Annotated in this window: 92 protein-coding genes, 19 pseudogenes and 2 riboswitches (2 of these 113 cut by a window edge); of the genes and pseudogenes, 39 read left to right on the top strand and 72 right to left on the bottom strand. The window is 48.1% G+C overall.

The window, feature by feature from the left end:
* Positions 1-126: pseudogene (locus tag XI25_RS36790) on the top strand (IS3 family transposase) (its annotated part extends 104 nt beyond the left edge of the window); the annotation flags it as partial.
* Positions 127-382: 256 nt separating this feature from the next.
* Here the strand turns inward: XI25_RS36790 and XI25_RS08170 are convergent.
* The 11 genes and pseudogenes from XI25_RS08170 to XI25_RS36150 all read right to left on the bottom strand — a co-directional run bounded on the left by XI25_RS08170 (position 383) and on the right by XI25_RS36150 (position 12,272).
* Positions 383-790, bottom strand: a complete 408-nt coding sequence (locus tag XI25_RS08170; RefSeq protein WP_046678144.1) for a hypothetical protein — start codon at positions 788-790, stop codon at positions 383-385.
* A gap of 830 nt (positions 791-1,620) precedes the next feature.
* Positions 1,621-3,354: a family 10 glycosylhydrolase gene (locus tag XI25_RS08160; RefSeq protein WP_082112274.1), complete on the bottom strand. Its 1,734-nt coding sequence runs from the start codon at positions 3,352-3,354 to the stop codon at positions 1,621-1,623.
* 34 nt (positions 3,355-3,388) lie between these two features.
* Positions 3,389-5,047 carry an extracellular solute-binding protein gene (locus XI25_RS08155; RefSeq protein WP_046678141.1) on the bottom strand — a complete coding sequence of 553 codons (1,659 nt, stop codon included), beginning with the start codon at positions 5,045-5,047 and terminating at the stop codon, positions 3,389-3,391.
* A 35-nt stretch (positions 5,048-5,082) separates the two neighbouring features.
* Positions 5,083-5,681, bottom strand: a pseudogene (locus XI25_RS34350) (carbohydrate ABC transporter permease).
* A 219-nt stretch (positions 5,682-5,900) separates the two neighbouring features.
* Entirely contained in the window at positions 5,901-6,344 is a 444-nt protein-coding gene (locus tag XI25_RS08150) for a hypothetical protein (RefSeq protein WP_046678140.1), read from the bottom strand.
* Between the two features lie 90 nt (positions 6,345-6,434).
* The gene (locus XI25_RS33660) at positions 6,435-6,935 is read right to left on the bottom strand and encodes a hypothetical protein (protein WP_046678139.1); all 501 of its coding nucleotides are present in this window, start codon (positions 6,933-6,935) and stop codon (positions 6,435-6,437) included.
* Complete coding sequence (locus tag XI25_RS31180) at positions 6,898-7,431, bottom strand: WXG100 family type VII secretion target (RefSeq protein WP_052759516.1); 534 nt, start codon at positions 7,429-7,431, stop codon at positions 6,898-6,900. Before XI25_RS31180 ends, XI25_RS33660 begins: the two co-directional genes overlap by 38 nt.
* A 971-nt stretch (positions 7,432-8,402) precedes the next feature.
* Positions 8,403-8,837 (bottom strand): hypothetical protein, encoded by a 435-nt coding sequence (locus XI25_RS08130; protein ID WP_152669094.1) that lies wholly within the window; start codon positions 8,835-8,837, stop codon positions 8,403-8,405.
* Between the two features lie 329 nt (positions 8,838-9,166).
* A complete protein-coding gene (locus XI25_RS08125) occupies positions 9,167-10,120 on the bottom strand; it encodes a helix-turn-helix transcriptional regulator (protein WP_046678136.1) in 954 nt (317 codons plus the stop codon).
* A 304-nt stretch (positions 10,121-10,424) separates the two neighbouring features.
* Complete coding sequence (locus XI25_RS08120) at positions 10,425-11,234, bottom strand: CPBP family intramembrane glutamic endopeptidase (protein WP_046678135.1); 810 nt, start codon at positions 11,232-11,234, stop codon at positions 10,425-10,427.
* A 504-nt stretch (positions 11,235-11,738) separates the two neighbouring features.
* Positions 11,739-12,272 (bottom strand): hypothetical protein, encoded by a 534-nt coding sequence (locus tag XI25_RS36150; protein ID WP_327204742.1) that lies wholly within the window; start codon positions 12,270-12,272, stop codon positions 11,739-11,741.
* A 373-nt stretch (positions 12,273-12,645) separates the two neighbouring features.
* Between XI25_RS36150 and XI25_RS36145 the strand changes: the two genes are divergently transcribed.
* From XI25_RS36145 to XI25_RS08105, 4 genes are read left to right on the top strand one after another with little or no spacing between them, the layout of a single operon-like run.
* On the top strand, positions 12,646-12,993 hold the full coding sequence (locus tag XI25_RS36145; RefSeq protein WP_327204751.1) for a DUF418 domain-containing protein: 348 nt from the start codon (positions 12,646-12,648) through the stop codon (positions 12,991-12,993).
* Positions 12,968-13,213: a hypothetical protein gene (locus tag XI25_RS31175; protein WP_052759515.1), complete on the top strand. Its 246-nt coding sequence runs from the start codon at positions 12,968-12,970 to the stop codon at positions 13,211-13,213. The genes XI25_RS36145 and XI25_RS31175 overlap by 26 nt, the downstream gene beginning before the upstream one ends.
* 7 nt (positions 13,214-13,220) lie before the next feature.
* Positions 13,221-14,096 (top strand): sensor histidine kinase, encoded by an 876-nt coding sequence (locus XI25_RS08110; RefSeq protein WP_052759514.1) that lies wholly within the window; start codon positions 13,221-13,223, stop codon positions 14,094-14,096.
* Between the two features lie 52 nt (positions 14,097-14,148).
* Positions 14,149-14,754 carry a response regulator transcription factor gene (locus tag XI25_RS08105; RefSeq protein WP_046678134.1) on the top strand — a complete coding sequence of 202 codons (606 nt, stop codon included), beginning with the start codon at positions 14,149-14,151 and terminating at the stop codon, positions 14,752-14,754.
* Between the two features lie 206 nt (positions 14,755-14,960).
* On the opposite strand, the gene XI25_RS08100 is transcribed toward XI25_RS08105, so the two are convergent.
* The 7 genes from XI25_RS08100 to tenA form a co-directional block, all read right to left on the bottom strand.
* Entirely contained in the window at positions 14,961-15,140 is a 180-nt protein-coding gene (locus tag XI25_RS08100; RefSeq protein ID WP_046678133.1) for an aspartyl-phosphate phosphatase Spo0E family protein, read from the bottom strand.
* 265 nt (positions 15,141-15,405) lie between these two features.
* A complete protein-coding gene (locus tag XI25_RS35715; RefSeq protein WP_268794479.1) occupies positions 15,406-15,540 on the bottom strand; it encodes a hypothetical protein in 135 nt (44 codons plus the stop codon).
* Positions 15,537-16,898 (bottom strand): transcriptional regulator, encoded by a 1,362-nt coding sequence (locus tag XI25_RS08095; protein WP_152669093.1) that lies wholly within the window; start codon positions 16,896-16,898, stop codon positions 15,537-15,539. The genes XI25_RS35715 and XI25_RS08095 overlap by 4 nt, the downstream gene beginning before the upstream one ends.
* Positions 16,899-17,260: 362 nt before the next feature.
* Positions 17,261-17,932, bottom strand: a complete 672-nt coding sequence (thiE, locus tag XI25_RS08090) for a thiamine phosphate synthase (protein WP_046678132.1) — start codon at positions 17,930-17,932, stop codon at positions 17,261-17,263.
* Positions 17,929-18,891, bottom strand: a complete 963-nt coding sequence (locus XI25_RS08085; protein WP_235439746.1) for a hydroxymethylpyrimidine/phosphomethylpyrimidine kinase — start codon at positions 18,889-18,891, stop codon at positions 17,929-17,931. The genes thiE and XI25_RS08085 overlap by 4 nt, the downstream gene beginning before the upstream one ends.
* Before the next feature lie 30 nt (positions 18,892-18,921).
* Positions 18,922-19,767, bottom strand: coding sequence for a hydroxyethylthiazole kinase (gene thiM, locus XI25_RS08080; RefSeq protein ID WP_046678131.1), 846 nt, complete (start codon positions 19,765-19,767; stop codon positions 18,922-18,924).
* A gap of 45 nt (positions 19,768-19,812) precedes the next feature.
* Complete coding sequence (tenA, locus tag XI25_RS08075; RefSeq protein WP_046678130.1) at positions 19,813-20,499, bottom strand: thiaminase II; 687 nt, start codon at positions 20,497-20,499, stop codon at positions 19,813-19,815.
* Between the two features lie 260 nt (positions 20,500-20,759).
* Positions 20,760-20,863, bottom strand: a riboswitch (TPP riboswitch).
* Positions 20,864-21,185: 322 nt separating this feature from the next.
* Here tenA and XI25_RS36785 point away from each other — a divergent pair.
* Together XI25_RS36785 and XI25_RS34345 are read left to right on the top strand one after the other, a co-directional pair.
* A complete protein-coding gene (locus XI25_RS36785; RefSeq protein ID WP_442950366.1) occupies positions 21,186-21,326 on the top strand; it encodes a hypothetical protein in 141 nt (46 codons plus the stop codon).
* A 25-nt stretch (positions 21,327-21,351) separates the two neighbouring features.
* Positions 21,352-21,735: a YitT family protein gene (locus XI25_RS34345; protein ID WP_235439745.1), complete on the top strand. Its 384-nt coding sequence runs from the start codon at positions 21,352-21,354 to the stop codon at positions 21,733-21,735.
* Between the two features lie 214 nt (positions 21,736-21,949).
* On the opposite strand, the pseudogene XI25_RS08065 reads toward XI25_RS34345, so the two are convergent.
* Positions 21,950-23,231, bottom strand: a pseudogene (locus XI25_RS08065) (MFS transporter).
* A gap of 234 nt (positions 23,232-23,465) precedes the next feature.
* Between XI25_RS08065 and XI25_RS34340 the strand changes: the two are divergent.
* From XI25_RS34340 to XI25_RS08045, 5 genes are all read left to right on the top strand, one after another.
* Positions 23,466-23,786: a TetR/AcrR family transcriptional regulator gene (locus XI25_RS34340; protein ID WP_235439744.1), complete on the top strand. Its 321-nt coding sequence runs from the start codon at positions 23,466-23,468 to the stop codon at positions 23,784-23,786.
* A 37-nt stretch (positions 23,787-23,823) separates the two neighbouring features.
* A complete protein-coding gene (locus XI25_RS34335) occupies positions 23,824-24,090 on the top strand; it encodes a hypothetical protein (RefSeq protein ID WP_235439743.1) in 267 nt (88 codons plus the stop codon).
* A gap of 1 nt (position 24,091) precedes the next feature.
* Complete coding sequence (locus tag XI25_RS08050; protein ID WP_235439742.1) at positions 24,092-26,272, top strand: ABC transporter ATP-binding protein/permease; 2,181 nt, start codon at positions 24,092-24,094, stop codon at positions 26,270-26,272.
* On the top strand, positions 26,173-27,132 hold the full coding sequence (locus XI25_RS31170) for an ABC transporter permease (RefSeq protein ID WP_160308896.1): 960 nt from the start codon (positions 26,173-26,175) through the stop codon (positions 27,130-27,132). The genes XI25_RS08050 and XI25_RS31170 overlap by 100 nt, the downstream gene beginning before the upstream one ends.
* Before the next feature lie 94 nt (positions 27,133-27,226).
* On the top strand, positions 27,227-28,201 hold the full coding sequence (locus XI25_RS08045) for an aldo/keto reductase (RefSeq protein ID WP_046678129.1): 975 nt from the start codon (positions 27,227-27,229) through the stop codon (positions 28,199-28,201).
* A 149-nt stretch (positions 28,202-28,350) separates the two neighbouring features.
* On the opposite strand, the gene XI25_RS08040 is transcribed toward XI25_RS08045, so the two are convergent.
* Both XI25_RS08040 and XI25_RS08035 read right to left on the bottom strand, forming a co-directional pair.
* A complete protein-coding gene (locus XI25_RS08040; RefSeq protein ID WP_046678128.1) occupies positions 28,351-28,569 on the bottom strand; it encodes a helix-turn-helix domain-containing protein in 219 nt (72 codons plus the stop codon).
* The gene (locus tag XI25_RS08035) at positions 28,521-28,865 is read right to left on the bottom strand and encodes a sigma factor-like helix-turn-helix DNA-binding protein (protein ID WP_046678127.1); all 345 of its coding nucleotides are present in this window, start codon (positions 28,863-28,865) and stop codon (positions 28,521-28,523) included. Before XI25_RS08035 ends, XI25_RS08040 begins: the two co-directional genes overlap by 49 nt.
* A 307-nt stretch (positions 28,866-29,172) precedes the next feature.
* On the opposite strand from XI25_RS08035, the gene XI25_RS08030 reads away from it, so the two are divergent.
* Entirely contained in the window at positions 29,173-30,876 is a 1,704-nt protein-coding gene (locus XI25_RS08030; protein ID WP_046678126.1) for a DUF4127 family protein, read from the top strand.
* An 89-nt stretch (positions 30,877-30,965) separates the two neighbouring features.
* Positions 30,966-31,406 (top strand): 50S ribosomal protein L11, encoded by a 441-nt coding sequence (gene rplK, locus XI25_RS08025; RefSeq protein WP_046678125.1) that lies wholly within the window; start codon positions 30,966-30,968, stop codon positions 31,404-31,406.
* A 150-nt stretch (positions 31,407-31,556) separates the two neighbouring features.
* On the opposite strand, the gene XI25_RS08020 is transcribed toward rplK, so the two are convergent.
* From XI25_RS08020 to XI25_RS07875, 29 genes and pseudogenes are all read right to left on the bottom strand, one after another.
* Positions 31,557-31,973, bottom strand: coding sequence for a GNAT family N-acetyltransferase (locus tag XI25_RS08020; protein WP_327204750.1), 417 nt, complete (start codon positions 31,971-31,973; stop codon positions 31,557-31,559).
* A gap of 212 nt (positions 31,974-32,185) precedes the next feature.
* On the bottom strand, positions 32,186-33,181 hold the full coding sequence (locus XI25_RS08015) for an SGNH/GDSL hydrolase family protein (protein WP_235439790.1): 996 nt from the start codon (positions 33,179-33,181) through the stop codon (positions 32,186-32,188).
* 100 nt (positions 33,182-33,281) lie between these two features.
* A pseudogene (locus XI25_RS08010) lies at positions 33,282-33,932 on the bottom strand (HAD family hydrolase); the annotation flags it as partial.
* 320 nt (positions 33,933-34,252) lie between these two features.
* A complete protein-coding gene (locus XI25_RS08000) occupies positions 34,253-34,804 on the bottom strand; it encodes a hypothetical protein (RefSeq protein WP_046678122.1) in 552 nt (183 codons plus the stop codon).
* A 357-nt stretch (positions 34,805-35,161) separates the two neighbouring features.
* The gene (locus XI25_RS07995) at positions 35,162-36,067 is read right to left on the bottom strand and encodes an endonuclease/exonuclease/phosphatase family protein (RefSeq protein WP_052759511.1); all 906 of its coding nucleotides are present in this window, start codon (positions 36,065-36,067) and stop codon (positions 35,162-35,164) included.
* 226 nt (positions 36,068-36,293) lie between these two features.
* The gene (locus XI25_RS07990) at positions 36,294-36,515 is read right to left on the bottom strand and encodes a hypothetical protein (RefSeq protein ID WP_046678121.1); all 222 of its coding nucleotides are present in this window, start codon (positions 36,513-36,515) and stop codon (positions 36,294-36,296) included.
* A 335-nt stretch (positions 36,516-36,850) separates the two neighbouring features.
* Entirely contained in the window at positions 36,851-37,312 is a 462-nt protein-coding gene (locus XI25_RS07985) for a GNAT family N-acetyltransferase (protein WP_046678120.1), read from the bottom strand.
* A gap of 395 nt (positions 37,313-37,707) precedes the next feature.
* The gene (locus XI25_RS07980; protein ID WP_160308895.1) at positions 37,708-39,144 is read right to left on the bottom strand and encodes an FAD-dependent oxidoreductase; all 1,437 of its coding nucleotides are present in this window, start codon (positions 39,142-39,144) and stop codon (positions 37,708-37,710) included.
* A 332-nt stretch (positions 39,145-39,476) separates the two neighbouring features.
* Positions 39,477-43,850 carry a bifunctional 2',3'-cyclic-nucleotide 2'-phosphodiesterase/3'-nucleotidase gene (locus tag XI25_RS07975; protein ID WP_046678118.1) on the bottom strand — a complete coding sequence of 1,458 codons (4,374 nt, stop codon included), beginning with the start codon at positions 43,848-43,850 and terminating at the stop codon, positions 39,477-39,479.
* Between the two features lie 640 nt (positions 43,851-44,490).
* Complete coding sequence (locus XI25_RS07970; protein ID WP_046678117.1) at positions 44,491-45,474, bottom strand: phosphotransferase enzyme family protein; 984 nt, start codon at positions 45,472-45,474, stop codon at positions 44,491-44,493.
* 32 nt (positions 45,475-45,506) lie between these two features.
* The gene (rsgA, locus tag XI25_RS07965; protein ID WP_052759510.1) at positions 45,507-46,574 is read right to left on the bottom strand and encodes a ribosome small subunit-dependent GTPase A; all 1,068 of its coding nucleotides are present in this window, start codon (positions 46,572-46,574) and stop codon (positions 45,507-45,509) included.
* Between the two features lie 394 nt (positions 46,575-46,968).
* Positions 46,969-47,711 (bottom strand): annotated as a pseudogene (gene truA / locus XI25_RS07960) (tRNA pseudouridine(38-40) synthase TruA).
* 223 nt (positions 47,712-47,934) lie between these two features.
* A complete protein-coding gene (locus XI25_RS07955; protein ID WP_046678116.1) occupies positions 47,935-48,162 on the bottom strand; it encodes a hypothetical protein in 228 nt (75 codons plus the stop codon).
* Positions 48,163-48,221: 59 nt separating this feature from the next.
* On the bottom strand, positions 48,222-49,532 hold the full coding sequence (locus XI25_RS07950) for a Tat pathway signal protein (protein WP_152669091.1): 1,311 nt from the start codon (positions 49,530-49,532) through the stop codon (positions 48,222-48,224).
* 308 nt (positions 49,533-49,840) lie between these two features.
* On the bottom strand, positions 49,841-50,647 hold the full coding sequence (locus XI25_RS07945; protein WP_327204741.1) for an ABC transporter ATP-binding protein: 807 nt from the start codon (positions 50,645-50,647) through the stop codon (positions 49,841-49,843).
* Between the two features lie 232 nt (positions 50,648-50,879).
* Entirely contained in the window at positions 50,880-51,968 is a 1,089-nt protein-coding gene (locus XI25_RS07940; protein ID WP_046678114.1) for a sensor histidine kinase, read from the bottom strand.
* Positions 51,958-52,684: pseudogene (locus XI25_RS07935) on the bottom strand (response regulator transcription factor). Before XI25_RS07935 ends, XI25_RS07940 begins: the two are co-directional and overlap by 11 nt.
* A 163-nt stretch (positions 52,685-52,847) precedes the next feature.
* Positions 52,848-53,360 carry a ferritin gene (locus XI25_RS07930; RefSeq protein WP_046678113.1) on the bottom strand — a complete coding sequence of 171 codons (513 nt, stop codon included), beginning with the start codon at positions 53,358-53,360 and terminating at the stop codon, positions 52,848-52,850.
* A gap of 265 nt (positions 53,361-53,625) precedes the next feature.
* Positions 53,626-53,850 carry a sulfurtransferase TusA family protein gene (locus tag XI25_RS07925; protein ID WP_046678112.1) on the bottom strand — a complete coding sequence of 75 codons (225 nt, stop codon included), beginning with the start codon at positions 53,848-53,850 and terminating at the stop codon, positions 53,626-53,628.
* A 12-nt stretch (positions 53,851-53,862) separates the two neighbouring features.
* On the bottom strand, positions 53,863-54,939 hold the full coding sequence (locus tag XI25_RS07920; protein ID WP_152669090.1) for a YeeE/YedE family protein: 1,077 nt from the start codon (positions 54,937-54,939) through the stop codon (positions 53,863-53,865).
* 180 nt (positions 54,940-55,119) lie between these two features.
* Positions 55,120-55,876 (bottom strand): annotated as a pseudogene (locus tag XI25_RS07915) (class I SAM-dependent methyltransferase).
* A 282-nt stretch (positions 55,877-56,158) separates the two neighbouring features.
* Positions 56,159-56,771: pseudogene (locus XI25_RS07910) on the bottom strand (ECF transporter S component).
* 62 nt (positions 56,772-56,833) lie between these two features.
* The gene (locus tag XI25_RS07905; protein ID WP_046678111.1) at positions 56,834-58,507 is read right to left on the bottom strand and encodes an ABC transporter ATP-binding protein; all 1,674 of its coding nucleotides are present in this window, start codon (positions 58,505-58,507) and stop codon (positions 56,834-56,836) included.
* Positions 58,480-59,367: an energy-coupling factor transporter transmembrane component T gene (locus XI25_RS07900; protein ID WP_046678110.1), complete on the bottom strand. Its 888-nt coding sequence runs from the start codon at positions 59,365-59,367 to the stop codon at positions 58,480-58,482. Before XI25_RS07900 ends, XI25_RS07905 begins: the two co-directional genes overlap by 28 nt.
* Complete coding sequence (locus tag XI25_RS31165) at positions 59,368-60,369, bottom strand: DUF4430 domain-containing protein (protein WP_235439788.1); 1,002 nt, start codon at positions 60,367-60,369, stop codon at positions 59,368-59,370.
* Positions 60,370-60,505: 136 nt separating this feature from the next.
* Positions 60,506-61,759, bottom strand: coding sequence for an S-layer homology domain-containing protein (locus XI25_RS31160; RefSeq protein ID WP_052759507.1), 1,254 nt, complete (start codon positions 61,757-61,759; stop codon positions 60,506-60,508).
* Positions 61,723-64,749, bottom strand: a complete 3,027-nt coding sequence (locus XI25_RS31155) for a DUF4430 domain-containing protein (RefSeq protein ID WP_052759506.1) — start codon at positions 64,747-64,749, stop codon at positions 61,723-61,725. The genes XI25_RS31160 and XI25_RS31155 overlap by 37 nt, the downstream gene beginning before the upstream one ends.
* Before the next feature lie 150 nt (positions 64,750-64,899).
* Positions 64,900-65,100, bottom strand: a riboswitch (cobalamin riboswitch).
* Between the two features lie 172 nt (positions 65,101-65,272).
* Positions 65,273-67,348 carry a serine hydrolase gene (locus XI25_RS07880; protein ID WP_052759505.1) on the bottom strand — a complete coding sequence of 692 codons (2,076 nt, stop codon included), beginning with the start codon at positions 67,346-67,348 and terminating at the stop codon, positions 65,273-65,275.
* A 390-nt stretch (positions 67,349-67,738) separates the two neighbouring features.
* Positions 67,739-68,614: a radical SAM/SPASM domain-containing protein gene (locus XI25_RS07875; protein WP_046678109.1), complete on the bottom strand. Its 876-nt coding sequence runs from the start codon at positions 68,612-68,614 to the stop codon at positions 67,739-67,741.
* A 227-nt stretch (positions 68,615-68,841) separates the two neighbouring features.
* Between XI25_RS07875 and XI25_RS07870 the strand changes: the two are divergent.
* Positions 68,842-70,479 (top strand): annotated as a pseudogene (locus XI25_RS07870) (GMC family oxidoreductase).
* A 63-nt stretch (positions 70,480-70,542) separates the two neighbouring features.
* Here XI25_RS07870 and XI25_RS07865 read toward each other — a convergent pair.
* From XI25_RS07865 to XI25_RS07855, 3 genes are all read right to left on the bottom strand, one after another.
* The gene (locus tag XI25_RS07865; protein WP_046678108.1) at positions 70,543-70,959 is read right to left on the bottom strand and encodes a DUF1259 domain-containing protein; all 417 of its coding nucleotides are present in this window, start codon (positions 70,957-70,959) and stop codon (positions 70,543-70,545) included.
* 321 nt (positions 70,960-71,280) lie between these two features.
* Positions 71,281-73,050, bottom strand: a complete 1,770-nt coding sequence (locus XI25_RS07860; RefSeq protein WP_046678107.1) for an oleate hydratase — start codon at positions 73,048-73,050, stop codon at positions 71,281-71,283.
* A gap of 112 nt (positions 73,051-73,162) precedes the next feature.
* Complete coding sequence (locus tag XI25_RS07855; protein ID WP_046678106.1) at positions 73,163-73,732, bottom strand: TetR/AcrR family transcriptional regulator; 570 nt, start codon at positions 73,730-73,732, stop codon at positions 73,163-73,165.
* A 449-nt stretch (positions 73,733-74,181) separates the two neighbouring features.
* Here XI25_RS07855 and XI25_RS07850 point away from each other — a divergent pair.
* Positions 74,182-75,712: pseudogene (locus XI25_RS07850) on the top strand (flavocytochrome c).
* 93 nt (positions 75,713-75,805) lie between these two features.
* Here XI25_RS07850 and XI25_RS07845 read toward each other — a convergent pair.
* The 3 genes and pseudogenes from XI25_RS07845 to XI25_RS07835 all read right to left on the bottom strand — a co-directional run bounded on the left by XI25_RS07845 (position 75,806) and on the right by XI25_RS07835 (position 79,001).
* A pseudogene (locus XI25_RS07845) lies at positions 75,806-76,779 on the bottom strand (alpha/beta fold hydrolase).
* Positions 76,780-76,967: 188 nt separating this feature from the next.
* Positions 76,968-78,330 (bottom strand): annotated as a pseudogene (locus XI25_RS07840) (sensor histidine kinase).
* A complete protein-coding gene (locus tag XI25_RS07835; RefSeq protein WP_046678105.1) occupies positions 78,327-79,001 on the bottom strand; it encodes a response regulator transcription factor in 675 nt (224 codons plus the stop codon). Before XI25_RS07835 ends, XI25_RS07840 begins: the two are co-directional and overlap by 4 nt.
* 232 nt (positions 79,002-79,233) lie before the next feature.
* Here XI25_RS07835 and XI25_RS07830 point away from each other — a divergent pair, with 232 nt between their 5' ends.
* Both XI25_RS07830 and XI25_RS07825 read left to right on the top strand, forming a co-directional pair.
* Positions 79,234-79,545 (top strand): ArsR/SmtB family transcription factor, encoded by a 312-nt coding sequence (locus XI25_RS07830; RefSeq protein WP_046678104.1) that lies wholly within the window; start codon positions 79,234-79,236, stop codon positions 79,543-79,545.
* Between the two features lie 118 nt (positions 79,546-79,663).
* A complete protein-coding gene (locus XI25_RS07825) occupies positions 79,664-80,788 on the top strand; it encodes an NADH:flavin oxidoreductase (protein ID WP_046678103.1) in 1,125 nt (374 codons plus the stop codon).
* Between the two features lie 221 nt (positions 80,789-81,009).
* Here XI25_RS07825 and aroC read toward each other — a convergent pair whose 3' ends face one another.
* Positions 81,010-82,068: a chorismate synthase gene (gene aroC / locus XI25_RS07820; protein WP_046678102.1), complete on the bottom strand. Its 1,059-nt coding sequence runs from the start codon at positions 82,066-82,068 to the stop codon at positions 81,010-81,012.
* 109 nt (positions 82,069-82,177) lie between these two features.
* Between aroC and XI25_RS07815 the strand changes: the two genes are divergently transcribed.
* The 6 genes from XI25_RS07815 to XI25_RS33310 all read left to right on the top strand — a co-directional run bounded on the left by XI25_RS07815 (position 82,178) and on the right by XI25_RS33310 (position 85,768).
* Entirely contained in the window at positions 82,178-83,062 is an 885-nt protein-coding gene (locus XI25_RS07815) for a LysR family transcriptional regulator (RefSeq protein ID WP_082112266.1), read from the top strand.
* An 875-nt stretch (positions 83,063-83,937) separates the two neighbouring features.
* Positions 83,938-84,561 carry a PdaC/SigV domain-containing protein gene (locus tag XI25_RS07810; protein ID WP_152669088.1) on the top strand — a complete coding sequence of 208 codons (624 nt, stop codon included), beginning with the start codon at positions 83,938-83,940 and terminating at the stop codon, positions 84,559-84,561.
* A gap of 118 nt (positions 84,562-84,679) precedes the next feature.
* The gene (locus tag XI25_RS31150) at positions 84,680-84,931 is read left to right on the top strand and encodes a polysaccharide deacetylase family protein (RefSeq protein WP_160308894.1); all 252 of its coding nucleotides are present in this window, start codon (positions 84,680-84,682) and stop codon (positions 84,929-84,931) included.
* A gap of 52 nt (positions 84,932-84,983) precedes the next feature.
* Positions 84,984-85,193, top strand: a complete 210-nt coding sequence (locus tag XI25_RS36780) for a polysaccharide deacetylase family protein (protein WP_442950365.1) — start codon at positions 84,984-84,986, stop codon at positions 85,191-85,193.
* Complete coding sequence (locus XI25_RS32850) at positions 85,090-85,377, top strand: hypothetical protein (protein ID WP_152669087.1); 288 nt, start codon at positions 85,090-85,092, stop codon at positions 85,375-85,377. Before XI25_RS36780 ends, XI25_RS32850 begins: the two co-directional genes overlap by 104 nt.
* 229 nt (positions 85,378-85,606) lie before the next feature.
* Positions 85,607-85,768 (top strand): hypothetical protein, encoded by a 162-nt coding sequence (locus XI25_RS33310; protein ID WP_160308893.1) that lies wholly within the window; start codon positions 85,607-85,609, stop codon positions 85,766-85,768.
* Between the two features lie 75 nt (positions 85,769-85,843).
* Here XI25_RS33310 and XI25_RS31985 read toward each other — a convergent pair whose 3' ends face one another.
* The 3 genes from XI25_RS31985 to XI25_RS33305 form a co-directional block, all read right to left on the bottom strand.
* On the bottom strand, positions 85,844-86,119 hold the full coding sequence (locus tag XI25_RS31985; protein WP_235439740.1) for a hypothetical protein: 276 nt from the start codon (positions 86,117-86,119) through the stop codon (positions 85,844-85,846).
* A 101-nt stretch (positions 86,120-86,220) separates the two neighbouring features.
* On the bottom strand, positions 86,221-86,493 hold the full coding sequence (locus XI25_RS07795) for a DUF4241 domain-containing protein (protein WP_235439739.1): 273 nt from the start codon (positions 86,491-86,493) through the stop codon (positions 86,221-86,223).
* Positions 86,474-86,647 carry a hypothetical protein gene (locus tag XI25_RS33305; RefSeq protein WP_160308892.1) on the bottom strand — a complete coding sequence of 58 codons (174 nt, stop codon included), beginning with the start codon at positions 86,645-86,647 and terminating at the stop codon, positions 86,474-86,476. Before XI25_RS33305 ends, XI25_RS07795 begins: the two co-directional genes overlap by 20 nt.
* Before the next feature lie 739 nt (positions 86,648-87,386).
* Here XI25_RS33305 and XI25_RS35710 point away from each other — a divergent pair.
* From XI25_RS35710 to XI25_RS07770, 5 genes and pseudogenes are all read left to right on the top strand, one after another.
* Positions 87,387-89,093 (top strand): annotated as a pseudogene (locus XI25_RS35710) (peptide ABC transporter substrate-binding protein).
* A gap of 124 nt (positions 89,094-89,217) precedes the next feature.
* Positions 89,218-90,156: an ABC transporter permease gene (locus XI25_RS07785; RefSeq protein WP_046678099.1), complete on the top strand. Its 939-nt coding sequence runs from the start codon at positions 89,218-89,220 to the stop codon at positions 90,154-90,156.
* A complete protein-coding gene (locus XI25_RS07780; RefSeq protein ID WP_152669086.1) occupies positions 90,153-91,100 on the top strand; it encodes an ABC transporter permease in 948 nt (315 codons plus the stop codon). The genes XI25_RS07785 and XI25_RS07780 overlap by 4 nt, the downstream gene beginning before the upstream one ends.
* A gap of 19 nt (positions 91,101-91,119) precedes the next feature.
* The gene (locus XI25_RS07775; protein WP_046678098.1) at positions 91,120-92,112 is read left to right on the top strand and encodes an ABC transporter ATP-binding protein; all 993 of its coding nucleotides are present in this window, start codon (positions 91,120-91,122) and stop codon (positions 92,110-92,112) included.
* Positions 92,109-93,067 (top strand): annotated as a pseudogene (locus XI25_RS07770) (ABC transporter ATP-binding protein). Before XI25_RS07775 ends, XI25_RS07770 begins: the two are co-directional and overlap by 4 nt.
* A 615-nt stretch (positions 93,068-93,682) precedes the next feature.
* On the opposite strand, the gene XI25_RS07765 reads toward XI25_RS07770, so the two are convergent.
* On the bottom strand, positions 93,683-94,153 hold the full coding sequence (locus tag XI25_RS07765) for a copper amine oxidase N-terminal domain-containing protein (protein WP_160308891.1): 471 nt from the start codon (positions 94,151-94,153) through the stop codon (positions 93,683-93,685).
* Between the two features lie 429 nt (positions 94,154-94,582).
* On the opposite strand from XI25_RS07765, the gene guaD reads away from it, so the two are divergent.
* The 3 genes and pseudogenes from guaD (at position 94,583) to XI25_RS07750 (ending at position 97,951) form a co-directional block, all read left to right on the top strand.
* Positions 94,583-95,947 (top strand): guanine deaminase, encoded by a 1,365-nt coding sequence (gene guaD / locus XI25_RS07760; protein ID WP_046678096.1) that lies wholly within the window; start codon positions 94,583-94,585, stop codon positions 95,945-95,947.
* Between the two features lie 34 nt (positions 95,948-95,981).
* Positions 95,982-97,338, top strand: a pseudogene (locus XI25_RS36775) (uracil-xanthine permease family protein).
* Between the two features lie 325 nt (positions 97,339-97,663).
* Entirely contained in the window at positions 97,664-97,951 is a 288-nt protein-coding gene (locus XI25_RS07750) for a hypothetical protein (RefSeq protein ID WP_052759502.1), read from the top strand.
* Between the two features lie 566 nt (positions 97,952-98,517).
* On the opposite strand, the gene XI25_RS07745 is transcribed toward XI25_RS07750, so the two are convergent.
* Complete coding sequence (locus XI25_RS07745) at positions 98,518-98,829, bottom strand: hypothetical protein (protein WP_235439734.1); 312 nt, start codon at positions 98,827-98,829, stop codon at positions 98,518-98,520.
* A gap of 536 nt (positions 98,830-99,365) precedes the next feature.
* Here XI25_RS07745 and XI25_RS36770 point away from each other — a divergent pair.
* A pseudogene (locus XI25_RS36770) lies at positions 99,366-99,516 on the top strand (IS256 family transposase); the annotation flags it as partial.
* A 75-nt stretch (positions 99,517-99,591) separates the two neighbouring features.
* A pseudogene (locus tag XI25_RS31980) lies at positions 99,592-99,768 on the top strand (integrase core domain-containing protein); the annotation flags it as partial.
* Between the two features lie 171 nt (positions 99,769-99,939).
* Here XI25_RS31980 and XI25_RS07730 read toward each other — a convergent pair.
* The 4 genes from XI25_RS07730 to XI25_RS07715 all read right to left on the bottom strand — a co-directional run bounded on the left by XI25_RS07730 (position 99,940) and on the right by XI25_RS07715 (position 105,838).
* Positions 99,940-100,356, bottom strand: a complete 417-nt coding sequence (locus tag XI25_RS07730) for a hypothetical protein (protein WP_046678093.1) — start codon at positions 100,354-100,356, stop codon at positions 99,940-99,942.
* 27 nt (positions 100,357-100,383) lie between these two features.
* Positions 100,384-100,794 carry an EndoU domain-containing protein gene (locus XI25_RS31975; RefSeq protein ID WP_082112262.1) on the bottom strand — a complete coding sequence of 137 codons (411 nt, stop codon included), beginning with the start codon at positions 100,792-100,794 and terminating at the stop codon, positions 100,384-100,386.
* An 836-nt stretch (positions 100,795-101,630) separates the two neighbouring features.
* The gene (locus XI25_RS07720) at positions 101,631-103,640 is read right to left on the bottom strand and encodes a fructose-specific PTS transporter subunit EIIC (RefSeq protein WP_046678091.1); all 2,010 of its coding nucleotides are present in this window, start codon (positions 103,638-103,640) and stop codon (positions 101,631-101,633) included.
* A 245-nt stretch (positions 103,641-103,885) separates the two neighbouring features.
* Positions 103,886-105,838 (bottom strand): BglG family transcription antiterminator, encoded by a 1,953-nt coding sequence (locus XI25_RS07715; protein ID WP_046678090.1) that lies wholly within the window; start codon positions 105,836-105,838, stop codon positions 103,886-103,888.
* A 473-nt stretch (positions 105,839-106,311) separates the two neighbouring features.
* Here XI25_RS07715 and XI25_RS07710 point away from each other — a divergent pair, with 473 nt between their 5' ends.
* The gene (locus XI25_RS07710) at positions 106,312-107,697 is read left to right on the top strand and encodes an XRE family transcriptional regulator (RefSeq protein WP_235439732.1); all 1,386 of its coding nucleotides are present in this window, start codon (positions 106,312-106,314) and stop codon (positions 107,695-107,697) included.
* 914 nt (positions 107,698-108,611) lie between these two features.
* A complete protein-coding gene (locus tag XI25_RS07700; protein ID WP_046678088.1) occupies positions 108,612-108,899 on the top strand; it encodes a hypothetical protein in 288 nt (95 codons plus the stop codon).
* A 146-nt stretch (positions 108,900-109,045) separates the two neighbouring features.
* On the opposite strand, the pseudogene XI25_RS31970 reads toward XI25_RS07700, so the two are convergent.
* Positions 109,046-109,325, bottom strand: a pseudogene (locus XI25_RS31970) (polymorphic toxin type 50 domain-containing protein); the annotation flags it as partial.
* Between the two features lie 342 nt (positions 109,326-109,667).
* Between XI25_RS31970 and XI25_RS34300 the strand changes: the two are divergent.
* Entirely contained in the window at positions 109,668-109,781 is a 114-nt protein-coding gene (locus XI25_RS34300) for a putative holin-like toxin (RefSeq protein WP_235439731.1), read from the top strand.
* A gap of 238 nt (positions 109,782-110,019) precedes the next feature.
* Here XI25_RS34300 and XI25_RS07695 read toward each other — a convergent pair.
* The 4 genes and pseudogenes from XI25_RS07695 to XI25_RS33300 form a co-directional block, all read right to left on the bottom strand.
* A pseudogene (locus tag XI25_RS07695) lies at positions 110,020-110,658 on the bottom strand (IS256 family transposase); the annotation flags it as partial.
* Positions 110,659-110,793: 135 nt separating this feature from the next.
* Positions 110,794-111,372, bottom strand: a complete 579-nt coding sequence (locus tag XI25_RS07690) for a hypothetical protein (protein ID WP_046678087.1) — start codon at positions 111,370-111,372, stop codon at positions 110,794-110,796.
* A 400-nt stretch (positions 111,373-111,772) separates the two neighbouring features.
* Positions 111,773-112,177 carry a hypothetical protein gene (locus XI25_RS31140; protein ID WP_152669085.1) on the bottom strand — a complete coding sequence of 135 codons (405 nt, stop codon included), beginning with the start codon at positions 112,175-112,177 and terminating at the stop codon, positions 111,773-111,775.
* A 180-nt stretch (positions 112,178-112,357) separates the two neighbouring features.
* The gene (locus XI25_RS33300) at positions 112,358-112,513 is read right to left on the bottom strand and encodes a hypothetical protein (RefSeq protein WP_160308890.1); all 156 of its coding nucleotides are present in this window, start codon (positions 112,511-112,513) and stop codon (positions 112,358-112,360) included.
* Between the two features lie 454 nt (positions 112,514-112,967).
* On the opposite strand from XI25_RS33300, the gene XI25_RS07680 reads away from it, so the two are divergent.
* The gene (locus XI25_RS07680; RefSeq protein WP_235439730.1) at positions 112,968-113,996 is read left to right on the top strand and encodes an XRE family transcriptional regulator; all 1,029 of its coding nucleotides are present in this window, start codon (positions 112,968-112,970) and stop codon (positions 113,994-113,996) included.
* Positions 113,997-114,323: 327 nt separating this feature from the next.
* Positions 114,324-114,692, top strand: coding sequence for a stalk domain-containing protein (locus tag XI25_RS07675; RefSeq protein WP_046678086.1), 369 nt, complete (start codon positions 114,324-114,326; stop codon positions 114,690-114,692).
* Between the two features lie 633 nt (positions 114,693-115,325).
* Here XI25_RS07675 and XI25_RS07670 read toward each other — a convergent pair.
* A protein-coding gene (locus XI25_RS07670; RefSeq protein ID WP_235439729.1) for an AraC family transcriptional regulator crosses the window boundary here: on the bottom strand, positions 115,326-115,343 show its end. Its footprint extends 2,322 nt past the window's final position; only the last 18 of its 2,340 coding nucleotides appear in the window; the start codon falls outside the window, past its right edge — the gene reads right to left on this strand; it ends in the stop codon at positions 115,326-115,328.

Genomic DNA, 115,343 nt, shown 5'->3' with positions numbered 1-115,343 from the left:
ATACTGCTATGACAACGCATTCATCAGTCTTTTCACAGTGTTATCAAGAAAGAACTGATCTACCTGGAAAAGTTTAAAACACGAGAGCAGGCACGAAAACGCATTTTCGAATACATTGCAAGCTTTTAAAATGGAAAAAGGATCCACTCGTCCATAGAGTATTACAAGCCCAACCAATACGAACGTATGAACCACCTATTGTTATGATTTTCTCTGTTTCATGTGTCTACTCTATTGACAGAGATACATTCGTGAAAACATCCTATAGGTTGAACAATGGTTATGTTGGTAATGATGAGGTGAACTTGTTCATTCGGCACTGGGTAGCCCCCATCCCAAAAGAACAAGCGGTTAGCTCAAAAATGAGTAACCGCCCAAAACATTAATATAGCTTGGAAATTTTCGGTTCGTATGCGGCAATAATATCCACGACAGAATCTACTGCTAAGATGGAAAAGTGATGTACTGGCTCTGAGTCAGCAATGCCGAAGGACTGTAATGATAGCCATTGAATGTATTTCGAATTTGACACCTTGAAAAAAGTACGGTCTCGATAGAACTCAGTCCCGTAATACTCATCAAGGTAGTTTATTGTACTTTGCCTAAAACTTTCATCAGTACTTCTGTAGGCATGTACCGAATCCTCGAATAATATCTCTACTTTCTTAGATTCATCATTAGCCTCAGAAAGCAATATACGGAATCCCTCAATATTATCAATTATGGATTCAACATAATACTTTGATTTCATTTCATTTCCGACTTCCCATATTCTCCAAATCTCTTCCAAGGTAGCCCTCCTTAATCATCATAGCGTATTTTAGTTGATTTTTTCCCATCATAAATCGGTTCATTCTTGGTGTGGGCTATGTGGTAAAAAGTTACTACTTCTATGGGAAAACAATGTGGATTTTTGAATGATTAGAGGGAGGCTATAAAAGCAGTATAGAAGCATTTAGATATCGGTTCGCTCTCGCCTTTTTAATGCACTGAGATGTATTAATGTTGCGGCCGATTTTACATTTTAATCCACGCACCCGTGTGGGGTGCGACCAGGCGATCAAGGGAATCGTGGAATCGATATACTGATTTCAATCCACGCACCCGCGTAGGGTGCGACGCCGATTTTTTAGACAAAACAGCCCAAAAAGTCGTTTAACTACAAAAAATAAATTCTATCCTTCAATGATAAATCAAAAAACAACCCTTTATTACTTCCAAACAGGAAATAAACGGTCATATTTTGGTGCGAATCCCCCGGGAAAATCATGTTCTCGCTTCACATTCGCACCAGCCATGTATTCGACATAAGGCAGGCATTTCACGGCCTACGTTCGTTTTTTCACGCCTCTATTATATAACGTACCGGGCGTGAGGTTGAAGCACTAAAAGTTGTTTCTTCTGTTTCCGTCTGATTACATCAGGAGCAAGTATGTAGGAAACAATACCCGTCATCTTTGCCATCCCCTTGAACAGGTAAGTGGCATTAACCGGTATCCCAGCTAATGCCACAACGAGTATATTGGACTGGCCATACGTAAATTCCTTATCCATTCCGGTTCGGACATTGTCCCCATTTCGCGAGCATCAGCAGACCGAACCCGCTTTTAACACACAATGTTATTGATTTAACTTCACATTGGTGAAGACGGCCTTGCTCCCCGGATCGTCTCCCGGATTGCTAAGCGCTATGCCAATATATACCTGTTGGTCCATGGGGATACTGACTGTCCCGACCGCTGCCCAATTCCTGCCGTCGGCAGAAATCGACCCGATGAAGGTATTTCCCTTCCTGCTCAGCTTCAGCCAGCTTGGAGCGGATCCATCCGCGGTTTGGTCGGTCGTGCTCCCCTTTGTTTCTTGCCGATATTGGAACGCGGCGCCGTTCTCGGAGGTGATCATCATATCCGCGTGCTTTGAATCATGACTCAAAGACTCCCGTATCATAATGCCGGCCTTGGCCCAACCGTGAAGACGGTCCATCGACCGTACCTGAAGAATCATCTCCGTATCGCCCTTCACGGGTTGATATATAAAGTTCAGCCGATCCGCTCTCCCCCAAATATCCGTGGAGCGGCTGCTCAGCGAAAACTGCTTTTTAGAAGAATGGTATACAACGTCCCCTGGCATAGAACCAATATTTCTCGCCTTCCAGCCTGTCGGCAGCTTGGCCGGGTAATCCTGTTCTGCCGGTGGCGTCCAGTCCGGCGTCGGCCAAGTTGTGCGTTCATTGATTTTCGCCAGCTCGGCTTCGGGCCAAGTCCCATAAGCAAAGAATGAGAGACGCTTTACGCCCGGATAATTATCGCGGATTCCTTTATATATCTCCTGATATTCGTCATCGGTCCAGTCATTATCCAGAGTAGCTACAATTTCCACTTGATTGCCGCTGATCCGATCGCTCGTATCCTTCAAAATACCATATTCTTTGCTGTATACCCAATCGCTGTTGAAATCCCAGTCATCGAAATACGCCATGGGAGCGACAAAATCGATAGATTGCTTGAATTTGGATACATCCTGCCCAACCTCTACAAATTCCGGCGGCAAAATATACACGCCTAGCTGCATTCCTGGCTTCGAGGACTGGGAAATGTCCTTGCGAATATCCCCTACATACTGTCCGATTTGATCGGTTCTCCAGTCATTCCACTGCTTGCGCCGAGGCGAATCCGTCTCGAAGTCAATGCTAAGCGGTGAGTATCCGAACTGCTCCTGATACTTTGCGACCGTGTAATCGCTCACGTCCATATTGTAATTGTCGAAGCGGATCCAATCCAGCACAACGCCGTCTACAGGATAGTTCTCAATCACTTCCCGAATGATGGAGCGCTCATACTGCTGAACTTCATGATGAAGCGGATTAACGAAGTATTCGTTGCCGTTTGAGCCTGTAAACGGGGTTCGAACCCCGTCGACCAGCGACTGCATCTGCCAGTCTTTGTGCTTCAGAAAGGCCTCCTGATCGTGGAACTGCGGAATCCAAGCATGAACCTTGATCCCTGCTGCATGGGCTGCCGTCACGACCTCCTGCAACGCATCGAAATTCTCGTATCCACTCGCTACAGGCGCGATATCACTCTGATAAAACACCCGGCCAGACGGAACCTCGTCGTCTTCATCCTGCTTGACGTTCATGCTGATGACATCGACTCCGTAGCGTTTGGACATTTCGATAAAAGTGAGTACATCCGCCTTATTTTTAAACTGGTTCACTGTTCTTACAATGACTTCCGTTTCAAAGGGAGGATTGGTCTCCCCCGATGCCATAACCAAACCGGAAGTGCCTGCCATCGAGAAAGCTACCACTAAACTTAGCACTGCTACGAACCTCGCCCTCAGCGTTATTCTCATATTCTTGCCTCCATTAAAATAGTTTTTTTAGACTTCAAACAAGGATTACTGAGTCGCATTGATTTTTTTTGACATTCTCCTGCCATATCTCGGTTTTGAATTGAAGCAGCTTATCCAGCCCTGCATTGGCGGAGTTCGTTTTGGCCGTCTCCAGGGCCGACAGCACATCGGCATCGGACTTCCCATAGACCATCTGGGCAAAAGCAACAGTATAAATATCACGGACATTTTGAGCAATGATGCCGATTTCTGTGTCCGGAACCGGGTCGGTATTCACAAATTCCGTAAGGTCCAGAGAGGTTTTCCAGGTTACCGTAGACTGAGCCACCGTCTCCCACGACTTCTGATTTTTGGAGAGCAAAGTCTCCAGTCTCATTTTTGCCGTATCAATAAACGTCGTATTTCCCGCCCAGTTAAAGTCCTCGAATTTTCTCATTTTCTCCGTACGCTCATTGGCAGGAGTCGTCTTGTATTTCTCGTTCGGAATCGGCGCTCCATCCGCATCCTCTTCATCCCAGTACAAGCCTTTCGGACCGAAGAAAAGGACCTTCTGTCCCTCCGGACCGGTAATCCAATCAAAATAAGCGAAGATGGCTTCCGGGTCTTTCGCATTGGTCGTGATCACGTTAACGTTCCAACCAAGCGTTTCGAAACCGCTTACAAAAACTTTATTTTTATCTAATCCGGCTTTATGAATCGGCCAAATGATCTCATACCCGCTATCCGGATGGTTTGCCGTCAGCGCTCGATGCCCCTCGGCTCCGTAGGTCGTAATGTTGGATTCGATCATGACCGCTACCCGGCCGGTATTCACCTTTTCTTTTACCGCGTCCTGGGTTTGCTGCAGCGCGTCCTGCGTAATCAGGCGTTCGCGAAACAGCTTGTTGATATACAGCATCATTTCCTTAAAGGCAGGATCATCATAGATGGACACCAGTTTATCGCCTTCGGGATATCCCATGAGCGAAATGAATTTGCTGGTGGAATTCTCTTTGAAACCGCCATACATAATTTCAAGGCCTGCTCCCTTCTCCCCAACTTCCAGAGGCACCACATCCGGATATTTGTCCCGAACCTGCAATAAATATTGATATAAGTCATCGAAGGTTTCCAGCGCCGGTCTGCCGAGCGCATTATAAATATCCTTATTCACCATCCAACCGCCGTTGCCGAATTGCCCCGATGTATACCAGTTCGGGATTTGATAGATTTTCCCGTCCTCGGAGCGAAGAAGATTCAGGGTGGATGCTTTGACATATTTCTTGAAGTTCGGATACTTCTCATAGTAAGCATCCAGCGCCACGAGTTTTCCCGCCTTCACCAGCCGCTCCACCGTAGCCCCGCGGTCGGTAAAGATGACGTCCGGCAGATCGTTGCTGACGATCATCGTGTTGAATTTCTCCGTAGCCGCCCCTCCGGATTGCACCGGTTCAACAGTCACCTTGCGGTTTTCCTGGATCCACTTCGTTGCCTCGTTCTCTGCCCAAGGCGCTGTCGTAAGCCAGTCGTAGTGCCCATAGAAACTGAAGGTAACAGGCTTGATTCCGCTGCCATCATCGGCGACTGCCCCTGCGTCCGGCGTTCCCCCGTTATTTTCCTGCGATGCGTCCGGTTTGCCGTCCCCGCCGCAAGCGCTCAGAAAAACGAGTACGGAGACAAACAGAAGCGATGCCCATCTTATACGTTTACGCATTCTTTTTCCTTCTTTCTATTAGAATATGAAGTCTTCTATTCTTTTAACGATCCGATCAATACACCTTTAACAAAATACTTTTGGAGAAAGGGGTACGTCAAGATAATAGGGATCGTAGCGATCATCATCGTGGCCATGGTCAACGACTTCGTCGTAATCGTTCGATTCCGGTTCATGAGGTGCGAATGACGATCATGTTATAAACGCTAATGATGCCGGGTATAACCAGGACCCAAAAGGTGTCGACCATACCGAGAGAACGGATGAGCATGTAGGTTGGAATCAACCCGCCGCTAAAAAAACATCGTTACGATAAAGAACACCATGTATTGTTTTCGATACAACAACGCTTTTTTTGACATCCCATAGGCCAAGAGAGCCGTAAAAAATAATGACAGCACAGTGCCGCACAAAGTTCTAAGGATGGTGACCCCAAAGGAGTTCAATAGACGGTTATCCTGGAACACAATGTAATAGTTCTCCAGCGTAAAGACCCTTGACCAGAAGGTTACGCCGCCAAGCGCGTATCGCTTCCTTGATTAAAGGAAATGACAAGCGAGTTCCAAAACGGGTAGAGCATGATAACCGCCAGTAACGACAACAGGATATAAATGGTCCGCTGGAGGATTTTAATCCTTCACGCAAAAAAAAGCTCATTCCTACTCATAACGGAATAGCGTTATTTAGAGTATAAATTTCAAGCATTTGTGTGCGTACAAACTAAATGACCAAATCTTTGTATGGGTATTACATGGGTTATATGTGTTATTGGTTGAATGATGGGCACTGGGTAGCCCCCCAAAGAAAAAAAACTTGATAGGCACGAAGCCAATCAAGGTTGATTTTATAACAACTATATTTTCTTTTCATCTCTTATTAAAGAGTCAACTTTATCAGTTTTCATTGACCAGTAATCCTCTAAAATTTCCTTCACTGAAGTCATTTTGTTAAGTTTGAACAGTTTGAGAAATCCGGCCAATGAATCTTGGGCAACTATTAAGAATTCCTCTTGTTGGAAAACTAACTTTATTCCGATATCAATCTCAACCATCCAATTATCGCCATTATTTCGCCAAGATGCTACATCCTTCAAAATGAGTATATCCTCTAAGCCCGTACCCACATATATTAATTTACAATCGGGGTTTGGTGTTGTAACATGTTCGATTTTTAATTTAGGATACTCTTCACCATCTGATGCATTGATAGGAATATTTTTTACGCTTATCTTCCTATCAGGGATTTCAATGACAAAATTGAGTGCAAATTCTCCAACTTCGTCGATATACAGATTCATCGATGAAGCACCTTTTATACTTCTTAGTATATCAATTTGCTCTTCAGTTATATCATTTTTTTATAACGTGCTGCACCTTATCCCTCCTTTTTATGGTATGAAGTGAATTTTTTGCTGTTTGAAAGTACTACCTCCATTAATATCTACAGCAGGAGTACCGTCAGAATGTGAAACAGATCTAAATGTTATTACTGTCCCGTCCTCCATAATCCTAAGAACTTTACCATCGCTAAGATCTTTTTCAGTCTTAAAGCCTTGAGTTTTTTCTTCAAAAAATTCCCGAGCGGCCTTATCTCCTCCTGCTAGATTTCTTACTTTTGTACTTCCACTTTGACCGACTGTTCCATAATATCCATTTTCATTGGGAGTAAACTTTGCAGAGTTGCCCATCCCCTCAACCTTCTTAGGAGGCCCACCTCCGTCACCACCTGAATCAGGCTTCAACGCATGTCTGCCCCTGACCCCAACCCTGCCAAGTACGACACTCCCTGCTAACAGGGCCCCCTGTTGACCTACATAGTTCGCTACGCTACCCGCTTCGTTGACTTTCTCATTATACTCTTCTCGGGTGTCGCCGACATCGAAAAGCATTTTCCCTCCCCCAAACCGCCGTGTCGACGACTTCCTCAACGGTTCCAATTGTGGCATTGTACAGCATCTGGCCGCCAGTCCCTAATGGGTCTTCTATTAGCGATTCTACTGTATCGGTAACTGATTCAGCCAAAATCTTACCGCCGGATTTCACGCCTTCCCAAAGCTCTTCCGCATGGTCCTGCCATGTTTTGGGCTCATCTTCCCTCTCGCCAAGAAGTACAGGAAATAACTCTTCGTCTAGAAGTTTAAATTTAATAGCAATTTTCTTTAATTCTTCACTAATGACCTGCATGTGTTCAACTGTTAAGGTCATCTCGCTGCGGGCTCTTTGAAAATCTTCAAAAAACCGCTGCCGTGTTGTTCCCTCCCAAACCAACATCGTAGAGATTTGCTGATTCAGCAGGTTCAGGGTCCATTCCAATTGCATTGACGCTGTATGGAACTCATTCGCCACTCGGAGCAGTTGCTCCGGTGGAACAAGGATCTTGGACATAAAATAACCTCTCCGTTATTTGCTATCCTGATTTTATAGGTTTACAATTAACTGGAAAAGGTTCCAGGGTCCTTCATTTGTTGTTTTGATTCATTCTTGGTGTGGGCTGTTTGGTTAAAAGTTACTATTTCTAAGGATAATCAATGTGGATTTATGAATGATTAGAGGGAGGCTATAAAAGCAGTATCGCAGCATTATCGGTTCGCTCTTGCCTTTTTTTAAAATGATGCGGTCGATTTTACATTTTAATCCTAGCTCCCGTGGGGTGAGACTTTTCTTTGCCATCAATTGGGCGGATTTCGACATTTCAATCCACGCACCCACGTGGGGTGCGACAACGATCTACCCTTGCGATATATGTTATTTATTATTTTCTTTAATATCGTTTGGGAATCAAAATACATCTGAAGAAATGGAAGAAAACACTCATGGGAGACTGTTCATATGAATACAGACTTTGCATTTGTATGTGCTACTGACAATCACACTATGCTTTCTTGGTTTTGGCGACCATCCCTGCAACTATTATAAGCAACAAAATCACGTCTAAAGCAATTGCAAAATAATAAAAAAATGGCTGGGGTTTTGCAGGTGATTGCTATAAGAACAGCGATCACAAGAAGCCCAATATTTTCTTTGTTTAATTTATTGAATTTATATTTGATAATTCGAAAAATCACTATACTGAAAATAAAAACAATCATTAATACTCCTATAATCGTTAATAGCATGGCCATCACCCTTTCTTAATAAAACATCTTATATTTTAACATTTCTGGGATTGAATAAAAGGCATAATAGCAATGATCAACATTGCTATTATGCCTTTTTTATAATAATAAATATGAAAGCTTCTACATACATATAAGCATCAGCAATATCATCTTTAGCATCATTGAATGCATCAATTACGTGCGCTGCTATGGCACCAACAATAGTCTCCCACGTAATTAAAGCCGTGCCTGTTGCAATCATAATAGATCGATGTTGGTAACGTAATCATCAACGCTATCCTCGAATGAATCTACCGCAGTTTTAGCACTATAAAAAAAAGAATGATTACGGGATACAGTTCCCGAGGTATGAGATCCAGCCGGCCCCATATAAAGAGCTCCTAAATTAAATTTCACATCACTATAAGTTCCAAATGTATAAGTCTTCAAATCACGAGTACTGTAATAATGACTCATAGTAGGAAAACCACCGCTGTCATTAAGTACACTAAAATCTGAATTGTCATTCAGCAGCTCACCATTATCTTTATACACTTTATTATCTCTTATTGTATAGGAATCCGTTTCCGTAGAATCTGCAAATTTTTCTCGATATTCTTTGATGCCTGCAAATTCAGACTCAAGTTCGTAGTCATTATAATTTGTAACAGTAAAATGTGTTTCAAATTCCATGTCCCCCATAATACCCCATTCACTCCAATACAGCCACCAACAATCTATCCGTCATTGATTTTGGATAATGCAAAAAGCTTAATTCTCTCTCATGTTCAAGTTGGAATAAGCTTTTGAAAGTCTATCAAGTATTCGTAACCTATTTAATGCTGGGTTTGTTGTTTTTATTGATCTTCAGCCTCATGATGTCCAACAAAACCTCCCCCTTATTACCAACGATCTATGAAGAGCAGACTCTAAAATCCCTCATTCTATTCCTTGGCTCTTAACCTAGTTCATCCATCTTGCAAACCTTCCCGCAGAGCTAAAGAACCCCCCTGCCTCCTGCCTTACTTATCATACAACCTCCCCCATCTCTCCAGCCGCTTCCGCATAAGCTCCCGGTATGACTTCGGCTCCAGGATCTCGGCTTCCGGGCCATACTGGCACACCCAGTTCAAAAACTCCCGATCATGGTTCAGCGTCACCTCAAACAGCAGGCTGCCATCGGGCAGGTCGATCATTCTCGGCCGTACAAACATCTCCTCTTCCTTAATATAACGGGCTACGTCCGGCGAGAACTTCACCTTGAAGTGAATCTGCTCCCTGCCGCGTTCGATGGACCAAGTATTTCTCATGTAGCTTTTCACGTTAAAGTCTCCCCGGTCAAAATCGCGCTCGGTAATCTCGAGTTTACGGAAGCGGCTTAACCGAAAGGTTCGTATATCTTGAGCCTGATGGCAGAAGCCGATCAGATAAAACCGCTGCTCCCGCGGAACGAGATAATAAGGGTCGATCTCACGTTCCGTCAACTCGTTGCGGCTCTGGGTGTAATAGATGGCGGATAGTGTTTTTTGGTTTAAGATGGCTTCGATCACCGGCAGCAAATAATTGGGCGAATCCTCTCGGTAAGCAGGCGATCCCATCTGGATGATATCCGTAATGTTCTGCAGGATATCCTGATCCCGGCGTTTCTCCCGGAAATATGCCGCCATCACCTTGTCATATGCACTATCAAAGCCCTCAGGCATGTTATGGGGATCCACAAGGGAAGGCAGCATGGAAAACACCAAGGCTTCCTGTGGCGTCCAGTTGAGAGGATACATGACAAAATCTCCCGCAAACGTATATCCCTTCCCGTGACCTTCATTGGTTATCGGGACCAGCAAATCAAGCGATCTTAAATCCCGGTAAATCGTCCTAACGTCGGTGTCGCAGTGTTGCGCCAGCTCCGGGGCTTTAATCCCTGGCCTGGCTTGAATGGCATAGATGATTTTGAACCATCGAAACAGCTTGTCTGACATAGGCCTCTTTTCCTGGTTAAACTAAAAAAACGTTCACTATAATAATTCGTCAGCCCCATAAAAACCCCTCCTTGGAACTACCGGATTATGTTTTTATGTATACAAGTTTCTGTTTGCATGTTATGACTGCAAAAAGGTAGGGCTCTTGCCATCCGGTATATAAAAAAAAACCGCCCGTATCACGATTTGTGACAGCAGGCGGTCGATTGAACACACTTCAATTAAATACGGGCCGTAAATATAGGCCGTGGATTGCATACATGAATGGTCAGCAGGCATTCCGTCCAGACTTCAGAGAAAGGCTTCATCGCACGCCGACCAAATACATCGTAACGATCCCCCACAGAAAGTTCACGAACAGATGCAGCAGGATGGCGCCATATATATTTTTGCGGAGCTTGACCAAGATTTCCTCCGGGATGAACAGGGCTATCGGAATGTACGCCCAATTGATTGGTATTTGCCACATATGGTATATCTGGAAAATGATCGCGATCCACAGCCAGTCGAGTCTGAGGCGTCCCACCTTGCGCAGCAGATAACCGCGGAAGTAGACTTCCTCGCCGATAAAGTTGCCAATCAGGCCAATCAGAAACAGCGGCCATGGAAAGTTCGGATCGTAATAATCATGATTAAAAACATGCCATTCTCCCATATGGAAAGCCGGGAATCCGTTCAGCCATTCGTGAAGCGGCGGATACACATATTTCACATAAGGTAGCGTAATGAGCGTGAACAAGACCGTCAAGATCGGTAAGACGATCAGCAGTCCTTTCAGATCAAGTCTGTGAAATCCGAGGTATATAAGCGATTCCTTGAATGTTAGTCCGTCCTTGAAGCGCAGCATCAGGAACGGAACGACTAAATGCCAACCGCTGGCCATGATAGTGAGCGCCAGTAACTGTACATACGTGGCCGACAAGCCGGTCCATTCCATGATCGGCTCGCGAAGCGGGTAGACGAAAATGTACGCGAGCAGGCCGGGCAACAGACCGAGGAACAGGTAGAAGGCGATTTGCTTTTTCGTTTTGGCTTCATACTTACGTATAAAACGAACGTAGTTTGGATCCGACAGATTGAAAAAATTAGCGAATTTACGGTAAACCGCAGACATGACGTAATCCCTCCATTTAGCTCAAAGCAAGCGTTGATTTTTTGGTACGCTCCCTTGATCATAGCGGACTTTGCCGCCGGAGGAATCCGTATTCCCCGTCGAGTTTGGACTTGCTCACGCATTATTTTTTACGTGATCACGCAAATGAAAAGCCCGGTTGCCCGGACTGACATCAGAATATGAATTGGCCTCCAACCTCATCGACGATTCCATCCAACTCTCAAACGGAAACGGATCATGCTCGCGCATCATAAGCCCGTACTCCAACTGCTCGAACACCTGGATGCAAGAGCATCGTATACGCGGTCCGTCTCTAGGGTAAGCAGCCGCCGCTAGGCATAGCCTCTGTCCGGTCATGCGCGTGGGCCCCGACATTGGGGACAACTGTCGATATATCATTAAGCCAAACGTTACAAATACTTGTTCATATTCCAAAAGTGAGCCCTCGAGTATCCTTCTCCAATTTTATGACACCTGTCATGCTGCCTGGCATGACGCCCGTGTCTACCTTTCATTCCTCCCAAATTTTAAACTTGATATGAAATAAGCTTTAGACGTATCGGGAGGAGTATAATCATGAAGAAAACATCCAATGAACGGATCCGGCTGCTGGATATCCTGCGGGGATTCGCGATTATGGGCACGCTCGGCACAAACATCTGGTTGTTCGCCCATCTTGGCAATACCGACTATCTTTTTACCTACGCGCATAATGACTGGTGGGCGTCCGCGGATGTACTGATCCGCTACGTGACTCTGTTTTTGGTCAACGGCAAGTTGCTCGGCTTGCTGACCATTCTGTTCGGAGCGGGATTGGAAATCCAGTTCAACAGGGCGCAGATCAAGCAAAAGCGCTGGCCCGGCCCATATCTCTGGACCGCTCTGTTTTTGATGCTTGAGGGACTGCTGCATTACACCCTCGTCCTTGAATATGATATTTTGATGAGTTATGCACTCACAGCCCTCGTGGTCGCCTTCGTCGTAAAAAGGGGTGACCGTGCCATCAAACGAACCATGTGGATCACCGGTACAATTCATGGTATGCTCGTTTTGCTGCTATTCCTTTCCAGCCTGAGCCTGTACTTTGGCGGGGGCAGCATGTCTCTGAACAACGGCAGCTTAGAGGCCCTGTACGGCAGCGGAACGTGGCTCGAGCAGGTTGCATTCCGGCTCGAGAACTTCGGCTTTTTCCGTATGGAAGCGATATTTGTACTGTCGCTCAATATTTTTCTGTTCCTTGCCGGGGTACGCCTCATGCGGGCGGGAGCCTTTCATCCGGATGAGCGGGGCCGAGCGATCCGGAAACGGATGCTGAAGATCGGTCTGGGGGTAGGCATACCGCTTAACCTGCTGCTGTTCGTGCCGGGCGGATGGTTTGATTTTCCGCTGCGCTATCTTTTTTGCCCCGGTTATGGCAATCGGTTATATCGCTCTCCTGGCCAAGCTGACGGAACGGTTCAACCGGTGGCTGATTTGGCCGGTGCTGGAACGGGTCGGAAAAATGGCGCTCAGCTGTTACGTGCTGCAAAATGTGCTCGCTTCCGTTATTTTTTACGGGTGGGGATTCGGTTTAGGCGGATCGGTCGGGTCGTTTGGCACCGTTGCCGCCTGGCTGCTCATCTGCCTGAGCCTCATGCTCTTTACAAGTATCTGGCTGAGCCTGTTTAAGCAAGGACCGCTCGAAGCGTCACGTAAATTTATCGTTCGGCGGCTGTCCGCCAAAGAGAGGAATCATGATTCAAAAACTATATCCACCTGATCAAATAGAACGTTATTTGGCCATTGATATCGTCATGTTGGTATTTCTCGCTTACCTGACGGTGCTGAAAAACCAGCCGCTCGGATGGGGGGCAGCCATCGCCCTTTATTTGTTGATGCTCGTCTCCTTTTACATTGCATTGTGGAAGCGGGGCTGGCTGCTTGTGTTTGCCGCCTGGGCAGGCTTTGGGGTCGTAACGGTTTACTGCATTTTTTTATAAAGATTGGATGGTATTATTCGGCTTCCTTTATGCCGATATGCTCGGCCGGGCTCGTACGATCAAGCTGATGGGAGCCGGCATGGCGGGCATCGCCGCCATGTTCCTAGTCTCGTATGCGGTGCTGCACGGAGAGCTGCATTCTTTTTTCCTGTCATCGATGATGCCGTTCCTTATTCTGCAGCTGCTTACGCCTTATATTATCCGTACGGTGGAGAATTCCCGTAAACTGTCCTCCAAGCTAAACGCCGCCAACCGCAAGCTCGAACGGTACATTCAAGAGGAGGAACGGAACCGGATCGCGCGGGACCTTCATGATACGCTGGGCCAAACCCTAACGATGATCAAGATGAAAAGCGAGCTGGCTTCCCGGCTGGTCGACAAAGATACGGCCCGGGCGCGCTCCGAGATCGAAGAGATCAAAACCAGCGCCCGCCAAGCGCTGCATCAGGTCCGCGAGTTGGTGACGTCCATTCGTCATGTGCCGCTACAGGAGGAACTCATACATGCTCGGAATTTGCTCTCTTCTGCCGGCATTGCGCTGGAAAGCGGACGGTTTCAAGGACCTCCGCCCCTCCCGGGAGCGGCAGAGACGATGCTTGCCCTTTCCCTTCGCGAAGCGGTAACGAACATTGTCAAACATAGCGGCGCAGACCGATGCAGCATCAGTGACCATTACGATGAAGGCATCTACAGCCTTACGGTTCAGGACAACGGCAACGGCATTACGCCCGAGCCATCGGAAGGCTTTGGCCTGCCCTCCATGCAAGAGCGGATGCGTCAGGTTCAGGGGCAGGCTCGTATTGTACCGTCCCCCTCCGGGGGGACCTTGGTGAAGCTGAGCATCCCGGTTCGGCTTACAGGCCCTGGTCTAAAGCGCGCATGAGCACTGAGCCTTCGATTCCGCAATCATCGTCCAGATGAAGGAGGTAACCGCATTGATTCGTATTGTTATAGCAGAAGACCAGCACATGCTGCGGGGCGCTTTCGCTTCCCTGCTGCAGCTGGAGGATGATATCGAGATTGTCGCACAGGTATCCGACGGCCATGAGGCGCTCAGCATGATTGAAGCCTGCAAGCCTGACCTGTGCTTGCTGGATATTGAAATGCCCGGACTCACCGGACTGGAGGTGGCCGCTGCCATAAGACGGGGTGGATTGACCTGCAAAATCATGATCGTTACCACTTTTGCAAGACCCGGCTATTTGCAGCAAGCGATGAGCGCAGCGGTCGATGCTTATCTTTTGAAAGACGAGCCGATCGAGTTTCTGGTCGAGGCGATTCGAAAGGTAATGCAAGGCAAACGGGTGGTCAGTCCCTATCTGGCCGATTCGTTGTTTGCCCATGAGGACAATCCGCTGACCGAACGCGAGCAGGAAGTGCTGCGGATGGCGGCGGAAGGGGATTCAACCCGCGTTATTGCGGGCAAGCTCTATCTGACGACGGGAACGGTACGGAATTATTTGTCCTCCGCCATCCAGAAACTTGAAGTGGAAACCAGACACCACGCCATAAGCAAAGCTCGCGACCGGGGCTGGATCTGAAAGAACAGGGATAAACCAAAAGGCTCCGTCATCCACTCAAAGGACGACGGAGCTTTTTTTTCGCGATAAACAAAGCCGTGTTTCTATACCTTAGATTTTCTTATATTTAAAGAAAAGTAATTAACGTCTTCAAGACCCAATCCGTACTCCGGGGGCCTGTTCTTGCTATATAAAGGAAGGAAATTCCAGGAAGATACCGTTACTTTCTAGGCAATGGGCTTCATATCTTTGTTGCGTATCGCCCGGTAATACCGATTAAGAAGTTCGTCAAGGGCCATCGATTGTTTAAGGACTTTAGGGTGCAGCAATCCATACTGATTCCCCAGCTGATGCAGCAACTGCCTCGACTCTTCTATTCGATGCCGCATGACATCGGTTTGCATCATTGCTCCCACCCCCTTCTGTAATATTTTAGAACATAATGTAAAAATATAGATTTATATTTGTATTGCATACTTTTCATAGATTGGGTGGATAGGGGCTGAAGTTTTTTCTTGCGATATAGAATTTCATCAGCTCCGCTGATAACTTATAAATTCTATATCTACAAGAAAAGGGCGCTCCCTATGACGGGAACGCCCTTCATGAACTGCCTCGAACTGACTTACTCAATAAACCCTGATCATTTCACGGGGCCTACAATATCAAGAATCAAAGTCCTCCGACGCCATGAGTAAATGGTTTGATGATAACGGGACTTGAATCAGAAGCAGAAGCACTTACTGGAACAGCAATGGACATTACGATACTAAATGTAGCCAACAGCAGAGCGATTTTTCTTTTCATTTCATCTGCACCTCGCTAATTAATATTTTATATCTATGTTGTTCTTCATTGGATGCCACATGCCTGAAAAGCTCAAACAATCTTACGCACTTGAGGATCGAATCTTCATTATGGATTTCAATGGCAAAAGCCAAGCTATCTAATAACAACTTTACACCTTCCTCATGCCTCTGTCTATCCAAAAAATAGGAGGATAGCTCGGTCAGAAAATGCGTATACCGGTCGGCTGCGACTTGATGGGTATACGTTCCGGAATCCGCCTTGTTTACGGCATAAAGAGAAATTTGTTGTTCAAACTTGTGCAGGATGCCGTCAACGTTAAAATCGAAACGGTTAGCGGCTTGGAGAATTTTGATCAGCGCCGGAATAATCTCGCTTTCTCTTGATTCGATATAAGCTACATATTCCGGCAGCACTTCAACATGCCCCATCATGAGCCGGTATAAATACGTATTTGCAGCAGCCCACATCTTAAACTGTTCCATAATGCGGCGTGCTTCTTCCGTGTCCTCCTTGACCCAACTCATATCGGAATATAAGGAGACATACCGCAAAGCCTCCTCATAATCGCCGCGTTCGTCGCAAACGGCCGAACGCAGCAAGTAGGAATAGGAGATGTATGAAAATAAAGGAAGTTTGGGCTGCTTATGCAGTTCATGCCTTTTTGCTTTCTCATATCTATAGGTGTACTGAATCTTTGCCTTTCGTCCCATCTCTTCAGCCAGTTCATCGACTTTTCTCCAATGCCGAAGAGAAGAGTACGTATTTGCCAAGTCTTTTAATGCATCGAGTTGATCCATTTCATCCAGCCGTTCAATAAAGCCCTCGAATTTGGCGGCGGCCCGGAGGTTTTGCTCCTGGTCCTGACCCATTGCGATCGAAAAAAGCCGATAATGGCAAAGGGCCAGCCGCTCGGAATGCTGGTATTTCTCGCTTTCGGCCACGCATTCATAAATGACGGCCGCAGCTTTGTGTTTGCCCTGTTGGTATAAATCCTCGGCGGTATCGAAAAGCGCCGGAACGTAAGAGAGATTGTCCATCATCAGCCGAACAACTTTCTCTATGCATTCCAGCTTGTCCAATTCGGCACAACGGTACAAAAATGGCCGAAAACGTCTCCAATTGGGGGAATGAATAAAACATTCATCCACATAGAGCTCATAAAGGCTGCCTTCCGGAAGTCCCATGGCGGACGTAATCCGGTCTAACTGTTGCATGGCAATGGGCCGGTTTCGCTTAATGATGGCACTGATCGTGCCCGAATTGACCTCCGAATTCTCGGCAAAGCGGTTAATCGTTAAGCCGGTCCTTCTCAAATAGCTTTCCAGTTCTGATCGTATCGTGGTTGTATGTATCAAAGCAAACAACCTCCAATAAGACATTCACACTCGGAACATCCATAATTTAGTATGAGAATTTATTAAAAGTAATAGTATATTTAATTATTACACCTGTCAATTACGCCTGGGTCCGGGCGATCATACAAACGCCACCGCATTGCGGCGAATCTCTTCTGCAATTGCCGGATGGATTTCAATATATTTACAGTTTACTACACAATCCATTTATAAACAATAATAGGATTCGACTGGTAACCAAACCCATCACGTTGTCAAAAGCTTACTTAATCCCCTTCTCTATATCGATGATCCGTATTCTTCCAAAAAAAAAGAGCGCCAGCAGCATCTGGCGCCCTTTCCTTCAAGCAAAGCCAATCCTTTCACCCCATCCTCACCGCTGCCCGCACCCTGGCAGCAATCTCCTCCACCGCCATCCGGACATGCTCCGCTTGCGTAACCGCAGAAATGACAGCCGCGCCGTCGGCGCCGGCTCGGATCGCTTCCTCCGCGCGCCCTGCCGTAATCCCGCCAATGGCGACCATCGGGAGCTCGATCCCTGAACGGCGCATCTCATGAAGAATCGCGGGGCCTTGCGCTGCTTTGGCATCGCTCTTGGAGAAGGTGGGATAAATCGGACCGATGCCGAGATAATCGGCACCATGATGGATGGCGCGGCGGGCTTCGTCCACCGTATGGGCGGATACGCCAAGGATACGGTTTCCAATCCGCCCGCGCACGGATTCGGCGGATTCGTCGTCCTGGCCGATATGCACGCCGTCGGCGTCCAGCTCAAGGGCGAGCTCCACATCATCGTTTACGATGAACGGCACGCGGGCGCGGCGGCACATGCCCTGAAGCTCGCGGGCTAGCGAGAGTTTCGCTTCATCCCGCAATGCCCCCTCTCCCTTCTCGCGGAACTGGAACATCGTCGCTCCGCCCGCCAATGCCTCGATCAGCACCCGTTCGGGCTCTTCCCTGCAATTGGTGCTGCCCATCACCAGGTACATCCGCAAGTATTCACGCATCCTGGCGGGAGTAATCCTGCCGCTCATCGGAGCACTTCCTGACGGCGGCCGTAAGCCCAATGGTTGGTTGGGCCATGCCCGTGTCCCAGATACAGGCCGTCTTCGATCGCCGCCTGGATGAACGCTCTTCCCTCGGTTATGGCTTCGATTGCGGATAGCCCTTTTGCCAACCCGGCGGCAATCGCAGCGGAGAACGTGCATCCGGTTCCGTGCGTATGGGCGGTCAGCACCCGTTTGCCCGTCAGCTCCTTGAAGTCCTTGCCGTCATACACCAGGTCGACGATCTGTCCGCTTCTTTCCTTTCCAAACGAACGCCCGGTACTGCCCTTGCCCGAGGAACTTTCGCTGCCTCCCGCGCTATTGCCGTACGCGTTCTCTCCGCCGGAATTACGGTTCTTCCCGTCTTCGCCGATTTCGTTAAGCCTGCCGCCAATTCCGCGAGGCCCCCCACTTTCGGCGACCCCGCCTTCCTCGTCATGGCCTCCCTTGATCACGACCGTTTTCGGCCCCAGTTCGAGGATACGCTTTGCGGCTTCCCGGCGATCATGCATGGAACGGATGTGCATGCCGGACAAAACTTCCGCTTCCGGAATGTTCGGGGTAACGATCTGCGCCAAGGGCAGCAGTTCCTCTCTCAAGGCCTGCACCGCTTCAGGCCGCAGCAGCTCCGCGCCTCCCTTGGCGATCATCACGGGATCGACGACAACCTTTTCCCAGCCGAAATTCCGGATCTGTTCCGCGGCGGTACGGATGATTTCCGCGCTAAACAGCATGCCGGTTTTCAACGCATCCACTCCAAGATCCGAGCCGACGGCCTCGATCTGCTCCGTCGTCGCCTCCGGGGGCAGCGGATAGACCCCGCGCACGCCGAGCGTATTCTGGACCGTTATTGCGGTAATGGCCGACATGCCGTATACGCCAAGCTCCTGGAACGTTTTTGAGATCCGCTTGGATGCCGGCGCCGCCGCCGCTGTCCGAGCCCGCAATCGTCAGCGCTCTGGGAACGCGTACGCCCTTCATCGTTCGTCACCGGCAGCGGCTGCTGCCCTGCCGCGAATCGCGGCATGCCCTTCCAGCGAATCCTGGTCCAGCTTGGCGAGCTCATCCAGAAAGGCAACCTGGAAGCTTCCGGGTCCAAGGCCGGACGTACGTTCCGCCGCACGGGAAGCCGCCGCGCCATAGAAGGCAAGGCCTGCGGAACCGGCCAGCATCAGATCGGGTTCGACGGCCGCAAACGCGCCCAGTACCGAGGTCAGCAGACAGCCTGCTCCGGTCACCTTGGTCAGCAGCGGGTCTCCCCCGCTTATGATCCAAACGGACGTCCCATCCGTAATCACATCCTCCTGTCCGGTGATGGCAACGACGGTATTCAGCTCCCGCGCAGCCCGAACCGCCAGGTCCACATTTCCGGCACCCGCGTTATCCCCGGCATCCACGCCCTTTATCTCGCGGGCCTCGCCCACGAGATGGGCGATTTCAGCCGCGTTGCCGCGAACCAGCGAGACCTTGATCCCGTTCAAAATCCGCAGAGCCGACTCCGTCCGGAATGCCGTGGCGCCTGCGCCCACCGGGTCCAGCAGGACCGGCACGCCATGGGCATTCGCCGATTGCCCGGCAATCATCATGGCATCCACCAATTCGCGGGACAGCGTTCCGATGTTAAGCACCAACGCGCCCGCGATCTTGGCCATATCAGCCGCTTCTTCGGGGGCGTAGGCCATCACCGGCGATGCGCCCAGCGCGTACAGACCGTTTGCCGTAAAATTGGTCACGACGACATTGGTCATGTTATGTACGAGCGGTTTGTTTTTTTTCACCTTTTCAAGCAGAACGGAGAGCTCTTCCTTCCGCAGTGTACTCATATTCATCAGCCTCTCTTCGGAAATTTATGGGTTCGATAAGAAATGTCACAAGACCGCCTCGGCCTCCATCGGCACCGGCCATTCTTCCTGCCGGTATGCCATGTCCCAGAACATGTACTCCAGTTGGCAGCTGAGCATGAAATGTTCGGCCATGCGCGCGCGCTCCACGGACGTGGCTCCTTCCGCCCATGCATCCACCAGTTCACGGAACTTGTCCGTCGCTCCCCCGGCACGTCCATAAAACTGTATCCACTCTTGAAACGGATGGGAGGCATCCGGTTGAACCTCGTCCAGCAGCTTTCGGCCGATCTCCACATATGTCCACGGGCAGGGCAGCAGGACCGCCATAATTTCGCCGAGGCTGCCTTCATGGGCAACGGTCAGCATGTGCCGGATATAATGATGCGCGGACGGAGCCAGCGGATATCCTTGCATTTCCTCATAAGCCACTCCTGCCGCAGTGCAGAAATTTTGATGAGGATGCACCTCGCTGTGCAGGATAAAAGAAATCTGTTCGGTGAACATGGAAATTTCGTCGCGGCTCGTGCATTTGGAGATCGCGATCCCATAGATCCGCATATAGGCATTTAGATACTCGTAATCCTGTTTAACGTAATGTATCAGCTGTTCTCTGCCCAGGCTTCCGTCTGCAATGCCTTTCACAAAGGGATGACCGAATATGGCCTGGAAAATGCCGTCCGCCCGCTGACGGAGCTCTTGCGTAAAACTCATCCTTTCCCACCTCCGAAAATAATGAAGAGCAGGAAGTCCGTAAGTTAGGGTCATAGCCCCGGGTAAAAGCCGCCGGGAAAAACATCCGTCAGGCTGCCGCTTTCCAAAAAAGGCAGACCGCATTTAGCGGAAGTTTTTTTTTGCGAGATAAGGATGGCAATCCTCGGAGTTTATACTTTCTGATATCAAAAAAAGCCGCCCCGAAAACTGGAGCGGCTTCATCAACAAGTCACGGCGCGCGAACGCGCATCAAAAGACTTTTGCGACCGACTCCACTTTCCTACGCTAGTACGAACTAGATCAGGTTCAAAGGGTCCAAGATATTCTCTCGTCTCAGCCGCTGACGGCTCCCCTAGTGGACTTCCTATTCTTTTGCCTAATACTGTACATAGGTTTGCAGGATCTGTCAAACGGCGGGCGATGTACGGCGTATATCGCCATACGGGATAACGACCTAGGTGCTGCCGGAGCTTTTTCCAGTAACCCGGCATCCCCTTCGGGTGGCAAGCATACACATAAGACAGCAGGACTGGCTATACCACTCCATAACCCTGAAGGATGATAACGTGTGAAAATGCAGATCACGCCCGGCTGGGGCAGGCCTTTCTTTTACCGCCGTTTAAGCAAAAAAATTTCCCTCATTACCGCCGGTTCCATCATTCAGGGATTCGCGATGGCGGTCTTTTTTGTTTCCCCATTCGATACCTTCGGGCGGGGGCGCCGGGATCGCGGTCCTTCTGAACCATGCGTTCGGCATACCGATCAGCCTCGGACTATGGTTTTCGAATTTTATTTTTTCTCGTTTTTACGGTGCAATACCTCGGTAGCGTCAGCGCCTTCGGGACGGTGTATGTGATTACGGTTACATCCGTATCGGTCAACTTCTTCGAGGTGTTCGTCAAGCCTCCGTTCGCGAACGTATGGATCGATTTGCTGTGCGGGTCGATGTTTCTCGGGACAGGCGTCGCCCTGCTGATGAAGCAGCGGGTGTCCAACGGGGGAATCGGGTATGTCGCCTTGGCGATTTACAAGTACAAGGGAATCCATCCCGGCACGTCTCTATTCTGGATGAACGGGTTTATCTTTGCTTTGGCCGCTTATGCCATCGATTGGAAAATCATTATCCTGGCCATTGTGTGCCAGTGGCTGTCCACGCGAATGATCAACTGGCTGCTTCACATGCCGGGACCCAGGCCGAAATGGGGCTACGGCGTCGCGTGGCGGAGCAAAAAATAGACCTGTCCATTTACCCGCTCCAGTTCATTTTGATTCCGCCGTCGGTCATGATCGTTGATATTATGCAGTTACGAGAAAGAATTATCCCTCCCGGACAAAAGAAAGGGCTTGGCGTGTTTAGGAGAAGCTGTCTCTTGCGGAATCGGTCGCGAAATAAAAAACTCCTTTGGAAAAAGGAGTTTCTCAACATGATATGTTGGTTTTCGTTCTCTCATTATCGCCCGCCGACAGGCTTTAGGGTGCGCACCGGTTTTTTGCTTTTCCTCTCTTCGCGGCCGCCTGACTGTTCCCCCTCTTTCTTGCCCTCTCCCACCCGGATCATCAGCAGGGCAAGCAACCCTACAACAAACGTAAATCCCGCGAGGGAAAGGAACATGCCGATCCGGGACCATTCCATCATCCAGCCGAACAGCGGCGGTCCGACGGCAACCCCGAAGAAACGCACCGATCCGTACAGCGAGGTAACAAATCCCCGTCTTTCCTTGCCGACCGCCCCCGTGATGAAGCTGTTGATGCAAGGAAGGATGAGCCCCGTCCCCAGGCTGCTGACGGCCAGAACCGAGATAAACAGGGTCAAGTGCCCGATAAAGGCCAGCGCCGCGTAGGCAGCCGTCATAAGAATAAAGCCAAGCACAATCAGTCTTTTTCATCAGCTTCTGGTTCTCTCCGATTTTGCTGCCCGTAATGTAGGAAGTGGTGCACATGACAAGCAGCGGAATCGCCAGAACCAGTCCCTTGACAACCCCTTCAATGTTGTACGTCTTCTCCAAAACCTCGGACAGGTAGAAAAGAATGCCGAACAGCGTAAACAAACAGGTCGAACCGGCCAGGTATGCGGTAAACAGCCATCTGCCCTCATGTTTGAACACGCTTGCCAAACCTTGAACGTATTTCTTCAGCGCCGGCGGTTTCTCCGTCTTTTTCTTCTCCTTGATGAACATCCAGGTTAAGATGATCGATACCAGCACGACCGCAGGAAAAGCGAAAAACACGCCATACCAGACGATGAGAGCGATTAGCGAGCCCAGAATGGGCGAAAGCACTTTCCCCGAACCGTTGGACGCCTCCACCAAGCCGAGCACCCGGCTCTCTTCCGCTCCCTTAAACAAGTCTCCTGTCAGCGCCATGGCAATCGGCGCCGTTCCCGCCGCCCCGATTCCCTGAAGCGTTCGTCCGACCATAATCCACATATAGGGGCTCGGAAAGAACGCGGCAGCCAGCCCCGCCAGGATTCCCCCGATTCCATACAGCGACAGCGCCGGGATGATAATGGCTTTCCGGGAAAAACGGTCGGACAGATAACCAAGAATCGGAATGGAAAAAGCCGCGACAAGCGAAAATACCGTGATCGTCAGACTGACCTGAAGGGAAGAGAGATTCAGCTCGGATTTCATTTTGGGCAAGACCGGAATGAGCATGGAATTGCCGAGCGTCATGATCAGCGGGATCGATCCGATCGCCACAATGGTCTTGGCCGACGTACGTTGTTCTGCCATTGTTCGTGATAACCCCTTCCGCAAGGAATGTAAACCTTCCGACTTAGAATGTCCTTGAAGTGGAAAGTTTATGCCGAGGGAGCATTTTCACAAAAGTAACGGCCTTTATATCCGTACCCATGCGAACTTTATTTTACGATGAACCGCCCATTGACCATAGTGGTCATTTTACTCTATACTCGAATTGACCAGACTGGTCAATTCATGGCACTCACAATAAACGAGGTGGTTATTATGTCTCAAAAATTTTACGGTTTGGAACCCGAAAAACGGGAGCGCATCATTAATGCCGCTATTAAGGAGTTTGCACGAAATGGTTATGATAAGGCTTCTACCAATGAAATCATTAAGGAAGCGGAGATTTCGAAAGGATCGTTATTCAACTACTTTAACAGTAAAAAGGAATTGTATTTGTTCTTGCTTGAATACCTGGTTGAAGTGATCGATAAAATTCTAGATGAAATTGATCTGAATGAAACGGATATTTTCAAACGGCTTCGGGACGTGGGATTCATTAAGTTCAAAATCATGAAAAAAACTCCCTCAAGCCTTTAACTTTCTTAAGGCGGTTTCCCATGAGGAAGCGGATGAAGTGAAATCCGAAATTAAGGAAATGAGCAAACATTTTATTGATTACGGTTTGGAAAGAATTTATTCGAATTTGGATTTAACAAAATTTCGTGAAGATATTGATATTCAAAAAACGATTCAAATTATCAATTGGACGATGCTGAGTTTTTCAGAACAACAAATGAAAAAAATAAATTCCTTTGAAGACATCGATATGGAACCGCTTGAGGAATGGGACGGCTATGCAAGCATATTGAGAAATTGCTTTTATAAAAAGGAGGAGGCGTAGCATGTTTATTGATATTTCGAACTTGAAGAAAAGCTACGCTTCAGGCATGGTGACGACTGACGTTTTGAAGGGAATTGGGATGAACATTCAAAAAGGGGAAATCGGTGTCATCCTCGGCCCATCAGGCTCGGGAAAATCCACGCTAATGAATATCCTCGGCGGCATTGACCGCGGCGATAGCGGTAGGGTCATTGTGGATGGGATCGAAGTCAACAAATTGAGTGACGACAAGCTGACCGATTATAGACGCGAGCACATCGGTTTCGTTTTCCAGTTCTATAACCTCGTTCCAAACCTTACCGTTGGAGAAAACATTGAAGTCGTTTCCAATATTAGCAAATCGCCTCTAAACGTTGACGAAGTTTTAGCCGCGGTCGGAATGAAGGACAAAAAACACCGCTTCCCTAGAGAATTGAGCGGCGGTGAGCAGCAACGGGTTTCCATTGCCAGGGCGATCGTCAAGAATCCCAAGCTGCTGCTTTGCGACGAGCCCACCGGTGCGCTTGATTTTGATACATCCCGAAGCATCCTGCAACTCTTGCAGGAAGTGAACAAAAAAATACGGAACAACCATTTTGATGATTACCCACAATGCTGCCATTGCCGCTATGGCGAACAAGGTATTCAAGGTGCGAAGCGGAGAAATCGTAGAAGAAACGGTGAATCAGACAATTGTTCCAGCCGAAAGGATTGCATGGTGATGGTGATTCATAAAAGAATCAAACGTGTTTTGTTAGAAAACAAAGCACAATATATCGGAGCGATGGTCCTGATCTTTTTTGGCTGCTTTGCACTCACAATGATGACCCAGTTCGCGGATAATTTCGAGCGATTGGCAAGTGAATTTGAAAACCAATACGTACAGGAAGACGCTTCATTCATAACAGACAAAAGCATTGGCGACTTGCGGGAACTTGAGTCTGCGTCGAATGTTGTGCTTGAAGAAAGCAAAACTTTCGACTATGCGCTGTCAGAAGGGAAAACGCTGCGAATCTTCAGCCAGAATGACAAGGTCGACATCCCCGCAATCCTCGAAGGCAAAGAATTAAGCGAAAGCGGCGGCATCCTCATCAACCCGGCATTTGCTGCTGCAAACGACTTTAAAATCGGCGATGAGATGAAAATTTCGGATCGTTCGTTTACGATTGCGGGTTTCATGGCTCTGCCGAATTATATTTATCCGCTGCAATCCGATACGGACATGATGCTGCAGCCTAACTTCGGCATAGCGGTCATTAGCAAGAAGGATTTCTCCGCACTTGGTAAAGAAAACTATTCCTATGCAGTAAAGTTTAACGGCGATGATCAAAATCTTCTTTCCCAGTCGACCCAATTTAAAGAGCATCTTAAAAGCCACGGCATCGAGATCATGCAATGGACAAACATCGAGGATAATAAACGGGTCAGTTTCGTCACGGCGGAGATTAAAATCCTGGGTCTTGTAAGCAAGGGAGTCCCTACTGCGATTTTATTGTTGGCCAGCATTATGGTCGGCAACATCGTTTGGCGGCTGATTAACCGCGATGCAACGACCATCGGCGCATTGTATGCGTTAGGGTATAAAAGAAAGGAAATCTATCGCCATTATATGATGTATCCATTGCTAATCGCCCTTATAGGCGGGATCATCGGGACGATCGTTGGTACATTTCCGGTACGTTCCATGCTATTGTTCATGTTTTCTAACTTCAATATCCCTCTGACCGAGATCGACTTCGATCCAATTATCATGATCATAAGCCTTCTCTTGCCGATTCTATTTCTTGGAAGCAGCGGCTACTTTGTCATTCGAAAAGAACTCAAACATTCGCCTTTGGAGCTGATGAAAGGCAAAAAAAGAAAAAAAACAAGGTCCATTTTTTGGAGCGCGTGCTCAAGCTTGACAAGTTCAAATTCGCTGCAAAGTTCAAAATCAGGGAACAACTTAGAAGTCTATCCCGGCTTGCTTTCCTGCTCTTCGGTATTGCCGTATCGACAATGCTGTTGCTTTGGGGTTTTACTCTCAAAACTTCCGTGGACTACCTTCTTAAAGACAGCATGGAGAGCGCGTATCGTTTCAAGTACGAGTATAAGTTCAACTCTATGCGCTATGAGCAGCTGCCGGCGGGTGCCGAGCCTTTCTCCGCCTCGTTGTTTGTGCCGGAGGCTGACCATAAAATTGATTTTTACGTCACCGGGGTGATACCGGACTCTGCCATGCTTACGCTTGCAGATGAATCCGGATCCGGGTTAAGCACGGATAAAGTCATTATGACAAAGCCCGTTGCCGAACAACTGAAGTTAAAGCAGGGCGACACCGTAAACATCGTAAGAAAACTGGATGGGCGCAAATTTTCATTACAGATCGAGGGCATTGCGGATACCTATGCGGGCAAGTTTATCTACATGCCGTTAACGGATTATAACGTGAAATTCGGGATGCCTGAAGGAAGCTACACAGGGGCTTTTAGTCACGTACGATTAGATGTTCCTGTAGACGAGTCGTATACCGTAATTTCTATTGACGAAAAAACCGATGCGGTTAGAGAGACGATGGCGCCAGTGCAGTCCATGGTCGGTTTCCTTTCGGCGATAGCGTTCATCATCGGCATGATTGTCATCTATGTCGTTACATCGCTGATCGTTGAGGAGAATAAGAGCATCATTTCGCTATTGAAGATTTTCGGCTACCGGAAGAAGGAAACCCATTCATTAATACTTAACAGCTCGACGATCGTCGTCGTCCTTGGATATCTCATTGGAATACCGTTGACTCTTGCTGCAATAGGTGCATTGATCGAATCGCTTAAAAACAGTATGGGTGTGGTGCTGCCGCCCCTGAAGATCAGTCCGCTATACACCCTCATCGGGTTTATTGTCGTGATGTTCTCCTATGAGTTGTCGAAACGGTTATGCAAGAAAAAAAGTCAATGCCGTTTCTATGAGCGAGGCCTTAAAATCAGGAATGGAATAGCTTTTCTCCCATTAGCAAACCTGAATCAAACACTAAAAACATCCGCTTTAACGAGGAAATGCTGGCGATATCCAGCTATTTCACGATAAAAGGCCGGATGTTTTTTCGTTGAAAATTGGAAGATAGAGTCAAAATGTTTATACTTGAGACTGAGAGATCATTTTCGAAATTGGAGGAGATGCCATGTTATACCGCCGCCTTGGGAACAGCGGCCTTCAAGTCTCCCAATTGGGACTTGGAACCAACGCTTTCGGCAAAAGGGCCGATCAGGAAACGTCCGCCCGCATTCTTCACTACGCGCTGGATCATGGGATTAACTTTATCGATACCGCAAATATCTATGCGAATACCGAATCCGAATCGATCATCGGCCAAGCGCTCGCGGGCAAGCGACACAACGTCGTCCTCGCGACGAAGGCCGGGTTGGTGCGCGGCAATGGGCCCAATGAACGGGGCTCCTCCCGCCTTCATTTGCAGCAGGAGCTAGAAAACAGCCTCCGCCGGCTCCAAACCGACTACGTGGACCTTTACCAGATCCATACATTCGATCCGAACACGCCGCTGGACGAAACGCTCCGGACGCTGGATGACATGGTGGCCTCCGGGAAAGTGCGGTATATCGGCGCGTCGAATTATGCCGCGTGGGAAATCATGAAGGCCATCGGCATCAGCGAGCTGAAAGGCTATGTCCGATATGCGTCCACCCAGACCAGCTATTCCCTGGCCGACCGTACGCCGGAGCTCGAGCTTGTTCCGATGTGCCTCGACCAGGGAGTCGGCATTATTCCGTATTTTCCGCTGGCCGGCGGGATTTTGACCGGTAAATACGGCGGCGGAGAAGGGGTGCCGTCCGGCTCCCGGGCGGATACCGATCCGAACTTCAACCGTTTCCTTGAAGAAAAAAATATCCGCCTTGGGCAGGAGGTGGCCCGCCTCGCCGCAGAGAACGGCTGGACGCCAAGCGCGCTTTCCCTCGCTTGGTTGATGAACCGCCCTGCGGTTTCTACGGTAATTGTCGGAGCCACGAGCCCCGAACAGCTGGAGAGCAATATGAAATGTTTGGACATTCGGCTGGATACGGAGCTCGGCACACGGCTGGACGAGATCAGTGATCCGTTCGTTTACGGGAAGCCTTTTGCCTCTTACCGGTTGTCGTAATTCGTTTTCTAAGCCGACCAGTCTTAAGTCATGAACGCCGTTTTTTGCGGCTTGCATTAAGGCCTTCAATGGGAAGGCCTTAATGCTCCGCTTATCTTTGCTTATCACTTTAGTCTTTGTCTTTACTGCTCCCGGCATCTTTACTGTTCTTATGCCTTGCTGCCCTTTATAAATTCCAGAAGTTCGACGATCATTTCCCCCACCGCATCCTCTTCCGGGAGCCGAATAAACCGGCTCAGCCGGATCATGTCGTCCTTAAACATATCTATAAGCTGCAGCATAGCTTCCTGATCGCCGTCTTTTGCGGCTTGTTGAAGACTCAGGAGTTCACTGTCCGGGATAATTGCGAGATCATTTTTCGTTTCCATTTATTCACCGCCTGTTGACTCATATTCAGTTGAAGAGCGACTTCGGATTCCGTTTGATCCTGTATGTACAGTTTATGAATGATTGCCCGGCCTTGCGGAGGCAGCGTATCGATAAGCTGTTCTACCATGATTTTATTGTCGGTGCGTTCCGTAAAACAGCATTCCTTGGTTGTTTGTTCCAAACCGCAGAAGGAATGCTCCCGCTTAGAGATCGTTTTGGCACGGTATTGAATTCTCCATCCGATTCGCTCAACCTCGACTTTCAGACGTTCGTAGGCCGTCCGCTGTTTGCACATTTTTATCCACCTCATTCTGTTCCGTTTGCTATAGTCTACTCAAATACGAGAACGTTTGTTCTCATTATTTCATATCACACCACTTTTTTCTACCTTTTGTTCCATATTTTTTGATTCTTCCTCGTCATAACGCATTTTTTTCAAATAATTTTTTCATGATGGTTGTTATTTATATATAAAAATTACCTATATAGGTGAAGGCACAACAATAAAGAAATAAAATGAGCTTGGGAAGAGGTTCATTGCGATTTCTTCACTTCCCTTTTGTTTGAGGCCTGCCAATAAAAAGTAAAGGGAGTTGTTACTCATGAAAAAAATACTTTATGTCCCGTTGGATGACCGTCCCGTAAACCTTGATGATGTTGTCGTTCAGGGTAGAACGGCCGGAATCAAGGTTATAACGCCTTGTGCTGACGATATAAGGAACCGCCTGGATTCGCAAAAAACAACATCGGATTCCACGCTGACAAGCACGTTCGCCCCAACCTTCGGGAACACCGCGAACATTCGTGAATTCATACTGGACCATGCCCATGAAGCGGACGGCATCATCATATCGGCGGATATGCTGGCCTACGGCGGATTGATCGGAAGCAGACGGCTGCGGACGGACGGGGGCGGGACGTATCCAAACTACGATCCTTCCACCACGCATCTGCTGGACGTCATCCGCCTCGTGAAGGAGCGTTGTCCGTCCAAGCCGGTCTATGTCATGGATACCATCATGAGGCTGGCCACGACCACTTATGTGGAAGGCGTCTTCCAAAACGCTTATGACGAGTCCCGCGCCTTCATGAAACAACCGAGAAAAAGCGTGTCGGACTTCAACGGAATCCTGGAAAGCTACGATCTGAGCCCGGACGGCACGCCATACGGAGAAACAGTCACTTTTAACAAAGAGCATTACTATGAGGCCAGACGCCATAAATTCAAGTCGAATTACTATATCCTGGATCAGTTGTCGCGTGCGGGTTACATCGATTTTCTGGCGATTGGCGTCGACGATTCCTCGACGCAAGGGGTACAGGCCAATGAAATCGCCTTTGTGGAAGAGTACATTAATGAGAAGCTGGGAGGAGTGAACGGCCAAAATCCTGAACGCGCCATCATTCTTCCCGATGCGGACGGCCTGGGCCATTCCCTTTTGGCCAGAATGGCTAACGAGTTCTTGCGCAGGGGGACAAAGACGAAATATTCGGTGCAATATTTCGGACCGGACGGTTCGACCATCATTAATCCGTACGAATATATGAGCGTTCATGAAAATATCCGGTTTCATGTCGGTATGATCGGCGGGGAGCTTGTGAGCGGTTCGGCTGACGTCGAGATTATTGCGGTAACGGACGTAAATCAGACCTCCGGCGCGGTGAGCCGGCTTGAATCCAACAGCGCCGACCGTATCCCGACCGTCGTCATCGATTTCGTGGGGGGAGGACCGGCGAATCCCGTGGTTGCCGAAGCGCTGCTCGACAGTAAATCCGCCGGGCAAATTCTCGGTTACAGCGCATGGAATACCGCCGGCAACAAAATCGGAATCGCCCTCGGAATGGCGCAGGCACGGCATGCGTATCTCGTAACGGAAACCAAGCCCTCGGCCTTGGGCAAGGCGGTAAACGCGCACGGATCTCTTTTATTCAAACGATTCTTGAAAGATTATTACTATAAAGCATTGGCTATTAAAGAGATCCGCCAGTATTCCAGAGATCGTCACTTATATACGAACATTCCTTATGCAGATGCCAACATGCTTCTGTTCAATTCGGAAAGCGACTACGATCATATGACCGGTCTCTTGCGGGATCGCATGCAGACTTACGCGGACACCCTTGCGGCCAAAAACGCTTTTGGGATCGGCCAATCCCAGGCTTCCCGCAACATCCGCCAGATCTGCGGGTCTGCTTGGTCCTATGCGGAATACGAATGTGCTTCAATCGACTACGAGAATCCGGACTTCATCTGGCATCGCGCTTTCGAGATTACCTTGAATCCGGAAGTTGAATTGTCGCGATAGATTTTGCACACATCCATTGACCTTCACGTTACGTAAGCCCCTATAATCGCTCTTAAGAGAGAATGACAAGAATAAAGGTGGGGCTTACTATGGCAAAAGCAATCGCAAGAAAATTGAAACTGGAATTGGAAGCCGGCAAAGCAAATCCGGCTAAAGTGGGCAAGGATCTGGCTCCTACAGGCATTAATCTGCTGCAGTTTTGCAATCAGTATAACGAAATGACGAAAGGCCAGACCGGGCAGATCGTGCCTGCGGAAATAACCGTATTTGAAGATCGGACGTTTAGCGTGAATCTGAAAACGCCGCCGGTGGCATTTTTGCTCAAAAAATATGCCGGTGTCGAAAAGGGTGCCGCAAAACCCGGCAGTGAAACCGTGGGAGCCGTCACTCGGGAACAACTCCGAATCATCGCAGAGATCAAACTTCCCGATCTGAATACGACAAATGTGGAAAATGCGATGAAAATGATTGAAGGTACGGCAAAAAATATGGGGATACGCATCGAACAAGACGGAAACCAAGAAACGTGACCCGAACCCTGTAGTTTCATTTTGCTCAAATTCCGAATCATTGTGTTAAAAAAACGCTATTCTCTCCCGATCAAAGGAGAGAATAGCGTTTCTGTTTCAACCTAATCTTGTTACGCGTAAAATCCCAAAAGTCTCTAAACCTCACGCCGTCTATGATGGAGTTCCCGTCGCCGCGGCGCTCCTCCACTCCATAACGTATTCCTTGGCCGAGGTGCCAGGGTCCTCCGTTTCTTCCACGATAACAAAACCGTTCTTACGGTAGAAACGCACCGCGTCCTTATTCTGCTGATACACTTTCAGGCTGAGCAGGTCATGGCCGTCTTTCGCCATACTCAGCAGCTGCTTTCCATACCCCCGGTTCTGCTCCCTCACGTCCACAAACAATGCGGCAATATAGCTTTCCACCAGCGAAATGAAGCCGAGAGGCTTCCCACTCTCCTGGTCCTCCAATACATAGGTATCGGCTTTCGGCAAATATTGGCTGGCCATCTCTCCGGTTTGGGCTTCCCAGTAACCGGGGTCAATAAAGCCATGTGAGATCAGCGAACCTTGCAGCCAAATATCCACCAACCGTCCGGCATCGTCCGCTTGAAAAGGGCGTATTCGTGCTTCGCCAGTTTTTTTGGCACTTTGGGCACTTTGGGCACTTTTGGGCACTTTGGGCATTTTGGGTATTTTTGGGTATTTTGGGTATTTTCGGTACTTTCGGAATTTTCAGCATGTTTCCCCTGTGAGTTCATGTTTGTTCGTGCCATCCCTTCCATGTTATAGACCTGTTGTTAATCAGCATACCCCGCGGATGCCAAGGCCATCGCCAGAACCGGCTCCAGTCCATCGGCCATCCGTTTGAACCCAAGATCGGTCGGGTGAACCCCGTCTACCGTCGCTTCGCCAGGGTCGCTGCCGAGCAGGCTTGAACCATCGACAAACGTAAGCCGCGCATCGCCGGCCTCCTGCAGATTCCGGACAAGATCGGCCTGGAACGCCTTGCGCTCCATCCGCGCCTGAAGCAGGTCCGGTCTTAATGATTCCGCCCCATGCGGCACTCTGGAGATCAGAATGATCGGAACATCCGGGTGATAATCGCGATATGTTTGAATAAATACCGGCAGGGTGCGGACATAATTCTCCGTGCTGACGCAGTTCGCTTCATAGTCGATCACCAGGCAAGCCGGATCATTAATTTCAGCAGACAGCTTGGCAAGCTCCGCTTCTCCCTTCCCGTTGCCGGAAAATCCAAGATTGATAAACTCCAGGTTCATTCTTCGGCTCAAAATATTGGTATAGGACATCCCCGGACGCGACGCGCATCCTCCCTGCGTAATGGAAGTGCCGTAAACGATAATCTTTTTGCCGGAATCGTAAGGCTCCGGCGCCAAAACTTCCGCATCCGGCTCCAGGCCGATCCACAGCTCCTCCACCCCTTGGTAAAGAGGCAGGTTCAGCATAAAAGATCGGCGTTCCTTCGATTCGCAGGAAAAAACCAGGCTCTCATACTCCGTATCGGCTGGTTGAAAGCTCGCAGTTCCCGTATGGATCCAGCTTCCGGGCCCCCCGGTATAAGCATCCACCCCGCACTGGCCGGTCGGCGGCATATGATACATGCCTGCCCCCGCAGTCAGCCGGACGCGGACGGATACGGTCCGGGAATCCGTACGGAAACGGATTTGTCCGCCGGACGTGCAGTTAGCGAGGCTATCCACCTCGGGGCGGATCGGATGAGCGGGCTGCTGGGGCAGCCTGCGGTATCGGCGCTCTTGGTCAAACCAGGCCAGGCCGGATACCCGTAGCGGTTCAGCTAGCGGAGAAAGCCATGTCAGGTCGTTTTTCTGCCGCTTTCGGCGTTCTCATATTCGGATCCAATTCATGAGGGGCGTTGTTTTCGATCTGGCGAATGACCCGGGTCAGGCTCATCTCGCTCATGGAATCGATTCTCAGATGGTATTTTTCAAAACGGAGATCCTTTGTCACCTCGTTGGGCACAATCACGCAATGCATCCCCGCCGCAATCGCGGCCTTGGCCCCGTTTGCCGAGTCCTCGAAGGCTACGGCCTCTTTCGGTCCGACATTCAAGGCTTTAAGCGCTTCTATGTATAGCATCGGGTCGGGTTTGATTTTTTCGACATCGTCGCGGGTCTTGATGACTTCGAAGTAATCGATGATCCCGAGCTTCTTCAAAAAGCCTTCCACCCATTCCCTGGAGGAGCTTGAAGCCAGACCGATCCGAAGTCCCGAATCCCTGGCTTCCGACAGGTATTCCCTTACCCCTTCCCGGATATCCAGCAACTCCATGTGGGTTCTATGGTTATCTTTAGCCAGCTTCAGGATCGTCTCGATGCTTTCGGCACCGATCTCCTCTTCGATAAAGGCGTGGATCGCCGCATCGCTCGTGCCCACGCATTGCAGAAACACGTCCATGGGGAGCTCCACGCCATAATCCTGAAGCACTTCCTTGAAGGCACTGTACCAAACCGTTTCCGTATCGATAATCAATCCGTCAAAATCAAAGACAATCGCCTTAATCATGCTTACCCTCCTTGACTTTAGCCTGTTATGAAAAAGTGGATGCATTAAGCTTTGAAAGCGCCCGCTTTGCCCTTCTGAATGCGCCTAACCTTGAACCCATCAAGAACGGCCAAGGCTTTCTCCAACATTGTCTGCCGTTCGTTTAGGGATGTCAATCTATTTCCCATAGTCGCCGCTGTTCCCTCATATCCTATGATCCATAGAGCGACCCAGACAAATAGAGCAGGAGACATATGTATCTCCTGCTCTTGGGTTACCGTTCACGTCGATCACGCCAGGTCTGTTGTACAAAAGAGACCTATTATTCCCTCGGAAAAAGGTTATTTTTCATAGATTTGATACATCGTCGTTTCCTCATCCGTGGACCGTGCAATCCGGTAAGCCTCTTGCAAGCTTCTGTTGTTTTGAATGATTTCATAGAAAAGACGCTGCATGAACATGAGTGCGGCGTTACCATCGGGATAATCATCCGGTCCGATATAAACCCGGCAGCCGCCGTCCAGGAAGGCTCGGGCCAATACCGGCTCCCCCAACGAGCATCCGTTGCCAAAGACGACTTTACCCTCCAGTTTGGCATACCGCTTAATCTCTTCAACGCCAAAATCGCCTTTCGGCTCCCCGTCTTCATAAACCTCTTCGCCCAATTCCGGCATGATAAAATTCCCTTCATCACCATGAAAATTGAGGACGATCATGTCCGTGTCAGGGTAAAGGTCTTCCCCGTTCAGCACGGAAATGAAATCATTCGGCCTACCAATCCAATAAGTAAATACCCTTGCGCCAAAAAACTCAAATGTATTCCGCATAGCTTGTGTTTCCATATCACAATCGGGACCGCACACCAAAGCAATATTCATAACCGGTTTACTCATTTTCTCATTCCTCCATGGGTTATTATTCTCGTTTCGAATATCGATCAGAAACCGCATGGAGGGGCACGGGCCCTAGGTATAACAGCAACAATACGTTAATTTATCGATTTCATCGCAGTTATCCTCCTGTGTCTTTTCTGGTTTCCCCGCTCATTCCCCTGTTAGAAGAAGTTATTTTAGAAATTAAATCCTAAATCCTGGGATCAAGAGCTCATAACGAATATACTATCTGATTTTTTATTCCTTGTCCAATGTTAGGAAATTCGTCATAAAGGCAAATAATACTTTCCAATATCAAAAAGCACCCTCCGCACAATTCGATTGTGCGAAAGATGCTTCTGGGGAAACTCAATGTTCCTACCCCGGCAGAACCAGGTCCTTGTAGCTGCGAGGGGTGACAAGGAACGTCGAAGCCACGGCCCGATGGTCGGACAGCCACGTTTCCAACGGCAAATGGGAAGGACATGGATGGACGCCTTCGGCCTTCTTTTCCCCGATCACTTTGCTGTCTACCGTTGTCGTGGGCCCCCCGGCATATACGAAATCGATCCGGTCATATACCTCCGGGTCTCTCATCTCCGTGCCTTCGATCGCCCAAGTGATGCCCGGCACCGCTACCGGATCGGGATGCATGACGCGGAAGGAGTCAAGCAGCCCCAATTGTTCCAGCCTTTTCGATACCGGCCACTCCACCGCCTGTCCGTAGTGAATTTCCTTGCGCTCCTCCGTCCAGTCCAGATGGGAGGCCACATTGAAGTCCCCTGTCAGGAATACGGACATGTTCTGCGCCGCGAGAGCGGGAAGTTTGCGGAAGGGGCTGCTCATTTCTTTCATGTGGTAAAGATGCTCCCGCTCCATGACCTCCTCTGCACTCATCCCATCCGCGATATCGTAAGGACCGTACGGCTCGTGCGACAGATGCACATTGCAAACGGTTACAGCTTTTCCAGGCTCCAATTCAATCAGGTAGTAATCATTCTGTTCATTGAGCTCTATGATGGGATACTTGCTGATCAGGCTAAGGTCGGTCCCCTGCTTCACGTTCACATGATAGCCCAGAAGACTTGCCGCGGCACGCACCATATCGGCGTTGCTCTCCTGAATGCCGGTCACGTCGGCACCCGCGGCCAGAATGGCATCCGCTATGAATTGCGCGGACTTCTCCGTTCCATGGTGAATGGCAAGATACCACTGCCACATATTCAAGCTCATTACGGTCATTTTCATTTCGCTTGCGGACGTATAGTTGTCCTTGGAGTTCATCGAAAACTGCCTCCCCATTATGGATTATCTTCCTTTTTTCAAAGCCTGGGAGATCCCGAAGGATACCCCCGATAAAACCAATGCTAGGAATAATGTAAAATAACTTTACGCTACAGAGAGCCATGAATCCCTCCTTCCAACCTTTACGCTTTAGCATGTCTGTTAATGACTCCTCATGAGCATTTCCCTGATTGAACGGATGATGTTATTACTGCAAAAAACAAGCTTAGCCGGATTCCCGATGAAATATATGCTGCGTATCGAATTTTCCTTGACGTGGATAAGCGCGGCCGTTTCTACGCTCTCGCCGGAGGCGGACGACAATCCCCGTTTGGCCGTTGATTTCCCGCCATTCGAGCAGCACAAGCATAGCATAAGACAGGAGCTCGCCGCGTGCAACCGCTTCAAACATTTCATCATGGAAGTAGGAATCGGCTAAGGCAGCCATGGCCCTATTTCTTTCATCTCCATCACAACTCCTTGATCTTCCTTCGCACATCAAACGAGATATGGAGTTGTTCTGTGACAACGGCGGTCATTTTTTGGGGATGCAGGGATTTTAACGGACATGAGTTCCGTTATCCCCGCCTTTTGTGCTATTAAAAATTCTAACGGACAACAGGTCCGTCACTGGATCATTTCGGCGCTTTTTTTGCTCCCAATCTGTTCTAAGCGTATTCTGTGTCCGTTAGCCAACAAGTTGAGGGGGTTTAGAGGGAATGCCGGACTCCATGTCCGTTAGCTTTTTCGCACCGTTCATATTTTTAAAATGACAAAGACAAGCTACACACCACGGCCGATTTTAACTTCCAGCAAGGGCAGCTTTCTCCCCGGGAAAACCGTCGATTCGGTCTCCCCCGTCCGCAGCGCTCCCATTGCCAGGTAAAAGCTTTCCGCATGGGGATCGCTGTGGATCATGACGGTGCGAACGCCCAAACCCTCGACGGTCTCTATCATGTATCTCCATAACGCCTTGCCGTAGCCTTTTCCGATGGCCTCGGGCGCAATGAAGAAATTGTCCAGCAAGCAGGTATCCTGCTCCATCTCCAAACTCATAAAACCCTTGACGGCACCTTCGTCTTCCAGAACGAAAACCAGGGCAGAGACCATACCCTCTACCGTAAGGGTCAGATCGTTGCGGCAGGCTTCCATAAATTCGTCACTGTAACCCCAATGGGCTTTGGAACGAAATGAAAGGTCGCTTAGATAAGCGGCCTCTTCCGCTTTGGCTTTGCGTATATTCATAAGTAGGACCTCCTTTCAATCGCAACATCCGTTTATTCCGTTTTATTTCATTCTTGGATCCTCCGTTTTTAACGATTTCGCGTTACTCGGATATATTAAATTTTCGATATCGTATTTATGAAATCCTGTAACGCACTCGCCACAACCATGCTTAATGCATCAGGAGGATCATCAAGTTCCCGCCGCAAAAAACCAATGAGGCACGTCGCAACGTTCGGCCTTGAGCACTGCTTGAATCAGGTCAACCGGGCCCAAATCAAGGGCGTTTCCGCACTCAATGATCCGTGCAAGCAGGTCGAACGGGACGTTATGCTCCTATTCAGATGATCCCACAAAGCTTTATCCGTCCGAAATCGGACGTACTGAATGCCGGAAATCGATGGACGGGCGAAGGCCTACGTCTGTCCATCCCTTTCGCCTGCCTTGAATTCATGGTATTTATAAAACAGCTGCGGTACGATTTCCGCAATAGGGCACGTTTCCAAAAGCTCTTTGGACTTTTCCAATAACTGCGTATATTTAGGCTGATCCCCGGTTAGTACCATGGATGCAAGGGTTGTGATAAAGTTGGTCAATTCTTGCGAACGATGATACGGCAGCGAGCCCGTAGGCTCCTGGATAAAAGAAACTAAATCGCGAATGCCGTTTTCGATAAGCGCTTCTTTTCCGTCTGCGACGCGATCAAGCAGCATCTTTCTTCGCTCTGCGGAAAACGGATTATCGAACTTTATAGGACTCTCCGTGATTTTGGCCCCCACGATTTCGGCGATAAGCGGGGCCATCAATATCCCGTTGCGATAGGTGCCTGTGGCAACGTAAAGCCCTTCCACCTCTGTATCTCCAATTACCGGATATCCGTCCGCTGTAACGGGACGCGATCCAAAATACATTTTTTCTATCGTTGCCGTTCGGAGTCCCGTATGGATTTCATGAATCGCGCTATGCAATAAGGTATGAACCTCACCCGAAGTTACCCCGTTTTGCAACCCGGATAGGCTCGAAACTTGGTTGGTTGTTCCGATATAGACCGTCGAGTCGCTTCTTGGAACAATATGGGCCCCGCATGCAAACCCCCGATCCGGCGTACGGATGACGTTAGGGAAAGATACCCCCGTTGAAACGGCAAGACCCACCCCTTTCCCCGGCATCAGATATGGGATCCCCGCCGGGATATGGGTATCATCCATGATTTTTCCGATGCCTACGCCGGCGCAGAGTACCACATGGTCGGCATACAACTTTTCATCCTCGGCAACGACGCCGACTACTTTATTCCCTTCGACCATCAGCTTCCTCACGGCTTTACCCAAGTGCTCCACACCTGATTTGATGGCGGCCTTGGCGAGAGACTCCATCAGATCGGATGCATCCACGCATCCTTCCTTGGGGATGTATAATCCCTGATAGGCGAGATAGTCGGGATTGGGCCGAAAGCTTGGAATATCGGCTGGATCCGTCCATTGAAAAGATTCATGCCGGGCGGTTAGCTCCTCCGCTATTTTCATGAGATGAGAACGATCCTGCGCGCCGGCAACATTGGCAATCAGAAAGGTTCCCATTTTGGCATAGATATCCCTTCCCGATCTTTCTTTGATTCGCTCCAACCATTCGGGGTAAATTTTTTGGGCCTGTATGCGAAAATCCGTTTCGTTGATATCCAATTCCTTGGTTTTGTGGGCGGAAATTTCGCCATAGGCGCCTAACATGGCTCCCGCTGCGTAACTTGCGCTTCCGTTTGCCTTGCGACGGGGATCAATGCAAAGAATTCTTAAATTGTGATTTCCTTCACTTAACTTAAAAGTAATTGCCCTGCCTACAACGCCCCCGCCCACCACGATCACATCATATTTTAATCACGGATTCGCTCCCCTTTTATGCTTCTTAACATTTCATGAATCGACCCCAGAGAGGGTGCATCATGCATTTGGTTGATCTGTATTGTAACCAATATGTTAAATGCAAATTCTTCCGTTCGTTCCCCCTAAAAATGAATCTTTTCCAAGTAAAGTCCCGCGTCCCTATGCGATAAAATAATACGCACGCCAACAAAACACCCCGGCATTACCAATCGGTAAGCCGGGGTGTTCGTTGTCTTCATATATTACTGCTACACACTGGACCCGAGGTTGTCCCTGCTCTCAAAAGACTTGCATTTAGGAAAAGATCAGGAGGCCAGTTGCAGCATGCGATAGATGATAACCGCGGCCTGAGCCCGGTTGGCTATGCCCTTCGGGGCGAATCGGTCAGCCTGAACGCCGCTGATTATTCCCTGTTGGATCAACTGTGCCACAGATGTTTTGGCATACGGAGCAATTTGGCTCTTATCGGCAAACTTCTGCAGCGGTTCGCTGCTGCTCACGGGCTGCAGTTTACCTATCGCTATCATAGCGTTTGCCATCATGACGGCCATTTCTTCCCGGGTAATTTTGCGGCCCGGTTCAAACTTGCCCTTTCCGACACCCTTGACGATTCCGGCTTTCACGGCGGCGCTGACGGCATCCGCATACCAGGCACCCGCTTTGACGTCAGTGAACTTGCCAGCAGATGCAGCAGTTTCCGACAATTTCAAGGCTCGTACCAGCAGCGCAACAAATTCGGCGCGGGTGATAGGCTTCGTCGGAGCGAAGTTATTCCGGTCTATCCCTTTAATAATTCCCTGGGCTGCCAAGCTTTGAATGCTTGATTGTGCCCAGGCTGCTTTTCCCAAATCTTTGAATTCTACAACAGGTGTCGGTGCCGGAGTCTGCGGAACATTTGGAACCGCCGGCTTGGACGGAGACGTTGGAACTGGCTCTTGAGCCGGTTTGCCTGAAGGTGCCGGGGTTGGAGCCGGTGCAGGCGTCGGCGTGGACGAGTAATCCGGCGACGGTCCTGGCGTTGGCCCAGGCGTCGGCGCAGGCTTCAGTTTGTTGACAATCCGACCCTCGATGCCTGCTTTAATCATTCCGCCCTTAAACGTATTCTTGATGTAATCGTAGAATACGTCCAAATCAATCGGTCCAGGTACGGAAGAGCTGGCTTCCGTCAGCACTTTGTAATTATCCCCGCCGGCTGCCATGAAATTATTGACAACCACCGTATACGTTTGCGTCGGCTTGATCGGCGTGCCGTCTGTGCGCGTAAGGCTTGCAACACGCTCCTTTACCGGAAGATACATGTTTGCCGTATACTTCAAACCTGAAATTTGCAAGGTTTTGGTGTCCGTTTTTCCATCCGGTTTCACGTTCCACTGCTGCTGCAGCAGCGTCTTGATCTGTTCGCCGGTCAGCGTGAGCTTCACCAGCGTGTTGCCGAACGGCTGGATTTTGGCCAGATCTCCGAAAGTCACTTCTCCTTTTGGAAGATCGGCGCGGATTCCGCCCGGGTTCATGAAGGCGAAGTCCGCCGGACCTTTGCCATCGCCAAAGTCGGCGCTGCGCATCGCGTCAGCAATCAGGTTGCCAAGCGCGGATTCGTTATTATAAGCATCCGTCCGGGTAATGGAGCCGTCTGTCGTCCCGATAGGCTTGGTCAGCTCAGGATGTTTATCCAGATAATGTTTAACCAGAGCCACGGTATCCGCGTCAGGCGTCACGCCTTCATGGAACGTTGTGATGACTTCGGCCGATTTGCTCTTCACGTCGCCGGTCACGGGATCAATCATCAGCTTGATGTCCTCAAATGCCGTTCCATAGGAATAAGCCTGAACGATCAGCTTGCCGTTTACTTCTCCATTGGCCAGCGCGTGATTGTCGCCGGCAACGATCACGTCCACCGGAGAATTCGCGGGAAGCGCATTGGCCAGATCGGCCGCTTCTCCGGTCGTTGCATCGTTCTTGGTCGTGGCCGGATCATGCGCAAGCACGATGATTGTCTCCACGCCTTGTTTCTGAAGTTCCTTGGCATAGCGCTCAACCGCTTCGACTTCTTCCTGCGGCGTCAGGAACCGCACGCCTGCAATGCCGGAAGGAGCTACCTTGCTTGGCGTAGACTTTGTGACAAGACCGATGAATCCGATCTTCACCCCGCCTACTTCCTTGATCACGTACGGCTCGATAATCGGTTTGCCGGTTTTGGCGTCCACGGCATTGGCGTTGACGTATGGAAATTTCATTTTATCATGGATGATTTTATCGTTTACGGGATCGACTCCCCCGTTAAGCTGTGCCATCAGGGCCTTCACGCCCTGATCAAACTCGTGGTTGCCCAGGGAGCCCACATCAAAGCCCATCATGTTCATCCACTCCAGCGTCGGCTTATCTCTTTCCATGGAGGACACAGGAGCGGATGCGCCCACGGAATCTCCGTTATGGAAAAGCAGGGAGTGCTTGTGTTTGGCCTTAGCTTGTTTCAGATAGGTAGCCAGAATGGCCGCCGTTCCGGCAGGCTTATTGTTGACGGTGGACACCGTATCAAGCTGACCGTGGAAGTCGTTGATTCCCAGCAGGTGGACTTCGACGTCGCCCGAAGGATTTCCGGATAAATTCAATTTGAAGATGCCGAAGCCCTTGGCATCTTGCTCGCCGGTATAGGATATATGGTTCGGCAGCACGTCCGCCGCCTCGGGCGCCGAGGTGAAGGTGACGTTAACATTGCCGGCGATAGGCGCGAGGGACCAATTCCGGTCGGCCGTCGGGTCGATGATCTTCTTTTCGGCGATATAATCCATCAATACCTGGCGGTTTTCCTCCTGGGAATCCAATACCATCACGGACTCTTTCACGCCCGGGAAATTCCCGCCGCCGCTCGCGCGGTAGTTATTGGTGACCACGATGAAATCCATGTCCGGATTCAGCGGCTGACCCTTGTAGGTCACTTCCTTCACGCGGCTGGAGCTTGCGTTCTTGAGCTTTCCGGTCTCGTCGTATTTGGCTTCTTTCGTCACATCGATTGTATATTCGATGCCGTCGATCACGTCAAAGTTATACACTTGAAAAGAAGTATTAAGCAAGGATTGCGGAGCCGTGCTCGCGGGATCAATCGTGTTGAATGCGCCTGCGCTCATTTCAATCCATTCTTTAATGACAGAGCCCTTGACCTTGATCGCTTTCAGCGTATTGTCGTAAAGATACAAATCGCTCGCGCTGCGGATCGTAAGGTCGCCGGCGGCAATGCTCGTATACTCTGCAGGACCGTTTCGCCCCGCTTTGAACGGAGCGCCCACGCTCAGGATCGGCAAATCCTTGTACTGCGGCAGTTGGGCTGCGATAATCTTCTCGACATACCACTTCTGGGCTTCCGTGACCACCTGAACCGTCGGATCGTCCTGGACCATCGCAAAATAGCTGTTCATCGGAGCTTTGGTCTCGCCCAGCTTCCGTCCGGTGTAGGCGATGGTGGCGTCATGGGCGGCTTGCACGGCGGCGAACACGTCCGTGTCTCCCGGAACGTCTTTGGCGGACCGGGTCGAAGCCTTCGAATTTGCTTTATCGACCTTCCATTTCCCGTTGTCGTCCGGAACGATCTTCAGGTCGATCAGACCCAGATGGCCGCCGCCAAAACCGGCTTGAACGGCAGGCGTGCCGTTGATCTGCCCGTACACGTTATCCACAACGGAAACCGCGTTGTTGTACGGCTTGTTCGTAGCTGGATCTTTGAACGATTTGTCCAGCTTGGAATCATCGCCGTTCGTCGGGAAAACCTTGTGCGTGTGCGAGAACGTGATGGCATCGATATCCCGCACCTTGCTCAGCTCATTGATGTCATTCTCGGATTTTTGGCCCTTTATGGTATGGGCTTCAAACCCGCTATGCGCCATCGCTATAACCACCTGCGCACCTTTCTTTTTCATCTCCGGCACGAACTTCGCCGCGGTTTCGGCGATATCCTTGGCGATCACCTTGCCTTCCAGGTGAGCCTTATCCCACTCCAGGATTTGAGGAGTAACCAGACCGATGAGGCCGACCTTGATGGTCTGTTCCTGGTAAGTACTGTCCGTCACGGTCTTATCGATGATGACATACGGCGTAAATGCGTTGACGTCATTATCGGGATTACCGTCGTTGTCGGCTTTATAAATATTTGCATTCACGTATGGAAAATTAGCGTCGGTATTTTCTTTGTTGCTGGTGTTGCCATGGACCGTTCGATCCAAAAATTCCAAACCATAGTTAAATTCATGATTGCCATAGGTCGCCGCATCGTATTTCATGAGGTTCATGGCGGCGATCATCGGATGAAGATCATCCGACGCCATAAATCCGGATTCCTTTGCGATGTAAGTACCCAGCGGAGTTCCCTGAATCAGATCCCCGTTGTCCAGCAAGAGGTTGTTAGCTTGCTCTTCTCTCGCTTGCTTGACCAGCGTTGCCGTCCGGTCAAGACCGACGACGCCCGACTGCGCGTTTTTGAAATAATCCCAGCCGGTCACATTGGTGTGTACATCCGTCGTGCTCATCAACCGGAGATCGATGGTCGGCTTCGCAGGAGCGGGAACCGCTTCTTCGGCAGCCTCTACAGTGCCTGTGCCCAGCAGTGATCCCCCCAAGACCTGCACAGAGATCAATGCCGTCGCCAGCAGGGAAGAAAAAGGCTTATTCCAACGTGAATTCCATCCCATAACGTGATTAGCCCTCCTATGATTTGGTGATTGCCGTGGTATATTATACCAAATTAAATTGGTAGATTATACCGTTTTACATCAAATTAATAGAAGATATTTGTAAAAAATAGCAGGCAAAAACCACCACTCTGTGGAGGGAGAAAGAGTAAGAGAGAGGATGCAAAAAAAACGATCTAATTCGCTTAGGAAAATAGTGATACAATCAAGAATATTTACCCATTTACCAATTGGGGAAGTTTGGAGGGAATGCAGTTAGTGAAGAGGTTTCAAAAAATGATTCTGGCCGCGGTAGTACTTCTTTTTTCAGGCTGTGCAAGTGCATCCAACGATAATAATATGGACTGCACTAAAGTAAGTAATAATCAGGACGGCAAGCTAAACGGGACTGTTTCTTGTACATTTACTTCTTTTATATAAAGGAACCGTCAGTGCACAACTGGAGGATGATGCAGGGACTGTATATTTCGACAAGAACATTACATCAGGTAACAACGAGGAATCCATCGACCTGAACCTCGAGGAAACGAATGAACTTGTTCTTCAATTCAAAGGGACAAAAGCAACCGGAACATTAAATTTTAGTTGGTGAAACTTAAAGAACGCCTCCCTTTCACAGGAGGCGTTCTCATTCCTTTTACTAGAGTTCCTTGCCGAAATCAATGGATTCTTCCTCTAACCCCTCTTCCAATTCCTCTCTCAAATCGGTCAGCCATTCAGGCTCATGATCCCATTTCTCCGCGATGGACCTCAGAGTCCGAACATACCCATATAAATTAGCAAAGCGCCTGCATGCCGGCAAAATCTCCTCCAGATCGCTCGGGATACCATATTCGGTGACATACCCGTCCATAAAACATTGTTTCTTCTGATTAAAAATTTCAGACGGAATGCAATCCTGCAAACTATGAAGCGCTTGTTCGATATCCATCGCATACCAGTGGTACATGGCATCATCAAAATCAATGACGTTGCATGACTTGGATTCATCGTCGTAGAACACATTATCGTATTCAAAATCATAGTGAACCAGTCCATAATGATTTGGCGACTTAGGAATCGAAGCGAAATAATCCCGTAATAAGTTGACTTCTCTTAATGCCGCCGATTTCTCCGGAAAATCCATTAATACTTCCTGCATCCAATCCAAAACATCACTGTGCGACCATCTTTTGAATCGACCGGGCGTATATTGGCTGGACAATTGATGGAGCCTTCCCAGAGCTTTTCCATAGCTGAACAGAATAGCGTCGCTAAAGTCGGTATCGCTGATCTGCACGCCGGAGACGCGTTTAAATACCGATGCATAGTACTCCCCCCATGGAGTCTCTGCCTCTACAAGCTCCGCGCCATGCTTGGATGCAGCCGATTCCAAAACCCCATAGCGGTTGTCGCGTAAGTATGCGATAAAATCCAGCTCTGCCAAAATGTTTGATTTCAGCTTCTCTGTCTTCGGAGCAAATCGCAATAGTCGGGTCTCACCCTCATATCGAAACGGGTAAATGGCATTTGATGAGATTCGATAATACTCAAACAGCTTCAACGAGGCTTCATCGTAATTCCAATTTTGCAAAATCATTTCCGCCAGGTCCTCATTATTAAAAAGATATTTTAACTTCAACACAAAGCAACAGCTCCTCTTTTATCATATTTCGTTCAATATTTGATTCTCTTGTTATACTTCCGGATATATTCCTTTTTCTTTTCCTTCAGCCGGCTTAGTTCCTTGAACTGAGTTAGATAGCGTTCATAGCGCTCCCGCGATATAACTCCGCCATCAATAGCTGATCGAATAGCGCAGCCCGGCTCGGTACCGTGAGTGCAGTTCGAGAATTTACATTGCGCCGCCATATCCGCGATATCCGTAAATACCGAATCCAGATCATCATCCTCTGCCCACAATTGCAGTTCTTTCATCCCCGGCGTATCGACGATCATGCATCCCGAGGGATGAAAAAATAACTGTCTATGGGTTGTGGTATGTTTGCCTTTTCCGGAATAATCGCTGGTATGATTGGTCGTCTGTACTTCCTGTTCAAGTAGGGAATTCAGCAAGGTTGATTTCCCTACGCCCGACGACCCGAGAAATACAATCGTCTTACCTTCCGTCATGTAATTCAAAATCGGATCAAGCCCCATATTGTTGGCGGCACTTATTGGATAAACCAGTGAATCTCCAGCGATATCATTGACTTGAGCCAAATACGCTTCGGTGTTGTCGCACAAGTCTATTTTGTTTAGCAGAATAACGGTTTCCAGCTTTTGATGCCTGGCAAGGGTCAAATATCGTTCAATTCTCGATACGTTAAAATTCCCGTCCAACCCACACACAATAAATACGGTATCAAGGTTGGATACGATTACCTGCTCCTCGGTAATACCGCCTTCAATCACGCCGTTCTTCATCTTTCTCCCCCCGGATATCGGGGCTTTTCTGGAGAAATAATTTTTTCTGGGCAGAACCTCATGAACCAAGGCGTGGTCAGACTCCTTGATGTGTTCCATCAGCACAAAATCTCCAACTACGGGATAATCTCCAAGATGTTTTGCATTAAATCGAAATTTTCCTGTTACCTTCGCCGCGAAATCGCCTTGTTCCGAAACAAGGTGGTACAGATTGTTATACTGCGATACAACCTTTGCCGGGATGTGATTTTTATGTTTAGATCGTTCCATCTGTTCAAGAAAGAATGAATCCCAGCCTATGGAATGCAAAGATCTCATTGCTATATCTACCTCCATTAAGCCATTTTTGCGCGCAAAAAAGACCGCAGGCTACGTCTGCGGTCTACTTAATCCTTATTTGGAGGGGTAAAAGGTGAAAAAAGCATACACAAATAAACCCTCTTTTTTTAAAGGAAAGCTGAGCAGTTATATCCCTAAAGAGTGGCAGACCTGTCCGTCTGCCGCCATATTCAGTTAAGGACCACCTTAATATCAACGTTTAGCGTACTAGTCCGGCGTTTCATGCCGCTCACTCCCTTCAAAGAAAGATAATTCCATTTTACTCTCTATTTCCTAGTAGATACAAATCCCAAAATAATTATAGTTGAATTTTCCCAAAGAATATCTTCATTATCCATAAAGCCCATCCGCGAAAGAAAAGACGTCTGGGAGATTAATTAAAATTGATCTTTTCCAAATAAAGTCCGCACGCATCCGCCATGCCGCCGGTTTGCAGCCGCTCTTTGGAGCGAAGGATGGCCGGAATGTCTTCCGGTTCTTTTTTCGCCTAACCCGATCTCGATCAGCGTACCGACCATCTTGCGGACCATGTTATACAGAAATCCGCTGCCGCATACCCGGAACTGGATAAAGCCTTCGGTCTCTTCCACATCCAAATTATAAATATGGCGTACCGTATCCTTTTTCTTGGACTTGGCATTGGAATAAACCGCAAAATCGTGTTCGCCCACAAAATATCCGCATGCTTCTTTCATTCGCCCGATATCCAGTTTTTTTCTGGACATGCATGCTGTAGTTTCTCATGAAGGGATGGCTGTGCGTTTCGTTCCAAATCTTGTACACATACGTTTTATCCTTTGCGTGATAACGGGCGTGAAAACGCTCGTCCACGGCCGCAACTTCCGTAATGCTGATATCCGGCGGGAGATAATGATTGAGAAAATTTTTGATTTTGGATTCGGGCAAGGGTTCGCCGATCTTGAAATTGGCCACTTGGGCCAGGGCATGGACCCCCGCATCCGTTCGGCTAGACCCAATGATCTCGACGGGTTGTCCCACCAGTACCGATATGGCCTTTTCGATTTTGCCTTGAATCGTATTTTCGCTATTTCCAAGACGCTGCCAGCCCTTATAGCGGCCGCCGTCATATTGAATGGTTAATTTATAATTGTGCATGACCTGCTCCTTTTTCCTTCATATTCATAATCGTATTTTACGATAAAAACGCGGTTTTCACACAAAATATCGCAGATGGTTCCTATCGGGAGGTTCATCGGTCCTTGCGATGTAAGGAAGTCGCGTCTTTCGAAGCTTATACTTTTTTATATCTAAAAAAGCCCAAGCGTTGTCGCCGCTTGAGCTTAGATCAGTTTTGATACATTGGGACACGTGGACTCATTTATTTTTTGCCGCCCAAGTTGAACAGCGAAACGATCAAACCGATGACGAGCAGCACGATCGGCGAACCAATCAGCAAAAAGAGAGAAGCAGCCATGCCTTCATAAGAGGTTGTACCGATAACAACCGGAATCTCTACTCCTACCTGCGTAAGGATGAATAGTAGCACCCCCACGCCTAATCCGATGAAACCAAAAGTCATCATCGTTCTTCCAAAAGATTTTAGCATTTAGTATCCTCCATTCCCACTATGACTCATGGTCATTCAATTCATTCAGCATCCTGCCGTCACCAGGAAGATCGTGCTTGGCGGCTTCTCGACACATAAGCGAGGAACAAGAATGCAATGCTTATTACGATATAAATGGAACACATTGCCCAAGCATTTAGTCCCATTCCTTCGATTGATCTTGTTCCCATGAAATCAAAAACAGGCATCTTGTTTAACGGCCCCAAATACCAGATGATCATGTAAAACACCTCGAAGGTGCGATTTGTCTTTGTAAGCACACCTGAGGCAAGAGCCAAACTCGGAATTAAGATGGCGGCGGAGATCCAATAGGCCAGCCGTTCCATATCACCTTCAAGAATCAATCGTAAGAGCATACCGGATCCTGTGGCGCAGGTCAGCAAGATCCCGGCAACCCAGACGGCCGATAACTGGCGGATAAGAAAATGCGGACTTGAAGCGACAAGAAACTGTGTCTGGAAGCGCGTTTCCCGATTCCCGATTCCGGACCAGAGCATCAGCGGCCATATCCAGGTTGCAGGCCATATCATCCATTGGGATGAGACGGTAGAGGGCATCGCAAGACAAAGCACCGCCAGGATGCCGGCGACGATATACCAACCAAACGAAGCGCTCTTCATCATCAGGCGCCATTCCGCAAGCAGCAATGGCCGGAAGGTCATCCGCACGGTTACTGGAGGGAGATCGGCAACGCGGGATCGGGAGGCTGTCCGCTCCTGCATCTCCTCCACATCAACTTCAGTGCGACCCGGATCCTCGCCCGTCTCCGCGCTGGGCAATGTCTCCGCGGATTTTTTCTCCCGCTTCTTTCCTTCCAACGCTTCCTGAAAACCGGGGAACAACAAGGCAGCCGCAAGGACCAACAGACAGGCAAACAGGAAAAGCGATAACTGCTGTAACAGAAGCGATCCGGTCCATTCCACGCCTTGCCATACGAATAGCTCGATCGGTTGTTCAGGAATAAGAACTCCGATTCCATACGAACCGGAAAAGTACGGCTTGGTTGAGGCAAGCTCATTGACCATATCCGATGTAATGACGTTCGTTCCAAATGCGATGTAGCTCGAACCGGTGCAGAAGATAAGGAACAGGATGAAGTAAATGACATTGCCCAGCACGCCCTGCAAGGCCCTCCTTGTTTCAAACAGCACGGCCAGTGCTGAGACGACAGACAGGATCGGAAGCGTCAGGAATAGAAATGGAGACAGCAGGGGCCACAGTTGGACCTGCATAACCTCGCCCCGAATCCATTGCATGATGATGGCCATCCCCATAACGACAACTACAATAATGGACAGGACAGCAAAGTTGCTGAATGATTTTCCCATCACGTAGTGCAGCTTTTTCACAGAGGTCGATGCAATGATTGGCCCGACGCCCGTTTTTCTGTCCCGCTCGATACTATTCTTAACTAAATAAAACCCGAACAATGCCATGAGCAGGGTGGTGGAAAGGGCAACCGATCCGCCTACCCAGGCGGAGTTATAAATCCCCCGGTACCCGTCCAGATGCAGCGTGACATAACCGCCCTCTGCAGGGGGAACGAAAAAAATAAGCGGCCAGCATGGCTATTCCCAAAATAACCAAAAATGCATATTGCCTGATCCTTGCGAGAAGATCAGCACGTGCTATGTGGTAAATCGTGCGGACGTTCATGTTATGCTCCCTCCAGGACAGTCCTGACGTACAAGTAAGCATCTTCAAGACTGGGGGAAACTTCGATCGCTTGCAGAAGAGGCGGTTCGTCCGATACGATGCGAAGCTGCAGTCCGTCCTCTCGCCGGATGGCAGCACTGATTGTCCATTTGGTTCGGGCATCTTGCAGCTCTTGATCCGGGATGGTGACCGACCATACTTTCCCCCGCGCATGCTGCAAGAGTTTTTGGGGATCCGACTTCATTAGCAGTTGCCCTTTGGACAAAATGGCAATCTGATCCGCCGTCGCTTCAATATCCGATACGATATGCGTCGAAAAAATGATGATCCTTTCGCCGGACAAATCGGTCAATAAGCTGCGAAAACGCACCCGCTCCTCCGGGTCCAGCCCGACAGTCGGCTCATCGATGATAAGCAGCTGAGGGTCATTGATCAGCGCCTGCGCAATGCCGATCCGCTGACGCATTCCTCCGGACAAGCTGCCGATTGAACGCTTGAGCGTTTGATGCAGATTCAGCAGCTCCAGAATGTCCAAGATACGAGTCCTGACCTGACGGCCCACCAGTCCTTTCAATGCTGCCACGTATTCTAGTAACTCGACAGGATTCAAATTCGGAAACATACCGAAGTCTTGAGGTAAATATCCGAGCGTTCGGCGCAGTTCATCGGGATTCTTTCGAATATCAGTCCCGTTCCAGGTAACCGTTCCGGAGGTTGGCTGCGAAACTGTCGCCAAAATCTTCATGAGCGTGGATTTGCCAGCGCCGTTCGGTCCAAGCAGCCCTACGATGCCGGGCTTCAATGGCAAGTCGATGTCCCGCAGCGCCCACGTGTCTTTTTTTGTACTGTTTGCATATTTGTTGAATATTCAGCAGCATGCTCTTCCCCCAATTCCTATAAATACATGCCCAGGTCGGTTGCCTTGAGAACATCCTTCCTATCGCCCAGCCGCCGACTTATTGCTGCCGGTTCATGCTGACCGCAAGGAACATTGTAGGGCATGAAAGTAAACAGGAGGTAAACGGAAAACTAAATATATCCTAAACATGCTGCGGCAGGATCACGGCGATCGCCGTGCCTTCGTTGATTCGGCTGGTCACGTGGATGTTGCCCCCATGCGCCAAAATGAACTGTTTCGCGATCGCCATGCCAAGCCCGGTCCCCTCCGACAATATATCCGTAGCGGTTCCGCGGTAATATTTATGGAACAGTCGCTCTATCGCCTCCTCGTCGATCCCCACCCCGTCATCCGTCATCACAATTTGCAAATGGGGGGATTGCGTTATATGAATATGGACGTTTGTGCCTGAAGGATTATGCAGAATCGCGTTAAGCAGCAGGTTGTGCAGCGCACGCTGAAGCAGTTTAACGTCAAGCAACGTTTCGATATGCGATGTTTCGGCGTCGAAGGATAGATTGTAACCGGCGGCGCGAGGATCATTGGCCACATCGACCACGATTCGCCGCACCAATTCAACGAGATCATGTCGTTCCAATTGCAAAGGAATCTGCTGTTCATCCAGGCGGAAGGATATATTCAAATCACGGATCAGATCCTGCATATGGTTCGCCTTCAGCTGAATTTCCGTGAGGAATGCCGTTTTTTCTTCCGTTGTCCAGTCATGTTGAGGGGAAAGCAGCATCGAGGAATAACCTTTAATATAAGTGAGGGGGGTTTTTAAATCGTGAGATATGCCGGCGATCCACTCCTTCTTCATTTCATTCAGACGCCTTCTTTCCTTCTGGCTTGTCTCCAAAGCGTCGGATAACATTTGCAATTGGACAATCATCTCTTCATATAAGCGATACGGTCTTTTTAATTTCTTGCCTTTGCGGGCGTATAACTTCCGATGATTGTCCGGGTCCGCATAGATTCCGGTGGCCAGTCGACTCATCCAACCCATTATATATAAGAGCGGTTTCCCTATAAACCAACCGTACACCGCTACAAACGAGGCAAAAACGACGAACAAGCCGATCAATACCGCCAGATCCTGCGCTTCCCCTTCTTCAGGCAAGATCCATTCCGTCAAAGCAACCAACCCCGCGCTTGCAATCAAGCACAGGAGCACCAAACTGATCAGGATATGGACGGCGAGTCGAATGATAAGACGATAATTAGGCTTCATGGTCCGTTTCCTTCCGCGGCGGAATGAATTTATATCCGATGCCGCGTAAATTTACAATGATTTTCGGATTGGCCGGATCGGCTTCCAACTTTTTTCGAAGTCGGGAAATATGAATCACGACGGTTTTTTCATCACCGAAAAGAGCCGTCCCCCATACTTTCTCATACAGTTGAAGAGCGGTGAACACCTGATTGGGATGCTCGCATAAAAAAAGCAGCAATTCGAATTCTTTGGCCGGACAAGGGATCTCAGCCCCATTCACGGTCAGTTGACCGGCGCTTTTATTAACCGCAAATCTGCCGAAATCAAAAAAAATGCGGCTTCAGTTGAGCGGAAGACTTGTACAGCTGCTGCCTACGCAATTGAGCCTGAATTCTCGCCACCACTTCCAAAGGGTAAAACGGCTTCGTGATATAGTCGTCCCCGCCGATTCCAAGACCCGTCAATTTATCCAAATCACCGGAACGGGCGGTCAGAAATAAGATCGGAATGGACGTAAACTTACGGATCTGTTGACACAGCTCGAACCCATCCATATCCGGGAGCATCACGTCAAGCACAGCCAGATCGAACGAAGCGGTTGCCACCCAATCCAAGGCCTCCCTTCCCGTTGTCGCCGTAACGATCCGATGATAACCCTCTTTTTTCAAAAGCGTCTCCAGCATCGTTAAAATCCCTTTTTCATCATCAACCAACAAAATAAACTCGTTACGCATTCCTACCACTGCCTTTAAATTTGTAGTATCCAACATTTCTATATTTCGTGAAGTCGGTACCATATCCTTCCTGCTGAATATACCGTCTTCCTCACAAAGCAAAAGAAGCCGCTCTCCCTGATACATGTTCGGGGAAAACAGCTTCTTGATGGTTGATTAAGCTTTAAGCTTCGCCGGCCGGTGGCGTGAACGTGCGCTTGCCGAGCTCGGAATCGAGCATATAAAAGGCGTTGCTGTCATTATCGATGCGGCGCAGCTTCTGAATGATGCCGTCGAAGGTGGCTTCTTCCTCTACTTGCTCATCAATGAACCACTTGAGGAAGTTGATCGTCGCATGCTCCCGCTCATCCCAGGCGATATCGGACAATTCATAAATTCGCTTGGTCACCGTCTTCTCATGCTCGAAGGAATGCTCGAAAGCGTCAAGCAATGAGCTGTATTCATTCTGAGGATGTTCCATGCCGCTGACGATGGCGCGTTTGCCCAAGGCGTTGATAAAATGAAAAATTCTCATGCCGTGGTACTTCTCTTCTTCCGATTGCGCGATGAAAAAGTTCGCAAACCCGTCAAAGCTCTCCGATGAACAATAGGCCGCCATAGCCAGGTACACCTGGGAAGAATAAAATTCGTAATTCATTTGATCGTTCAACTTCGCGAGCAGCTTCTCACTTAACATCGGATCACTCTCCCTTAACTTGTCTAAATGAAAGGCAAGCACATACCGCCTGTACAAGCTCACCGCCGAAGCGGCTTTGCCGCACCGACTATAACGGTATCTTTTATCTTGCACAGCTTGCTTCCTTCTATTCTCAGTATGTCGGAATTGGACATGGGTGTAAAGGGGCAAGCCCGAGGTTTCAATCCGTATTTTGGTAGCAGCACAAAAAGAACCGCCTCCCCATCGATGAACATGGGAAAGACGGTTCAGATTATCGCTTTTGTTAATTTTTACGCACCGTAATTGTCCAAGATGCATCATCGATTTGCTCGAAATGCGTAATCGTATGTCCGGCTTCGGCCGCCCAACGCGGAATGCTCTCCGTAGCTTGCGTGCAATCAAAGTCGATGACAAGTTCATCGCCGCTGTTCAGCGTCTGGATTGCCTCCTTCGCCTCGATTAACGGAAATGGACACACCATGCCGAGCACTGCTAATTTGGTTTTCATATCAAATTCCTCCTATGCGGTTTGTGCCTGATAGGCTGCAGCCTGCTTTCTTTTCGCTTTGGCGCGCGGCCTTACATATACGAAGTATGAAGCCGTCCATGTGCCCAAAATCATAAAGACAAGCGATACCCACCCCTGCCAAGTCATCATGGCCGTCATGACAAGACCGTTGCCGATCGAGCAGCCTCCTGCCCAGCTGGCACCAAAGCCCATGAGAAGGCCGCCGCTGAAGCTGGATACCGCCGTCTTTGCATCAGGCGCACGAAAGCGGAATTCGCGGCTCCCTTTCGCTGCGAGGAAGGATCCCGCAAAGATGCCCAGTACGAGAAATACGCCCCAATTGATATATTTGCTGCTATCTCCAGTCACGAGATACTGAAGCACATTCGCAGACGGCGTCGTGATGCCGAGGCCGGACATTCGCCCCGTTGCCTCGCTTAACGGCCAGGCGATAAGGGCAATCCCCCCGACAAGAGCCGCCGTGAAGAACGGATGCCAGCGCTTCTCGAACAAAAGGTGGCTGAGTCCTCTCCGCTTCGGAGGCATCGTTGGAATCGCAACCGTCGATTTACGCAGCTGCTTGACGGCAAGCCAGACCGTAATGACTGAAAGAATCGCAATAAAGGGCCATACGGATAGCCCGAAGGTAGCCGGAATGGAATTCGACGGCAGCGCATATGGCTTCAGACTGTTGTTAACCGGCAGGAGCGCCCCTGACTTCATAATGGCACTCATCCCCATATATCCGAACAAGGCAATCCAGCTGCCAATCAAGCCTTCCCCCGCGCGATACCATGTTCCTGTCGCGCAGCCCCCGGCGAGTATAATCCCGATGCCGAATATGAAGGATCCCGCGATCGTGGCCAGCCATTGGAACGATCCGGCTTTGAACTCAATCAGCCCAAACTGGATGAGTGCAAATACGCCGATACTTTGAACCGTGATGGCAATGAGCAGCGCATAGAACATCCGATTGTCCTTCGCCAGATACATATCCCGAAAGCCGCCCGTCAGGCAGAACCGCCCGCGCTGCATGACGAAGCCCAGCAAACCGCCGCATAGCAAGCCTGTAATGATCATTTGTACCATACTCTGTCCTCCTCCATCTATACCAAGTAATACAGTAGGAATTATCGTGATAATGATTGTAACATATTTTATCGCAGAGTCAATATCAAATATAACCAACAAAAAAAGAGAGGGCCTCCCCTCTCTGGGTCTTCCCTCTCGCTTTGCCCAATTCGGATATGCGGTTCTGTCCTAACGTCCTTACACTTCTCCCCAATAGATTTCCGTCTCGTAATCCAGGGACACTGCCCCATCCTGTTGATTGCGATCGAATATACGATGAAGTTCCGCCATCATGGGTTCATAATTCGGATGACCGGGCTCGGGCGCGTACGAGGATGACAGCAGTCTTCCACCGAGCTCTTCCTCATTGAACAACTGACTGAGCTTGAACCTAGCCACTTGCAATTCACCGGGTTTGAAGAAGGAAGCAAGCGCTTCCTGCGAAATATTTTTTATGTCGAAGCTTCTCATAGTCCGTGCCATACCTCAGCAGAAGCTGTTCATACTCCTCCAGAAATGGGGTGCCCTGAAGCATGCGCGAGTTCCAGATTAATACAACCTTGCCGCCCGGCTTCACGATTCGCCGGAATTCCATCCGTGCGGCAGCGCGGTCGAACCAGTGAAAAGCTTGCGCACATACGATGTGATCGACAGAATCATTGGGCAAACCGGTTGCCTCGGCCGCACCCGGGATCGCACGGAAGTTCGGATCGCTTCCTAGAGCCTTCTCTGCCGCTTGCCGCATAGCCTCGTTCGGTTCAACCGCAATCACGCGGCTCCCATGAGCCAGCAGCAGCTTCGAGAATATCCCCGTTCCTGCCCCGATATCCGCAATCTCCATGCCCGGCCGGAACCCGACGCTTCCATACAAGTACGAAATCGCTTCCTCCGGATAGCTGGGTCGATACTTCACATATGCGTCTACTCGACTCGAAAATCGTTCCTTACTGTCCATGCCAATCACTCTCCATTGTGAAAGTTAATCCGACAACACCGTTGTTTTATCAGATGGAATCAAGTTTCATTTTATCTAAATACTATATTACATAAAAATCCAAAACGAATCCAATATAAGCCTTCCTGGTCATGGACGGAATCAATGTTTTTTTTATCTTCCGCGAAAAAAAAGAGTACCTTTAAGGCACCCTTCTTTCTTAACTATTCCAATCCCATAACCGGGAATCGGTCCACCCGGCCGCACCGAAGCAAGCATTGCATATCCGACGGTTTCAGGCCGCTAAACATGCAGCAAACCGTATTTCGATTTGACCCTCAATAATATTTTCAACCATATCGCCGAGAACAAAGTGAGGAAAAATACATTCGACAGGGCATGGGCCAGATCGAAATAGAAACTCGCCACATAAGCGGACACAAAAAATTTTCCAGTTTAGATGATCATACAAGTCAATCAAGAACCATAAATTCATAATCCAGCCGAACAGGAATCCCCACGTAAACCCGAAAATATTTTTGCCCCATAAACTCTTCATGAACCGCGTATTTCTCAGCAATCCGGCCGTGAAACCGATCATGCCCCAGCAGAACATTTGCCATGGCGTCCACGGACCTTGACCAAGAAAAATATTGGATACGACCGCAGCGATGCTCCCTACCAGAAACCCGACCTCAGGCCCGAATACAAGAGCTGACATAATGATAACGAAAGAGGTTGGCTGCACGCTCGGCAGCGGCGCAAACGGCACGCGGCTCACGGCTGCAATTGCGCCAAGCATGGCAATGATCAGGATTTCCTCCGTCTTCATCGTCTTCCGTTCAAAACGAATGAAGAAGGGAAGCATCGCGAGTCCAATCATCAGAAAGCTTAAGGGCATATAGTACTTATCCATCCATAACACAACCGCAAGCACGGCAATGGCTGCCGCTAAACTGCCGAAGTAGAGCACTCGTTTCATTTTTCCCATTGTTTCCATACATCCTTCACCGTGATCGCTGCCGGCAAAATGTCTCCTACCGTTCGATGAATGGCCGTCGTGTAGAAATAATTGTTCCGCAAAAAGGATCGCGTCTCTTCCACGGCAACCATGGCCCCGTCGAACAACAATCCGCATCGGGTCGCATGGGAGGCCGCGAACTCAATATCGTGACTGACCATCAAAATCGTTGTTCCCGATTCGCGGATCATTTTCAGCAATTCAGCCAATTTTTGCTTGGACATCGGATCCAATCCCTTCGTCGGCTCATCGAGCAGCAGCAGTTCCGGCGATGCCAGCAGCACCAGAATGAGCGCAACCTTCTGCTGTTGGCCTCCGCTTATATCGAAAGGGTGCTTGTCCATGATCTCTTCCATTTCAAAGCTGGTTACCAGCTCGTTCAGTCTTGCTCTGCTGCCGTGCTCGCCCAGACGTTTGAGCCGATCTTCCAATTGTTCCCGTACGGTATCTCTTGTAAAGTAAAGCATCGGATTTTGCGCGACGTACCCGATCTTCAAGCTCCTGTCGCGAGCGGAACCTTTAAGCAGGGACTTGCCTGCATACAGGATATCCCCTCTTTGCGGTGCAAGCGCGCCCGCGATTTGCTCAAGCAGCGTGGACTTCCCCGACCCATTGCCGCCGAACAGGGCGAAAAATTCACCTCTATGAATCGACAATGACAGACGTTTCAAGACAAGCGGAGCATGCTTAGCGTAAGTGAAATAGAGCTCCTTGCATGTGAGCAGCGGTTCGGGTTGTTGTTCCGCATTCCCTCGTGTAACAGGCTCAGCTCCCTCGTTGGCGTTCAAGCGATCCCTGTTCGCCGTAATCCACTTTCTTCCTTCCTTCACGCTGACGGGAATGGCCCGGTTCCCTATGGACTGGCCTACTTCCAAGTAGAGCTGGCTGATCGACGGAAGATACGGGATAAACGACGAATCCCCCTGGCTCCATATCTGTTTCATCACCGAATCGGGAGATCCGCAATAGGCGGTCTGTCCTTTCCTGAGCAGGACAAGCTTGGAGGAAAGCGGCACGATCTCTTCAATCCGATGCTCGCTGATAACAATCGTGATGGAAAACTCCTCATTAATGCGGGACAGCAGTTGAACGAACTCTTTGGCCGCAATCGGATCGAGCTGAGCCGTCGGCTCGTCGAGCAGCAGCACTCTAGGTCGCAGCGTCATAACCGAGGCAAGATTGACGAGCTGCTTCTGCCCGCCCGACAGTTCATGGACGGGAAGCTGAAGCCAGTCTTCCATACCGAAAAATTGAGCAAGCTCGCCTACCCTTCGCTGCATTTGCTCCGTCGAATAACCGAGATTTTCCATCGCGAAGGTCAGCTCTTGCCAGACGGTGTTCATGACAATCTGATTGTCCGGGTCTTGAAACACCATTCCAATCTCTTCGATCGAGCTTCGCTCATCCACCTGATCCAGGGGCAATCCCCGATAAAGGATGCTGCCGTTTCGGATACCCTCCGGCCGGATCTCCTGCTTCAACTGCCGAAGCAAAGTTGTCTTCCCTGAGCCCGAAGAGCCGCACAGAAGCACGAACTCTCCTTCTTCTATCATAAGGGATATATTTTGGAGCGTCGGGTCCGGACAGCCCGGGTATTGAAAGCTTACATTTTCGATCTGATAGTGCGCCATAACAGCTCTTCCTTTCCGTTCATAACGACCGGGATGAAAACAAAGATCAAGTAGCATAACAGATGCAGCCAGAGCTGAGGCGACCATTCCAGCGGCTGCAGCCGAGGATAAACCTGGTACTTGTTCACGCCGAACAATCCTCCGATCATTATATTGGCGCCCGTCACAACCATGATCCAGGATACAAGGATATCTCTTCGATCCATCCGGTACGATATTGCACTGGTTCTCTTGCCGATACCGTATCCCCGTGCCCGCATGGAACTGGCCGTTTGCAGTGCCTCTTCCAATGACCAGGTGATTAACGTATGCAGCGTCTCCATGCCCTCACGCATGAGTTGCCTCTTATTAGCTCCGGGATGCAAGTAGCCGAGCGCTCGCTGGACTGTCATAATTTGCTTCAAGCGCCTGGTCAGCAGCGGTACGAAACGGAGGGTTACCGTAATGACAAAAGCCGTTTGCGGCGCAATCGGCGTTAAAAGATACAGCAGTTTCTCAGGCGTAATGACGAGATTATATGCCACGAACGCCAGCAAAATATTTAACAACGACAACGCGAACAACGCTCCATACGTGATCGATTCCAATGTGATCGGCCGGTCGAACATATACCCCAGGATGGTCGCTCCACGGCTGGAGAAAAGAGGGTTCATCAGGAAAATAACAACGGCGATGATCAAGTAACCCTTGATTCCCTTCTTGAGCGCTCGTCCTCCATCCAGGAACAGATTCAGCACAAGGATCCCAACGAGAGCGATAACCAAATACACCGGATGATTAAACATCATGCACGACAGCAAGAGAACGGCAAAATAAGCAAAACCTAATCGGGGATGCAAAGTAGAGAATCCATGTATCATCTAGCTCTTCCCATCCCATAATCCGTTATCTATGCCAGCGCCTATGTCCTTACCCAAATCTTCCGTGTACAGCCATTGAATATGGTCGCCGGGTTGAATCGGCCATACGCCGGCACTGCGGTTCGGAAATTTATTGTTGACGCTGTACATCCAGCCGCTTCCGGCACCTCGGTCGAATTCGTATAAATTATCGATGCCTTTCACGTAAGCGGTAAGACCCGAACCGCTGAAATCCATTTGGATTTTCGCGGCACGTGTCGCTTTTTTCAATAAATCCAGCACTGTTTCTGAATCGCCAATGTCAATCTCCCGCGTGCTCATAATCGTTCCCACATCGGGAGAGCCCACGATCGTAATGCGCACGGTAGTGGACGAAGATGGCGCAGCTTCCGGTTCAGGAGCAGGCGTGCTGTCGGCAGAGGGGCCCGCTGCTTGTTTCCCGCTGTCCCGCTTTCCTGTCATCGCCGCAGCGTCCTTGTTCTTCGCTGCGGGCGAGGAAGAATCGGTTGCTTTCGTTCCCTTCTTTGATGGAGTCGCTATTTTGGAAGATTCATTGGTTTTACCCGCAAGCGGCGGTTCTCCGCCTGCACGCTCGGTAACCGTACCATGATCTCCGCTAGCGGACTTCTTTCCATTGGGAATAGAAGTTTCTTTCGTATCCTTGTCGGTTGATTGCTCAGCCTTGGAAGTCCCGCTATCCGTCTCGTCAGAAGCCCTCTCGTTCCCTGATTCATTCTGACCGGATGGAGCAGAAGGCTGCTCCGGCTGCGATTCCGAAGCTGCCTCCTTCGGCTTCGTCACCGTTGTGCCGGCTGAGGGATCGGCCGATTCCCCGGATGTAACCTTGGAGTTATCCTTGGAATGATCCTTGGACGTTTCCTGACCAGCCGCTTCTCGTTCCAAAACAGCCGACGAGGCTACTTGTTTCGCATCCTTTGCCGGTTCACCGCTCCCGCTGTAAATCCATACGGTAGCAAGCACAATAGCCAGTACGGCGAACACTCCAAGCAAGTAGTTTTTTTTTACGCCATATTAATGCTAACCAATCGGACATATCCTCACCTCAAAACCTTGCATAATCCATTCTGTTGTAAAGGGAAAGAAGGAGATCGCTCTCCTTCTTTCCGGGCTAAATCCGTTATTGTATATCGTGCAATCTGACGATGACCACCGCGGCCATCTCTCTTGTTACATGTTGCTGTGGTTTAAAGTATCCGTCATTGCCGGACATGAGTCCTGATTGATAAGCATATTTGACGTAAGGAAGCGCCCAGGCAGACACTTGCTTTTGGTCTTTCAAACCTGATGCGGCATATGTGTTCTTCGGCAGGCCTTTCAGCCGAACCAGAATGGTCGCCATCTCTTGTCTCGTAATGGCTTGATTTGGTGCAAACTCATGGGCCGTAACACCTGAAATCAATCCTTTTTCCTTGGCTGTGGCAACATAACCCGCATACCATGCCTTGGCGTCAACGTCTTTGAATCCCGTGCTCGTACCTTTCGGCTTCAAGCCGGCATATCTGACGATCAACGCCGCGAATTCGGCACGAGTCAGCTCGCGCTTCGGCTCGAACTTGGCAGCCTCTCCGCTCGTTCCTTGCATCAATCCCAGGTCGGTTGCTTTGTTGACTGCTTCTTTCGCCCATGCAGCTATGGCAGCTTTATCTGCGTATGGATGAGCAGACGTCTCCGGTTTCGAGGTACCCGCCGATTTCACGTCCGTCATATCGTAAAGGCCGTTATGCTTGTTCAGCATGCGATCATAGGCATTGAGCGCCAACAATGCTTGCTGCGTCGCCATATAATTGCTGGCTTCTCCGCGTCCATGAGCGAAGCCCCCGTCTTTATTGAGGTACGTACGCAATGCTTTCAACAAATCGCCGTCTTGCTTCACGAATCGTTTATCATCCAAGCTGTTTCCAAGACTGGACAGGGCAAGGATCACTTGTGAAATGCTCTCGCTCGTTTCGACGCCCCAAGCCTTGAATCCGCCGTTCGGAAGCTGCTGCGACGACAGCCAGGTTAATGCTTTATCTGTCGCTGCCTTGACCTCTTTGCGGTCCTGGTATTTCGCCAATGCCTGCAGCGCCATGGCGGTCATATCGATGTCGCTTACCGCGTTCGACTCTTTGCTGATCGGGAATCCACCGTCGGCATTTTGCTGGTCAAGAAGGTTCTGAATGAGCTTGTCTCTTGTCCAGAGCGCATTATTCGGGATTACGGTCTTGTCGGCATCCAATGCCAACAGGGCAAATATCAACCCATTCGTTCCTTGATTTTTCATGCGCTCATGATTATAAATTTTTTCCAGGAAATCATAACCCGCAATATTGCGTGGATCCTTGCCGATGGCCGTTACCGCCATAGCCATGCGTTCATAATCCGTAACCAAACGGAACTCGCCCTTTTTCTCTTTAACGAAGTTTCCAGTACCGTATAGTACACGGACGGCACTTGTTTACCGGAACGCGCCAGCGCCATCACGTCCCAATCGTTAAAGTTGTCTTGAACGGAGAACTTGCGGTTGTTCAAAATCCATGCAGCGGAGCCGTCGATCAGGCTCCGGAGTTTGGCAGACTCTTCGAGTTGCTTCGGAGAAACCGTACCCCCTCCTGTTGCACCCGTTGTACCTGTTGTACCCGTCGTCCCTGGTGTTCCTGGTGTTCCTGGTGTTCCTGGTGTTCCCGGAGTTCCCGGTTGCCCCGGTTTACCCGGCGTACCGCCGTTAATCCCGCCCCCGATATCTTCACCCAGGTTCGTCGTATACTGCCAGCGAAGAGTATCGCCATGATTCAAAGCATAGAGCCCTGCACTATAGTTCGGGAAGGCGCCGTTGACGGAATACATCCATCCGCTAAGAGGACCTTTATCGAACTCTCCCAGGCCGCTGATCGCTTGGACATAGAGCGAAGCCCCGGAACCCATATAATCGAAGGAGATTCCTCTTTGATCAAGAGCTTTTTTCAATGCCGTAAAAGCGGTATCTCCATCCTGAATAGTAACGCTAATCGGTGCGATGATATCTCCTTCGCCGATGGAGCGTTTTTCAACGGACAGCGTAATAGTTTTCGTAATCGGAGGAATTACGCCGCCGCCATTGCCCGATCCATTGCCTCCTCCGGATCCGGTTCCTCCTCCATTGTTGCCGTTACCGTTACCGTTGCCGGAACCGTCATCTCCTCCGGTCGTTTCCTTTGCCTTTGTAGTAAAGGCAACAAACTCGGTAAAATGCGCAGTCTTAATGATTAGATCGCCGTCATGGACATAGGCGTAAACCTCGTCGCTGCGTGCCGATGAATCCCCATATTTCGGAATCAGCTTAAATGCCCCGCTTGCGTCGATGAATCCGGCATCTGCATGGCCCAGACCCTTCAGGGTTAAGGATACATGCTGGCTGAAGCGGATATCCTGATCTCCGCCTACTTTTATGCGCTGATCAACTTGCTTGATCTCTTTGTTAGCAGGGGACAACACGTCATTGATCTTCTTATGCAAAAGAGCATCATTCGTATTCAAGCGATGCGGCAATTCAAGCTTGGAATCCCATGCCGAAACGATATTCGTGTTCGGCTCGATTTCCAAATATGTACTGTCTGTCGCCGAAGTTACGTGCGGCAGCTCGCTTTTTGGAAATACAAGCGTAACTTTGTTTGAAGACAGCGGATCCTGGTCCGATCCGACGCTCACAAGGGTTTCATTCTCATCGACGACGATCGTCTGGTCACCGTTTGGATCCGGAATTTCATTAATATCTACAATAATTTCATTGCTTGTTTTTTGACTGGTTGTCGCTTCTGCCAATGCTCGAACGGAAACCTGGCCTGAAGCCGCTCGGCCTTCGAATGCAAGCTCAGCTTGTTGATTCGTAAGCAGCGAGACGGACTTTAACTTCAGCCCTGCAGCTTCTGAGGTTACGGACCATCTGTCGGGCTGTACCGCCTCGGATGAGAACGTATCCCCGACAAGCTGCACTTCGATCGAAGGATTTACCGCGCCTTGTTCAATAGAAGAAGCCGACGATATCACAGGCTGGCGATCATAATAGAAATACAGATCGTCGCCGTTCTTGAGTTCATAGGCTGCCGCGCCTGCAGGAGGAATGCTGCCGTTTACTTTATAAGCCCAACCGTCGCTTCCACCCAACTGCCCTTCATTTTGTCCCGCAATGGAAGTAAGGCACGCCTGGTTTCCATCACCTGTAATGTTATAGCTGATTGGCGGATTGGCTTGATCCAACGCTTGTTTCAACGCATCCAGTGCTGTCCGGGATTGGCCATTCGCATCCAGCGTGATCGAACTCGGATGATAGATCATATTGTCTATGCCTTGAATGCTAACTTGTACATTCATGCCCGGGTTAACCGGTGGAATACTCCCTTCGGCAATTCGCTTCCATACCGATTTTCCGTGCTGAATATCAACTAATCCGATAAGCGCCTGTTCGGTGGACATCCCGTTTTTATCAGTATCCGTTGCTTTCCATTTAAACGAGCCGTCATCCAATTGGAATCCGGCATACGCATTAACGACGGTATTCCCGTTCATCTGCCAAGCGGGCGACATCATGTCTTCACCTACGGCAACCAGACCAGATACAGATGTAGACAGACTGTTGGAATTGTCGCCGGCCCCCCAAGTTCCGGGAGCATTAAAACCGCCATTTTCTAACTGGCGATCCTTCAAAACCTGCTTGGCCCGTTCAATGGCAGCATCCACTTCACTCTGCCCTTTGTATTCGCCGAGCGCTAGCAGCGCCATACCTGTCATGTCTGTATCGCTAGTGCCTTTTCCACCTGATGCAGACAGACCAAAGCCGCCATCTTCATACTGCGCTTTAAGCAGGAAGTTGAGCGCTTTTTGCTTGGACTCCGCATTCCATGTGCCTACATCCCGTCCGAGCTTCTCCCCGGCATCCATAGCAAGCATCGCCCAAATATGCTTATTTACGCCGCCAATGCCGCCCGTCTCCTGATTTTGATGGGTAGCAAGTTCCGCCCACAGGTTTCGATCGGTTTCCCAAGCGTGAGCCGGGTCTTTCCCCATGGCGAGCAGTGCGAAAATATACCGAATATGATCCGTTAAATTTACGGCATCAGGTTTAAGTCTTGGTTGTTTCGTTTCCCAAGACGGCAGTTTCCATGTTCCATCTTGTAGATTCTGGCCTGCCCCCCATAGGCCAACCAACTCCCACCAAGATGAAATGGCGTATTCGGCGTTATTATTGTAGTTCTCTTTATAATAATTGACCGTACGTTCAATCATGCTGTCCAATTGTGTATTGCTCTGACCACTTGCCGCACTCGCGACTTGCGGAATCAGCAGGGTAAACAATAAAGCAATACTTAACAGCGCAGATACGCTTTTCTTCAACAATCTGTTCATGACGTCAAAGACTCCTTATCGTAAAAATGGAAATAAAAAAACATCTTTCCGAATGGAAAGATGTTCCAAGGCCCGTTTTGCACAGCCAAGCAAACGCGCAGCTGCAAACATGCCGCACGAACAAACATCTCCCTCCCATCCTCGTGAGAAATATAGAGCACTTACATGGCAGGTCTCCTGGCTTCGCTTCATCGCTTGACAATCGTCCTTCCTGTCTAAAATCGTTGACAGTGGACTACTTCCTTGATTGCCGGCTCTGCGTTACAGTGGCGGGACCGCGTCGAATTCTCATCGATCTTCCCTATTAAGCCGCATACGTTATGCATCGGCACCATATAAGCTGTTTCTATTTATTTTTGATAGACTATCTTATATCGTAGCAAAGATTGGTAACTTTAACAAAGAATTTTCTCATAGACAGCATAAAAAAAACGGTGCGTGAAGATATAAGCCTCTTTTTGTCACGTAGGACCTTCGTGAGCTTTTAATAGATAGAATCTCACTTGTGGAACATATTTATCTGTTATTCCACACCAAGTACCATCTTGCGTACAAAATGGGTGAACCAGACGGCAGCCTCTTGACGCGTCAACTGCTCCGTTCCCCGGAAGGCAATCGCTCCGTCTGGCTTGAGGGCTGCATCAGGCCCGGTAATCCCTGCTGCAACGAGCAGTTTTACGCTTTCGGCGACTTCGGAGGCAGGCTTGTCGGCCAGTTTCACCTTGGATGGCTTCAACTGCGCGAAGGATTCGGGCGCAGCAGCCCGGAACACCGGTACGAGAATCGCTGCAGCCTCTTGGCGAGTCAGCGCCCGGTCCGGATCGAAGCGCCGTTCGCCGATTCCCTTCATGAATCCCGAGGCCACGGCGGCCTCCACTTCGCGCTCTGCCCACGTTCCTTCCGTATCCTTGAACTGTGACGGTTCCTGAGTCAAGCTGCTCCCCATCATCCGGACCAGCATGGCGGATAACTGCGCCCGGGTCAGCGGATGCTTCGGAAGATAGCTGCGGTCTGAACCGCCTTGAATAATCCCCATCGCTTGCAAATTGTTGATAAACGGCGCATATTCACTATCTGCAGAAACATCGCGGAAGGCGAAAGCGGACTTGCCGGCATAGCCGACCGGGTTTCCGTATTTGAGATAAGCTATATTGCCGTCCTTGTCGCTCTTGAATGCCAACGTACCTCCGTTCTCATCCTCAAAGACCAGTTCTCCCTTTTGCTTTAGCTTATGGGCTCCTGTGAAATCATCCACGACCGTGAGTTCTCCCTTCCCCGTAGCCATGACCCGGGTCAACATGATCTTGATGCGCAGATCGGAATAAATCCCTTCGAACCGCTTCAACTGCCTTTGGGAAGAGACGGGATAAGCTACGTCCGCAGCCGCTGCAGCATCCGTTGGCGGAGCCGGGAAATATTTCTCCATAAACATATCGTTCCATTCTCTTGCGACGTAAACAGAAGAGACCGGTTTATTAAAAGTCATGAAGATGCCAATGTTATGCTCGGGCAACATCAACATAAACGAGCTGTAGCCCGGAACATCTCCTCCTTTGCCAATGATCCATTGACCGTTGTTTTTACCAGGTTCCAGCATATTCTCGTATCCGTAAGTTGTATCCGGATATTCCGGGACAATGCTGGAATGGAACTTCTGCATCAGCCGCAACGACTCGCCATTCCACAGGCGGCTGTCCTCGTATGTACCACCGTTTAGCTGGGCAATCATGAAATGGGCCGCATTTTCCGCGGTCGTCAGCATTCCTCCGTCAGGCGCAGCAGTTGGAGCCAGCATATATGGGGGAATCGGGCTGTTGCTGTCATCATAGCCGGTGGCCAGGTTAGGCAAGGCCTGCTTCGTCATCATCATCTGCGAATTGTCCATCTGGAGCGGCTTTAGAACATTCTCCTCCATATACTGCCGATAAGGCATTCCGGTGACGTTCTCTATGATCAGCCCGAGCAGATTGAAGGCATAATTATCGTACATGTAGGAAGTTCCCGGCTCGCGAACGACCGGCGGTTTGTTTTTCACGATATATTCTTTTAGCGAAACAAAGGTACTCAGGTCTTCGGACATGTCCTCTTTAGTCTCGACCGTCACCTGAAATCCTGAAGTATGCGTGAGCAGATCATGGATCGTGACGGGCCTCGGAAAAGGATTATCCAACCGAATCCCGCCCAGGTATTCCTGGATATCGCCATGAAGATCAAGCTTTCCCTGCTCCGCCAGCTGCATGATCGCTGCTGCCGTGAAGGTTTTGGTCACCGAGCCGATACGGAATAAAGTCCGGTCCGGGTCAACCGGCTTTTTTCTTTTTAGGTCGGCATAACCATAGCCCTTACTCAGCATGATTCGTCCATTCTGCACCACGGTTACGGCAGCCCCAGGCGCCATTTTATCCGCGCCAATGCGTTCTTTCATGAACCGATCGAGCAGTTTCTCCAATCCGCCAAGATCAATCGTTACTGCAGATGGCCGCTTGACGGGGGTGGTCCCGTCCGCTTCGGCCTGCACAGTGGAACCAACGCTCAAGGTAATCCCCAGTCCTGTGACGGCCAATGCTCGAAGAACTTTTCCAAGCTTCCTTTTAATCATATAGAACCTCCTCGTATCGTTGAACAATTTGCAATCGATGTGATCACATCATCCTGCCGGCTCATGATTTCCAGGCAATCCTCCGCATTCGATGAAGCTTGACCCCATCGTTGAATTCATTCAACTTAATTATTAAGTTATGATAAATTCCACGCGTTGTCAACATCTATAAACGGATCTCAATCTGGCTTTTTCTTAACAGGCTACTGACCCTCAGCATCGCTGTGTCTATTCTCTTTGCCGCACCGTAAGCCAAAACAATAAAGCACCGTGAACATTTGTCCACGGTGCTTTTCCAATTCCGTCATCCGTCTTTATAGATGCTTCTATAAGTATCTCTACGCTTTGTCCCGTCGCCTTCTTGATCACAGGGAGAATCGTGGGCGCCCCTTACGCTCCAAACCTCTGGCGATACCCGCATCGCCTGCATAATTCCTCGACAGCCTCCCTGCGGGAAAATCCATCGACGAGGTTATTCGCCCGCTCGCCATCCACGATGTCAGAAAATGATGCCTGATGGATATTGCCTAAATTGATGATTCCTTCCCCATCCAAGCAGCATGGGACGACGGTCCCGTCCACGAGAATGGCTGCCTGGCTGCGAAGTGCATGGCAAAATCCTTTGCCTTCATCTTTCGGCGCAGTCAGACTTGGCCATTGGAATTCATAATCCTGGTTCAAGTAGACGTTGTTAGCGACTCTCACTCCTCCGCCCGGCACTACCTTTTCTTCGATCTTGTAATCCAGGCCGAATTCTTTCTCTATCATTTCAAGAGTCTGGCGGTTTCTGCGCTTTTGAAGGTTGGTTGCGTTGTCCTGCGTCAAATTCCACAGACGGAATGAAAAGATGACATGATGCTCCTTAGCCTCACGGACAAATGAGAGGATTTCCCTTAAATATCCTTCGCGGTCGGTTGAACCCTCATGTCCGTCAAAGCTGTGGAGCGAAAAATTCATCTGTCTTAGCGCCGGCTTTCCCAGCAATTTATGCCGGTTTTTCGCGATCAATGTCCCGTTTGTCGTGATATTGACCCTAAAACCTTTCTCGTGGCTGATATCCAGCAACTCGTCGATCTTGGGATGGAGAAGCGGCTCCCCTTTGACATGCAGATAAATATGGTTCGTGTGCGGTTTGATTTCATCCAGCCTTTTGGAAAAGTCATCCACCTTAATGAAATTTGCCTTGCGTTCCGTTGGCGGACAAAAGCTACAGGCAAGATTACAGATGCTGGTAATTTCTATATAAACTTTTTTAAATGTTTTCAAGATTATGTCTCCATTTCCGATGTCTATGATTGTATGATCTTTCCTTGACCTACCACATCGTAACATAGGAGGGCTTTTACAGCTACAGCCTATCCCGCTACTCAGAGTGACGCTCCCTCCTCTGGCCTCCATATTAAACGAATTTGAATAACTCCGCACTTTAGGCAGATGTCCGTAATACTCTAAAACAGGGTGCTGAGTAACTACTGGGTAAAGGAGACCTGATTGTGAGCAGACTGCCTAAAAATGATAAAGAATTAAGGTTTGATTATATCGTCATTGGAACAGGACCGGCCGGTGCCGTAATCGCAAAGACCCTAACAGATGATAAGAAAACGTCAGTCCTTCTATTAGAAGCAGGAGAAAATAAGGATAGGGAGGAGCCGATCAGAAATTCCACTTTTGCTCTCGAGCTTGAGGAGGAGTTTTTCCCCCGGTATTTTTGGCAGGGGGAGGGAATCCCACAGGAAGAACTTGATGGACGCGTATTTGAATGGACGACGGGGCGGCTCTCCGGTGGCGGTTCCTCGATTAATGGCGAGCAATATGTAAGACCAACTTCCTTTGTCTTCGAACAGTGGGAAGCACTTTTGGGGAGCGACTGGTCACCTGAACGAGCGATAAGCCGCTTCAAAAGAATGGAGAGGTTTAACGGGGAGACGGACAATCCGAATGTTCACGGATTCCATGGCAGAATCGATATTAGGCAAGCACCCCGAAATCCTACGAGTATGGCAACCAAACTGGTTTCAGCAATCGAGCGAGCAACCGGATTCCCCGAAATACTTGATTACAATACCCCAGAAACACCGCTTGGCCCCTTTACTCGATGGCAGTTGTTCCAAAAACCGAATGGGGAACGCGAAAGCTCATCAACCGCCTTCCTTTCATCAGATATAGTAACACCCGGTGGTCGTGGCGTTAATGGCCGAAAATTGAGCGTATTCTACAAATCAACGGCGCTGCGTATCCTTTTTGAAAATAAGCGTGCCGTTGGCGTAGAGTTTTTAAAAGAAGGAAAATGCGTCCGGGCAAACGCCCGAAAGAAAGTAATCGTTTCAGCCGGGATTAACAGTACGCAGCTGCTCATGCTCTCTGGAATCGGACCTAAAAAACAACTAAAATCATCAGGAATTCCTATTGTTGTAAACAATCCGAATGTGGGGAAGCAGCTTAAGAACCACACATTAAACTTTGCCGTTTTTACCACCAACCCCGCAGACAAACCGCTCCCTGACAACGATCCAGACGCTCTTTACACAGGCGGCGCCTTCTTGCCTGATCCGACACCTGACGCAAATCCGGATATCCGGGCAGTTCAGCTTGCTGGGATAGGGTCTGATGACTCTTTAACCATCGTCATTATATACCTTAAACCTAAAAAGTCGCGGCTCGATAAAGATACAAAGCAACGATCCCCTTCAAATCGTGCTTGCCGACGAGGCCTTCCTAACGAATGCCAGCGACATGGAAGCCGTAAAGCAAATCTATAGGGTCTATATCAAAAAAAATAGCGGAACAGCTTAGAGCCATTGATCCGATGTACCGATTAGTTTCGCCAACGATAGACGTCATCAATGACGATGATAAACTCGAAAGCTTCATTAAAGAAAACTTTGAGCATAACCATCATCAACAAGGTTCCCTTCGAATGGCCCCGCTTGCAAAAGGTGGGGTGGTTAATAAACGAGGAGAAGTGCATGGCGTAAAAAAATCTGATCGTAGCCGATGATTCGATCATACCTTTTACCGTTGATGGAAATACAGCAGCCCCAGCTTATTTGATCGGCCTTACCATCGCACAGCAATTACGCAAAAAGAAATCCGTAAGACGGAAAAGTGAACCGGAGAATCTTCAAGAGTGAAGAACTTTAAGAACCTTAGTCCGATGGAAATCGAACTAAGGTTTTTTTATGGTTACTTCGGTTTTATCCGAGGAAAGCAATGGATTCTTTCGTTTTTCTGGCAAATGCAACAGGTTCGTCAATGGATTCCCAGTGAATATACATTAATCTAGGGTTCTCTTTCAACCAGTGATTATGCAGAGCCGTCACTGTAATACCATTCCGTTGAAGGTTTCTAATTAATCGGTTGGCCTGGTTTTGGAAAACTGCCGTTTCGCCCAAGCAGAGCGCACGTCCCGACGTATCGAGCGATTCAAATGAAAATAGTTGGGCTCCAACCAAAGGCGAAGTCGTACGTCTTCCTAAAATTGTTGCATTAAATCTCCGAGCGCGGCTGACAAAACAAACCGGCCCCTCCACGATTTCATGTTCTCCTCCCAATATGCTGGCAAATTGGTTACATAACCTCCGAAATCGTGGACTCACTCTAACTTCTGCCATGAAATACCTCCTCTTGCTTTTGAAACAATATATGATCAGTCCAAGAGAGGTGTCTAATACAGTTGCCTATTTGCCGGCAAAATAATAATTGAAGCATTGGAAAAGTTGAAGCCACACGGAGCCGACGGCGCTGAAGGAGCTGAATAGCGCATTTTTTTGCACGACCGCCTGCGATCCGGCGAACAAGCCGCAGCATCTGCCTCCTGCCATCAAAAACAGAATAAAAAAAAGCGCTTGGGACAAGCTTCCCGAAGCGCTTTTTCATGTATCGCCCTGTTGTCATGCTCAACGTATAAACGTTCCACCATCCCTATTTCTCGACTAAATGATGTTATACCGTTTCAGCAATTCTTCGATAACGGTTCCCGAGACTTTTTTCAAAGCCTGTTTTTCGATCAAGTTCATGATAAACGGAAGCTTCAAATCCGTAAGTTTTTTGCCGTCCATCATTTTGGAAGTAGAGTCCAGCAGTACGCGGACATCGTAGCAGGAGCCGAATACTTCAGGTACGCCGCGGTCTACGTTTAATAAGGTGTAGACGGCTTCCATTGCCGTTCTGACCGAATATTCCGTTGTAAATACGGTGTCGCGAACCGTGTCCGCAAACTGTCCGATAAAAGCGAAGTTGACGCAACCGTCCGGAACTACTTTCGGCCGGTCTCCTGCTGTTCTCGGCATGAAGAATGCCGTAATATAAGGCATCATGGTCGGGATGCAGCGGGCAGAGTTCGCAGCCATGTCGGGAATCTCATGAACAGGCACACCCAGATGGTATAGCCACTCCATCGTAATTTCCTCGCCTGTGCATTCTCTCATCGGCTTCTTGACGTAATCGCCCGGAACATCGGTGAATAAACCGTATACCCACACCACAAGCTGATCTTTCGGCTGCTCTTTGAAATGCGGTTGACGATTTAAGGTATAACTCATGAGCCACTTGGAATCCTTTACGGACACGATGCCGCCGGTAACGACCTTTCCGCTGAACGGGTCGCGCTGACAAACTTTTTCGATATAGGGCGGGATTCTGTCATCCAGCGTCGTAACGGTTGCCGATTCCCAGTTCGTTGCTTCTGTGTTCGTGCAGAATTTATCGGGGCGTCCAAAGGATGGATCCTGCTTGGCGATATTTCTCCAAAGCTCCCAGCAGCCGCCGACGGAACGATTGAATTCAGCCGCACGATGATGGTCGCCCGAAGAAGAATTTTCCGTGCAGCTGCCGTTTGTCACAAACACCAAATCATCTTCCGTCAAGTCGATATATTCCTCTTTTCCGGCACGGCGGCATACTATTTGCTTGGCAGCCTTCTTATTGCCTTGAATATCAAATACTACATTCGTAACCGTCGTATCATATTGGAAATGAACGCCATGCGACTGCAAATATTTCATCATTGGCAGAATCAAGGACTCATATTGATTATACTTCGTGAATTTTAACGCGGAAAAATCAGGCAATCCGCCGATATGATGAATGAACCTTTGAATGTAAAGCTTCATCTCCAAGGCGCTGTGCCAATCTTCAAAAGCAAACATCGTTCTCCAGTAAAGCCAGAAATTCGAGGCAAAGAAATCCTCCGTGAATACATCGGTAATTTTCTTATCATGCAAATCTTCGTTTCGAGTAAAGAATAACTTCACGATTTCCAGCGAAGCTTTTTCGCTCAGATCAAATTTCCCATCCGTATGGGCATCCTCGCCCCGGTTAACCGTGGCTCTCATTAGGGAGTAGTTCGGATCTTTCTTATTTAGCCAGTAAAACTCATCCAAAACGGATGCGCCTTCAATTTCAAGAGAAGGAATGGAACGGAACAAATCCCACAAGCATTCAAAATGATCTTCCATTTCCCGTCCACCGCGAATAATAAAACCTTTATCGCTGTCATGGATTCCGTCGCAAGCACCTCCGGGAAGGCTAAGCTCTTCCAGAATGTGAATCCGCTCCCCCTTCATTTGGCCGTCGCGCACAAGAAAACACGCCGCTGCCAGGGAGCTTAATCCGGCTCCAACCAGATACGCTGATTTTTTGTCGACGTCGACCGGTTTTTCCGGACGGGCAAACGCTTCATAATTTCCATTGCTATAATACATTCCAGTCACCTCCGAATTGATTGTAGCAATACCATCATAAAAAATAATTCGGAGGTCTCCCATAGACAATGTCCGCCCAGTGTCGAAACTTTCGACAAAAGCCTAGGATTGTCTAAGGATGGCGGTACAATTTAAACTTTTCAAGCGCGAAAAAAATATCCCCTTGAATCAAAATGCTTAGCCGATCCACGATGGCAGAAGGCTCTTCCTTCATCCCTTTAGCAATCCAATCCAGCATCAGCCCTACAAACGCATATTTATAAAAGTCGGCGATAAACGACTTATCATCCTCCCTGATCGACATCGTGGCGGCCTTTTCCTCAATAACCCCTATTAAAAGAGTATACGTTACGTTAAATAGGTAGTTTTCCAGCTGCTCCCGTTTAATGGAATGATAGACGCTTGTCACAAACGCCTTGTTTTTCAGCACATACTCGAATATTTGCAATAGGCCCTGCTGCCACGTGTCATACGTTTTCTTGCCATCCAGCGCTTTTGCAGCCTCGTTTGTGCAAATCCACTCCACAAGATCATAAATATCTTTGAAATGATAATAAAACGTTTGCCGATTCACTTCGCAGTCCTCGACAATATCAATAACGGTAATCTTATCAAGCGTTTTTTTTCTCAAGCATTTTTTTTTAGCGATAAGGCAAGCGCTTTTTTTTGTTGTTTGTGCCATAAAACCCCTCCGATCCAGAGTGTAATCATTCGCAAAAGCAATTATCAGCCCCATACGATCATCGCGGGTATGTTTTAGCGACGATATGAAGATTTCGACACATTTTATTTACCAATCCACGCTATCATGAGGATAAAAATGTAAATGTGTACCTAATTATACATCTTCATTATGAAGGAACTCAACGCGGAAAGCCCCACTCCCAATGGAAACCGTTCATTGTGAAACAATTCACAACAAATGTGTTACAAGTGTATTAAAATGAAGTGGGCCTAAAGAGACTGACAACGAGAGACTGGGGGGGGAGGTAACCGAGAAAGATTCGAAGTTCGGAGATAAAGGCGATATTCACGCCCCTTTCGTTTCTGAATTTTTCCACGTTACGCACTCCTTTTCTTGTTTGGCTCTTTATGTTCTAAATAGATATAGAAAAAGTGGAGGGGTTACACATGAAAAAGAAAGTAGCAGCAACGCTTATACTCGTTCTCTCTTTCATGCTCGCGATCGCGGGATGCGGCAGCGGGAACCAGAAGCAAGACCAGAGTCAGGACAATGCGAAAAAAGAAGAGGCCAAAGAAACGGAAGCCGTTTCGGGAGCGTCTCAAGCCGGCTATACGCCGATCGATCAGCTCAAAGACAAATATGATATCATCATCGTCGGTGCAGGCGGTGCCGGGATGTCCGCTGCCCTTGAGGCAAAAGAAAAAGGCATGAACCCGGTGATTTTTGAAAAAATGCCGATTGCCGGCGGGAATACCATAAAATCATCCTCGGGCATGAATGCTTCCGAGACCAAGTTCCAAAAAGAGCAGGGCATCAAAGACAGCAACGATTCATTTTATGAAGAGACCTTAAAAGGCGGCCATGATACCAACGACAAAGACATGCTTCGTTTCTTCGTTGACCATTCGGCAAGCGCGATCGATTGGCTCGACTCCATCGGGATTCGGCTGAACAATATCACCATTACGGGCGGCATGAACGAGAAGCGCACCCACCGTCCCGAAGACGGCTCGGCGGTAGGACAATACCTTGTCAACGGCTTGGTGAAAAATGTCCAAGAAAAGGAAATCCCGCTTTTCGTCAATGCCAAGGTTACGGACATTACGGAAAAAGACGGCAAAGTAAACGGCGTCAAAGTCGTCTTCAACGAGAAAGACGAGAAAATCATTGCAGCGGATGCCGTCGTCGTGACAACCGGCGGTTTCGGCGCCAATATGGACATGATTTCCGAAGTCAGATCCGATTTGAAAGGTTACGTGACCACCAACCAAGAAGGCAGCACCGGCGACGGCATTACCATGATCGAAAAACTCGGCGGCACAACGGTCGATATGGATCAAATCCAGGTTCACCCTACGGTGCAGCAGGAGAAATCCTATCTGATCGGGGAAGCCGTACGCGGAGAAGGCGCGATCCTCGTTTCCAGTGAAGGCAAACGTTTCACGAACGAACTGGACACTCGGGACAACGTCACCGCCGCCATCAATAAGCTTCCTGAAAAATCGGCTTATCTTGTGTTCGATTCCGGGGTTAAATCCCGCGTTAAAGCCATTCAGCAATATGAAAAAATGGGCTTTGTCATTCAAGGCGATTCCATCGAGGCTTTGGCCAAAGAAATGGGCGTTCCGGCCGATCAGCTCAAAATCACGCTGGATACATGGAACAGTGCGGTGAAAAATAAAAAAAGATGCCGAATTCGGTAGAACGACAGGCATGGACAACGACTTGTCCGGCGCGCCGTACCATGCTATCAAAATCGCCCCCGGCATTCACTACACCATGGGCGGGGTCAAAATCAACACGAACACGGAAGTGTTGAATAAAGACGGCAAGCCGATCCCTGGCCTGTTTGCAGCCGGCGAAGTAACGGGCGGCCTGCACGGCCAAAACCGAATCGGCGGCAACTCCGTTGCCGAGATCATCATTTTCGGCCGTCAAGCCGGGATCAAATCGGCTGAATTCGTGAAAGCACAGTAAGCTGGCCATAGACTGCATCTTTCATACAGCAAAACAAAAAACGCTTGGGCCATCATGGTCCAAGCGTTTTTTGTTTTTATTGGGCTGGATGTCTTATTCTATTTCTTTCATAAACGCTCTAACGTTCTCCGCGATTTCTTTGAATTTGGTATGGTGCAGGTAATGGCCCCCTTCAAGTAGTATTACTTTTCCATGGTCAGAATCTTTGACTTGCCCTTCATGCAATGGGATCCAGGTTGGCAAGGCAGGATTATTCGCTTGTACAAGTAAAAGAACAGGAAGATTTGTGGGGAATGTTAAATGCTCAGCCTCTTTAAAATTAGAAGCCATATGCTCCATCTCGTTAAGGATAGTGGCACTTAACGCGTTTTTTATTCGTAATCCATCTTATTTGTTCCTTTGTTTGATCATCAACTGCCAGGGCAGCATAGGGATCAGGATCGAGTTTCATCATCAATCTCATAAGACCTGATTTTTTAAGAAATGCATACTTTTTTAATGGGAATTTAGCGTCCATACCTGGTTGTGTTGGAACACTGCTATCGATTCCGATAAATGCAGTCACCTCGTTAGGATATTTGTTCACATAATCTATTCCGTATAAACCTGCAATGGAGTGGCCCATGAGCATGTACCGGTTAATATTAAGCTGCTGCAGCGCTTCATGAACTTCACCTACGATATTCTCCGTGGTTCGCTCTTTTTCGGTTTCATCACTTAATCCATAACCGAAAGGCTCAACCACGACAACTTTGTAGAATGGAGATAATTCATCAATGAGCAGCTTAAAATCAAGCGCTGGGGTAGCCGTTCCAAAACCAGGCAGGAGCACGATCGTTTCCTCACCTTCGCCTTGAATTAACACATTCATGTTTCTCCCGTCGACAGAAACGTGCTGACCGTACGGTACGATTTTTGCTTGTTCAGATTTCGTGGCAAATACATTCACGGTAAATACAATAACGAAAAAAAAGCACGATGGCTATGGCTATGGCTCCTAAGGTTTTGAGTAAAATACGCAGCGGCTTACGCATCCGCTTTTTCACTACCTCTTCTGTTGGTTTCATATTCATATTCTCCTATCCTCATCTATATATGGGCTACTTTTTTGAATAAGAAGCCGTTAAAAGTATCCTATACGACGAAGATGTACTCCTCATGTCGACAATATGAACGGAATATGAACTGGCGAAAAAAATGCTACGGCATGATATGCAGGAAAATGCACATGATACCGTAGCATAGCGAATGAACTTCATTTATCTGTCGGCGTAAGGATTGGTAAGGTGATAATGAAGGTCGTTCCTTGGCCAGGTTCGCTTTCCACTTGAATGACGCCTTGATGAAGGGATACGATCTGTTTAACGATGGCAAGTCCCATACCGCTGCCGCCATATTTACGGCTGTGGGAACGATCGGCTTTGAAAAAACGCTCGAAGATCCGCCTCTGATCTTCTAAGGAAATACCCATGCCTTGGTCGGATATTCGGACGGTCACGTTTTTTAATATCTTGCCTGATGCTGACGTCAATCATGCCGCCATCCTCGGAAAATTTGATGCTATTGCCAATGATGTTCGTCCATACCTGGTTTAATTGATCATGATCAGCCGTTACTTTAACGGGCTGCAGGTCAAGCTCGAAACGAATATTGCGAGCCGACCATTGCGGTTGAAGCGCGACGATGACCCGTCTGATCTGTTCATCAAGGTTGAACGTGCCCAACTGCAGTTGCTGTGATTGCGATTCAAGCAAACTCAGCTTGAGCAGGCTATCGCTCATCTTGGACATCCGATCTGCTTCAGCGATAATAATATCGAGATAGCGGCTTCGTTCGTGATCTGCGAGATCTACGTTCTTAAGTGCTTGAGCATAACCGGAGATCGAAGTGAGTGGCGATTGCACCTCATGGGACACGTTCGTTACGAATTCCCTGCGCATCTGCTCAAGCTGCTTCAGATCATGCATCATGTCTTCGAAGCTTCGAGCTAGCGTGCCCAATTCACTCGTTTGCTTAATATTCAACTTCACGTTGAAATCTCCGGCTGCAATGCGTTTGGTCGCTTCTGTCAGTTTTTTGATCGGCCTTACCAAGAATATAGAGGCAACCAGAATCAATAAACTTCCTGTAATCAACGAACTGATTACAAAGATCCATTCCCAAAAAATGACCGAAGGGGGGACGATCACCTCCAAAAACATCGCTTTCGTTCCCATTTCCGTCTTCAACGGCAACCCTAAGAGGACCGTAGCAATACCTTTCGGAGTAACTTGAACAACGCCGCCATCTAAAACTTTCTTTACCTGCTCCATCGTCACAGGAGCAGGGTTGTGTCCGTTAAGTTTACCGTAAGACTTGAACTGGCCTGTTTCTTCGTAAATACGAATATAATGGGAATCGAGCTGTTTCATTTCACTTACGAACAAGTCCGCTTCGCGTAAAGGAAGAGTCTTGTAAATCCGGACAACGTCCTGACCAAAGTTGCGCAAGTTAACTTGTGCGCTCTCGTTAAATTGTTCTTCGAATATCCAAGTAGACATTAAAAATGAAATGTCCGAGCCAACAGTGGTGGCGACTAGAAATGCTAGAACTACTCGAATATATAAGGATCTGATCATTCGTAGACCCCAAGCCGGTACCCCAGCCCGCGCACCGTTTCGATCCGAAAATCAGGTGTCATCGCAAACCTTTCGCGAAGACGTTTAATATGTACATCTACCGTTCGATCATCTCCTGCGTAATCGATTCCCCAAATCTGATCGATCAACTGCTCGCGTGTATAGACTTGTCCGGGTGTTCCAGCCAGCTTATACAGCAATTCGAATTCTTTGAGCGGCAGCGTGAACGACTCCGTCCCTCTCATGACCTTATAGGTCTGCCTGTCAAGTATGACGTTGCCGAACTGGATCATCTGCGTGGAGCCAATCCGGTATCGCTTCAGCAATGCCTTAACACGAGCCGTCAACTCCAACGGATCGAATGGTTTCGTCAAATAATCGTCCGTTCCAAGTTCGAACCCCTTTACTTTCTCCCATGTTTCGCCTCTCGCAGACAGCATAAGCAGCGGCAAATCCGGATTGGCTTTTCGAAGCTCCTTGCATAACGTCCAGCCATCCATCAACGGCATCATAATATCAAGCACGACGAGATCGACGGGCGTTGAGCCATAAACGCTAAGCGCTTCCTTGCCGTCGGCCGCTTCGACTGTCGTGAATCCGTCGTTGCGCAGAAATAAACAGACGAGTTCGCGTATGTTCGCATCGTCGTCAGCAACCAGTATAGTAGGCATTGGTTCCCTCTTTCCTGATTTTCCATCCCATATTGTACTAACCATTGTACTACATATAATTTGAACACAGAATAACATGGAATAGATGAACAGAAATGACTACATGCCTTAAACAAAAATAGTGCATGAATGAAACGAATTTATTTTGGCATAATATCCGGGAGCAGCAACAAAAAACAAATATCCAAAAAAATATATTTACATTTCTATAAAAATAGATATAATAAAACGCATGGATACCTTACAAACCATCAAAGCACTATCAAACGAGACCCGGTTTAAAATCCTGGAGTGGCTGAAGCAGCCGGAGGAACATTTTGATCCGCAGGATCACATGCCTTCCAAATGTGATTTTCATGGCGGTATCTGCGTGGGCTCCATTTCAGAAAAAACAGGACTCGCACAGTCGGTCGTTTCTGGCTACCTGGTAAAATTGCAAAAAGCTGGACTGCTGGAATCCCATCGAGCGGGCCAGTGGACATATTACAGACGCAATGAGGAGGGCATTAAGCGTTTTATCGAACAACTCAAGAATGAGCTTTAGGCTTAATAAGCATATTCACCCTAAAGATTAAGCTTAAAAGCTCTTTCTTTTTCAATATATACATCTATTTTTATAGAAATACAGAAAAGAATATTAAACATATTGGAGGATTCCATACATGAGCAACCAAAATCAAAATGTCCGATCTGCCGCAGCGCTATTCGAACCATATACCATCGGAAAGCTCGCTCTTTCGTCCCGCGTAGTGATGGCTCCTATGACCCGCAGCTTCTCGCCGAACGGCGTACCGGGCCCGAATGTGGCGGCTTACTACCGCCGGCGTGCGGAGAATGGCGTCGGACTGATCATTACCGAAGGAACACTGATTAACCACCCGGCAGCTACCGATGACCCCAATGTGCCTAATTTCCATGGAGAAGCCGCATTGAACGGCTGGGCCGAGGTGGTCCGTCAGGTCCATGAAGCCGGCGGCAAGATCATGCCGCAAATTTGGCACATCGGCATGACCCGACCAATCGGCGCCCAGCCAAATCCGGAGGCACTTCCGATCGGACCATCCGGACTTGATCTGAACGGCAACAAAGTCACGGAGCCGATGACCAAGGATGAAATCGAACAGGTCATTCAGACTTATGCCGATGCTGCCGCGAATGCCAAGCGCATTGGCTTTGACGGAGTGGAAATCCATGGGGCTCACGGATACCTGATCGACCAATTTCTCTGGGAAAGAACGAACCGGCGTACCGATGAGTACGGAGGCGACATGCTGAAGCGTGCCCGCTTTGCGGTCGAAGTGGTGAAAGCCGTACGTCAAGCGGTTGGTCCCGACTTGCCTGTGGCCATTCGCCTTTCCCAATGGAAGACGACCCAATACGACGCAAAGCTGGCGGATACGCCTGAACAGCTGGGCCAGTTGCTAACCGCGCTGTCTGACGCGGGGGTCGATATATTCCACTGCTCGACACGCCGCTTCTGGGAGCCCGAATTCGAAGGTTCTGACCTGAACTTTGCCGGATGGGCCAAGAAACTGACAGGAAAAACGGTCATCACCGTCGGTTCCGTCGGCCTCGATGAAGTGTTTACCAGCCTCTTCACCCAAGGTAAGGGAGCCGGCCGGAAGGACCTCGAGGAGCTGCTGAACCGCCTTGAAAAACATGAATTTGATCTGGTTGCCGTAGGCCGTGCCCTGCTGGCTGATCCGCAGTGGGCCGCCAAGGTTCGAGACGGGCGTCTCGACGAGTTGGCGCCATTCACGCCGGAATCCTTGAAAACCCTGGTTTAATGCAATTTCAGCCCCATCTCCCCGGGACCTGAAGCCGCATTAGATCTTTATATATAATCCAAAACCGGAAGAGAACTGCAGTCTTTTCCGGTTTTTTTGCTGTATGCATCGCGATTTTGAGTCCCGAAGGAATCAACGTGGCGAATGTGCCGCAAAAATGACGATGGCTGAAAAGATGACGCCGCTGACGCTCTGATCGGCTCCATCCATATTGTTCACTGCTATTCGTCCTGCAAGGCTGCTTGACGCTTGTAATGATCTTCGATGACCATGCAAGCCATCGCTTCGATCACGGGTACGATACGGGGACAGATGCAAGGATCGTGCCTGCCGATCGTCGCAATCTCCCGTTCGTTACCGTCTGCATCAACCGTCCGTTGGGGGACAGAAATGGATGAAGTCGGCTTCACGACGACCCGGAACACGATGTCCGCCCCGGTGCTGATACCGCCGACGATCCCCCCGGCATGGTTCGTCCGGAACCCCCCTGCGTCCATCTGATCGTTGTGTTCGCTTCCCTGCATTGAGGCCGCTTGGAAGACCGCCCCGAACTCGATGCCCTTGATCGCGCCAATGGACAACATGGCCTTCGCCAACTCGGCATCCAGCTTGTCGAATACGGGCTCCCCCAATCCCGCGGCGATGCCGCTAATTCGGCATTCCACGATCCCCCCGCAGCTGTCTCCCTCTTCGGCCAGCCGTTCTATCCTATGGATCATGCGCCCTGCCGCTTCAGGATCACACGCGCGAACGGCATTCCGTTCGATGGCATCGGCGTCGAAATTCTCGCATCGGATGCCGCCGATCTCAGTCGTATAAGCCAGGACCGAGACGCCCCGCCGTTCCAGAAGCTTGCGCGCCACTGCTCCAGCAGCCACTCGCGCAGCCGTCTCCCTTCCCGAAGCTCTTCCGCTGCCGCGATAGTCGCGGATCCCGTATTTTTTCTCATAAGTGAAATCCGCATGCCCGGGCCGGTAGGCGGATTTGATATCGTCGTAAGCCGACGGGATCATGTCCGTGTTGTTAAGCATGATGCACAGCGGCGTCCCCGTCGTTCGCCCCTCGAAAAGTCCGGATAAAATGCGTATCTTATCGTATTCCTTGCGGGGAGTCGTAACGGAGGATTGCCCCGGCCTTCTTCGATCCATCTGAATCTGGACGTATGTCTCGTCCAGCTCCACGCCCGGCGTGACCCCCTCCACAATGACGCCTACCGCTTCTCCATGCGATTCCCCGAACGTAGTCATTTTCAACCGCTCTCCAAACGTGCTTCCTGCCATGTCCATACCTCCCGAATACTTTCGATTTCTTCTCCTTCAGTTTAGGTGTATATTTGAAATAAATGAAATCGTAATATTGAATAGATGTCATAGAGAGGATCGATAACAAATGATTACAAACACGGAATGGTATCGAGTTTTCCTGCATGCCGCCGAATCTTCCAATCTGACGAAAGCTGCGCAAAACCTTCATATGACGCAGCCTTCGGTGAGTTATGCCATCAAGCAGTTGGAAGAAGCGCTTGGCGTGGGGCTGTTCGACCGGTTATCCAAGGGCGTCCGATTAACGCAGGAAGGTCAGGCCTTGTATCAGCATGTCCGGCAAGCATTCGAAGAACTCGATTCAGCCGAGCGCCGCATGAAGAAGCTAAAGCAGTTCAGCGAAGGAAGGCTGAGGATTGGCGCGAACGGGGCCATCGTTAAGGACTTTCTTCTCTCCTTGCTCGACGGATTCCATGTCCGCTATCCCGACATCCGCATTCAGCTGTCGCAGGAGCGGACCAGCAGCGTTTTGGAGCGCTTGAAGAAAGGTTCATTGGACCTCGGTTTCGTCCACCTGCCCGTATCGGACGACGAGATCAAGGTCATCGACTCCCATGCCTCGCCTTATTGCGCCGTGGTCGGAACGGCCTTCGCAGATTGGGCGCGTGAGCCCCTGCGGACCGAACAGTTGACGGAGCTTCCCCTCCTCATGCTATCCTCCGGCAGCTCGACGCGTTCCTTCATCGAAGGGTGGTTCCGATCGCAAGGGGTGGAAGCGGAAGCCGACTTCGAGTTGAACAGCCTGGACATGTTAGCGGAATTTGCCGAGCGCGGTTATGGAACGGCATTCTTGCCTCGAGCCTTTGTCGCGTCCCGCATCTCGGACGGTTCCTTGCTGGAGCTGCGGACAGAAACTTCGTTACCGGATCGATATATCGGTGTCGCTGTTCGGAAGCATTCGTCGCCCTCGCTGGCTGCAGGGGCATTTTTGGAGATGCTGCAGCAGAACTGACGATTTTTCGTCGAAATTCAACAATCGAGTAAGAGGGGACGGCTAATCCCCGTCTTCTCAGTCGAGTAGCCCGAAGGAGTTTCACCTTCAGGCACTCACAGAGTAAAAAAGTTACCAAGGAACAGAAAGCACTCATTATTTAATGGTTGCCCAATCCTTGCATATCCTCATGAAAGTCCAAGAAGAATATTTCCCTCGCTTTTTACATTGTTTCTATCGCATGCTCAGTATCCAAGAGTCCTTTACGCTCCCAAGCATCCGTCGTACACAATATCACACCGTATATTTTCAGTCCTCACCACTACCAATAGTAGTGAATGAACACGTTTCTGCCGGACAATCCATGATGCGCTTATCCTCCAACTCCCGTAGTTTGAGACCGAACATCTTCATATATTCTTCATATGTGCGGCCTATAAAAATAATCCGTTACAGTACTGCTCTGCAGGATTCTTTTATTGATTTCCCAAACTTTTTGCCCCATCCCGTGCGTCTAGCCAATGAGAGTGATTGATTAGACTCTTATACAGAGAGATGGAGGATGAGAGATATGAAAAAAGAAAACATTAAACTTCGTGAAGATGGGTGCCATGGGCTGTGCAGCCATGATCGGCATCAGCGCAGCGAGTTTGCCTGTAGATGCGCTGGCTTCGGCACCCGTTTCAGCGAACGTGAAGTCCACTTTTTTCCATGAGATTATATTATCTAATTAATAGCTATTCACCTATTAAAATTACGTTTGTTTACTTAAAAAACAATAATTTGTAATTTTACCTAATTCCACATATTCCCGTAAGCAATGATAGACAATATATAGTACGATTAATAGCGGCTTGCAGTTTTATGGCTAGAATAAAGATAAGGGATGATTTGAATTGAACAGAAGGAAGAAAACACGGTGGCCCGTTTGGCTGGTTGGATTTATGGTATTAGCTGGCGGGATTCTAGGAATCAATCTAATGGTGCAAGATATTATAGCCGGGAACGACAACGCTGTAGAGAACGTTGAAGTCTCGCCCAGTGCATACCCTGGCTTAAACATCGAAACAAGGACGAAGAATACGAAGCATTATATATTGTCGATTAGCAGCGTTCTCGCAAACAGCAAGGAGATTAATACTCCTATTCAGACGTGGGTCAATGATCAGGAAAAGAAATTCTTAGCCGAAGTGGAAGCAAGTGCAGAAACGCTTCAAGGCGATCATCGTGCCGAATTGAATATTACGGTAGAAACGAATAAAATTAATGACCATTTATATAGTTTAGTGTTCACTTCCTATCAATACATAGGCGGAGCTAATGGACAATCGATTATTAAACCTTTTAATATCGACACAGCTGATAATAAAATTTTGAATTTATCTGATATTATGACCTATGACAAAGCAGCTGTTGACCATATCATGTCAATCGTGAAGGAAGAATTGAAGAAACAGAAAAACGTCAATTCTTATGTATTCGAAGCAGAGCTTCAAAAATCTATAAAAAAATCCGTCTGAATGGAAATGGTCCATAGGTAACGGAGTCTTTACTTTATACTTTAATAAACTTGAGATCGCCGCTAGTGCAGCCGGAACGGTCCAAGTAAACATTCCACTGAAATCCTTGCGTCCCTACTTGAAAAAGGATCTCACCAAAAAATGGAATGTTACTTATGAAAATAACGATGAGCCGGAAGGGCAGAAACCAATTCAGCCTCCTCTCGATCCTAAAGGAAAATATGTAGCTCTTACCTTTGATGACGGGCCTCACCCAAAGGTGACACCTAGAGTTCTAAAGACTTTGAAGGAGTACAACGCAAAGGCTACCTTCTTCATGCTGGGCGTACAAGTAGAGTATTATCCTGATATGGCCAAAAAAGGTTGCTGAGGCCGGCCACGAGATCGGAAATCACTCCAAAGGTCATCCGAATCTGGCGAAAATGAGCCTGAGTGAAGTGCGCAAACAAATCATAGAATCATCGGACCAAATCGAGTCTGCAACCGGAGAAAGGCCTACCCTTTTCCGTCCGCCTTATGGCGCTATGAATGATGCGGTCAAAAAAAGTAACCCAGGAACAGAAAACACCTATTATTTTATGGTCTGTGGATTCGCTGGATTGGAAAAGCCGGAACGCCCAAGCCGTAAATAAAGAGGTTTCTAAAAACATCAGGCCAGGTTCGATTGTACTTATGCACGATATTCACGCTTCTACGGCTGATGCGCTGCCTCAAATGCTTAAATCACTGAAAAAGCAAGGCTACCAATTCGTAACGGTCTCTCAATTGTTATCCTTGAATGAATCCAAAGGAAATGGCCCTTATTATAATCAATAATTTCATCACGTCAAAAAGGCACAAACCTTCGTCTTTCTAAGGTTTGTGCCTTTTCTAAAAGAATAAAAAGATAGACATTCCGAGGAATTTATTGTTCTCCCTATGAGTTACATTAATTTGGCAAGAACTTTTTGCACAAGCTCCCGCGTCCTGCCTATGAACGACAAATCCAGAAGGATAGGGACGAAAGCAAAATGAATGATGAAACACTCAAAGGAGATCAAATAAGATGAACAGAAAAATGGAACAGCTTCGAAAAGAATATCAAAAGGTACCCATTCCAGACGAGCTTGATAATGTTGTCAACCAGGCCATTCATAAATTACTTAAGGAGAAACGGGGGCTCGTTTCAAAGTATACATGGTTTACCAGTGCCTGTACGCTGCTTTAATATTCCTGGTTACGATCAATGCCAGTACGACCGTCGCGAACGCCTTATCTTCCATACCGGGTGTAGATCAGATTATCAAGCGAGTCGAAGGTTATTTCCTTCGAGCATTTGCTCCAACAAGTCGTTTTGGACTTTGCGAGAGGAAGGGACGACTTGTGCCAACGGAGAACTCGGCGCTTCGGCATACCCTGGATGCTTCACCGCTTCTCTTGGCCGGGAGCTCCCTTGCAGGATATTCTGCTGTCTTTGCTCTTCATCCGAACGGATCGGTTTCCTCTCTCTTTTCGGTTCAGCCCTTCCGGTTTCCGGCGTCCCGTACTCCGCTCGCCAGCACCCGTTCGGGATTTTCACCCTAAAGATGACACCCATGCTGGGCGTACATCGAGAAAAAGGCAGCCGGATGAACAGCTGCCTTTGTTTGTACAAAAAAGACTCAATCTTGAAAGGTTGAGTCATCCCTTTATAAACACAATCTTCACCCCAACCACCAGGTCGTGTTCATTGACGGCTTTGTACACTCCGTATGCGCCGTCGCCTACGCCGGTACGAGATACGACGCCGCCATCCAGAACCCCCGCTTCTTCCCCGCTCTCGGTCATGTCGCAGCAGGAGAGATACCACTCGCTATCCGTACCGTCACGCCTCTGCTCGGCGTCCGTGTCAGGAATTCGGTAGTGGCGGATATCGAAAATCCCGGCCAAATCCTTATGGTCTTGCAGCAGCACTACCTTTGGCCGCGGCTTCGAATTCCTCTATCCGATCCGCCGTTAATGGATCATTCAAAACATACGGACCATTTCCGTCATAGAGACTCTGATAATGCTCCAACCTCTGTTCCACTCTTGTAATGAATTCGCTTTTGCAGTTGATTTCGTTCATGCCTGCACCTCATTTTGAATTAATATTAAAATGGGGATCATCCGGGTCGTTGCCGTTATTGAGGTCTAAAAAAGGGTGTGTTAAGATAAGAATAGAATTAAGGAGCAGCCGCCCGCTGCTCCCCAGTACAAACATCTTGAGCAGGACCTTCCTCCAGGATAAAAGCAAAGAAGAAAGTAACCCACTTAGGCGGTAAACCTTAGGAGTGGGTTACTTTCGTTTGTCGATGTAGGTCAGCAATGCCAGCAGTCACTTCACCGAACGAAATGTTCATCGCACCACCCCCTTCACAAGGAGGAAATGCGCCCACTCAAGGCGTGTATGTACAATCCAAATTATAACATTATTTTTGGCTTGCCTAGGGAAATTCCTCTAAATTATTGCCTGAGGCGCTTCATGTCAAGCCTTCGTTTTCCCCATACTCCTCGCCTATTACATAGATCCGGATTGACAACACGAAATCAGACAGCTCTTTTTAAGGGTTAATCTTCTGTAATTGACCGGGCTCACGCCTGACACGAACCGAAAAGACCTCTTCTACCGCCTCTCTGGACGGGAAAACCTCGCCTTTCATGACATCTCCATAAAAATTTATCGCAAATGGGAATAAATAGAGACGAGTTAGCATGTCTATAGAGTGATAGGGTATACACCGATGGCCTCATCGTTTCCGCTTCATCATCGTCTTGCTGCCGTCCAGGTGGACCACTTCATACCAAGAGAGGGGTACGCTATGCGAATGAGACGAAAATCCATGCTGGCCGTGCTGTCACTATTACTAGTCGTAAGCGCTTTTATAAGCGCCTGCGGCAGCAGCGGCGGCCAAGAAAACAACTCTTCCCCGCCTCCGGCGAAGAACAATGAAAAACCCGCCGAGCCGGCGCCCGAGGTCAAGACAGAAACGCCGAAAGAACAGGTATTCCGCTTCAATCTGCATTCGAATCCGCCAACGCTCGATCCCGGTCAGGCGCAAGATACCGTGGCATTCGCCGTGCTTAACGGTCTGTTCGAAGGATTGACGCGGAGCAACGAGAACGGCCAGGCCGTTCCGGGTACGGCCGAGAAGTGGGAAATTTCCCCGGATGGGACCAAGTACACCTTCCATTTGCGGAAGGACGCGAAATGGTCGAACGGGGACCCGGTGACCGCGGGAGACTTCGAGTTCTCGTGGAAGCGGGTGCTCGATCCGAAGATGGAGCCGGCGCCGCCGTACGCCTATCAGTTGCACTATATCAAGGGCGCGGAAGCATACAACACCGGGAAGAACGCCGACCCGAATTCGGTCGCCGTCAAGGCCGTCGACGCCAACACGCTTGAGGTCGAGTTGGAGCACTCCACTCCGTACTTTTTAAGCCTTCTTTCATTCCAAACCTATTTCCCGGTACATTCCTCCGTCAAAGACAATCCGAAGTGGGCATCCGAGGCCAGCACCATCATTTCGAACGGTCCGTTCAAAATCAGCGACTGGAAGCAGCAAAGCTCGCTTGAGATGGTGAAGAATGAGCATTACTACGAAAAGGACGACATCAAATTCACCAAGGTGCAGATGTCCATGGTCGCCGATTCGGGCTCGGAGCTGAACATGTACGAGACCGACCAGATCGATTACGCCGGCATGCGACCGGACGCGTTCCGAACGAGCAAATTCCGATTTTAAAGGAGACGAAGCCGGACGAATTGGAGATCAAGGGCATCGCCTCCAGCTACTATTATTTGTTCAACAATAAGCAGGAACCGTTCAATAACGTCAACATCCGCAAAGCGCTGTCGATGGCGATCGACCGCCAGCTGATTGTCGACAAGGTGACGCTCGGCGGACAGCTGCCCGCCTTCGGCATCGTTCCTCCGGGAATCGTAGGCGAGAAAGGCGAATTCCGCTCCGAACACAAGGACGATTATTTCAAGGAAAATTTAGAGGAAGCGAAAGCGCTGCTGCAGAAGGGACTCGGCGAGCTGGGACTGTCCGCCATGCCTGAATTCTCGATCGCATACAATACCGATGAAAGCCACAAAAAAAGTAGCCGAGGCCGTCGCCGACATGTGGAACAAAAATCTCGGCATCAAAGTGAAAATCGAGAACCAGGAATGGGGCGTCTTCCTGAAGAACCGGACCGCGCTCAACTATCAGATGGCCCGGGCCGGATGGCAGACCGACTACAACGACCCGATGTCCTTCATCGATCTGTACATGACCGGAAGCGGCAACAATGATATCGGATACAGCAATCCGGAATTCGATAAGCTCGTCCGCGAGGCGAAGCAATCGCTTGACAATAAGAAACGGATGGAATTGATGGCGGAGGCGGAGCGCATGCTGATCGAGCAGGATCAGGCCATTCTTCCGCTGTACTACTACACGAACGTCGGGCTCAAGAAGCCGAATCTCAAAAACGTGTTTATCGATTATCAGGGAATGATCAACTACAGCCGAGGTTACTTCGAATAACGACGTGAGTTCGCGTCTTTATCCAGCATGTAGTTCTTTCGGGATGCACTTGGCTTACTAGCCGGTGCGTCCCGCTTCTTCATATCCGCGGCGGAATGAATCTGACCAGAAGGAGGATGCACCCATGATTCGGTATTCCTTGACCAAGCTGTTCTATCTCATCCTGTCGCTGTGGGTACTGGCTACCGTCACATTTTTGCTCATGAAGGCCATTCCCGGCGATCCGTTCATGTCCGAAAAAGCGGTTCCGCCCGAAATTCGCGCCCGGCTGATGGCCCAATACGGATTGGATAAACCGCTGTATGAGCAATATTTCACCTACTTAACCAACCTGGCGAAAGGCGATTTAGGCATTTCGATGAAAATGCTGGACCGCGAAGTCAGCCAGACGATTCGCGATGCCTTCCCCTACTCCCTGAAGCTCGGCGTCGTCTCGATCATCGTCTCCGTCGTCATTGGCGTCAGCCTGGGCATGGTTGCGGCGCTGCGGCATCGCAAGCTGCTCGACTCCGCCTCGATGGTCATCGCCGTTCTCGGCGTATCGGTCCCCAGCTTCGTACTGGCCTCTTTCTTCCAATATATTTTCGGCGTGAAGCTCAAATGGCTGCATGTCGTCGGCCTGAACGGTCCGCTTGATTACATCATGCCGACCCTGGCGCTCTCCGCCCTGCCTATCGCCTTCATCGCGCGCCTGACGCGCTCCAACATGCTGGAGGTCCTGACGGCCGATTATATCAAGACGGCCAAGGCCAAAGGCTTGTCCCGCGGCGCGATCATCCGCCGGCATGTGCTGCGCAACGGCATTCTGCCCGTCGTCACCTATCTTGGGCCGCTCACGGCCAACGTCGTGACAGGTTCCTTCATCATCGAGCAAATCTTCGGAATCGGGGGGCTCGGCAAAATATTCGTCACGAGCATCAGCAACCGCGACTACTCGCTTATTATGGGCATTACCCTATTCTACGGGCTGATTCTGATGTTGGCCCGCTTCATCACCGACATCGCGTACGGGTTGATCGATCCCCGCATCACGCTTGTCTCGAGAAAGGAGAAGGCCGCATGACCATGTCCCATTCCTCCCCGGCTGAAGAACGCCCTCTCGCCCCGGACGATTTCCGGAAGGCGGACGTCAGCGAACATGCGGCGGAAGCGATCGTACAGGAAAGCGTATCCGCATGGCGCGACGCCTGGCTGCGGCTGCGAAGCAACTGGGTTGCCATGACGGGCCTCGTCTTCTTGCTGCTCATCATCGTCATGGCCATCATCGGCCCGATGCTGACGCCTTACGATTACTACTCCAATAATCTGGAGAAGACCAACCTCCCGCCTTCCGCCGAGCATTGGTTCGGCACGGACGATCTCGGCCGCGACATGTTCGCCCGCACATGGATGGGAGCCCGCATTTCCCTTACCGTCGGCTTTTCCGCCGCGGCCATCAATCTCGTCATCGGCGTTATTTACGGCGGCATCATGGGATATGTCGGCGGACGGGTCGACGAGGTGATGAACAAAATCTCCGAAGTGATCTATTCCATTCCGGATCTGCTGGTGGCGATTCTGCTCGTCGTCGTCTTCGAACCGAGCCTGGGCACGATTATTTTGGCGCTGTGCGTGACCGGCTGGATCAATATGTCCTGGATCGTGCGAGGGCAGATGATGCAGCTCAAAAATCAGGAATATGCCCTCGCCTCCCGTTCCCTGGGCTCGTCAGGCATGCGCATACTGTTCCGGCATCTCCTGCCGAACGCCATGGGCCCGATCATCGTCACCTTGACCTTGGCCGTGCCGGCAGCCATCTTCAGCGAAGCGGTGCTCAGTTTCCTCGGGCTGGGCGTGCAATCGCCGGCCGCATCATGGGGGACGATGATTAACGACGCGCTTAAGGCCATGATCATTCATCCTTGGCGTCTTGCCTTCCCTGCGCTGTTCATCAGCTTGATGATGCTGTGCTTCAATCTGTTCGGGGACGGGCTGCGCGATGCGCTCGATCCGAAGATGAAAAAATAAGGACAAGGAGGGTTTGCCCATGCAACGATTGCTCGAAGTCCAAGATCTCCGCGTCTCTTTTCACGTCCGCGGCGGCGAGGTGCAAGCGGTGCGCGGCATCGGATTCCATGTTGAGCCCGGCGAGGCCGTCGCCATCGTCGGCGAATCCGGCTGCGGCAAGAGCGTGACCGCCCAAGCCATCATGCGTCTTCTCCCCCATCCTCCCGCCCGCATTCATCAAGGAGCGATCCGGTTCCAGGGTAAAGATCTGCTGCGCATGAAGGAGCGGGAAATGCAGTCCATCCGGGGCAAAGATATCGGGATGATCTTCCAGGATCCGATGACATCGCTCAATCCCACGATGACGATCGGCCGCCAGATTACCGAGGTGCTGTCAAAGCATCAGCGCATGACCGCACAGGAAGCCAAGCGGCGGGCGATCGAGATGCTGGAGATGGTCGGGATCCCCCATCCGGCCACGCGCTTTTCCCAATATCCGCATGAGTTCTCCGGCGGCATGAGGCAGCGGGCCATGATCGCCATGGCCTTGGCCTGCCGCCCGGCACTGCTCATCGCGGACGAGCCGACAACGGCGCTGGACGTGACGATCCAGGCCCAAATTTTGCGCGTGCTCAAGCATCTGCAGCGCGAATTCGGGACATCGATCATTTTGATTACGCATGATCTTGGCATTGTGGCGGATCTGTGCGACCGCGTCATCGTCATGTATGCGGGACAAATCGTCGAGTCCGGCACGAAACGGGAAATCTTCAAGCAGCCGCAGCATCCGTATACCCGAGGCCTGCTGCGCTCCCTGCCGCGGATCGATCAGAACAAGGATGAGCCGCTCGTGCCGATTTACGGCACGCCGCCCGATCTGGCCAAGCCGCCGGCCGGCTGCCCGTTCTGGGCCCGCTGCAGCGACGCGATGCATATCTGCCAGCAGCGGCAGCCGGAATCGACCGCCATCAGCGGAACCCACAGCGCGAGCTGCTGGCTTCTGCATCCGCTGGCCCGGGAGGTGGCCAGATGAGCACAGAGCCATTGCTCCGGATCAACCGGCTGAGCAAGCATTTCCACCTTGGCCGGGGCCAGACGCTGAAGGCCGTCCATGATATCAGCTTCGCCGTCCAGAGAGGAGAGACGCTCGGGATGGTAGGCGAATCGGGATGCGGCAAATCGACGGCAGGACGGACGATCCTCCGCTTGTACGAGCCGACGCAAGGGGAGGCCTTGTACGGGGGTACGAATATTTATCGGCTCAAGCGGGGCAGCTCAAAGCGTTCCGCCGCGAGATGCAGATGATCTTCCAGGACCCGTACGCATCGTTGAATCCGCGCATGACCATCATGGACATTATCGGGGAGGCGCTGGACATTCACCGTCTCGCCGACACCCGTTCGGCGCGCAGGAAGCGGGTCGAGGAGATGCTTCATCTGGTCGGGCTCAATCCCGATCATGCTACCCGCTATCCCCATGAATTTTCGGGCGGCCAGCGCCAGCGCATCGGCATCGCCCGCGCGCTGGCGGTCGATCCGAAATTCATCATTTGCGACGAGCCGATCTCGGCGCTGGACGTATCGATACAGGCCCAGGTCGTCAATCTGCTGCAGGATCTGCAGAAGCGTCTTGGACTGACCTACCTGTTCATCGCGCATGATCTGTCCATGGTCAAACATATCAGCGATCGGGTGGCCGTCATGTACTTGGGGCAGATCGTCGAGCTGGCCGACAGCGGGACGCTGTATGCGGAGCCGCTTCACCCGTATACACGCTCGCTCATGTCCGCCATTCCCGTCCCCGATCCCGATGTCGAAGCCGGCAAAGAGCGTATCGTGCTGACCGGCGAGCTGCCGAGTCCGCTGAATCCGCCGAGCGGCTGCTCCTTCCGAACGCGATGCCCGTACGCGACCGAGACCTGCGCCGAGCGCAAGCCCGAGTTCCGGGAAGCGAAACCGGGGCATTATGTCGCCTGCCATCTGGCCTAGAGCTGCTGTGGGGACGCAGCAGAGGAAATGACAGAAAGTTGCTGGTTGGATGACTTAAATAGGACGGGATGCCGGTTCGTTTAACCTAACATTGTAGATTCTGTTCATCGCGCTGCCCCGGCTTTTTACAGACCGCCACAACCGACTGTTTCGTACTGCGCGCAGCTCACCGCGAGGTATGGCGTCGCACGATGTCGGTCATAGGAGATCATCGCAGCTTTCATCGAACGGGAATTCGGTCATCGCTAGGGATGACATTCAACTTAAACGGCCAGCGCGTACCCGTGATGTCCTGGTACGCGCTGGTTTGTTATTGACTGCTTTTTTTCTTCATCCTAACATGCCTTTTTAACATTCAATACAAGCTGTTTTAAGTTGAAGTATTTATCCGACAGGACCAGGGTTCATTACTTTAAAGAAAACCCCGGGAAAACCCTATGCTCTTTTACGGGAATGGATTTCACCAACTTTTGCTTCGTAACAATATACTCCATCTTGTCGCCCGTAGTTATCATCCCATCCTTCTCTACCGGCGGTGCCATAGTGACATGCAGGTCCAAGTAATCAATTGTTAATCCGTCCAACCAAGTCTGTATGGCTACTCTTACCTGATATTCAGGCGTTGTTTCCGGCGTGGGTCTCTTTATGGTTTTTATATCTAAAATGCGCGAAGACAAAAAAACTTGCCCCCAAAGAAAAATGTCCGCCGGAAAGCGATTTGATATCCATTTCCTTTGATGTCGTTCTTTTCAAAAGCTCTTGGTTACCCGTATCCAACCCGGCTAAAAATACTTGAACCGTATCATTGATGGATGAAACGCTAATCCCGCTCAAACGTCCGTTCTTATCAAAATTTTCATCCCATACGTTCTCAGGAAGAAGACCATAACTTTGAATGGATACGGTTTGTTTTTTGGGGTCCCAGGAGACGACAGCACCGAGTGCTTTTGAAACGAAACTTATCGGTACCATAACTCGATTGTTTACCATTCTTGGATTAACATCGGATGAAACCTTTTTGCCGTTGACATTGATTGAAATGATACCGTTGGCATAACCAACGCCAAATGCGGCTGATAACGCCAATACAGTTGCAAAAACAGCAATAATTATTTTTTTTATTCATTTTTCGCAATCCCTCCCATTATCTTCATAAACGTTAGCTCCCCTGGAAAAGTTACGAAATAAACGGCCAGCAACCTATTGGCCCCTCTTATTCGGCACTTCACATTCCTTGTTCCAGAATTGTAACAACGCGAACCCGCCTGAAAATAACGTCCCTGAAATAAGCCGTAAGCCAATCCGAAGGCATCCCTCTATCGTTATGCGTCTCGTTCGAGCCGCGAATCTCAGTATTAGGTGAATATCAAGATCCCGCCCGTCGTTATCCATCATTCTTAGAGCATCTCAAATACATAAAGCACTCCAACTATTCGTTTTTTAATATGGACTTATCTTTTTTAACGGACTATAATAACAAATACATTCTAAAAAACGAACATTAGGACGGTAAAAATGAATAATTATAAGGAAATATTCCTTGGCACTGCTTTTTCAAGCCAGTCTCCGAAAGAAATTCAAATCATGCAAAACCATCTTTTCTGCATCAATGCCGACGGGATGATTGAGCGAGTCGTAGCGCCGGAAGATGCCGACTATCAGCCCCTTCTAGATGCTTATCAAGGCAAAGACAACTTCCATTCCTTGGCCGAAGGCCAGTATTTCTTGCCTGGTTTTGTCGACCTTCACGTTCACGCACCGCAATGGGCTCAATCCGGCACCGCATTGGATATCCCGCTCTATGATTGGTTGAATACCTATACCTTCCCGCTCGAATCTAAATTCTCCGATCTGGATTTTGCGAAAAAGGTCTACGAGGATGTGGTAAGCACCCTGCTCGCCAACGGAACAACGACGGCCCTTTATTTTGCAACCGTACATAAAGAGGCAAGTTTACTGTTAGCTGAAATATGCGCTCATAAAGGCCAGCGCGGGCTTGTCGGAAAAGTGGTCATGGACGATCCTCAGCAAAATCCCGAAAGCTATCGCGACAAAGACACAACTACGGCACTCAAGGATACGGAAGAATTCATTCTGGCCGTGCAAGAATTAGCCAAATCCACGAAACAAGGCGTGTATCCGGTCGTTACGCCGAGATTCATTCCGAGCTGTACGGATGAGGCTTTACAAGGCTTGGGAGAGCTTGCGGCTAAATATGATGCATATATTCAATCCCATTGCAGCGAAAGCGACTGGGCGCACGGGTATGTAAAAGATCGGTTCCAGAAGAACGATGCCTTTGCCTTAAATGATTTTGGCCTGCTACGCGATAAATCGGTCATGGCGCATTGCAATTTCCTGGATGACGACGATGCCCGTTTGTTTGCTGACACGGGAACGGCTATTGCTCACTGTCCGATATCCAACGCGTATTTTGCCAATAGCGTCCTTCCCGTCGCTCACTTCCATTCCATAGGCGTCGAGATCGGCTTAGGCTCGGATATTTCCGGAGGTTTTTCGCCCAGCCTATTCGATAACATCAGACAAGCCGTCATCTCTTCGAGGATGCTGGAAGACGGCGTGAATGCCTCCCTTCCGGCCCAACATCGCGGCGTACCCGGGTCACGCATTACGATTGATGAAGCATTCTATCTGGCTACGGCCGGCGGCGGAGAAAGCTTAAGCTTGCCGATCGGCCGCATACAAGAAAATTATGCATGGGACGTGCAAATCATCGATACGAAATGTCCATCCGCCAAACTGCTAATTTTTAATGAAAATGAAGATTTGCACGATGTTTTCCAAAAAATCATGTACCTGGTTCGGCCTGAACATATCCGGGAAGTCTGGGTACAGGGCAATCAAGTGCATACGCGTTAAGAACACAAACTAAATTAGGGGTGCGCATCTGAGAATGAAAACACAAGCAGACAAGCAAGATCCGGCTCAAACGAAATCGCAGCACTTAACGGTCTCGCCCGATGAAAAAATTTCATTCGGCAAGTCCGCCATTCTGGGTTTACAGCATGTAGTCGCCATGGACGTTTACGTGGTTCCTTTCCTTATCGCGATGTTGATCGGTTTGCAGGCCGATCAGTCAAGCGCTTTGATTCAATCAACGTTTATCGCGGCGGGACTTGCCACGATCGTGCAAAGTTATTTCTGCATGAAGCTGCCGGTCGCCCAAGGCCCTTCGTATATTCCGCTGGGGGCCATCGTCACGATCTATATGGCTAGCGGCGGCGGGCAATCCGGTTGGAGTTCGGTGCTCGGGGCCAGCTTAATCGGTGCAGTCCTGGTGATTCTTCTGGGTTTTACGGGCATTTTCAATAAAATCGTCAAATCGTTCATCCCGCCCATTGTTGGGGGGGACGATCATCTTTATCGTAGGTCTTTCGCTATTGCCGGTTGCGATCAGAGACAATATTTATGGCGCCGCCGACGCTCCTATCAATCAGAACGTGTCCTTAGCCCTCATTTCGGGCGCCGTGCTCATTGTTTTCGCGATCCTGGGTTCTTTTGTTCCGTCATAAAGGATCGATATTCCGAATTATGTCCGTGTTGTTCGCGTTAATTGCCGGATGTTTTGCCGCAGAATTTATGGGGATTTTGGATTTCACGGCCGTAGAAAATGCCAAATGGTTTAGCATGCCTCAGCTTCCTTTTGCGGATTTCGGCTTTTCTTTTCAACTTCTCTGCAATCATTACGATGATCATCATTTATCTGGTACTGCTGGCTGAAACGACGGGTACATGGTTTGCCGTCAGCAACGTCATCGATCAACCGTTAACGGATAAAAATATCAATCGGGGGGTTATTGGGGAAGGGATTGGCTGCCTGATCGCTTCCCTGGCCGGTTCCACTCCGGTTACCGGTTATTCCACGAACGCGGGGATTATTTCCATCACGGGCATCGCGAGCCGCCGGGTCTTCCTGAGCGTAGGCGTATGGTTCGTCATCTTCGGGTGTTCAGGCAAATTAGCCGCCTTAATCTCTTCGATTCCAACCGCCGTCATCGGGGGCGTATTCGCTATCATCTGCGGCATCATCGCGATTAACGGCGTGCAAGTCATGAAAAACGTAAAAATCGGCGAAAAAAGAAATGTACATTATTGCCGTACCGATGATTCTCACCTTAGCGTTAGTGCTCATTCCTAAAGACTACTTGAACTCTTTGCCTATGTTCGTGCAATATTTGCTGGGATCGCCTATTTTAGCGGCATCCATGGCAGCGATCGTATTGAACAAAATACTGCCGAGCGGAAAATAGGTTATAAAGGAAGGCGTGGAAATCGGGGATGGCCCTCTATTAAGTCATAAAGATTCTAAGCGGAACTGCCCCAAAAGGATGCATCCATTGCAGCTTTTGGGGCAGTTCTGTTTTGTTTGGCATCTGATCCAAAGGAACTAAACCATGGAAAATTCTTGAATTGAAGGTTGAATGCAGCCAATTGCTGGATTAATATATTACAAACCGAAGTTAACTTAACACGTTTCTCTTATTAACGAACATTCGAAGGGATTGATTCGTATTCATGCCAGATCCAGATCGTTAATAGCGCTTCTTAGTTTTCTCATTTTTTATTTTATGGCCTGTGGGATATCAACTCCTGGACAAAAACAATAACGGATATAATGAAGAGGATAAAATTATTAATCACGCCAAAGCTACGGCCATCAAGCATTTAAAGGATAAGTATGAGCTGGATGTTGAAATTACAGAAGCGAAAATGCTTCCAAAATATATTGCTCACGAAGTCATTTTGGAAGGAAACGTAATTGGAAGTAAGGAACAAGATTTCGGTATTAGTGTGAATTACGAAAAAAAACGAAGCATTATATTTCAGCATGAGCCCAGAACTGGTTGCTGCGATCCGAGCTAAGGGGTATGAACCGTTTATCAAAAAAAAAATAGTTTCTGGAGGTACTTAACTTAACTACATCACCCAGGATTGATGATGAGATGTATAAGATAACGTCCAACAATTTATGAAAAAAATGGGCAATTTTATGTCTTGCCAGTATCCAATATCGATTTAGAAAAATGTTCCGGATTCGCTTGGACATCTAATCCCAACTCCCTGGCACATCTATATTCATGCTCATACTCCATATCTACAACCTTGCTATTCAAAGGATCAGAACAAAACATGATCTTCATCTGCTTATCCCCCGCTTACACAATAAACTCAACCAAACTGTATTCGCTTAATGAGTCACTAACGGACAAAGGCCGTCATGCCTACTCTGGAGCATTCCACCATCAGGTTAGCTCCAGTGCAGCGGTAGCTGATGGCCTTTTTCTATATAGTCACACACGAATCTGTCAGTTCAAAATACCACTCCAGGAAGGAGTTAAAGCTTTTCCATTGCGAATTCAATTTACCAGCAAAAAAAATCCTCCATCTGCTGGCCCAATCCTAAGCCTAACACTTCGTCTGTATTCTTATTATAAAAAAAAGCCGAACTCCCCTTCAAAGCTATCCAACGGAATATATTCTTCAGGCAGGTTTAAAACGTCATGAGTTCTCTTCATGCCTAACATATAATCCGAAGAATTGATCATAAACCAACAAATCTGATAGATTTCGCGTCGTCTATTAAAGAAAGTCGGCCCATCCTCTGCATGCAAATAAAACGCAGCAAAATCTGAACCCAAATCGATGCCTAACTTTACTAATGCGTGTTCATACTCCTCTGTAATGTCATCAAACCACCAGTTGTTGCTTTTGCAATAATTGACCACTTTTTCCGATAGCATCTCGACTGCTCCTCCGATATAAAATAAACGATCTAAATTATTCCCCTGAGTATATCACATCTCCTTTCCTTATCGTTGTTCGTACCTTGCCATAAATTGGGCTCCAACGGCATATTTGAATTTTCTATAATGTTTTTTGTAGCCGCATTAGTTCTTCGAAATTAAAGGGATAATTTAATTCCACTAATGCAAAATCCTTAAATGTATCAAGGCCCGAAAAGCCATGTGCCAACAAACATGATAATAAATATTAAAAGAAAAGCAATCCCGTTCAAAACCAAAAGAAGTATATCTTTTTTAATTAAATCTATAAAGATCGTACCAAAATCCGCACAATTTTTTAGATCGTTATACTGTGTTTCCAGGAACGCGTTTTGGAATTTAGTACCTAGAAAAAAAAACAAAATCTATGTATGGTCTTGATGCCTATCATTTTGATATTGAGAGTAAATTCTTTATAGCGAAATTTATGCTGCCTACTGAGTTCACGAATCTTCTCTACCATGCGACCCTAGTATTTGCTCCCATCTCGGATGGATATGATAGAAAACTACCACCGGCAGCTTCATAAAGTGACCAAAGGGAAGAGTATTTCCCTACCGATGAAGCCCTGCTCAAATGCTCTAACTAGCCACGATGGATGTTACCCGTAAATGGACGGGTCGTGTCAGTAACTACTTACGTTAGAAACACCAAATCCCCCTTGGGGGGATTGCTTAAAATGAGTTTACACAAAATTCTTGACAGACCCAGGATAACAGCCGCACAGAGCGTTATTTCCGGTCGCTCAAGTACAAATGCATCTTCCTTAACGAATTCGAAGACCCTCGAGCGCTGCGTAAAGGGATAGCTCGTTATGTCCAATTTTACAACCAAGAACGACCTCATGACTCTTTGAACGGGGCCAAACCCAATCATTTTTTATGCCTATTCAACTGACAAAATTGCATCCTAAATTACCAGATTAAAGACAAGGAGGATTAACTTATTCCTTAAGAAATTGTGTCTTGACAATGGGGGGCATTACAGTAAAGGGTGGTCTTCTATTTGTTTTTATCAAAAAAAGAAACCTTGAAAGACTTAAAACCAATCAAGATATAGAGCGTAAATTTACGAATGTATTTTTGAAAGAAAATCTTGAAGCATATTTTTCACTGGTAAGCTCGAAGTTTGCAATAAAATGTTATTAACACGTTGTATTATTATGGGATTATCTAATATCATTTTCTTACTATCTTGGTGTGTAAAACTTCTTAGTGTGTCAATGCATATCTCGAACAACTCAACATCATTAGTGCTCAGCAATGCTATTAAAATGTTAAGTTCATGCATATTGCACTCATTATCTAAACAATAAGCTAATTTTCTTTGCCATTCTACTGGTTTACTTAGTACTTGATTAGATAATTCATCCCAATCACTTGGACTAAATTCTGCAAGGATCTCGTTTGCAATGACACAGCCATCATCGTACCAAGAATCTACTGTTGTATCCGCAGATAATAGGTTATCTAGTTCTTTGTACATATACCTTTGCCTCCACTTAATGTTGAATTAAAAACCTGCTGGGCGAGATGCATTTACTGTTCCTGTTGGATAGCCACTGGTCACATTTTCACCAGCTTTAATTACATCAATTTCAACACCATTAACAATAGCTCTATGCCAAGTTGCCCCATCTCTTAACCTGGTAGAAATAGCCGGTGCATTACCAACATTAGTTATGCTATTTAGAATTTGTTCTTCAGTCCAAGACTCTGGAAAGAGTGTACTTGTTTTAATTTTAGAAAGATTTCCATCTAGGAATTGTGTGGTAAACCTTACTTTTCTCGTACCATCAAGGTTAATAGAGATCTCTTCAACTGCATAATTTGGATTACGGTTAGTGATTTCAGGAGAATGCCCACCAATTAAGTCATTCTTATTTGGTTTTTTGCGTTGTCCCTCCAATATCTTATCTTTCATTTCTGGACTAATAACAGTACTGTTTGTTGGTATAACTTTACCAACCTCACCAGGCCCCTCAGCCTTCTTCGGCGTTCCCCTCCATCTCCACTCGAATCATGCTTCAAACCATCATTACCTTTTCTAACTTCATATTTAACCCTTGGACTCAATAAATCTTTCGGTTTCATCAGCATGGTATTCATTTGATGGTCCAGTGAACTTATTCTCCATTCCATTTGCAAGGACTCTATACGGAACTTCTCAGCGACTTGAATCAGCGACTCGGGTGGAACCTGGATTTTGGGCATTTATATCACTCCATTATTTGCTAAGCAGATTATACCCAAATACAAATAACTGGAAAACATTCCAAGGTCCTGAATTTATTCATCATTGTCATAATTAGGAGTGTAAGATAAGTTAATGTGATTGATTAACAAGAAAAGAATGCGCGTATTTTATGTAAGATAAGCAACCAATCAGGCAAAAGCGTCATGAACTCTTCTCCAATTTCGTACGCCTCGTGATTCAAATAAAAATGGTTGATTACATGCCGAGCAACATGTGGCTACTAGGATTTTCGGAAGTAAGCCGAGTTTTTTCATGTTCATGCTGTTATCACCCACAGATGTAATGCCTACTCCGGTTCAAGCATGGGCAAAATTAAAGCCAACCCCGCTCATTTCTGTGCGAGGCTGGCTTCATTGGAATAGTTCCATAGGACCCTAATATGATGAGATAATAGCAGGGTAACTCCAACAGATCAGCCATTATCCTTCTGCTATAAGCCAAGCTCCTTGGCTATTTTTGCCCACCCAACTAATGGCTAGGTGAAGTCACTCAGTTGCCTTGAATTAATGCACCTGATCCAACAATTGATACGCTTCTTCCTTCGTTTTAACTGCCAAAAGCGCTTCTCTGAAATCATCGTCCATCAGCTTGCGGGACAACATTTGCAGCACTTTCAGATGCGCATTCTGTTTGCTATTACGAGGCACGGCAATCATGAAGATCAGTTTGGCTTCACTGCCGTCCAGACTCTTCCAGTCGACGCCATCCTGCTGGATACCAAAGACCACGCTTGGTTTCAGGACAGCATCCGATTTACCGTGAGGGATCGCAATATTCATGCCGATGCCTGTGGAGCTTTCTTGTTCCCGGGCTAAGATGGCCTGTTTAAAATCTCCGTCAGCTCTTACCGCCCCATTCCGCTCCAATATACCGATCATTTCGTCGATAACAGCATCCTGTGTCGTTCCGACCAGATTGAGGTTAATGAGATCCGGTGTTACAATATCCGTCAATTTCTCAACGCGGATAGCAGATGCCTCCGTTGCTGTAGCGTTATTCATTACGGTTGGAGCCACTTCGGCCGATTCCGCAGCCAAGGGTGCAGCCACGTCTACGGCCAACTCTTTACGTACACCGGCCGGAGTTTCTTTTGCACCTTCTCCAACAACTGCCGGAGTCACACCTGCAACATCTTTCTTGAGCAAGCTCACCATGATAATCGATACGGCTGCGCCGACCATGACAGCGAGGAAGAACATCAACACATTATCAACGGCACCGAGTACGGCTACAATGGGCCCGCCATGGGCTACACTGTCACCGACACTGCCAAACATCGCAATTACCGAACCAGCCATCGAACCGACCATGATACTTGGGATGACGCGTAGAGGATCTTGCGCCGCGAATGGAATCGCTCCTTCGGTAATCCCGAACAGTCCCATCGTAAATGTTGCTTTTCCTGCTTCTCGTTCCGCAGGTGTAAACTTCTTTTTGTTAATCATTGCTGCCAGTCCCATCGCAATCGGAGGAACGCAGATGGCAACGGCAATTTGTCCCATAATCAGATAATTTCCTTCACCGATCATGGCCGAGCCGAACAGGAACGCAACCTTATTCACGGGACCACCCATGTCAAAAGATATCATCGCGCCCAGAATAAGCGCGAGCAGAATTGAACTTGTGCCCTGCATTCCCGCGAGCCAGACGGTTAACGCTTCAAACAGATCTGCAACTGGAGCACCAATTACAAAGACGAAGATTAACCCTACAACTAGAGAAGCCAGCACCGGAATAACGATTATGGGCATAATCGGCTGCAACGACCGAGGAACCTTGATCTTTTTAATAGCAAGTGCAACATAACCCGCCAGGAAACCGGCAATAATCCCGCCGATGAATCCCGCTCCCGCTTCACTTCCATAAAAGCTGCCGTTCGCAGCAATGAACCCGCCGACCATACCTGGTGCAAGGCCCGGCCTGTCCGCAATACTCATGGCGATAAATCCGGCAAGGATCGGAACCATAAAGGTAAACGCAGCCGCGCCGATACTCTCAATCGTTTTCCAGATGGAATCTTCCGGTATCACCAGACCACCCGGCGTTTTCACGCCGCCCATCGTCAGGGCGATTGCGATAAGCAGCCCACCGATCACGATAAACGGTACCATATAGGATACGCCATTCATCAAGTGACGGTAGATCGGATTTTGTTTAGGTCTGTTCTCTCCTGTATCTTCGACTGACTTGGACTGTGCCTGATAGACTGGCACATCCCCTTTTATCATCTGTTGGATCAGCTCTTCTGGACGACGGATACCATCCTGCACACCAACGACAAGCAGTTTTTTACCGACAAACCGGTCCTTCACCACCGTTTTATCCGCTGCGATAATAATGCCATCGGCTTCACGGATATCCTGCTCCGTGAATTGATTCTCCACGCCAATAGAGCCTTGGGTCTCGATCTTCAACTCAACGCCCAGCTTCGCGCCTGCCTTCTGCAGATTCTCAGCGGCCATATACGTATGTGCGATTCCGTTAGGACATGAAGTAATCGCTAATATTTTCATGATACTTATTCTCCTTTGCTGTCATGATCCCGCTTACATTTATAGTGTACACGCTGAAAGCGCTGTTATCGGATGAACTTTTTACCGGAACTTCCGGAAAAACAGGTTTATTTCGCAATATAATATCCCCACAAAGTGGAGCCTATCTACGATGCTTATTCCAAGTACTTTGCGGTGACCCCCAAAAATATAAAAAGCAGGACGTATACCGTCCTGCTTCATCATCAAAGTTTCTAATACTAATATTACCCTTTCAACGTGTTCAACAATCGCATCACGTCCGTCTCCTTAGACAACGCACTGACCAATGCCGGCTGCTCGCTGATCCGTGACAATTCCCTGAACAGCTGCCGCATCTCTTTCCGCTCATCATGCTTAACCGCAAGCAAGAACACAAGCTCTACCTTCTCGGTTCCCCAGGTAATCGGCTGCTTCAATGTCACAACAACGATGCAGGACTGTTTAACCCGCTCCGAGCTGCCATGAGGGATGGCAATGCCTCCCCCAATCGTCGTAGCAGACATATTCTCACGATCCAGCACACTTTTCGTATACCCTTCCTCGACATACCCTTTGTCCTCCAGCAGTTGCGCAAACTTGGCGATTAACTGTTCTGGACGTTTTACCTCCTGCTGAGGAAAGACGAGAAAAGGTGTCGTATATTTCAAAAAGACCGATTCCTCGGCCGCCCTGCTGTCCGGCTCATCAAGCCGCCGGATCGCTTGCTCCAGCTTGCGCTCGTCATTGGCCTCTAGCAGTGGGGAAACGAGGATGTAAGGTGATTTTAGCTCGGGCAGATCAACGGTCGTAATGACAAGATCCACCTCATGAGTTGCCAGATAATCCTGCACTTCCGCTCTCGACATCGTTGTCTCCACATGCACGGACGGGAATCTCCGTTCCACCTTCGCGAGAAGCAATTGGGACATCCCAACGCCCATGTGACACACAATAATGACCTTCTGAGGGTGGCTTTCGTTCTGGTGAAGCCGTTCCACAGACGCCTGAAAGTGCAGCGTCAAATATGCGGCTTCCTCTTCGGGAAAGTGCAGATGGAGCGCTCCCCCTACCTCTTCCAGCGCCATGATGACCCGATCGAACATATAGGGATACATCTTTTTGATCTCAGCCAGCATCGGATTGGACACAGCCAGACCATAATGGAGACGGTTCATGGTCGTGTACAAATGCACTTTCAACCCGTCCAATAATACTTGGTCCTTGGAAAAAGGGATCATATTCAGCTCCGACATCCGTCGAATCAGTTGTTCAACCAATTGTGGCAACAGGGGGTGGCTGTCTGCCAGATCGCTCCGCCGGGCGCCTCCGTCCTCCTGCGTGTATCGGAACTTCCCGCCAAGCAGGTGCAGGGTTAGATAAGCGGTTTCTTCCTTGGAAAAAGGGACGGCGAACAGTTTTTGCAGCTGCCTTAAAAATGCCGTAGCCCATGCAAATTCCGCCTTGTTCTCCAAAAAGGCAATGTCCTGTCCAGAGAGCGAAATCGGCTGTCCCAGCTTGGTCCGTTTGACCATGAGCAGAATATGCAGCATCAGGCTTTCAAAGGTTTCATCGGTGAAGCGGAGCTGATGCTGCTTTTGCAACGCCTTCAACTCATTGTATACGGTTGCAATCTCGTGCGGTTCATACTGGTTACGCATCAACTGTCCCGTCAACTCCGGACGGTTGATCAACTGGTTCAACCGCGCCAGCGCCATCCGTTTGTTCTTCTCCGAGCCCTCGATCATTAAACCAACGCGCTGCTTAGTGATTAAGCTCAGATCAAAGCTGCTCAGCCAGTCCTCAATCTTCTCCATATCCCGACGGATAATCGTCTTGTTCACATAAAACCGTGAAGCGAGGTTCTGTATGGTTACGGGTTTCGCGTTCATCAAGAGCCGATAGGCCAGGTGCAGCACCCTTTCCTCATCGGATTCATCCTCGTTGGTACTCTCGTTGGAATACAAGCGATGGAATAAATCAGCCTGATCCGCTTCCCCGATCTCCAGATAGACGCCAAGTCCCGGCCTTTTCACCAGCTGGCCACTGGAGTGCTTAACTATATATTCTTCAATCACCTTCAGATCGTTTCGGATCGTTTTTTCCGAGCACTCGGTCTGATCCGCCAGATCCTGAACGAGCCACAGCCGGTTCGGTTCCATTAATAATTTACGAACAATCTCTTTTTGCCTATTATTCATTCCGATCTCCTATTCAACTTATTTGGAGAGCTCACTAACGTGGAGCAGGTACCAGGTACATTGTCCTACGTATATCATATCCGTGTCTCTAATCCATGGCAATCTGATCTGGTATGTTACTCGAAATTAATAGTTTGAAATGGATCGAAAGAATGGCATGTCGACGGAAAAGCTGAGCATATATCGTAATTTAGTCTGATTACTTATTCGGTATGCCTTTTTTTACATTCAGGGCTCTTTTTATGTCCAAAAACATGTAAATGAGGTTAGAGAATTAATGTATGCAATTAACTTGTATAATAATCGATAAGCACATTAGCGCAGGAGTTTATAGTCCGGCAATTTAATATCCCTCCACAAATCTCCAGTACCTCTTCACTAAAACCCACTTACAAATAACTTATATAAGCTATTGACCGATGGTGTTTCATGCATTAAATTACTTATATAAGTCATTTTCCTTGGTATGGAACATGGATCTGGAGGTGATATCACTGGTACCTACAGACATCAGCACGGAACTATTACGTTACATAAAGAAAGAAGCATTAAGCATTTCCTCTTTTGCAAATAAATCGGGGATTAATTCGGGAACTCTCAGTCGATTCATCAACAGGCAGCAGCCACTGTCTCTTTCAAATCTTGATGTAATAACAAGGGCCATGAATTTAGAAGAAGGATATTTTTATTCTTTATATGTAAATGAATCATCGCCTAACTGGAGACGACTAGGCCCGTTTATCATGCGATGCGCTGAGTTAGGAAAGCTCGACTGCATCGTTCAGGCTATTGATATGATGATGGATAATCCGGCTTATTCCCCTCTGCTCTTTGACAGTGCAGAAGAGTTATATCACAAAGGAAACAAAGAAGCAGCCCTTATTATTTACAAGAAGGTTGCAGAAGGTGAAAAATATCAGCACTCCGAGCGGTTAAGTTTGTGCCATTATAGGATATTTACATGCTCCTTAAACTCGGATCAGGAAAATAATCTGGATTGCGCCATACAGTTTGAATCTTATATTCAGCGAGTACCCGAAGCCGTACAATTAGATGCTTTAAAGGATCTGACCAACACGTTATTGTCCTTACGTAAGTGGAATAAGGCAAAAACTTATGCCCAAGAAATGGGACGCATCGCCAGAATGCTGTATGCCCAGAAGCATGACCAAAACAGGTCGAACAGGAAACATACGCAGCCAGCCAAGCCATTGTTCGGTTACATTTTATACTCCGACTTGCTGTTAGGCTCCATAGCTGCCGATAACGACGATTACGATCAAGCCCAGTATTATTTATCCCGCTACGAGGATCAAAGCTGGATTATCGAAACGGATGAAAGGGCTGAAGAAACCAAAGCGCAGTTTCGCGATTGGGCCAAAGGCAACCGTTTACTGTATCAACTCATGAAAGGAAATACAGACGTGCTTGAACCGTACGTCGAGTATATTTCTTCCCGCGAGAACGAAATCCTAAGAGCCTTATTCAAAATCATTCAAGCGGCTAAGATCCATCATTTTGAGATTGATACATATCTCGAAAGGTTTGAGGGTTTGATCAGGGAACATCTTCATCGAGGGGGAACAGTCGGAAGTTATCCCGGACACCTTATAGATGACCGCTTCGCCAATTTCCTGACCGATATCGGAGAATATTATTTACGGAGGAATAACATACTCAAAGGAATCCAATATATATTGGACGGTTTGGAAGTTTCATATCGCATCAATAGTTCTGCTAACATCGTAAGATGCTGCACGACGATTGAGCATTTTCGACATAAGTTTAGTCATTCAGTTCTCCAAAAATATGCTGCAATAATGAAGGAGGTTTATTATCGCTATGAAAAAAAAAGTTAGTGATACTATCATTCATCCTTAGCTTCGTAGGAGTCCTTGTGTTGCCGGGTAGCCTAACTGCAGCGGATCCATCAAAACCGATTCCTCCTATCCCGATGTCCACCACAAACAGTCATGGTCAAGGTGGCTGGTAGTTCAATTCGTTTGCCTGTTCCCTTATGCTTCTGCGACAGATCGTGCATCACGCCTTGATATTTTTGAGGTATGTGGTTACTCATCTGCTTAGCCCTCCAGTTCTGCAAGCTGAGCGACTTTTTTCAGCTATCTGCCTTGTTTGTTTCAGACGCTCTTCTGCATCCTGAACTATTTTTACCGCTGCTGCCTTTGCATCTTCAAGTTCTTGCTCCTGCCGTACTAGAACTGTCTGGTTATACTGCACAAGCTGCCTGCAATCTGATGCTTCTTGCTCTATCTGTCTATGAGTTCTAGTTCTAGCTTAACTGGTTATGAACACAAGGGAAGCACTCTCGGCACTCCTGATTTCCCTATTTTCATTAAAGGTAATTTCTATTTCCAAGCTGATATAGACGCTTCAAGTCCAGTGAAAAAAATCGCTATATCTTATGTTCACGATACCTCTTCAGGTGGCAGTTATAGCTATGGAATTGGATTCGGTCCTGCTAGCATTTCTGTCACACCGAATTCTTCCAATGTGGGCTATAATACAAATGTTTATACTTTGAGTTACTGATAAAGACTTATGAACATTGACCATTCAATTGAGTGGTCAATGTTTTACTAATTGGGAGTGAATATTATGAAACGAAGTTCTGTAATCCTGATGTCCATAATCTTGTTCCTGTTGATTATACTTACTCCTATAATTGTATCTTCTGTACAAGAAAAGCAATATTATAAGAATAATATTGTTTCCTATACTGGATTCGCTGATATTACCATTCTGGATAAATACGTTGAAAAAGAAAAAAAACTATATTAAACTCACATTAGATAGCGAATACTATATTGACAGGTATAATATTAAAGATAATGTTCGAGTTTATGAGGTGCCCAACAAAGAATTATTCGATAGCATCGACCCGAACAAATCTAAGGATTATATCGGAATTACTATTCAAGCTACTGTAAGTATGAATGATATTATTGAGGAAGAATTCAATTGGTTAAGATCAGATCCCTTTGCTATTATTGCGAAGGAAGAATATAGCAAATTTATAAAAGTAGTTAGTGTAAGTAAATAAACAAGTGTAACTCTTCAATAGCGAGTACCCGTATACTGACATTTTAAAAAGTGTTTGGTTGTGGGTGCTTTTTTTAATTGCAGCCGTTCATTTGACAGTTTGGATTGTCAACAGTAAATCAGACATAGACATCCTCTTTTCTTATTTTATTCTGATGGTTTAGCTGGTACTATATGAGCACCATCTTTTCCATAATGTATATCTCTATGAGTCTCTATATTGTCCTGTCACAGGGTCATAGTATTTTCCTATTGGTTCACCAAAGTCCACTCTCTCTTTTTTGGTGACAGTGGTTCCTTTTCCTGCAAACTTATCAAGCAATTCTTGTGCAGTTTTATTATCGCCATAGAAAATGCTCTTGTTTTGTCCATTTGCTATTTCTTGTTTGTAATTTGGAGTATTAGGAATATGCTTTTCTTGAGCCTGTATTCCCGTGTAGATCGGTCTTATATCAGTGAGCAGGGGTACGGCGAAAAAAGCACCCTCTCTGCTAACGATTACCGCATTAGAAAGGGCGCTTCATGTTAAGCCTTCGGCTAATTGAGGATTATGAGAGGGAGATGAAACTAAATACCTAGGAGGGCCCTCCCTCGGACTTTTTCAACTAAAGATTAGGAAAGTATCTTCTGAATCTCCTTCATCAGATATGTATAAGACATCGCTCTTGGATAATAGGCGCTTTTCTTTCAATCATGGTATAATTAACCATAACAACAGAATGGCTAGTATGGGCGGTCGGCTAGTCTCCCTGAAGGGAGGTGATGCCTAGTGGAGGTTAAGGATGCTCTGACATTAATGATCCAATTCGGTTCGCTGCTTGTGACGCTGATCGGGTTGGTCGTAACGATTGTCTTAGCATTGAACCAAAACAAAAAGAAATAGGCCGCCCTAGGCAAGGGTGACGACCTATTTCTGAACCTTGTACAGCCTACCGCCCTTAAAAGCGGCTGTTGTTAGGAGTGAGGATGTTCCAGCATCTTCGCTCCTCTTTATTATATACATATTGTACCATATTATTACCCAGTTTTGTAAACACAGAAAAATCTCCAAGATATTCAAAAGACGAGTGAGCACCAATGATAGCCTGGAAGAATCCTAGTAGACTCCCATGTGCTGAACTTGATGTCCATCTCCCCCTATCCCTTCGTTCTAACCCCAGACATAGCACATCTTTGTTCCCTCAGATCAATCCCGATGACCATGTAGGCAGCCTTGTTTACAATGGCCCCGTCCTGCTTTACTTTGAAGTGAATCGCATCCATGTACACAACAGCGTACACTCCTTGGAGAGGACGATTCTGCCATTCCTTAATGAGTGGTACGATTTTGTTCGTGACGTTGGAAATGAGCGTGGGCGAGACTTCGATGCCGTACAGGTTCTGGGGATGGTCCTGAACCTCCCTTGTGCTGACACCTTTGGCGTAAAGGGCGATGATCTGGTCTTCAATGCCTGTCACGTTCTTCTGATGCTTCTGTACCACCAGGGGCTCAACTCACCAACCGATCCCGGGGACCGCTATTTCCTGCTCTCCGTATTTGCTGACCACCGTCTTTTTGCTCTTGCCATTCCGGCTATTGGCGTCACCTTGGCTTTAACTTCATGCTTCTCATAACCTAGATGCGTATCGAGTTCTGTCTCGAGCATCTCCTGAATTGTCTCTGCAAACAGCTCTTTCAAAGCGTTCTGCGCGTCCTGTGCTGTTACCAGCTTATTCTCCTTAATAAAGGCTCGCAATTGCTCTTTTGTCCAAAGTCCCATGTGCTCTCCCAACATTTCCATTACTTTCCATATAGATTTGGGAGTTTACACAGACTATTTTACAGACTCGTCACTCTTAACTGTTAAAATAGTCACTTACGATTTTTATCTAGTTTTTCATTTCCCTTTTCATTTTCAGATAAGTATTCGATAAAAAAAGTTATTAACATAATCATTTTTAAATTCACTCAAATACAAAAATGCTGTTTCTACATTTTGATTAAACATACGTTTATTCATTTCCCTATGTGATAACCTAATAACCTCTTCAATAAAGTTACTATCCTTTGTTTCTAACAATAACTCAAATATAATGTCTAGTTCATCTTGATTATCTCCCTTTATTATTTCACATATTTCTTCTCTGCTCATTTCTAATTTGTATATATCTTTCTTTGCACTCCTAAAATCATCTACTGAAGTACCTGCTTCATCATATAGCATTGACCAAAACTTGTCATAACTAATAAATTTATGAGTAAACCTATACTTATTTTCTGATATTTCTTTTTCAAAATAATTAGGATTTTTATCTGAACTGATTTCAAAATACTTTGCATCATACGGAATTACACTTCCGTAATCATTTTGAATTTTAAACATAATATACAGTCTTTCATAAGCATCTGCTATGAACTCACCTTCATAAACTGTATATATTTTATTTATAGTTAAATTAGGCTTATTGCTATTTTCTATACACTTTACTCGCATTATCTCACCTCATTTTCGTAGGAATGAAATTTTCATCTAGATCTATAATCCAAAATAAATCTTTTGTATCTGTCCTAAAGTCTTTTGGGTTTTGGTACTTTTAGTTTACTATCAAATGAACTTATTTCACCAGTCTTAACATTCTGATAATAATGAATTTTTCCCTCGCCAAACTCTGTACTATATGAATATTTTTGACTCCATTTTCCACCAGTCATTTATATCTGAACCATTCTTCGTCAATATGTTTTATAGCCTTTTGATCCCAAAACTCTGCTCCATTAATAATTTTTTTCTGAATTACTAATAATATCATCTTTCATCAATGTTTTTTTTATATTCCCGATATGCATATGAATCATTAGGAACTGTATCATATACTTTAGCATCTCCGACCCCATCAGCCTTCGGCGTTCCCCCCTCCATCTCCACCATGCTTCAATCCATCATTACCTCTTCTAACTTCATACTTAACCCTTGGACTCAATAAATCTTTCGGTTTCATAAGAGGTACTGTTGCACCCGTAGCAATTCCTGCTGCTCCAATAATACTAGCAACATGTTCTGTAGACCATGCATTTGTAGGAAAAATGGCTTCTCTAAAAGTTCCATGTACTCCAAAAGTCATACCATTGGCGAAGTCATTCGGGGAATCAAATAGCTTATCAGCTCTTTCCACATAACCTTGGTAAGCACCTTTAGGTATACCAGCTGTCCAGTAATCCAAAAAGCTCCACACCGAAGAATACCGTTTATCATATCTCTCATTAGAAGCAGCCATTATTCCGTTTCCTAATTCTTTCAAGCTACCCCAGGCCTCTTCAAGCCAAGTCTTGGGCTCCTCTTTGCTGCCTACCAGTGCAAGAGGTAATAGCTCTTCATCTACTAATATAAATCTATAGGCAATGCGTTTTTAATTCATCACTAATTGATCTCATATGCTCAATCGTCCGGGTCATTTCACTGCGGGCTCTATAAAAAGTCTTCAAAAAAAACGCTGCCGCGTCGTTCCCTCCCACATCAGCATGGTATTCATTTGATGGTCCAGTGAACTTATTCTCCATTCCATTTGCAGGGACTCTATACGGAACTTCTCAGCGACTTGAATCAGCAACTCGGGTGGAACCTGGATTTTGGGCATTTTTATCACTCCATTATTTGCTAAGCAAATTATACCCAAATACAAATAATTGGAAAACATTCCAAGGTCCTGAATTTATTCATCATTGTCATAATTGAGCATTTTGCATAAAGACAGCAGGATCTAATAGCGATCAAATCTTAATGGGTGGCTCAATTCTAAAATAAAATTCACCTGCCCATATCTTATAAAAGCTATTGATCAATGGTTTAACACACATTAAATTACTTATATAAGTTATTTCCCTTAATATGGAATATAAATCTGGAGGTGATATCACTGGTACCTACAGACATAACGATCAGCACGGAACTATTACGTTACTTGAAGAAAGAAAAATTTAAGCATTTCCTCTTTTGCAAATAAATCAGGGATTAATTCGGGAACGCTCAGTCGATTCATCAATGGGCAACAGCCAATGTCTCTTTCAAATCTTGATTTAATAACAAGAGCCATGAATTTAGAAGAAGGATATTTTTATTCTTTATATGTAAATGAATCATCTCCTAATTGGAGACGACTAGGCCCGTTTATCATGCGATGTGCCGAATTAGGAAAACTTGACTGCATCGTTCAGGCTATTGATATGATGATGGATCAAGAAAATAATCTGGACTGCGCCATACAGTTTGAATCTTATATTCAGCGAGTGCCCGATAAAGTACAATTAGATGCTTTAAAGGATCTGACCAACACGTTTTTGTCCTTACGTAAGTGGAATAAGGCAAAAACTTATGCCCTAGAAATGGGACGCATCGCCAGAATGCTGTATGCCCAGAAACATGACCAAAACAGGTCGAACAGGAAACATACGCAGCCAGCCAAGCCATTGTTCGGTTACATTTTATACTCCGATTTGCTGTTAGGCTCCATAGCTGCCGATAATGATGATTATGATCAAGCACTCTATTATTTATCCTGTTATGAGGATCAAAGCTGGATTATAGAATCAGATGAAACTGCCGAACGAACCAAAGAGCAGTTCTGTGAATGGGCTAGAGGCAATCGTTATCTATATGAACTGATGAAAGGCAACATAGAAGTGCTAGAACCATACATTGAGTATGTATCTTCCAGGGAGAACGAAGTACTAAGAGCTTTATTTAAAATCATTCAAGCGGCTAACATGTTTCATTTTGAAATTGAAAGATATCTAGAAAGGTTTGAGGGTTTGATCAGGGAACATCTTCATCGAGGGGGAACAGTCGGAAGTTATCCCGGACACCTTATAGATGACCGCTTCGCCAATTTCCTGACCGATATCGGAGAATATTATTTACGGAGGAATAACATACTCAAAGGAATCCAATATATATTGGACGGTTTGGAAGTTTCATATCGCATCAATAGTTCTGTTAACATCGCAAGATGCTGCACGACGATAGAGCATATCCGATCTAAATTAAGCTATTCCGTTCTGCAAAGATATGCAGCAATACGAAGTGAACAAAAAAGTAAGAGGATTCTCGTTCCTGAAAAATAGACCTTTCCTAAAGTAAGGCATCCATAACATTAGCTGTAGGGAGAGCTTGCCCCACACTTCATGTTTGCTTCTCTCTGCTGTGGGCCTTGGAAAAGCATGTTGATTGTCCTGCGGCCGCGCCTCCCTCCTCTACCGATGCTAACGACATCTTACAGCAAATTTCCGATCTTCTCGGCAGCAATCTTTTATTCTAAAGACAGTAAAGAAAAACATAACTTTTTCAAAACCAAGGTGTTTTATATAAAGAATCCGCGTTGGAAATGATGATGACAAGGTTAGATGGCATGTGGAGCCAAAATCAAATAACCCTTAAAGGAGATAAGGATTGTGAAAAAAAGATGGGTTACTGTAGGCGCAGCTTTATTGGTTCTGGGAGCGGTTCAGATTGCCCATGCTGCGGACGGATTTACCTTAAAGATTCACGGTAAAACCATAAATACAACGGAGCAAGTGAAAATGATCGATGGGAAGACTTTCGTTCCACTGAGGGTCATTGCTGAAAATTTGCATCAACAAGTGGAGTGGGATTCGGAAACAAAAACCGTAACGGTCGAGGAAAGGAAAAAGGAGAAGTCCATTGAAAGACTCGTTCTTCAACGCGGAAAGGATATCTTTATTACGCCCAATCCCGAAAATGCCGATGTGGCGAAAGATGCAAATCGAGCCTTTTTTGTATCATTTAACCACGCTTTATAATGAAGTTTATCGTGGACTGTTAAGCACGGACTTAGAAGCAGATACAACCGTGAAAACGGCAGATCAAATCCCTGTTCTGAAAAGCAGCGAAACAACTAAAGAACAAACTGCTAAAACCCGTTCCTTTTTTTGTAAGACTTGTTCAGCCTGCTTATGTGCCACAGCTTGGTGAAAATGCCCCTGCAGGCAAAGACATTTTATTTTACATTGATGAGAAAAGCTCTTCCGATCTTCAAATTGGCGTGCAGAATCCGAAAAACGTGAAGGAATGGAAAATATATAAAGTCAAGGATTATGGAGATTGGTTCAAAAAAAGAATGCGACATCTACCTTCGTGCTTCAAGAGGTTTATAATTTCTTATCATCCACTTCTACCAATTGCCCTAACGCTGGGTATTTATTCTGTTCAACCATCGACATGACATGGTGGTAAGCGATCCAACTTAAGAGTATGGCTTCGATGATTATAAATGTATATCCAGTTAACTTCCAAAATCTAAACTTTTTTCTTTTTGGTTTGTACGATATTTTTTCATTTTCCTCTCACCTCATCATCTATCCTAGTTGATAGAGGTTAAAAGTAAGGGGAGCGGAAATTTAAATTTTGTTTAAAAAAAGGAGCGAGCGGTAGCCTTACGCCTGTTTCTTATG

This window comes from Paenibacillus sp. DMB20, from assembly GCF_000987955.1.
Taxonomy (GTDB): Bacteria; Bacillota; Bacilli; order Paenibacillales; family Paenibacillaceae; genus Paenibacillus_AQ.
This window is presented reverse-complemented; position numbering and strand designations above follow the sequence as displayed.

What these genes read in the sequence shown, in the direction of transcription:
- XI25_RS33310 (WP_160308893.1), top strand. Translation starts at nt 85,607, where the DNA reads ATGAACAGAAAAATGGAACAGCTTCGAAAAGAATATCAAAAGGTACCC.
- XI25_RS07710 (WP_235439732.1), top strand. Translation starts at nt 106,312, where the DNA reads ATGGATCTGGAGGTGATATCACTGGTACCTACAGACATCAGCACGGAA.
- XI25_RS07920 (WP_152669090.1), bottom strand. Translation starts at nt 54,939, where the DNA reads ATGGTACAAATGATCATTACAGGCTTGCTATGCGGCGGTTTGCTGGGC.
- thiM (WP_046678131.1), bottom strand. Translation starts at nt 19,767, where the DNA reads ATGAGTACACTGCGGAAGGAAGAGCTCTCCGTTCTGCTTGAAAAGGTG.
- guaD (WP_046678096.1), top strand. Translation starts at nt 94,583, where the DNA reads ATGAATAATTATAAGGAAATATTCCTTGGCACTGCTTTTTCAAGCCAG.
- XI25_RS08030 (WP_046678126.1), top strand. Translation starts at nt 29,173, where the DNA reads ATGAAAAAAATACTTTATGTCCCGTTGGATGACCGTCCCGTAAACCTT.
- XI25_RS07690 (WP_046678087.1), bottom strand. Translation starts at nt 111,372, where the DNA reads ATGCGAGTAAAGTGTATAGAAAATAGCAATAAGCCTAATTTAACTATA.
- XI25_RS07775 (WP_046678098.1), top strand. Translation starts at nt 91,120, where the DNA reads ATGCAACGATTGCTCGAAGTCCAAGATCTCCGCGTCTCTTTTCACGTC.
- XI25_RS07830 (WP_046678104.1), top strand. Translation starts at nt 79,234, where the DNA reads ATGGATACCTTACAAACCATCAAAGCACTATCAAACGAGACCCGGTTT.
- XI25_RS07900 (WP_046678110.1), bottom strand. Translation starts at nt 59,367, where the DNA reads ATGATACATGGATTCTCTACTTTGCATCCCCGATTAGGTTTTGCTTAT.
- XI25_RS08160 (WP_082112274.1), bottom strand. Translation starts at nt 3,354, where the DNA reads ATGAGAATAACGCTGAGGGCGAGGTTCGTAGCAGTGCTAAGTTTAGTG.
- XI25_RS08040 (WP_046678128.1), bottom strand. Translation starts at nt 28,569, where the DNA reads ATGGAAACGAAAAATGATCTCGCAATTATCCCGGACAGTGAACTCCTG.
- rsgA (WP_052759510.1), bottom strand. Translation starts at nt 46,574, where the DNA reads ATGAGATCTTTGCATTCCATAGGCTGGGATTCATTCTTTCTTGAACAG.
- XI25_RS07955 (WP_046678116.1), bottom strand. Translation starts at nt 48,162, where the DNA reads ATGCTAAAATCTTTTGGAAGAACGATGATGACTTTTGGTTTCATCGGA.
- XI25_RS36150 (WP_327204742.1), bottom strand. Translation starts at nt 12,272, where the DNA reads ATGAATTGTACCGGTGATCCACATGGTTCGTTTGATGGCACGGTCACC.
- XI25_RS08120 (WP_046678135.1), bottom strand. Translation starts at nt 11,234, where the DNA reads ATGTCTGCGGTTTACCGTAAATTCGCTAATTTTTTCAATCTGTCGGAT.
- XI25_RS08050 (WP_235439742.1), top strand. Translation starts at nt 24,092, where the DNA reads ATGTTTATTGATATTTCGAACTTGAAGAAAAGCTACGCTTCAGGCATG.
- XI25_RS07925 (WP_046678112.1), bottom strand. Translation starts at nt 53,850, where the DNA reads ATGAAAACCAAATTAGCAGTGCTCGGCATGGTGTGTCCATTTCCGTTA.
- XI25_RS33300 (WP_160308890.1), bottom strand. Translation starts at nt 112,513, where the DNA reads ATGCCCAAAATCCAGGTTCCACCCGAGTTGCTGATTCAAGTCGCTGAG.
- XI25_RS08125 (WP_046678136.1), bottom strand. Translation starts at nt 10,120, where the DNA reads ATGTCAGACAAGCTGTTTCGATGGTTCAAAATCATCTATGCCATTCAA.
- XI25_RS07835 (WP_046678105.1), bottom strand. Translation starts at nt 79,001, where the DNA reads ATGCCTACTATACTGGTTGCTGACGACGATGCGAACATACGCGAACTC.
- XI25_RS07680 (WP_235439730.1), top strand. Translation starts at nt 112,968, where the DNA reads ATGAATTTAGAAGAAGGATATTTTTATTCTTTATATGTAAATGAATCA.
- XI25_RS07985 (WP_046678120.1), bottom strand. Translation starts at nt 37,312, where the DNA reads ATGAATATACGCAAAGCCAAAGCGGAAGAGGCCGCTTATCTAAGCGAC.
- XI25_RS08100 (WP_046678133.1), bottom strand. Translation starts at nt 15,140, where the DNA reads ATGATGCAAACCGATGTCATGCGGCATCGAATAGAAGAGTCGAGGCAG.
- XI25_RS08155 (WP_046678141.1), bottom strand. Translation starts at nt 5,047, where the DNA reads ATGCGTAAACGTATAAGATGGGCATCGCTTCTGTTTGTCTCCGTACTC.
- XI25_RS07745 (WP_235439734.1), bottom strand. Translation starts at nt 98,829, where the DNA reads ATGCTATCGGAAAAAGTGGTCAATTATTGCAAAAGCAACAACTGGTGG.
- XI25_RS31180 (WP_052759516.1), bottom strand. Translation starts at nt 7,431, where the DNA reads ATGTCCAAGATCCTTGTTCCACCGGAGCAACTGCTCCGAGTGGCGAAT.
- tenA (WP_046678130.1), bottom strand. Translation starts at nt 20,499, where the DNA reads ATGAGTTTTACGCAAGAGCTCCGTCAGCGGGCGGACGGCATTTTCCAG.
- XI25_RS07940 (WP_046678114.1), bottom strand. Translation starts at nt 51,968, where the DNA reads ATGAAGCCTAATTATCGTCTTATCATTCGACTCGCCGTCCATATCCTG.
- XI25_RS31155 (WP_052759506.1), bottom strand. Translation starts at nt 64,749, where the DNA reads ATGAACAGATTGTTGAAGAAAAGCGTATCTGCGCTGTTAAGTATTGCT.
- XI25_RS34340 (WP_235439744.1), top strand. Translation starts at nt 23,466, where the DNA reads ATGTCTCAAAAATTTTACGGTTTGGAACCCGAAAAACGGGAGCGCATC.
- XI25_RS07855 (WP_046678106.1), bottom strand. Translation starts at nt 73,732, where the DNA reads ATGGCACAAACAACAAAAAAAAGCGCTTGCCTTATCGCTAAAAAAAAA.
- XI25_RS07715 (WP_046678090.1), bottom strand. Translation starts at nt 105,838, where the DNA reads ATGAATAATAGGCAAAAAGAGATTGTTCGTAAATTATTAATGGAACCG.
- XI25_RS33305 (WP_160308892.1), bottom strand. Translation starts at nt 86,647, where the DNA reads ATGAACGAAATCAACTGCAAAAGCGAATTCATTACAAGAGTGGAACAG.
- XI25_RS07825 (WP_046678103.1), top strand. Translation starts at nt 79,664, where the DNA reads ATGAGCAACCAAAATCAAAATGTCCGATCTGCCGCAGCGCTATTCGAA.
- XI25_RS07780 (WP_152669086.1), top strand. Translation starts at nt 90,153, where the DNA reads ATGACCATGTCCCATTCCTCCCCGGCTGAAGAACGCCCTCTCGCCCCG.
- XI25_RS07995 (WP_052759511.1), bottom strand. Translation starts at nt 36,067, where the DNA reads ATGAACTCCAAGGACAACTATACGTCCGCAAGCGAAATGAAAATGACC.
- aroC (WP_046678102.1), bottom strand. Translation starts at nt 82,068, where the DNA reads ATGGCAGGAAGCACGTTTGGAGAGCGGTTGAAAATGACTACGTTCGGG.
- XI25_RS33660 (WP_046678139.1), bottom strand. Translation starts at nt 6,935, where the DNA reads ATGCTTTTCGATGTCGGCGACACCCGAGAAGAGTATAATGAGAAAGTC.
- XI25_RS08130 (WP_152669094.1), bottom strand. Translation starts at nt 8,837, where the DNA reads ATGGAATTTGAAACACATTTTACTGTTACAAATTATAATGACTACGAA.
- XI25_RS08035 (WP_046678127.1), bottom strand. Translation starts at nt 28,865, where the DNA reads ATGTGCAAACAGCGGACGGCCTACGAACGTCTGAAAGTCGAGGTTGAG.
- XI25_RS08150 (WP_046678140.1), bottom strand. Translation starts at nt 6,344, where the DNA reads ATGAATCTGTATATCGACGAAGTTGGAGAATTTGCACTCAATTTTGTC.
- XI25_RS07865 (WP_046678108.1), bottom strand. Translation starts at nt 70,959, where the DNA reads ATGGCAGAAGTTAGAGTGAGTCCACGATTTCGGAGGTTATGTAACCAA.
- XI25_RS36780 (WP_442950365.1), top strand. Translation starts at nt 84,984, where the DNA reads ATGAGCCTGAGTGAAGTGCGCAAACAAATCATAGAATCATCGGACCAA.
- XI25_RS31975 (WP_082112262.1), bottom strand. Translation starts at nt 100,794, where the DNA reads ATGAAAGATAAGATATTGGAGGGACAACGCAAAAAACCAAATAAGAAT.
- XI25_RS08110 (WP_052759514.1), top strand. Translation starts at nt 13,221, where the DNA reads ATGGTATTATTCGGCTTCCTTTATGCCGATATGCTCGGCCGGGCTCGT.
- XI25_RS35715 (WP_268794479.1), bottom strand. Translation starts at nt 15,540, where the DNA reads ATGAAAAGAAAAATCGCTCTGCTGTTGGCTACATTTAGTATCGTAATG.
- XI25_RS36145 (WP_327204751.1), top strand. Translation starts at nt 12,646, where the DNA reads ATGGCAATCGGTTATATCGCTCTCCTGGCCAAGCTGACGGAACGGTTC.
- XI25_RS07990 (WP_046678121.1), bottom strand. Translation starts at nt 36,515, where the DNA reads ATGGCTGCCTTAGCCGATTCCTACTTCCATGATGAAATGTTTGAAGCG.
- XI25_RS07860 (WP_046678107.1), bottom strand. Translation starts at nt 73,050, where the DNA reads ATGTATTATAGCAATGGAAATTATGAAGCGTTTGCCCGTCCGGAAAAA.
- XI25_RS07880 (WP_052759505.1), bottom strand. Translation starts at nt 67,348, where the DNA reads ATGATTAAAAGGAAGCTTGGAAAAGTTCTTCGAGCATTGGCCGTCACA.
- rplK (WP_046678125.1), top strand. Translation starts at nt 30,966, where the DNA reads ATGGCAAAAGCAATCGCAAGAAAATTGAAACTGGAATTGGAAGCCGGC.
- XI25_RS08045 (WP_046678129.1), top strand. Translation starts at nt 27,227, where the DNA reads ATGTTATACCGCCGCCTTGGGAACAGCGGCCTTCAAGTCTCCCAATTG.
- XI25_RS07815 (WP_082112266.1), top strand. Translation starts at nt 82,178, where the DNA reads ATGATTACAAACACGGAATGGTATCGAGTTTTCCTGCATGCCGCCGAA.
- XI25_RS07730 (WP_046678093.1), bottom strand. Translation starts at nt 100,356, where the DNA reads ATGTACAAAGAACTAGATAACCTATTATCTGCGGATACAACAGTAGAT.
- XI25_RS07975 (WP_046678118.1), bottom strand. Translation starts at nt 43,850, where the DNA reads ATGGGATGGAATTCACGTTGGAATAAGCCTTTTTCTTCCCTGCTGGCG.
- thiE (WP_046678132.1), bottom strand. Translation starts at nt 17,932, where the DNA reads ATGAGCGGCAGGATTACTCCCGCCAGGATGCGTGAATACTTGCGGATG.
- XI25_RS08000 (WP_046678122.1), bottom strand. Translation starts at nt 34,804, where the DNA reads ATGAGTAAACCGGTTATGAATATTGCTTTGGTGTGCGGTCCCGATTGT.
- XI25_RS07720 (WP_046678091.1), bottom strand. Translation starts at nt 103,640, where the DNA reads ATGAAAATATTAGCGATTACTTCATGTCCTAACGGAATCGCACATACG.
- XI25_RS07785 (WP_046678099.1), top strand. Translation starts at nt 89,218, where the DNA reads ATGATTCGGTATTCCTTGACCAAGCTGTTCTATCTCATCCTGTCGCTG.
- XI25_RS32850 (WP_152669087.1), top strand. Translation starts at nt 85,090, where the DNA reads ATGATGCGGTCAAAAAAAGTAACCCAGGAACAGAAAACACCTATTATT.
- XI25_RS31175 (WP_052759515.1), top strand. Translation starts at nt 12,968, where the DNA reads ATGATTCAAAAACTATATCCACCTGATCAAATAGAACGTTATTTGGCC.
- XI25_RS07905 (WP_046678111.1), bottom strand. Translation starts at nt 58,507, where the DNA reads ATGGCGCACTATCAGATCGAAAATGTAAGCTTTCAATACCCGGGCTGT.
- XI25_RS31170 (WP_160308896.1), top strand. Translation starts at nt 26,173, where the DNA reads ATGCGCTATGAGCAGCTGCCGGCGGGTGCCGAGCCTTTCTCCGCCTCG.
- XI25_RS07930 (WP_046678113.1), bottom strand. Translation starts at nt 53,360, where the DNA reads ATGTTAAGTGAGAAGCTGCTCGCGAAGTTGAACGATCAAATGAATTAC.